This is a genomic window from Kitasatospora sp. NPDC089509 (assembly GCF_044749365.1).
Lineage (GTDB): Bacteria > Actinomycetota > Actinomycetes > Streptomycetales > Streptomycetaceae > Kitasatospora.
In genome coordinates this window covers 113,711-200,919 of sequence record NZ_JBIVHS010000004.1, presented here as the reverse complement: position 1 = coordinate 200,919, position 87,209 = coordinate 113,711, and the positions used below count along the sequence as shown (strand labels likewise).

The 87,209-nt window shown below is 72.9% G+C and carries 83 protein-coding genes and 1 tRNA gene (1 of these 84 cut by a window edge); 31 read left to right on the top strand and 53 right to left on the bottom strand.

Translation table 11 applies throughout. From position 1 onward, the window contains the following. Positions 1–121: 121 nt before the first annotated feature. The 6 genes from kdpC to ACIP4P_RS10550 form a co-directional block, all read right to left on the bottom strand. Positions 122–751 (bottom strand): K(+)-transporting ATPase subunit C, encoded by a 630-nt coding sequence (gene kdpC / locus ACIP4P_RS10575; protein WP_350511368.1) that lies wholly within the window; start codon positions 749–751, stop codon positions 122–124. A 21-nt stretch (positions 752–772) separates the two neighbouring features. Next, a complete protein-coding gene (gene kdpB, locus ACIP4P_RS10570; protein WP_400916773.1) occupies positions 773–2,890 on the bottom strand; it encodes a potassium-transporting ATPase subunit KdpB in 2,118 nt (705 codons plus the stop codon). After that, entirely contained in the window at positions 2,890–4,551 is a 1,662-nt protein-coding gene (gene kdpA / locus ACIP4P_RS10565; RefSeq protein WP_400916771.1) for a potassium-transporting ATPase subunit KdpA, read from the bottom strand. The genes kdpB and kdpA overlap by 1 nt, the downstream gene beginning before the upstream one ends. Position 4,552: 1 nt before the next feature. Next, positions 4,553–4,642, bottom strand: coding sequence for a K(+)-transporting ATPase subunit F (kdpF, locus tag ACIP4P_RS10560; RefSeq protein ID WP_045693083.1), 90 nt, complete (start codon positions 4,640–4,642; stop codon positions 4,553–4,555). 502 nt (positions 4,643–5,144) lie between these two features. Continuing rightward, entirely contained in the window at positions 5,145–6,974 is a 1,830-nt protein-coding gene (locus ACIP4P_RS10555) for an APC family permease (protein WP_400916768.1), read from the bottom strand. A 415-nt stretch (positions 6,975–7,389) separates the two neighbouring features. Continuing rightward, a tRNA-Tyr gene (locus ACIP4P_RS10550) sits at positions 7,390–7,470 on the bottom strand. 218 nt (positions 7,471–7,688) lie between these two features. Between ACIP4P_RS10550 and ACIP4P_RS10545 the strand changes: the two genes are divergently transcribed. Beyond that, the gene (locus tag ACIP4P_RS10545) at positions 7,689–8,177 is read left to right on the top strand and encodes a YajQ family cyclic di-GMP-binding protein (protein ID WP_350511390.1); all 489 of its coding nucleotides are present in this window, start codon (positions 7,689–7,691) and stop codon (positions 8,175–8,177) included. Positions 8,178–8,275: 98 nt separating this feature from the next. Here the strand turns inward: ACIP4P_RS10545 and ACIP4P_RS10540 are convergent, their stop codons facing one another. From ACIP4P_RS10540 to ACIP4P_RS10530, 3 genes are all read right to left on the bottom strand, one after another. Beyond that, entirely contained in the window at positions 8,276–8,884 is a 609-nt protein-coding gene (locus tag ACIP4P_RS10540; protein WP_400916765.1) for a hypothetical protein, read from the bottom strand. A gap of 181 nt (positions 8,885–9,065) precedes the next feature. Next, entirely contained in the window at positions 9,066–9,554 is a 489-nt protein-coding gene (locus ACIP4P_RS10535; RefSeq protein ID WP_400916763.1) for a hypothetical protein, read from the bottom strand. 42 nt (positions 9,555–9,596) lie between these two features. Beyond that, complete coding sequence (locus tag ACIP4P_RS10530; RefSeq protein WP_400916761.1) at positions 9,597–10,262, bottom strand: ArsR/SmtB family transcription factor; 666 nt, start codon at positions 10,260–10,262, stop codon at positions 9,597–9,599. A 176-nt stretch (positions 10,263–10,438) separates the two neighbouring features. On the opposite strand from ACIP4P_RS10530, the gene ACIP4P_RS10525 reads away from it, so the two are divergent. The 7 genes from ACIP4P_RS10525 (at position 10,439) to mug (ending at position 18,226) form a co-directional block, all read left to right on the top strand. Then, entirely contained in the window at positions 10,439–11,758 is a 1,320-nt protein-coding gene (locus ACIP4P_RS10525; protein ID WP_400916759.1) for an MFS transporter, read from the top strand. A 361-nt stretch (positions 11,759–12,119) separates the two neighbouring features. Beyond that, positions 12,120–13,535, top strand: a complete 1,416-nt coding sequence (locus ACIP4P_RS10520) for an APC family permease (protein ID WP_400917145.1) — start codon at positions 12,120–12,122, stop codon at positions 13,533–13,535. Then, on the top strand, positions 13,532–13,969 hold the full coding sequence (locus ACIP4P_RS10515) for a hypothetical protein (RefSeq protein WP_400916757.1): 438 nt from the start codon (positions 13,532–13,534) through the stop codon (positions 13,967–13,969). The genes ACIP4P_RS10520 and ACIP4P_RS10515 overlap by 4 nt, the downstream gene beginning before the upstream one ends. Positions 13,970–13,992: 23 nt before the next feature. Then, entirely contained in the window at positions 13,993–15,339 is a 1,347-nt protein-coding gene (locus ACIP4P_RS10510) for a dipeptidase (protein ID WP_400916754.1), read from the top strand. A 91-nt stretch (positions 15,340–15,430) separates the two neighbouring features. Then, positions 15,431–16,510: an aminopeptidase P family protein gene (locus ACIP4P_RS10505; protein ID WP_400917143.1), complete on the top strand. Its 1,080-nt coding sequence runs from the start codon at positions 15,431–15,433 to the stop codon at positions 16,508–16,510. 130 nt (positions 16,511–16,640) lie between these two features. Continuing rightward, positions 16,641–17,654 carry a phosphatase PAP2 family protein gene (locus tag ACIP4P_RS10500; RefSeq protein WP_400916752.1) on the top strand — a complete coding sequence of 338 codons (1,014 nt, stop codon included), beginning with the start codon at positions 16,641–16,643 and terminating at the stop codon, positions 17,652–17,654. After that, positions 17,651–18,226: a G/U mismatch-specific DNA glycosylase gene (mug, locus tag ACIP4P_RS10495; protein WP_400916750.1), complete on the top strand. Its 576-nt coding sequence runs from the start codon at positions 17,651–17,653 to the stop codon at positions 18,224–18,226. Before ACIP4P_RS10500 ends, mug begins: the two co-directional genes overlap by 4 nt. Here mug and ACIP4P_RS10490 read toward each other — a convergent pair. Next, entirely contained in the window at positions 18,220–19,125 is a 906-nt protein-coding gene (locus ACIP4P_RS10490) for a LysR family transcriptional regulator (protein WP_400916746.1), read from the bottom strand. The two genes, mug and ACIP4P_RS10490, sit on opposite strands and share 7 nt — an antisense overlap. Positions 19,126–19,263: 138 nt before the next feature. Here ACIP4P_RS10490 and ACIP4P_RS10485 point away from each other — a divergent pair, with 138 nt between their 5' ends. After that, positions 19,264–20,262, top strand: a complete 999-nt coding sequence (locus tag ACIP4P_RS10485) for an NADP-dependent oxidoreductase (RefSeq protein WP_400916743.1) — start codon at positions 19,264–19,266, stop codon at positions 20,260–20,262. A gap of 5 nt (positions 20,263–20,267) precedes the next feature. Here ACIP4P_RS10485 and ACIP4P_RS10480 read toward each other — a convergent pair whose 3' ends face one another. From ACIP4P_RS10480 to ACIP4P_RS10470, 3 genes are all read right to left on the bottom strand, one after another. Beyond that, complete coding sequence (locus tag ACIP4P_RS10480) at positions 20,268–21,227, bottom strand: M56 family metallopeptidase (RefSeq protein WP_350511401.1); 960 nt, start codon at positions 21,225–21,227, stop codon at positions 20,268–20,270. A gap of 3 nt (positions 21,228–21,230) precedes the next feature. Then, positions 21,231–21,656 carry a BlaI/MecI/CopY family transcriptional regulator gene (locus ACIP4P_RS10475; RefSeq protein WP_350511402.1) on the bottom strand — a complete coding sequence of 142 codons (426 nt, stop codon included), beginning with the start codon at positions 21,654–21,656 and terminating at the stop codon, positions 21,231–21,233. A 163-nt stretch (positions 21,657–21,819) separates the two neighbouring features. Next, the gene (locus ACIP4P_RS10470) at positions 21,820–22,731 is read right to left on the bottom strand and encodes a DMT family transporter (RefSeq protein ID WP_400916739.1); all 912 of its coding nucleotides are present in this window, start codon (positions 22,729–22,731) and stop codon (positions 21,820–21,822) included. On the opposite strand from ACIP4P_RS10470, the gene ACIP4P_RS10465 reads away from it, so the two are divergent. After that, the gene (locus tag ACIP4P_RS10465; protein ID WP_400916737.1) at positions 22,730–24,184 is read left to right on the top strand and encodes a PLP-dependent aminotransferase family protein; all 1,455 of its coding nucleotides are present in this window, start codon (positions 22,730–22,732) and stop codon (positions 24,182–24,184) included. The genes ACIP4P_RS10470 and ACIP4P_RS10465 overlap by 2 nt on opposite strands. 58 nt (positions 24,185–24,242) lie before the next feature. Here the strand turns inward: ACIP4P_RS10465 and htpX are convergent, their stop codons facing one another. The 11 genes from htpX to ACIP4P_RS10410 form a co-directional block, all read right to left on the bottom strand. Beyond that, entirely contained in the window at positions 24,243–25,106 is an 864-nt protein-coding gene (gene htpX / locus ACIP4P_RS10460; RefSeq protein WP_350511405.1) for a zinc metalloprotease HtpX, read from the bottom strand. A gap of 141 nt (positions 25,107–25,247) precedes the next feature. After that, positions 25,248–26,804 (bottom strand): NADH-quinone oxidoreductase subunit N, encoded by a 1,557-nt coding sequence (locus tag ACIP4P_RS10455; protein ID WP_400916734.1) that lies wholly within the window; start codon positions 26,802–26,804, stop codon positions 25,248–25,250. A 56-nt stretch (positions 26,805–26,860) separates the two neighbouring features. Next, positions 26,861–28,417 carry a NuoM family protein gene (locus tag ACIP4P_RS10450; RefSeq protein WP_400916732.1) on the bottom strand — a complete coding sequence of 519 codons (1,557 nt, stop codon included), beginning with the start codon at positions 28,415–28,417 and terminating at the stop codon, positions 26,861–26,863. Positions 28,418–28,473: 56 nt separating this feature from the next. Next, on the bottom strand, positions 28,474–30,540 hold the full coding sequence (locus tag ACIP4P_RS10445; protein ID WP_400916729.1) for an NADH-quinone oxidoreductase subunit L: 2,067 nt from the start codon (positions 30,538–30,540) through the stop codon (positions 28,474–28,476). Beyond that, a complete protein-coding gene (nuoK, locus tag ACIP4P_RS10440; protein ID WP_350511409.1) occupies positions 30,537–30,914 on the bottom strand; it encodes an NADH-quinone oxidoreductase subunit NuoK in 378 nt (125 codons plus the stop codon). The genes ACIP4P_RS10445 and nuoK overlap by 4 nt, the downstream gene beginning before the upstream one ends. After that, entirely contained in the window at positions 30,914–31,618 is a 705-nt protein-coding gene (locus ACIP4P_RS10435) for an NADH-quinone oxidoreductase subunit J (RefSeq protein WP_400916726.1), read from the bottom strand. Before ACIP4P_RS10435 ends, nuoK begins: the two co-directional genes overlap by 1 nt. Next, a complete protein-coding gene (locus ACIP4P_RS10430) occupies positions 31,615–32,172 on the bottom strand; it encodes a NuoI/complex I 23 kDa subunit family protein (RefSeq protein ID WP_400916723.1) in 558 nt (185 codons plus the stop codon). Before ACIP4P_RS10430 ends, ACIP4P_RS10435 begins: the two co-directional genes overlap by 4 nt. Next, positions 32,169–33,128 (bottom strand): NADH-quinone oxidoreductase subunit NuoH, encoded by a 960-nt coding sequence (nuoH, locus tag ACIP4P_RS10425; protein WP_400916720.1) that lies wholly within the window; start codon positions 33,126–33,128, stop codon positions 32,169–32,171. Before nuoH ends, ACIP4P_RS10430 begins: the two co-directional genes overlap by 4 nt. Beyond that, entirely contained in the window at positions 33,125–34,204 is a 1,080-nt protein-coding gene (locus ACIP4P_RS10420) for an NADH-quinone oxidoreductase subunit C (protein WP_400916717.1), read from the bottom strand. The genes nuoH and ACIP4P_RS10420 overlap by 4 nt, the downstream gene beginning before the upstream one ends. Beyond that, entirely contained in the window at positions 34,201–34,836 is a 636-nt protein-coding gene (locus tag ACIP4P_RS10415; protein WP_350511413.1) for an NADH-quinone oxidoreductase subunit B family protein, read from the bottom strand. The genes ACIP4P_RS10420 and ACIP4P_RS10415 overlap by 4 nt, the downstream gene beginning before the upstream one ends. After that, a complete protein-coding gene (locus ACIP4P_RS10410; RefSeq protein ID WP_350511414.1) occupies positions 34,827–35,243 on the bottom strand; it encodes an NADH-quinone oxidoreductase subunit A in 417 nt (138 codons plus the stop codon). Before ACIP4P_RS10410 ends, ACIP4P_RS10415 begins: the two co-directional genes overlap by 10 nt. A gap of 296 nt (positions 35,244–35,539) precedes the next feature. Here ACIP4P_RS10410 and ACIP4P_RS10405 point away from each other — a divergent pair, with 296 nt between their 5' ends. After that, the gene (locus tag ACIP4P_RS10405) at positions 35,540–36,763 is read left to right on the top strand and encodes a sensor histidine kinase (RefSeq protein ID WP_400916712.1); all 1,224 of its coding nucleotides are present in this window, start codon (positions 35,540–35,542) and stop codon (positions 36,761–36,763) included. A 188-nt stretch (positions 36,764–36,951) separates the two neighbouring features. Here ACIP4P_RS10405 and ACIP4P_RS10400 read toward each other — a convergent pair whose 3' ends face one another. Continuing rightward, positions 36,952–38,082, bottom strand: a complete 1,131-nt coding sequence (locus ACIP4P_RS10400) for a S1C family serine protease (RefSeq protein WP_400917141.1) — start codon at positions 38,080–38,082, stop codon at positions 36,952–36,954. A gap of 173 nt (positions 38,083–38,255) precedes the next feature. On the opposite strand from ACIP4P_RS10400, the gene galE reads away from it, so the two are divergent. After that, positions 38,256–39,242: a UDP-glucose 4-epimerase GalE gene (gene galE, locus ACIP4P_RS10395; protein ID WP_350511415.1), complete on the top strand. Its 987-nt coding sequence runs from the start codon at positions 38,256–38,258 to the stop codon at positions 39,240–39,242. Positions 39,243–39,276: 34 nt separating this feature from the next. Here the strand turns inward: galE and ACIP4P_RS10390 are convergent, their stop codons facing one another. Further along, entirely contained in the window at positions 39,277–41,670 is a 2,394-nt protein-coding gene (locus ACIP4P_RS10390) for a PQQ-binding-like beta-propeller repeat protein (protein ID WP_400916709.1), read from the bottom strand. 425 nt (positions 41,671–42,095) lie between these two features. On the opposite strand from ACIP4P_RS10390, the gene ACIP4P_RS10385 reads away from it, so the two are divergent. Further along, on the top strand, positions 42,096–42,743 hold the full coding sequence (locus tag ACIP4P_RS10385; RefSeq protein WP_188307623.1) for a TetR family transcriptional regulator: 648 nt from the start codon (positions 42,096–42,098) through the stop codon (positions 42,741–42,743). Between the two features lie 373 nt (positions 42,744–43,116). On the opposite strand, the gene ACIP4P_RS10380 is transcribed toward ACIP4P_RS10385, so the two are convergent. The 6 genes from ACIP4P_RS10380 to ACIP4P_RS10355 all read right to left on the bottom strand — a co-directional run bounded on the left by ACIP4P_RS10380 (position 43,117) and on the right by ACIP4P_RS10355 (position 48,999). Further along, the gene (locus tag ACIP4P_RS10380; protein WP_400916706.1) at positions 43,117–44,061 is read right to left on the bottom strand and encodes a beta-ketoacyl-ACP synthase III; all 945 of its coding nucleotides are present in this window, start codon (positions 44,059–44,061) and stop codon (positions 43,117–43,119) included. Between the two features lie 123 nt (positions 44,062–44,184). Continuing rightward, the gene (locus ACIP4P_RS10375; protein WP_400916705.1) at positions 44,185–45,435 is read right to left on the bottom strand and encodes a L,D-transpeptidase family protein; all 1,251 of its coding nucleotides are present in this window, start codon (positions 45,433–45,435) and stop codon (positions 44,185–44,187) included. Positions 45,436–45,562: 127 nt separating this feature from the next. Continuing rightward, positions 45,563–46,726, bottom strand: coding sequence for an aminofutalosine synthase MqnE (mqnE, locus tag ACIP4P_RS10370; RefSeq protein WP_350511419.1), 1,164 nt, complete (start codon positions 46,724–46,726; stop codon positions 45,563–45,565). Positions 46,727–46,779: 53 nt separating this feature from the next. Beyond that, entirely contained in the window at positions 46,780–47,742 is a 963-nt protein-coding gene (locus ACIP4P_RS10365) for a threonine/serine dehydratase (protein WP_400916703.1), read from the bottom strand. A gap of 4 nt (positions 47,743–47,746) precedes the next feature. Next, on the bottom strand, positions 47,747–48,205 hold the full coding sequence (locus ACIP4P_RS10360; RefSeq protein WP_030055719.1) for an Lrp/AsnC family transcriptional regulator: 459 nt from the start codon (positions 48,203–48,205) through the stop codon (positions 47,747–47,749). 119 nt (positions 48,206–48,324) lie between these two features. Continuing rightward, the gene (locus ACIP4P_RS10355; RefSeq protein WP_400916700.1) at positions 48,325–48,999 is read right to left on the bottom strand and encodes a UbiX family flavin prenyltransferase; all 675 of its coding nucleotides are present in this window, start codon (positions 48,997–48,999) and stop codon (positions 48,325–48,327) included. A 130-nt stretch (positions 49,000–49,129) separates the two neighbouring features. Between ACIP4P_RS10355 and ACIP4P_RS10350 the strand changes: the two genes are divergently transcribed. The 3 genes from ACIP4P_RS10350 to ACIP4P_RS10340 all read left to right on the top strand — a co-directional run bounded on the left by ACIP4P_RS10350 (position 49,130) and on the right by ACIP4P_RS10340 (position 52,967). Next, positions 49,130–49,876: a cyclase family protein gene (locus ACIP4P_RS10350; protein ID WP_400916698.1), complete on the top strand. Its 747-nt coding sequence runs from the start codon at positions 49,130–49,132 to the stop codon at positions 49,874–49,876. Between the two features lie 77 nt (positions 49,877–49,953). Beyond that, positions 49,954–50,670: an MOSC domain-containing protein gene (locus tag ACIP4P_RS10345; RefSeq protein WP_400916695.1), complete on the top strand. Its 717-nt coding sequence runs from the start codon at positions 49,954–49,956 to the stop codon at positions 50,668–50,670. 254 nt (positions 50,671–50,924) lie between these two features. Further along, the gene (locus ACIP4P_RS10340) at positions 50,925–52,967 is read left to right on the top strand and encodes an LPXTG cell wall anchor domain-containing protein (protein ID WP_400916693.1); all 2,043 of its coding nucleotides are present in this window, start codon (positions 50,925–50,927) and stop codon (positions 52,965–52,967) included. 68 nt (positions 52,968–53,035) lie between these two features. On the opposite strand, the gene ACIP4P_RS10335 is transcribed toward ACIP4P_RS10340, so the two are convergent. After that, entirely contained in the window at positions 53,036–53,404 is a 369-nt protein-coding gene (locus ACIP4P_RS10335; RefSeq protein ID WP_400916690.1) for a VOC family protein, read from the bottom strand. An 8-nt stretch (positions 53,405–53,412) separates the two neighbouring features. Further along, complete coding sequence (locus tag ACIP4P_RS10330; protein WP_400916687.1) at positions 53,413–54,216, bottom strand: TetR/AcrR family transcriptional regulator; 804 nt, start codon at positions 54,214–54,216, stop codon at positions 53,413–53,415. A 97-nt stretch (positions 54,217–54,313) separates the two neighbouring features. Here ACIP4P_RS10330 and ACIP4P_RS10325 point away from each other — a divergent pair, with 97 nt between their 5' ends. The 3 genes from ACIP4P_RS10325 (at position 54,314) to ACIP4P_RS10315 (ending at position 57,357) form a co-directional block, all read left to right on the top strand. Beyond that, on the top strand, positions 54,314–55,540 hold the full coding sequence (locus ACIP4P_RS10325) for an FAD-dependent oxidoreductase (protein WP_400916684.1): 1,227 nt from the start codon (positions 54,314–54,316) through the stop codon (positions 55,538–55,540). A 79-nt stretch (positions 55,541–55,619) separates the two neighbouring features. After that, entirely contained in the window at positions 55,620–56,375 is a 756-nt protein-coding gene (locus ACIP4P_RS10320) for an alpha/beta fold hydrolase (RefSeq protein ID WP_400916682.1), read from the top strand. A 145-nt stretch (positions 56,376–56,520) separates the two neighbouring features. Further along, a complete protein-coding gene (locus ACIP4P_RS10315; protein ID WP_400916681.1) occupies positions 56,521–57,357 on the top strand; it encodes an NAD(P)H-binding protein in 837 nt (278 codons plus the stop codon). A gap of 65 nt (positions 57,358–57,422) precedes the next feature. Here ACIP4P_RS10315 and mqnP read toward each other — a convergent pair whose 3' ends face one another. Beyond that, entirely contained in the window at positions 57,423–58,328 is a 906-nt protein-coding gene (gene mqnP, locus ACIP4P_RS10310) for a menaquinone biosynthesis prenyltransferase MqnP (RefSeq protein WP_400917139.1), read from the bottom strand. Then, complete coding sequence (locus ACIP4P_RS10305; RefSeq protein ID WP_350511430.1) at positions 58,316–59,773, bottom strand: menaquinone biosynthesis decarboxylase; 1,458 nt, start codon at positions 59,771–59,773, stop codon at positions 58,316–58,318. Before ACIP4P_RS10305 ends, mqnP begins: the two co-directional genes overlap by 13 nt. 94 nt (positions 59,774–59,867) lie before the next feature. Between ACIP4P_RS10305 and ACIP4P_RS10300 the strand changes: the two genes are divergently transcribed. The 4 genes from ACIP4P_RS10300 to ACIP4P_RS10285 all read left to right on the top strand — a co-directional run bounded on the left by ACIP4P_RS10300 (position 59,868) and on the right by ACIP4P_RS10285 (position 63,587). Beyond that, a complete protein-coding gene (locus ACIP4P_RS10300) occupies positions 59,868–60,341 on the top strand; it encodes a PLD nuclease N-terminal domain-containing protein (protein WP_400916678.1) in 474 nt (157 codons plus the stop codon). Positions 60,342–60,792: 451 nt separating this feature from the next. Further along, a complete protein-coding gene (locus tag ACIP4P_RS10295; RefSeq protein WP_400916676.1) occupies positions 60,793–62,394 on the top strand; it encodes an acyl-CoA carboxylase subunit beta in 1,602 nt (533 codons plus the stop codon). A 73-nt stretch (positions 62,395–62,467) separates the two neighbouring features. After that, a complete protein-coding gene (locus ACIP4P_RS10290; RefSeq protein WP_350511433.1) occupies positions 62,468–62,677 on the top strand; it encodes an acyl-CoA carboxylase epsilon subunit in 210 nt (69 codons plus the stop codon). 298 nt (positions 62,678–62,975) lie between these two features. Next, a complete protein-coding gene (locus ACIP4P_RS10285) occupies positions 62,976–63,587 on the top strand; it encodes a ScbR family autoregulator-binding transcription factor (protein ID WP_400916675.1) in 612 nt (203 codons plus the stop codon). Positions 63,588–63,632: 45 nt separating this feature from the next. Here ACIP4P_RS10285 and ACIP4P_RS10280 read toward each other — a convergent pair whose 3' ends face one another. Beyond that, positions 63,633–64,259, bottom strand: coding sequence for a ScbR family autoregulator-binding transcription factor (locus ACIP4P_RS10280; protein WP_400916673.1), 627 nt, complete (start codon positions 64,257–64,259; stop codon positions 63,633–63,635). Between the two features lie 350 nt (positions 64,260–64,609). Here ACIP4P_RS10280 and ACIP4P_RS10275 point away from each other — a divergent pair, with 350 nt between their 5' ends. Next, the gene (locus tag ACIP4P_RS10275; protein ID WP_400916672.1) at positions 64,610–65,674 is read left to right on the top strand and encodes a ScbA/BarX family gamma-butyrolactone biosynthesis protein; all 1,065 of its coding nucleotides are present in this window, start codon (positions 64,610–64,612) and stop codon (positions 65,672–65,674) included. A gap of 9 nt (positions 65,675–65,683) precedes the next feature. Here ACIP4P_RS10275 and ACIP4P_RS10270 read toward each other — a convergent pair whose 3' ends face one another. From ACIP4P_RS10270 to hemL, 7 genes are all read right to left on the bottom strand, one after another. Then, a complete protein-coding gene (locus ACIP4P_RS10270) occupies positions 65,684–66,073 on the bottom strand; it encodes a hypothetical protein (RefSeq protein WP_400916670.1) in 390 nt (129 codons plus the stop codon). 139 nt (positions 66,074–66,212) lie between these two features. Further along, positions 66,213–67,343, bottom strand: a complete 1,131-nt coding sequence (ccsB, locus tag ACIP4P_RS10265) for a c-type cytochrome biogenesis protein CcsB (protein ID WP_350511438.1) — start codon at positions 67,341–67,343, stop codon at positions 66,213–66,215. A gap of 3 nt (positions 67,344–67,346) precedes the next feature. Continuing rightward, positions 67,347–69,134, bottom strand: a complete 1,788-nt coding sequence (locus tag ACIP4P_RS10260; protein ID WP_400916669.1) for a cytochrome c biogenesis protein ResB — start codon at positions 69,132–69,134, stop codon at positions 67,347–67,349. Positions 69,135–69,136: 2 nt separating this feature from the next. Then, positions 69,137–69,892, bottom strand: a complete 756-nt coding sequence (locus tag ACIP4P_RS10255) for a cytochrome c biogenesis CcdA family protein (RefSeq protein ID WP_400917137.1) — start codon at positions 69,890–69,892, stop codon at positions 69,137–69,139. Positions 69,893–69,936: 44 nt separating this feature from the next. Then, positions 69,937–70,551, bottom strand: a complete 615-nt coding sequence (locus tag ACIP4P_RS10250) for a TlpA family protein disulfide reductase (protein ID WP_400916666.1) — start codon at positions 70,549–70,551, stop codon at positions 69,937–69,939. 141 nt (positions 70,552–70,692) lie between these two features. Continuing rightward, on the bottom strand, positions 70,693–71,343 hold the full coding sequence (locus ACIP4P_RS10245; protein WP_350511521.1) for a histidine phosphatase family protein: 651 nt from the start codon (positions 71,341–71,343) through the stop codon (positions 70,693–70,695). Between the two features lie 60 nt (positions 71,344–71,403). After that, positions 71,404–72,732 (bottom strand): glutamate-1-semialdehyde 2,1-aminomutase, encoded by a 1,329-nt coding sequence (gene hemL, locus ACIP4P_RS10240; protein ID WP_400916663.1) that lies wholly within the window; start codon positions 72,730–72,732, stop codon positions 71,404–71,406. A 316-nt stretch (positions 72,733–73,048) separates the two neighbouring features. On the opposite strand from hemL, the gene ACIP4P_RS10235 reads away from it, so the two are divergent. Then, entirely contained in the window at positions 73,049–73,678 is a 630-nt protein-coding gene (locus ACIP4P_RS10235; RefSeq protein WP_350511442.1) for a hypothetical protein, read from the top strand. Positions 73,679–73,735: 57 nt separating this feature from the next. Here the strand turns inward: ACIP4P_RS10235 and ACIP4P_RS10230 are convergent, their stop codons facing one another. From ACIP4P_RS10230 to ACIP4P_RS10210, 5 genes are all read right to left on the bottom strand, one after another. After that, positions 73,736–75,181 carry a DHA2 family efflux MFS transporter permease subunit gene (locus ACIP4P_RS10230; protein ID WP_400916661.1) on the bottom strand — a complete coding sequence of 482 codons (1,446 nt, stop codon included), beginning with the start codon at positions 75,179–75,181 and terminating at the stop codon, positions 73,736–73,738. 82 nt (positions 75,182–75,263) lie between these two features. Further along, complete coding sequence (locus tag ACIP4P_RS10225) at positions 75,264–75,758, bottom strand: MarR family winged helix-turn-helix transcriptional regulator (protein ID WP_400916658.1); 495 nt, start codon at positions 75,756–75,758, stop codon at positions 75,264–75,266. Between the two features lie 63 nt (positions 75,759–75,821). Next, the gene (locus ACIP4P_RS10220; RefSeq protein WP_400916656.1) at positions 75,822–77,165 is read right to left on the bottom strand and encodes a glycosyltransferase family 39 protein; all 1,344 of its coding nucleotides are present in this window, start codon (positions 77,163–77,165) and stop codon (positions 75,822–75,824) included. Positions 77,166–77,338: 173 nt separating this feature from the next. Beyond that, the gene (locus ACIP4P_RS10215; RefSeq protein ID WP_400916654.1) at positions 77,339–79,021 is read right to left on the bottom strand and encodes an RICIN domain-containing protein; all 1,683 of its coding nucleotides are present in this window, start codon (positions 79,019–79,021) and stop codon (positions 77,339–77,341) included. 248 nt (positions 79,022–79,269) lie between these two features. Beyond that, positions 79,270–79,509 (bottom strand): chaplin, encoded by a 240-nt coding sequence (locus tag ACIP4P_RS10210; RefSeq protein ID WP_380522885.1) that lies wholly within the window; start codon positions 79,507–79,509, stop codon positions 79,270–79,272. 580 nt (positions 79,510–80,089) lie between these two features. On the opposite strand from ACIP4P_RS10210, the gene ACIP4P_RS10205 reads away from it, so the two are divergent. The 3 genes from ACIP4P_RS10205 to ACIP4P_RS10195 all read left to right on the top strand — a co-directional run bounded on the left by ACIP4P_RS10205 (position 80,090) and on the right by ACIP4P_RS10195 (position 81,200). Then, a complete protein-coding gene (locus ACIP4P_RS10205; protein WP_400916652.1) occupies positions 80,090–80,332 on the top strand; it encodes a chaplin in 243 nt (80 codons plus the stop codon). A gap of 110 nt (positions 80,333–80,442) precedes the next feature. After that, on the top strand, positions 80,443–80,712 hold the full coding sequence (locus ACIP4P_RS10200; RefSeq protein WP_400916649.1) for a chaplin: 270 nt from the start codon (positions 80,443–80,445) through the stop codon (positions 80,710–80,712). Positions 80,713–80,804: 92 nt separating this feature from the next. Beyond that, a complete protein-coding gene (locus ACIP4P_RS10195; protein ID WP_350511450.1) occupies positions 80,805–81,200 on the top strand; it encodes a hypothetical protein in 396 nt (131 codons plus the stop codon). Between the two features lie 107 nt (positions 81,201–81,307). On the opposite strand, the gene ACIP4P_RS10190 is transcribed toward ACIP4P_RS10195, so the two are convergent. Continuing rightward, entirely contained in the window at positions 81,308–82,015 is a 708-nt protein-coding gene (locus tag ACIP4P_RS10190; protein WP_400916646.1) for a hypothetical protein, read from the bottom strand. A gap of 326 nt (positions 82,016–82,341) precedes the next feature. On the opposite strand from ACIP4P_RS10190, the gene ACIP4P_RS10185 reads away from it, so the two are divergent. From ACIP4P_RS10185 to ACIP4P_RS10175, 3 genes are all read left to right on the top strand, one after another. Then, positions 82,342–82,686 (top strand): rodlet layer protein, encoded by a 345-nt coding sequence (locus tag ACIP4P_RS10185; protein WP_350507669.1) that lies wholly within the window; start codon positions 82,342–82,344, stop codon positions 82,684–82,686. Positions 82,687–82,767: 81 nt separating this feature from the next. Next, positions 82,768–83,112 (top strand): rodlet layer protein, encoded by a 345-nt coding sequence (locus ACIP4P_RS10180; RefSeq protein ID WP_188309838.1) that lies wholly within the window; start codon positions 82,768–82,770, stop codon positions 83,110–83,112. Positions 83,113–83,331: 219 nt separating this feature from the next. Then, a complete protein-coding gene (locus tag ACIP4P_RS10175) occupies positions 83,332–83,598 on the top strand; it encodes a hypothetical protein (protein ID WP_400916643.1) in 267 nt (88 codons plus the stop codon). A 59-nt stretch (positions 83,599–83,657) separates the two neighbouring features. Here the strand turns inward: ACIP4P_RS10175 and hemB are convergent, their stop codons facing one another. From hemB to hemC, 3 genes are all read right to left on the bottom strand, one after another. Further along, on the bottom strand, positions 83,658–84,644 hold the full coding sequence (gene hemB, locus ACIP4P_RS10170) for a porphobilinogen synthase (protein ID WP_400916641.1): 987 nt from the start codon (positions 84,642–84,644) through the stop codon (positions 83,658–83,660). Between the two features lie 92 nt (positions 84,645–84,736). Further along, entirely contained in the window at positions 84,737–86,383 is a 1,647-nt protein-coding gene (locus tag ACIP4P_RS10165) for a bifunctional uroporphyrinogen-III C-methyltransferase/uroporphyrinogen-III synthase (protein ID WP_350511454.1), read from the bottom strand. Further along, positions 86,380–87,209 carry the 3' portion of a hydroxymethylbilane synthase gene (gene hemC, locus ACIP4P_RS10160; protein WP_400916639.1) on the bottom strand. 175 nt of this gene lie beyond the right edge of the window, so only the last 830 of its 1,005 coding nucleotides appear in the window; its start codon lies off the right edge, out of view; the stop codon is at positions 86,380–86,382. The genes ACIP4P_RS10165 and hemC overlap by 4 nt, the downstream gene beginning before the upstream one ends.

Here is an 87,209-nt window from a genome sequence, read left to right as displayed (position 1 = left end):
AAAGAAACCTCGAACACCCACAACAACACACCAACACACACACAAACCCACCACCACCCCCCCCCCCCCGCCCCCGGGCCGGCCCGGTCACCCTGGTATCGGGTGTGGTGTCACTGGTGCGTCACTTCGCTTCGCTGACGGCCTTGTTGAGCAGCACGACGTTGACGCCCTCGTTGCCGAGGAAGCCGAGCGAGCGGCTCTCGGTGTACTTGTCGACCAGCTTGGCGACGACGTCCGTCGACAGGTTGCGCTCCTTGGCGACCCGGTTGACCTGCTCCTTGGCGTAGGCCACCGAGATGTGCGGGTCGAGGCCGGAGCCGGAGGCCTCCAGCGCGTCGGCCGGGACGCTCGCCGGGTCGACGCCGTCGAAGGCGGAGACGGCGGCACGGCGGTCGTTGACGGCCTTCAGCAGGTCGTCGCTGTTCGGGCCGAGGTTGCTGGCACCGGAGTTGTCGCCGGCGTAGTTGTTGGCGGAGGGCCGCGGCTGGAAGAACTTCGGGTCCGGGACCGGGTCCTCCTTCGGGTCGTCCGGGTTCTTCTTGGGCAGGTTGTAGTTCTGGCCGAGGAGGCTGGAACCGATCTGCTTGCCGTCCGCGGACACGAACGAACCGTTGGCCTTGTCGCTGAACGCGACCTGGCTGATGCCGGTGATCAGCAGGGGGTAGGCGATCCCCAGGATCACCGTGAGCACCAGCAGTGCGCGCAGCGCGGTGAAGTGGGTGCGGATGGTCGTCGGCAGGGGCTTGGACATGGTGTTTTCTCCTTCCCTGCGTCAGCTGAGGCCGGGGATGAACTGGATGATCAGGTCGATCAGCTTGATGCCGACGAACGGCACCACGAGGCCGCCGAACCCGTAGATCCCGATGTTGCGGCGCAGCAGCGAACTGGCGTCGGACGGGCGGTACTTCACGCCGCGCAGGGCGAGCGGGATCAGGCCGATGATGACCAGGGCGTTGAAGATGATCGCCGAGGTGATCGCGGACTGCGGGCTGTGCAGGCCCATGATGTTGAGGTGGTGCAGCCCCGGGTAGACCCCGGCGAACATCGCGGGGATGATCGCGAAGTACTTGGCCACGTCGTTGGCGATCGAGAAGGTGGTCAGCGCACCGCGGGTGATCAGCAGCTGCTTGCCGATCTCCACGATCTCGATCAGCTTGGTCGGGTTGGAGTCCAGGTCGACCATGTTGCCGGCCTCCTTGGCCGCCATGGTCCCGGTGTTCATCGCGACGCCGACGTCGGCCTGGGCGAGCGCGGGGGCGTCGTTGGTGCCGTCGCCGGTCATCGCGACCAGCTTGCCGCCCTCCTGCTCCTTCTTGATCAGGGCCATCTTGTCCTCGGGCGTGGCCTCGGCGAGGAAGTCGTCGACGCCGGCCTCCTCCGCGATCGCCTTGGCGGTCAGCGGGTTGTCGCCCGTGATCATGATGGTCTTGATGCCCATCCGGCGCAGCTCGTCGAAGCGCTCCCGCATGCCCTCCTTGACCACGTCCTTGAGGTGGATCACCCCGAGGACACGGGCGGGCTTGCTGCCGACCTTGGTGGCCACCACCAGCGGGGTGCCACCGGCGGCGGAGATGCCGTCGACCAGGGTCGCGACCTCGTCCCCGACCGAACCGCCGTTCTCCGTGACCCAGTTGGAGACGGAGCCGGCGGCGCCCTTGCGGACCTGGTGGACGCCCTCGGCCTCGTCCAGGTCCACACCCGACATCCGGGTCTGGGCGGTGAACGGCACCCAGGTGGCGTGCGTCAGCTCGCCCTGGACACGGGCCCGCAGGCCGTACTCGGTCTTGGCCAGGACCACGATCGAGCGGCCCTCGGGGGTCTCGTCCGCGAGGGAGGAGAGCTGGGCGGCGCTGGCCAGTTCGTCGGTCCCGACGCCCGGGGCGGGCAGGAACTCGGCGGCCTGGCGGTTGCCCAGGGTGATGGTGCCGGTCTTGTCGAGCAGCAGGGTGTTGACGTCACCGGCGGCCTCGACGGCGCGGCCGGACATCGCCAGCACGTTGCGCTGGACCAGGCGGTCCATGCCCGCGATGCCGATCGCGGAGAGCAGCGCGCCGATGGTGGTCGGGATGAGCGCCACGATCAGGGCGACCAGGACGATCATCGACTGCGGGGCGCCCGCGAAGGTGGCCATCGGCTGGAGCGTGACGACCGCGACCAGGAAGACGATGGTCAGCGAGGCCAGCAGGATGTTGAGCGCGATCTCGTTCGGCGTCTTCTGCCGGGCGGCGCCCTCCACCAGGGCGATCATCCGGTCGATGAAGGACTTGCCGGGCTCCGAGGCGATCTTCACCACGATCCGGTCGGACAGCACCTTGGTGCCACCGGTCACCGCGGAGCGGTCACCGCCGGACTCGCGGATGACCGGCGCGGACTCACCGGTGATCGCCGACTCGTCGACGCTCGCGACACCCTCGACGACGTCACCGTCGCCGGGGATGACCTGCCCGGCCTCGACCACCACGTGGTCGCCGAGCTGGAGCGCGGTGCCGGGCACCTCCTCCTCGACCTGGGTGGCCGGCCAGTTGGTGAGCCGACGGGCGACGCTCTCGGTCTTGGTCTTGCGCAGGGTGTCGGCCTGGGCCTTGCCGCGGCCCTCGGCGACGGCCTCGGCCAGGTTGGCGAAGACGGTGGTGAGCCAGAGCCAGACGGTGATCGACCAGGCGAACACCGACGGGTTGGCGATCGCGGAGACGGTGGTGACCACCGAGCCCACCTCGACCACGAACATCACCGGGTTCTTGATCATCACCCGGGGGTCGAGCTTCTTCACCGCGTCCGGCAGGGACGAGAGGATCAGCTTCGGGTCGAGCAGGCCGCTCTGGACTCTGTGCGGCGCGGCGGCCTCGGCCTTGTCGTCGGCCGGTGCGGGGTTGAGCGTAGGGGTGGACATCAGGAGAGACCTTCCGCAAGCGGCCCGAGGGCCAGGGCCGGGAAGTAGGTGAGGCCGACGACGATCAGGATCACGCCCGACAGCAGGCCCACGAACAGCGGCTTGTGGGTGGGCAGGGTGCCCGGAGTGGCCGGAACCGGCTGCTGCTGGGCGAGCGAGCCCGCCAGCGCCATGACGAAGACGATCGGCAGCAGTCGCCCGAAGATCATCGCCAGGCCGAGCGCGGTGTCGTACCAGTCGGTGTTGACGGTCAGACCGCCGAAGGCCGATCCGTTGTTGTTGGCGGCCGAGGTGAAGGCGTACAGCACCTCGGAGAAGCCGTGGGCACCCGAGTTGAGCATCCCGGCCCGCTCACCCGGCAGGGCCATCGCCACACCGGTGCCGACCAGCACGATGGTCGGGGTGGTGAGGATGTACAGCGAGGCGAACTTCATCTCGCGGCCGCCGAGCTTCTTGCCCAGGTACTCGGGGGTGCGGCCGACCATCAGGCCCGCCACGAACACCGCGACGATGGCCAGCACCAGCATGCCGTAGAGGCCGGAACCGGTACCACCGGGCGCGATCTCACCGAGCATCATGTTGAAGACCGTCAGCCCGCCGCCGAACGGCGTGAACGAGTCGTGGAAGGAGTTCACCGCGCCGGTCGAGGTCAGTGTGGTCGAGGCGGCGAACAGGGTCGATCCGGCGATGCCGAAGCGCTGTTCCTTGCCCTCCATCGCGGCGCCCGCGGCCTGCAGGGCGGTGCCGTGGTGAGCGGCCTCGGACCAGGTCAGCAGGGCGGTCGAGGCGATCCAGAACAGACCCATCACGGCGACGATCGCGTAGCCCTGGCGGTTGTCGCCGACCATCTTGCCGAAGGTCCGGGGCAGGGCGAACGGGATCACCAGCAGCAGGAAGATCTCGATCAGGTTGGAGAAGCCGGTCGGGTTCTCGAACGGGTGCGCCGAGTTGGCGTTGTAGAAGCCGCCGCCGTTGGTGCCGAGCAGCTTGATGACCTCCTGGGAGGCCACCGGGCCGCCGGGGATCTTCTGCACCTCGCCGCTGAGGGTGGTCACGTCGGTGAAGCCGTGGAAGTTCTGGACCACACCGCTGGCGGCCAGGATCAGGGCGAACACGATCGAGATCGGCAGCAGCAGGCGCAGGTTGATCCGGGTGAGGTCCACCCAGAAGTTGCCGACGCGGTCCGTCCGGTTCCGGGTGAAGCCCCGGATCAGCGCGGCGACGACGGCGATGCCGACGGCCGCGGAGACGAAGTTCTGCACCGCCAGGCCGGCCATCTGCGCCACGTGGCCCATCGCGGACTCGCCGCTGTAGGACTGCCAGTTGGTGTTGGCGACGAAGGAGATCGCGGTGTTCCAGGCCTGGTGGCCCTCCATCTGCGGAACCCCGAGGCTCAGCATCAGGTAGCCCTGGAGGCGGATCAGGCCGTAGAGGAAGAGCACCGAGACGGCCGAGAAGGCCAGCACCGAGCGCAGGTACACCGGCCACCGCTGGTCGGCGTCACCGTCGACGCCGATCAGCTTGTAGATGCCGCGTTCGACTCTGAGGTGCTTGGAGGTGGTGAGGAGCTTGGCGATGTAGTCGCCGAGGGGGCGGTAGCACAGGGCCAGCGCGCCGACGAGGGCGAGGGCCTGCATCCAGCCCGCGAGAGTGGATCCCATGTCAGAACTTCTCCGGGAAGATCAGCGCCACGACGAGGTAGCCGACGAGAGCGACGGCCACGACCAGACCAGCGATGTTCTCGGCACTCACAGCTTCTCCACCCCCCGCGCGATCAGGGCGATGACGGCGAACACGGCGACCGTGACACCGACGTAGATGAGATCGGACATGGGCTCCACCAGCGTGGTTCGGGAGATGCCGCGTACGGCCCGGGGGCTTCCAGCGGCACCGGCGGACAACCGGCAGATGCAGCAAACCAGCCGTCTAAGGGGCGTTAGGGCTCCCTGACGCCCTCCATACGGGTGAATGCGGTGCGTTGACGCGACCTTGACGCCCGCTTCACCGGGCCGAGACCGCCGTGACCTGGCCGAGACCGGGGGTGCACCGGAGCGAGACCGGGCTGCGTTGGGCCGCGTTGGGCTGCGTCGGGCCGCACCGGGCCTCAGCGGGCTGCACCGGGCTCGGGTGCGGACGTGAACGGGCCCCGGCGCGGCCGAGGCCGCACCGGGGCCCGTGGGTTCACCCGTCAGTGTCCTGGGGCCGCTCCGGCCCCTCCGTTCACATCCGTCCGTTCATCCGTTCGTCCGCCCGGTCACATCCGCATCCGCAGCCGGCAGACCACCGCGTCGGTGTGCCGGCGCAGGGCGCGGTCGATCACGGCGCCGCGGCGGTTCTGCAGCGCGCGCTGGTACCAGTGGGCGGGCTCGACCTCGGGGATCAGCACGGTGAGCCGGTCGTAGGCGTGCTCCTCGCCGAGCCGGTTGACGAAATCGGCGATCGGTAGGCCGAGCCGCCGGCGGTCCTCCGGGACCTCCAGCAGGGGCACCCCGGGCTGCCACAGCTCCCAGTCCCGGCGCAGCGCCTCGGCGTCGGCCGGATCGTGCACCACGGTCACCGCGAACACCTCGTCGCCGAGCGACAGGGCCGCCGACAGGCCGTCCCGGGTGAGCCTGGTGATCGCCGTCACCGGGACGATCACCAGGCTGCGCTGGCGGGTCACCGCGCCCGGCACCCGGCCGAGCTCCAGCCGCTCGCCGATCCGCCCGTAGCTGCGGTGGATCGCCTCGAACAGCAGCACCAGCAGCGGCAGGGCCACCACGATGCCCCAGGCGCCCTCGGTGAACTTGGTCCCGGTCACCACCACGGTCGCGACGCCGGTCAGCACCGCGCCGAAGCCGTTCAGCGCGGCCTTGCGCCCCCAGCCGGCCGGGCGGTGCAGGTACCAGTGCCGGACCATGCCGACCTGGCAGATCGTGAAGCCGACGAACACGCCGATCGAGAACAGCGGCACCAGGCTGTTGACGTCACCGCCGGAGCCGACCAGCAGCGCGGCCGACACCGCGGCCAGGAACAGCACGCCGTAGCGGTACACCTGGCGGTCGGCGCGCAGCGCGAAGACGTGCGGGAGGTGGTTGTCCCGGGCCAGCAGGTCCATCAGCACCGGCAGGCCGCCGAAGGAGGTGTTGGCGGCGAGGCCGAGCAGCACCACGGTGGCGAACTGGACGACGAAGAAGCCGACACCGTGGCCGAGGGAGGCGTCGGCGAGCTGGGCGAGCACGGTGACGCCGTCGACCGGCTGGAGGTGGAAGCGGCCGATCAGCACGGCCAGGCCGATCAGCATCACGCCGAGCAGGACGCCGAGCATCACCTCGGTGTGCTGGGCCCGCTTCACCCGCGGGGCACGGTAGGAGGGGACGGCGTTGGCCACCGCCTCGACGCCGGTCAGCGCCGAACAGCCGGCCGCGAAGGCCTTGAGCAGCAGCAGCGCGCCGACCGCGGTGGCGTTCTCGGCGAGCACCGAGGCGTGCCCGGCGGCGGCCTCGGTGCTGGCCGGGGCGTCCCGGAACAGGCCGACCACGATGATCGCCAGGATGGAGAGGACGAAGACGGCCGTCGGCGCCATGAACCAGCGCGCCGACTCGGCGATGCCGCGCAGGTTGACGGCCGTCACCAGGGCGAGCACGCCCAGGCAGAGCCAGACCCGGTCGTCGTACAGGCTCGGGATGGCGGAGGTGAGCGCGGCCACGCCGGCGGTCACCGAGACCGCGACGTTCAGGATGTAGTCGATCACCAGCGAGGCGGCCGCGGTCAGCGCCGTCCGGCGGCCCAGGTGGGCCTTGGCCACCGCGTAGGAGCCGCCGCCGTCCGGGAACGCCGCGATCACCTGCCGGTAGGAGGCCACCAGCACCGCGAGCAGGACGGCGATCGCCACCGTGACCGGCAGGGTGAAGCCCAGCCCGTACGAGCCGGCCGCGGCCAGCACCAGCACGATCGACTCCGGGCCGTACGCCACCGAGGCCATCGCGTCCAGCGACAGCGCCGCCAGCCCGCCGAGCGCGCTGAGCCGGTGCCGGTCGTCGGCCGCCCCGGTATCCGGCGGTTCGTCGGCCGTCACGGCCGGGGTGGAGATGGCGCTGGACATCGGACGGGACCTCCGCAGTCGGTAGTTGCTCCGATCCTGCGGTCCGCGCCCCCGAGCGGCTCCTGCCCCCTACGCGTTCCTGACGCCGCCACCGGCGCCCTTGACGGGGCCTTGACGCGGCCGTCGGCCGGCGCGGGAGGGAAGGTGGCGGGGGTGGGGTGAGCCGTGGTCCCGGCGGGCGCCGGTTGGGAAGACGATCAGCTCGGTCGAAGGACTCCCACCCCCGGCCACCACTCTGCTGCTTGGGGGAGGTAATTGCAAGCAATGCGCAATAAGTGCCACCCCTTCGAACAGCCCCACCACCCCGGCCACCCGGCCCGTCCGGCCCCGCCCCAGCCCCATCCGCACGCGTCCGGGCACACGAAACAGCCCCCGATCCGCGTTTCCGCAGATCGGGGGCTGAATCTCTATCCTGTGGCTGGTGCAGGGTTCGAACCTGCGTAGCTTGCGCGACAGATTTACAGTCTGCTCCCTTTGGCCGCTCGGGCAACCAGCCAGGATTCGTGTTTCCCGAGGCTCGCGCCCCGTTCGACTTGGTAAACCATACCCGATCCCACGGGGTGCTCCGCCACTCGATAGATCACGTGACGACGGGGAAGCGCCGCGCGGCGGTCACGGGCGGGGCCGGGGTGACGCTGGATAGGCTTGGGCCGCGGGCGCTCCGGTGGGGCGGGCCGTGTCAGTGAAGCCAGAGCATCAAGGAGACCAACACCCATGGCCGACTCCAGTTTCGACATCGTCTCGAAGGTCGAGTGGCAGGAGGTCGACAACGCGATCAACCAGACCTCCCGCGAGATCGCCACCCGCTTCGACTTCAAGGGCGTGGGCGGCGAGATCAGCCGCTCCGGCGAGAAGATCGAGATGAAGGCCAACGGCGAAGAGCGCGTGCGGGCGATCCTGGACGTGCTGCAGACGAAGTTCGTCAAGCGCGGCCTCTCGCTGAAGGCGCTGACCCCCGGCGAGCCGCAGCTGTCCGGCAAGGAGTACAAGATCTTCGCGGACATCAAGGAGGGCATCACCACGGAGGATGCCAAGAAGGTCGCGAAGATCATCCGGGACGAGGGCCCGAAGGGCGTCAAGGCCCAGGTCCAGGGTGACGAGCTGCGGGTCAGCTCCAAGAGCCGCGACGACCTCCAGACCGTCCAGGCGCTGCTCAAGGGCAAGGACCTGGACTTCGCGATCCAGTACGTGAACTACCGCTAGTCGACCGCCGCCCCCGTTCCGCGGGGACAGGACGGCACGGCCCCGCTCCCGGGTTCGGGGGCGGGGCCGTTCGCGTCGGTGCGACCGGTGGGATCCGGTCAGTCGACGGCGGGGTGGGAGTGGGGGGCGGAGGTGAGGGCCTGCGCCTGGGCGCGCAGGGTGTCGAGCTGCTCCTGGAGGTCCGCGGGCGCGGAGCCGGGGAGCTCGGGCGAGGCCGGGACGGCAGCCGCGCCCGGGACGGCGGGCAGCGGCGGCACGGTGGGCAGCGGCGGCACGGTCGTCGGGAGCTGGCCGAGCAGGTTCTGCACGATGCCCTGCAGGGAGGAGACCAGCTGCTGGACGGCGCCGAGGTCGGGGACGGCGGAGGTCACCGACGAGACCAGGCCGGTGATCAGCTTGACGACGTCGCCGAGCGCCCCGAGGGCCGCGCTCGGGTCCGGCGTGGCCGGGACGGTGGGCAGGGTCGGCAGGGTGGGGAGCGTCGGGGCGCCGGGGACCGTGGGCAGCGCGGGCACGGCGGGGGCGCCGGGGACCGTGGGCAGCGCCGGGTCGTCGGCCGGGAGGACCGGGACGGCGGCGGCGACTGAGGCCGGGGCGGTGGTACGGGGGGCCGCGGTTCCGTTGCCGGCGGCGGTGGCGGACGCCGTGGCGACCATGGTCAGCGCGAGGGCTGCGGTCAGCGCGGCGGCCATCCGGGTGGCACGCATGGGTACTGCTTCCTCTCGGTACGAGTCAGGCGAGATCGCCTGACTCACACCGTGCGGTCGCCACCCGGAGGCAGCCACCGCAGGTACGCCGAACGGCGGCGCGTCGTCACGCGGTGCTTCGTGGCACGGGAGTTCGTCACGCTGTGCACGGCCGGGCCGTACGCCGGCCTGCGGCAGCGGTTCAGCCGGCCGCCCAGTCGGCGGTGCTGCGGTGCGCGCCCAGCCCGACCGAGGCGAACTCGTCCGTCCGCCCCGGCTCGACCTGCCCGCCGAGCCACCGCAGGGCCCGGGAGATCGGGGTGCCCTCGGCCGGTACCGGCTCGGACTCCGCGCTGCTGAGCGGGCCCAGGACGACCCGGCCGTCCGACCAGACGGCGGCGCGCTGGGTGCCGGTGCCGCCGAAGTACTCGGCCTCGACGCAGGCGATCGGACCGGCCTTGGACCAGGCGGCGAGCCGGAGTTCGAAGCCGTCCGGGTGCCAGCCGAATCCCGCCCCGCCGCCGGGCTTGGGCACGGCGGCGTCGCCCTGGAGCGCGGACAGCACGGCGGAGGTGACCGGGATCAGTGCCAGCCCCTGCGTCAGCGGCACCACCCGGGCCGCCGGCACTTCCGCCGCCGCCACCGTCAGCAGCTCCACCATGCCTATCAGCGCTCGGAGTTCATACGACATGCCCGACATGCTGTCCCACCGCACCGACAGTCGGCCCGGAATTTATCGTTCCGTGCCCGGTTCCGTGCCCGCGCGGAGACCGTAGAGCAGGGTGAAGAGGGTCACGTCCACGGCGTCGTCGGCCGTGCTCGGACCTTCCGCGGTCAACTCGTCCAGCAGTTCCTTCAGTTGGGACTGCAGTCGGGCCAGTCGCGCCGGGGCGAGCCGCAGCGCGAAGTCCGCGAACAGACCCGACGGGGCACCCTCGCCCTCCGGGGAGCGGCCGAAGTCCAGCCGCCCGCCGACCGCGTGGCCGCGGAAGTCGCCGCGGACCCGGTCCATCGCGGCCAGCATGGCGCCGTACGCCTCGGAGCGGACCGGGGAGTCGGCGGTGAACATCTCCGGGGCGAGCCGGATCGAGTCCTGGGCGACCTGGTAGCGGCTCTCCACGATGCCGGAGACCAGCCGGGTGCCGGCGACCAGGATCAGCCCGGCCTTCTCCAGTTGCTTGATGTGCCGGTAGAGCTTGGTCTGCGGTTCGCCGAGCTCGACGGCGAGCTCCTTGGCGGTCCGCGGGCGGTCCTCGGAGGTCTTCAGGGCGCCGAGGATGGCGAGGCGCAGCGGGTCGGCCAGCGCCTTGAGCACCGCGACATCGCCCACCTGGCGTTCCTTCACCCAGGTGGTGGGCTGCTCGTCCCCGTCGGCGGGTTCCCGTTCGTGCTCGGCCACGGGCCCACCCTGGCAGATCGGTCGCCGCGGACGCAATCATGCCCGGGTGAGCGCTCACCCTTGCGCCACCACTCACCCTTGCGGCACCACTCACTCTTGCGCAAGCACTCACTTGTACGCCACCATTCACGACAGCGTGAACGATGACGGAGAGCGCGAACGATGGGGGCGGGATCATGACGGAGCACACCAGCACGACGGTCGAGCAGGTACGGCCGACCCCTGGGCCGGCCCCCGAGCCGGCCCCCGAGCCGACCGACACCCCGCCACCGCCCGTACCGCTGCGGCGCAACCTGCGGTTCCAGGCCCTGTGGATCGGCCAGTCCTGCGCGACCCTCGGCATGCGGATCGGTGACACCGCCTTCCCGCTGCTGGTCCTCGCCCTCACCGGCTCCGCCACCGCCGCCGGCGCCTTCGGCGCGGTGGAGATGGCCACCACCCTGCTGCTCGGCGTCCACGGCGGCTCGCTCGCCGACCGGCGGGACCGCCGCCGGGTGCTGCTCGTCGCCGACACGGCCAGGCTGCTGGCCCTCGTCAGCGTCCCGGCCGCCCTCGCCTTCGGCCGGCCGTCGCTGGTCCACCTGCTACTGGTCGCCGCCGTGATCGGCGCGACCGCCGCCTACACCGGCCCGATCCGGCTGCTGGCGCTGCGTTCGGTGGTCACGCCGGAGCAGCTGCCGCAGGCACTCGCCCAGGACGAGGCCCGGATGAGCGGCGCCTCGCTGGCCGGTCCGCCGCTGGCCGGGTTCCTGTTCGGGCTCGGCCGCTCGGTGCCCTTCCTCGGCGCCGCGGTCGCCTCGCTGGTCTCGCTGGTGTCCGCCCTGGTGGTGCGCTTCCCCAGCCCGGCCGCGCCGCAGCGGGGCGAGCGGGGCGGCGCGCTGGCCGGCTTCCGCGTCCTCGCCGCCTCCCCGCTGCTGCGCCCCGCGCTGGCCGTGCTGCTGGTGATCAACCTGACCGGGGCGGCCCTGCTGCTGCCCGTGATGGTGCTGCTGCGCGAACACGGCACCGGCAGCGGCGGGATCGGTCTGGCGCTGACCGGCGAGGCGGTCGGGGCGCTGGCCGGGGCGGCCCTGGTCTCCCGGCTGCACCGGCTGGCCGGCCCCGGCGTGCTGCTGCTGGTCGTCGCCTGGACCGCCGTGCCGGTGCCGCTGGCGCCGCTGCTGCCCGGTGGGGCGGTCACCGTCTTCGTCGCCCTGTTCGTGGTCGGCGCGGGCATCCCGGCCCTGCGGGTGATGCTCGACCTGCTGGTCTTCCGTCAGGTGCCGGACGAGCTGCGCGGCCGGGTGATCGCGGCGACCGTCACGCTGCTGACCGCCGGGATGCCGGCCGGGACCTTCGCCGCCGGTCTGCTGCTGGACCACCTCTCCCCCGCCGCCGCCCTGGCCTCGATCGCCGGTGTGCTCGCCGCCGCCCTGCTGCCCGCCACCGCGAGCCGCACCCTGCGCCGCGCGGTCTGGCCCGCCGCCACGCCGACCTCCGCCTCCGCCCGGGGCTGAGCACTCCTCACCCGCCCGGCCCGCCGCCACGCCGACGTCCGCCCAGGGCTGAGCACCGCTCACCCGCACGGCCGCACGCCGCATGCGGCCGACGCGGCAACCGGGTGAACTGGCCGGGTACGGCCCGCCCCGGGGCCCTCCCGGCGACCCCGCGCAGCCGACCGAGGCCGCACCGGGGTCGCACCGGAGCCGTACCGGAGGAGGACCGATGAGTTCCACCGACGCGCCCCCACCCGGCCCCGGCGGCGAGGCCGCCCCCACCGCCGCCCCCACCGCCCCTGGCGCCCCGACCACCCCCGCCGCCCCCGCCACCCGGGAGCGCACCGGCTCGGTCGCCAGCCGGCTGGCCGCCGCCCCGCGGATGTCCTGGATCACGCTCGCCCTGATGACCACCAGCTCGGTGGCCAGCCTGCGCTCCGCCCCGACCATGGCGGTCTACGGCCTGGCCTGCGTCTTCCTCTACCTCGTCCCGGCGCTGGTGTTCCTGCTGCCGACCGCGCTGGTCTCCGCCGAGCTGGCCTCCGGCTGGGACGGCGGCGTCTACCGCTGGGTCTCGGAGGGCCTGTCGAAGCCGCTCGGCTTCCTGGCCGTCTGGTGCCAGTTCGCGATGACGATCTTCTACTACCCGTCGCTGCTGGCGTACGTGGCCTCGACCATCGCGTACGTGGTGAACCCCCGGCTGGCCAGCAACGGCCCGTACACCGCGGTCGTGATCATGGTGCTGTACTGGACCGGCGTCTGGGTCTCCTCGCGCGGGACGAAGGCGGTGGCCGGGCTGTCCTCGATGGGCCTGGTGATCGGCACCCTCGTCCCCGGCACCCTGCTGGTGGTGCTCGGCTTCGTCTTCCTCGGCGAGGGCAACGCCTCCGCCGCCCCGATGGACGCCGGCCACCTCTTCCCGCAGTGGACCGGCCTGGCCAGCTTGGTGCTGATCGTCAACAACTTCCTGGCGTACTCCGGGATGGAGATGAACGCGGTGCACGTCTCCTCGCTGCGCGACCCGGCCCGGGAGTTCCCGCGCTCGATGTTCACCGCGGCCGGCCTGGTGCTGGCGATCTTCATCCTGCCCGCACTGGCGATCAGCTGGGTGGTGCCCTCCGCCGAACTGAGCCTGACCGCCGGGGTGATGCAGGCCTTCGACGCCTTCTTCCAGTACTTCGACATCGGCTGGCTCACCCCGGTCATCGCGGTGGCGCTGATCGCCGCCTCGCTCGGCGGCATGCTGACCTGGCTGGCCGGGCCGTCCAAGGGCCTGCTGATGATCTCCCGCCAGGAGGGCTACCTGCCGCCGTTCCTGCAGCGGCTCAACCGGGAGGGCGTCCAGCAGAACCTGCTGGTCTCCCAGGGCGTGGTGACCACCGCGATCGCCCTGCTGTACGCGCTGATCCCGAACGTCTCCAGTGCCTACTGGATCTTCTCGGTGATCACCACCCAGGTGTACCTGATCGTCTACCTGCTGATGTTCACCGCCGCGATCCGGCTGCGCCGCACCCAGCCGGACCACCCGCGTGGCTACCGGGCCCCGGCCCTGGTGCCGATCTGCGTGATCGGCCTGCTCGCCTCGGCCGCCGCGATGGGGATCGGCTTCGTGCCGTCCTCGCAGTTCGGCAGCGGCAGCGTCTGGTCGTACATCGGGATCGTCGGCGGCGGCCTGCTGGTCCTCGGACTGCTCGTCCCGTTCCTCTTCCTGCGGCTGCGCAAGCCGAGTTGGCGCTCCCCCGACGCGGCCGCCGAAGTGGCCGCCCAGGAGGCGGCCGAGCTGGGCGGTGCGGCATGAGCAGGAGCCTGATGGCCTCCCGGCACCGCTGGATCTACCTCGGCTCGATCGCCCTGCTGGTCGCGATGCTGATCACCGGCCTGCTGTCGTTCTCCCAGCTGCACGCCACCGACCTGGCCGCGCAGAAGGCCCGGCAGCTCTCCGACCGGCTGAGCGCGGCCGGCTACCCGGTACCCGCCCAGGACCAGATCACCCACACCCTCGGCGAGGACGGCGGCGCGGTCTGCGCCGACCCGACGGGCGCGCTCAACCAGGCGCAGTGGAAGGAGGCGATGTCCAACGGCGCCGGCGGGCCCGGCCAGCGCCCGGTGCTGTCCGACCGCGAGGCGGTGCAGGCCGAGGCGATCGTGCTCTCGGTGTACTGCCCGGACCGGCTCGCCGCGATCCAGGACCGGATCGACGACCTCGACCTGCGCGACACCGTCCGCAAGTAGGACGCCGGAACCAGGAGTTGCAGATGACCGACGAACTCGCCCGCCGGATCGACGAGTTGATGCCCCGCGCGCAGGCCGACCTGGCCGAGCTGGTGGCCATCCCGTCCGTCGCCGACCCCCGCCAGTACCCGCCGGAGAAGTGCCGGGAGGCCGCCGAGTGGGTCGCCGCCGCCTTCGCCGAGGTCGGCCTGCGCGACGTCCACCTGGAGGAGACCCCGGACGGCAGCCACGCCGTGGTCGGCCACCGCCCGCCGCCGCCCGGCGCCCCGACCGTGCTGCTCTACAGCCACTACGACGTCCAACCCCCGCTCGACGAAGCGGCCTGGACCACCCCGCCGTTCGAACTCACCGAGCGGGACGGCCGCTGGTACGGGCGCGGCGCCGCCGACTGCAAGGGCAACATCGTCATGCACCTCACCGCGCTGCGGGCGCTCGGCGAGTCCGTCCCGGTCGGCCTCAAGCTGGTGGTCGAGGGTTCCGAGGAACAGGGCACCGGCGGCCTGGAGCAGTACGTGCCGCAGCACGCCGGGGAGTTGCACGCCGACGCCCTGCTGATCTGCGACACCGGCAACGCCGCCGTCGGCGTCCCCACCGCCACCACCTCGCTGCGCGGGGTGGTCTACCTGGTGGTCGGGGTCGAGACGCTCAAGGGCGAGGTGCACTCCGGCATGTTCGGCGGCCCCGCCCCGGACGCCCTCGCCGCGCTGATCCGGATGCTGGACTCGCTGCGCGACGCCGACGGCGGCACCCGGATCGACGGACTGGACTGCGACGGGACGTGGAGCGGGGTCGGGTACGACGAGACGCGGTTCCGGGCCGACGCCGGGGTGCTGGACGGCGTCCGGCTGACCGGCTCCGGCACCGTCGCCGACCGGCTCTGGGCCCGCCCGGCGGTCACCGTCCTCGGCATCGACTGCCCGCCCGTGGTCGGCTCCGCCGCGGCCGTCCCGGCCACCGCCCGCGCCCGGGTCAGCCTGCGGGTGCCGCCCGGCACCGACGCCCGGACCGCCCAGGACGCGCTGGTCGCCCACCTGGAGGCCGCCGCGCCGTGGGGCGTCCGGGTCGAGGTGGAGCGGGAGAGCGCCGGCGCGCCGTTCCGGGCCGACACCGGCGGGCCCGCCTACGCCGCGCTCGACAAGGCCGCGCAGGAGGTCTACGGCAAGCCGCTCTCCTTCCTCGGCCAGGGCGGCTCGATCCCGCTGTGCAACGTGCTGGCGACCACCTTCCCGGAGTCGGAGCTCGTGCTGATGGGCGTCGAGGAGCCGCGCTGCCTGATCCACGCGCCGAACGAGAGCGTGGACCCCGAGGAGATCCGGCGGATGGCGCACGTCGAGGCGCTGTTCCTCCAGAACTTCGCCAACCGGCCCTGAACGTGCTGGAGTTGGAGCACGCCATGCCGACGGACCCCGAGGAGGAAGAACCGTGCCCCGTCCGTTCACCACCGAGGACCACACCGCCCGGATGATCCGGGCCACCGCCGAGGCGACCGCCGCCGGACTGGCCGGCCTGGTGATCGCCCCCGGCCCCGACCTGACCTACCTGTGTGGCTACCAGCCCACCGCCGTCACCGAGCGGCTCACCGCCCTCGTCCTGACCGCCGGGCGCCGGCCCGCGCTGGTCGTCCCCAAGCTGGAGCGCCCGGACGCCGAGAAGGCGGTCGGCGCCCCCGCCGTCGACCTGCTCGACTGGACGGACGGCGAGGACCCGTACGCCACCGCCGGTCCGCTGTTCGAGCCGGCCGGCCGGTACGGCATCTCCGACAACGCCTGGGCGATGCACCTGCTCGGCCTCCAGTCCGCACTGCCCGGCACCGCCTTCACCTCGCTCACCGAGACCCTGCCGATGCTGCGCGCGGTCAAGGACGCCGAGGAGCTGGAGCGCCTGGCCGCGGCCGGCGGCGCCGCGGACGCCGCCTACCGGGGCATCCTGGAGGTCGACTTCGCCGGCCGCCGGGAGACCGACGTGGCCGCCGACCTCGGCGCGCTGCTCATCCAGTACGGGCACAGCCAGGTCGACTTCACGGTGGTCGGCTCCGGCCCCAACGGCGCCAACCCGCACCACGAGGCCGGGGACCGGGTGATCCGCACCGGCGACACCGTGGTGCTGGACTTCGGCGGCCTCAAGGACGGCTACGGCTCCGACACCACCCGCACCGTGCACGTCGGCCCGGACGTCCCGGCCGAGGTGCGGACGGTGCACGACCTGGTCCGGCTCGCCCAGCAGACCGCCTTCGAGGCGGTCCGCCCCGGGGTGAGCTGCCAGGAGATCGACCGGATCGCCCGCCGGGTGATCACCGAGGGCGGCTACGGCGAGTACTTCATCCACCGCACCGGCCACGGCATCGGCATCACCACCCACGAGCCGCCGTACCTGGTCGAGGGCGAGGAGCGGCCGCTGGTGCCGGGCATGTGCTTCTCGATCGAGCCCGGGGTCTACCTGCCCGGCCGGTTCGGGGTGCGGATCGAGGACATCGTCACGGTCACCCCGAACGGCGGGCGGCGTTTCAACAACACCCCGCACGAGCTCGGTACGGTGGCCTGACCGATCGTCCCCTGAAGTCGCATTCGGGACCTTCGTCCCAACAAGATTTGACCCAACCGTGTGATTTTCTTACGAGCCGGTCATAGTTCACCCAGCGTCCTTCAAGCTTGCGTTGCTAGTTTCGGTGAGCATGACGAAGCTGCTGAGCCCGGCCCCACCGTCCGCGGTGCGGGCCGGACGACTGCGTCCCGTGACCGACCGCGGCCGCCGAACCGGCCTGTCGAGACTGCGCCTGCTGGCCTGGCCGGCCTACCTGACCGCCTTCGTCTGGTTCCTGGCCACCCAGGGCATGGCCTTCGCCAACGACGTGGTGTTCCTCTGGCTGATCGGCGCCCTGCTCACCGCCGCGATCCACAGCGGCCACGGCCGACGCGGTTTCCTGCTGGTGCTGCGCGACTGGATCCCGGTGATGGCCGTGGTCTGGGCCTACTCGCTGCTGCGCGGCTACGGCGCCCACACCCCCTGGGCCCCGCACTGGCTGCCCCAGCTGCGCGCCGACGAGGTGCTCGGCTTCGGCGAGACCTGGACGGTCCGGCTCCAGCACGCGCTCTACACCCCCGGCTCCCCGCACTGGTACGACTACCTCGCGACGACCGTCTACCTCTCGCACTTCCTCGTGGTCTTCGTGCTGCTCGCCGTGCTCTGGCGACGCGCCCACGACCGCTTCCGACAACTGCTCGCCTGCTACTTCACGCTGACCTTCGCCGGCTTCGCCACCTACCTGCTCTACCCGGCCGACCCGCCGTGGCTGGTCGGCCAGGAGGGCAACATGCCGGGGCTGCACCGGGTGGTCTGGGAGACCATCTCCGCCGTCGGCCTGCCGCAGGCCGACTCGCTGCTGGAGAACGGCAGCCAGTTCGCCAACGACGTCGCCGCGATGCCCTCGCTGCACTCCGCCTACCCCGCGATGCTGCTGTTCTTCTTCTGGCCCACCGCCAAGCCCTGGCTGCGCGCCGTGCTGGTCGCCTATCCGCTCGCGATGGCGTTCACCCTGGTCTACGGCGCCGAGCACTTCATCGTGGACATCCTGGCCGGCTGGACGTACGCGGCCGTGGTGGTCTTCGGCCTGCGGTGGCTGCGCAACCGCCGTACCGACCGGGTGGCGCTCGCGGCAGACTTGGCCCGGTGCGATCCCACTCCATGAGCGCGACCCCCGCGCCGAAGCCGACGCCCGAACAGCTCCGCGCCGCCCAGGACACCACCATCCCCGACATCACGGGGCCCGGGCTGCGGGTGCTGTTCTGCGGCATCAACCCCGGCCTGTGGTCCGGGGCCACCGGGCACCACTTCGCCCGCCCGGGCAACCGCTTCTGGCCCGCCCTGCACCGCTCCGGCTTCACCGACCGCCAGTACCGCCCGGACGAGCAGGGCGAACTGCCCGCCCTCGGCCTCGGCATCACCAACGTCGCCCCGCGCACCACCGCCAAGGCGGACGAACTCACCGCCGAGGAACTGCGCGCGGGCGGCGCGGCGCTGCGCGAACGGGTGCTGCGACTGCGGCCGCGGGTCCTCGCGGTGCTCGGCATCGGCGCCTACCGGACGGCCTTCGGGCAGCGGCGGGCCGCCATCGGCCGCCAGCCGGAGGGCATCGGCGACACCGAGGTGTGGGTCCTGCCCAACCCGAGCGGCCTCAACGCCCACTACACCCTGGACGCGCTGGCCGCCGAGTTCCGCACCCTCCGGGAGAGCCTCGACGAGAGCGCCCGGGACTACTGAGCCGCCGCCAGACCGGCCGGCAGCGGCAGCGCGCGCAGCCCGCGGATCAGCGCCCGGACGGCGGGCGTCCCGGCCAGCTCGGGCGTGGTGACGTACCCGACGAAGCGGCTGGGCGGGCGCGGGCCCAGGTCGGTCACGGCCAGCCCGGGCGGGGCTCCGAGCAGTGCCGTCCGGGGCATCACCGCCATCCCGAGGCCCTGGGCGACCAGCGACAGCGCCACCGTGTCGTCCTCCACGTCGACGGTCGCGGGCGGCAGCCAGTCCTGCCGCCGCCACCAGTCCCGGGTGTAGGAGTCGCAGTTCTCCGCCCAGTCCACCAGCGGCAGCCGACGGGGATCCGGGTGGTTCCGGGGGTGCGCCAGCGCGTACGACTCCCGGTACAGCCGGACCGCGACCAGGCCCGGGACGGGTGGCGGACCCCCCGCGTCCAGGGTGGCCAGCCCGAGGTCGGCCCGGCCGTCGGCGACCTCCCCGGCGGTACCCCGGCCGAGCTCCCGGACGATCCGCACGTGCGGGGCGAGCCCGGGGTGGTCGACGGCGAGCCCGGCCAGTACCGGCGGCAGCAGGTGGGCGGCGGCGCTGCGGAAGGCGGCGATCCGCAGCGTGCCGGTCACCGGGCCCGCCACGGCGGCCCCCGCGCCCCGCACCTCGGGGCCCATCACGGCCAGCAGCCGCAGGATCCGCCGGGCGTACCCGACCGCCCGCGCGCCGGCCTCGGTGGGGCGCGCGCCATGGCGCCCGCGTTCGAAGAGCACCACGCCGAGCTTCCGTTCGCAGGCACGCACGGCGTGCGAGACGGCGGACTGGGTGGTGTCCAGGCGCACGGCGGCCGCCGTGAAGCTCCGCTCCTCGTCCACGGCGACCAGGACGCGCAGCTCGTGCGGGGCGAGATCGGTCATGCCGGCGAACCTACCGGCATCCATCGACCCCGCTCATGGAAGCCCCCGTTCCATCGCCGCCGGCCCCTGCCCGGCCGCTGCCCCGCTTCCTACGGTGGGCACGTCCCCGACCGCACCCGCCCGTACGGAGCACCGCCGATGTCCCGCCCCACCGCCCGCGCCGTCCACCTGGTCTCCCGCCCCACCGGCGCACCGAGCGCCGAGAACTTCGCCTTCGTCGACGTGTCCCTCCCGGTGCTCGCCGCCGGCCAGGCACTGGTCGAGAACCTCTACCAGTCCGTCGACCCGTACATGCGCGAGGAGATGGACGAGGGCGGCTGGGCGCTGCACGCCCCGCTGGAGGGCCGCACCCTGGGCCGGGTGGTGGAGTCCCGGGCCGACGCCCTGCCGGTCGGCACCCTGGTCTTCCACCGGCAGGCCTGGCGCACCCACTCGGTGGTCACCGCCGAGCTCGCCCAGCCACTGCCCGACTTCGCCGGCGTCCCGCTCAGCGCCCACCTGTCGGTGCTCGGCGGCACCGGGCTGTCCGCCTGGGTCGCACTGACCAGGATCGCCCGGCTCCAGCCCGGTGAGACCCTGTTCGTCTCGGCCGCGGCCGGCGGCGTCGGCACCGCGGCCGGCCGGATCGCCCGACTGCTCGGCGCCGGACGGATCATCGGCAGCACCGGCTCCGCCGCCAAGGCCGCCCACCTCACCGGGCGGCTCGGCTTCGACGCCGCCTTCGACTACCACGACGGCCCGATCGCCGACCGGCTGCGCGAGGCCGCGCCGGACGGGCTGCACGTCTACCTCGACAACGTCGGCGGCGACCACCTGGAGGGCGCGATCAGCGCGCTGCGCGACCACGGCCGGATCGCCTGGTGCGGCGCCGTCGCCCAGTACGACCGCCCCCAGGACCCGCCGGCCGCACCGCGCAACCTCTACGAGGTGGTCGGCAGGAGCCTGCGGCTGGAGGGCTTCCTGGTCCGCGACCACTTGGACGCCCGCCCCGAGCTCTACGACTTCCTGGTCCCGCACCTGCGCTCCGGCGCGCTCGTCCCGGACGAGACCGTGGTGGACGGCTTCGACCACGTGGTGGACGCCTTCCTGGGCATGCTGCGCGGCGCCAACACCGGCAAGATGATCGTCCGGTGCTGAGCCCGCTACCAGGGCGTGACGGCCTTCAGCACCACCAGCAGGGCCACCGCCGCGTTCAGCGCGCACAGCGCCGAGGCCGCCGTGCCGACCGCCGCGACCATCGCCGCCAGACCCGCCGGGGTCTTGGCCGGCGGCCAGTTGCGGGCCGTCGGCACCGGGCCGAGCAGCGCGGCCACCCGGCGCGGCACCGGGCCGGGCTGGGCCGCGGCCGGGGCGGCGAAGGCCGCGAAGCCGGGCGCCGGGGCGGCGTGCGAGACCAGCGCGGCCCGGGCCACCGCCCGGGCGGTGATCCGCCGGTCGCCCACCGCCTGGGCCGACTCCTCGTCCGCCCAGCGCTCCGCGCTGAACGCCACCGCGTCCTGCAGCGGCCGCAGGAAGGGGTTGACGCAGGCGGCGAGCTGGGTGGTCAGCAGGTAGCGGTGGTGCCGGTACCGCAGGTGCGCCCGCTCGTGTGCCAGCAGCGCCTCGCGCTCGTCCTCGGCCAGCCCGGCCAGCATCCCGGTGGAGACCACCACCCGACCGGGCGAGCCGGGCAGCGCGTAGGCGTACGGGCTGGCGTCCGGCAGCACCGCGAGGTCGCCGGCCTCGGCCGGCCCCGCCGGCAGCCCGGCCAGCGCCCGCCGGGCCCGGGCGCGGATCCGCAGGTGCCGCACGACCGTCCGGCAGCAGGCGAAGCCGACCAGCACCAGCAGCCACATCGCGGCCGTGCCGACCGTCTCGTGGTACGGCAGCGCGTGCCGCACCACCGGGTCGGACCAGCTGTCCGGCAGCGGGTTGCCGGGGATCTGCGCGGTGCCCACCACGCCGATCAGCCCGAGGCAGAGCACGCTGCACACCGCCATCACGGCGCTGATCACGGTCATCAGCCGGGCCGCGCCGCGCGGATGGAGGTGCTGCTCGGTCAGCCGGGCGATCGGCACCGCGGTCAGCGGCAGGATGAGCGGGAGGAAGACGAAGAAGCCCACGGGTCAGCTCTCACGGTCGGCCGCTGCCGGATCCGCGGACGCGGCGTCCAGCAGCGCCCGCAGCAGTTCCTCGTCGTGCGGCAGCAGCGCACTGACGAAGCTGGCGAGCACGGCGTCCCGGTCCGCCTCGCCGTCGAGCATCCGGCGCATCCGCAGCGCGGCCAGCCCGGCGGCGTCGGCGGAGGCCAGCCACAGGTACGAGCGGCCGGAGCGGCTCCGGGAGACGGCGTTCTTGGCGTGCAGCCGGGACAGGATGGTCATCACCGTGGTGTACGCCAGATCGCCCTCCAGGCGTTCCTGGACCCACCCCGCACTGGCCGGGCCGGGCGCCCGCTGGAGCACCTCCAGCACCTGCGCCTCCAGCTCGCCCTGACCGCGCCGTCGGGCCGGCGCGTCCTCGGACGCCGGGGCGTGCCTCTCGTCTGCCATGACGGCCCACTCCCTCCGGGTGCCGCGCCCAGGACCGACGCGGGGCGCGGGGTCATCCTAACGAGCGGGCACCGCCCCGGACGGCCCAACCCGAGGGTTCGGGGACGCACGACGTGGCCCGTGGGGCCGCCGGGAGCCCGGCGGAACCACCGGACACCGGGCCCTAGCCGCGGCTGCGCTGGGTGACGGCGATGCAGACCAGCACCACCCCCGCCGTCACCGGCGCGGCCACCGGCAGGTCCTCCCCCAGCAGCAGAACCGACCAGACCAGCGTCAGCAGCGGCTGGGCCAGCTGCAGCTGACTGGCCCTCGGTACGCCGATCGCCGCCATCCCCCGGTACCAGGGCACGAACCCGCCGAGCTGGGAGACCACCGCGATGTACGCCAGCCCGGCCAGCGCCTTCGGGCCGGGGTGGACCGGCTCGACGGCCAGCCCGTACCCGGCGGTCAGCGCCATCACGGGCAGCGCGGCCACCACCCCCCAGGCGATCACCCGGGCGCCCGGGATCTCCCGGGACAACCGCCCGCCCTCCGCGTACCCGAACGCGCAGACCAGCAGGCCGACGAAGAGGAAGAGGTCCGCGAGGGTCGGCCGACCGTGGCTCTGCAGCAGGGTGAAGACCAGCACCGCCGACGCCCCGGCCACTGCCGCCGCCCAGAACGCCCGGGACGGCCGACGGCCGGTGCGCAGCGCCGAGACCACCGCCGTGGCCAGCGGCAGGAGACCGATCACCACCGCCGAGTGGGCGGTCGAGGAGGTCCGCAGGGCGAGCGTGGTGAGCAGCGGGAAGCCCACCACGCAGCCGGCCGAGACCACCAGCAGGCCGGGCCAGTCCCGGCGCTTCGGCAGCGGGGCGGCGGAGGCCATCAGGTAGAGCCCGGCCAGCACCCCGGCCAGGACGCCGCGCAGCCCGGCCGAGCTCCACGGGCCGAAGCCGGTCAGCGACCACGCGGTGGCCGGGAAGCTGAGCGAGAAGGAGGCCACCCCGAGGGCGGCGAGGGCGGTACCGGTGGCGGGGCCGTCGTGCTGCGGTGCTATCGCCACCGGACGGATAGCGCTATCTTGTGCCTTCATGAACGAGCGTAGCAGTGTGGCCGAACTCGCCGACAGCCTGCGACGCGAGGTCGAGCGCTACCCGGAGGGACGGAAGCTCCCCTCCAGCCGGGCGCTGATGGAACGCCACCAGGTCAGCCCGGTGACGGTCTCCCGCGCCATCGCCGTCCTGGTCGCCGAGGGGCTGGTGGTCTCCCGGCCCGGCGCCGGGGTGTTCCGGGCGGCCTCCTTCGCCGCGGCCCCGGACCGCCCCGCCGCACCGGCCGCCCGCCCCGGCGACCTCTCCTGGCAGGAGGTCGCGCTCAGCGCCGACTCCGGCCCGCGCGACCTGCTGGCCGCCCCGGTGTTCGCCACCCTCCGGGTGCCCCCGCCGGACGTCATCGACCTCAACAGCGGCTACCCGCACGCCTCCCTGCTGCCCGAACGGCTGCTCGCCGCCGCCCTCGCCCGGGCCGGCCGCCGCCCCGGCGCCTGGGACCGCCCGCCCACCGACGGCCTCACCGAACTGCGCGGCTGGTTCGCCCGCGACATCGGCGGCCACGCCGGGCCGATCAGCGCCGGGGACGTCCTGATCACCTCCGGCGGGCAGGGCGGGCTCACCGTCGCCATGCGCTCGCTGGCCGCGCCCGGCTCACCGGTGCTGGTCGAGTCGCCGACGTACTCCGGCATCCTCGCGGTCGTCCGGGCGGCCGGACTGCGGCCGGTGCCCGTCCCGATCGACGCCGACGGCGTCCGCACCGACCTGCTGGCCGACGCCTTCGCGGCCACCCGGGCCCGGGTGTTCGTCTGCCAGCCGCTGTTCCAGAACCCCACCGGTGCGGTGCTCTCGCCCGCCCGGCGGGAGGAGGTGCTGCGGATCGTCCGGGCGGCCGGCGCCTTCGTGGTCGAGGACGACTTCGCCCGGCTGCTGGTCCACGCGGACGCCCCGGCGCTGCCGCGCCCGCTCGCCGCCGACGACCGGGACGGGGTGGTGGTGCACCTGCGCTCGCTCACCAAGGCCGCCTCCCCCAACCTGCGGGTCGGCGCCCTCACCGCCCGCGGCCCGGCGCTCGCCCGGCTGCGGGCCACCCAGGTGGTGGACAGCTTCTTCGTGCCCCGGCCGCTCCAGGAGGCCACCCTGGAGCTGGTCTCCGACCCCGGCTGGGCCCGCCACCTGCGCACCCTCGGCGCCGAACTGCGCGACCGCCGCACCGCCGCGGTGGCCGCCCTGCACCGCGAACTGCCCGGCGTGCTCGACACCCACCGGCCGGGCGGCTACCACCTGTGGCTGCGCTTCCCGGACGGCACCGACGACACCGCCCTCGCCGCCGCCGCCCTGCGGGCCGGCGTTCAGGTCACCCCCGGCCGCCCGTACCACGCCGCCGAACCCCCGGCCGCGCACCTCCGGCTCAGCTACGCCGCCGCCGACAGCCCCGCCGCCGTCGTCGAGGGCATCCACCGGCTGAGGACGGCCCACGACCGGACCACGGCCTGACCGCGCCCCGACCCGGCCGGCGGACGACACCGCCGGTGGCCGCCACCACCGACGGGCGCTACCGCCGGTGGCCGGCCATCCGCTCCAGGCGGGCGATCCGCTCCGCCATCGGCGGGTGGGTGGAGAACAGCCGGGCGCCCGTCTCGCCCGGGCGGAAGGGGCTGGCGATCATCATGTGGCTCGCCGTCTGCAGCTGGGGCTCCGGCGGGAGCGGCAGCTGGCGGGTGCCGGCGTCGAGCTTGCGCAGGGCGCTGGCGAGGGCGAGCGGGTCGCCGGTGATCCGGGCGCCGTCGGCGTCGGCCTGGTACTCGCGGGAACGGCTGACCGCCATCTGGATCAGCCCGGCCGCGATCGGCCCGAGGATCATGATGGCGAGCATCCCGAACAGCCCGGGGCCGTCGTCGTCCTCGTCCCGGCCGAACGGGACCAGCCAGGCGAAGTTCACCAGGAACATCACCACCGAGGCCAGCGCCCCGGCGACCGAGGAGATCAGGATGTCCCGGTTGTAGACGTGGCTCAGCTCGTGCCCGAGCACGCCCCGCAGCTCGCGTTCGTCCAGGATCTGCAGGATCCCCTCGGTGCAGCAGACCGCCGCGTTGCGCGGGTTGCGGCCGGTGGCGAAGGCGTTCGGGGCCGGGGTCGGGGAGATGTAGAGGCGGGGCATCGGCTGCCGGGCCGAGGTGGAGAGCTCGCGCACGATCCGGTACAGCCCGGGCGCCTCGAACTCGCTGACCGGCCGGGCCCGCATGGCCCGCAGCGCGATCCGGTCGCTGTTCCAGTAGGCGTACGCGTTGGTCCCGAGGGCCACCAGCAGGGCGATCACGAAGCCGGTCCGGCCGAAGAAACTGCCGATCACCAGGATCAGCGCCGAGAGGCCACCGAGCAGGACGGCGGTCCTCAGTCCGTTGTGCCGGCTGTGCACGTCAGGCCCTCCAGTGGTGCGGTGGGGAAGCCCTTTCTGCCTCGTCCCTCTTGCCCGCTCAACGGGCGGGGCCCGGGACCTTGTTCCCTTGTGACCGACGCGACACCCGGTCGGCGGCCCGGCCCGCGCCCCGGGCGCCGCTCAGAACAGCGAGCCGCCGGCCACCTGGAGGACCAGCTGCGGGGCGACCGAGAGCACCACGGCCACCGAGGCGGTGAGCCCCAGCGTGGCGGTCAGGCCGAGCGGCAGCCGTCGCCCGTCCGGCTCCACGGCACCCTCCGCGACGCCCTCCGCCGGGGCGAACAGCCGGGTCGTCCACAGCAGGTAGTAGTACAGGGCGACGACCACGTTGACGGCCATCACCACGGCCAGCCACCCCAGCCCGGCGTCCACGGCCGCGCGGAACACCACGACCTTGCCGAACAGGCCGATCACGCCCGGCGGCAGCCCGGCCAGGCAGAGCAGGAAGAAGGCCAGCGCGAGCGCCGTCCAGCGGTTGCGGGCGAACAGGCCGCGGAAGTCGTCCACCCTGGTCCCGGCCCGGCGCCCGACCGCGGCGACCACCCCGAAGGCGCCGAGGTTCACCACGCCGTAGATCAGCGCGTAGGCGGCGGTCGCGCCGAGCGGGTCGGCGCCGGTGGGCGCGTAACCGGCCGCGGCGAGCGGCACCAGCAGGTACCCGGCCTGGCCGACCGAGGACCAGGCCAGCAGCCGCACCGCGCTGTACCGGGTGTCGAAGCGCTGCCGCAGCGCGCCGACGTTGCCGACCGTCATGGTGACGGCGGCCAGCACCGCGAGCACCAGGCCCCAGGTGTGGGCGTACGGGCGGAACGCGATGGTGGTGGCCAGCGCGAGACCGGACAGGCCGGCCGCCTTGCCGACCACGGAGAGGTAACCGGCCACCGGCAGCGGGGCACCGGTGTAGGTGTCGGGCACCCAGAAGTGGAACGGGACGGCGGCGACCTTGAAGGCGAAGCCGACCAGGGTCAGCACCGCGCCCGCCTCGGCCAGCGGCTTGAGCTGTCCGGGCGCGTGCTCCAGGCCCTCGGCGACGGCGCCGAGGTGCAGGCTGCCGCTGGCCGCGTAGACGAAGCCGACGCCGAGCAGCATCACGGCGGTCGCGGTGACCGAGGAGACGAAGAACTTGAGCGCGGCCTCCGCGCCCCGCCCGTCCCGGCGCAGCGCGACCAGGGCGAAGGCGGGCAGCGAGGCGACCTCCAAGGCGATCACCATGGTGGCGAGGTCGCGGGAGGCCGGCAGCAGGGCGGCGCCGGTGGCGCTGGAGAGCAGCAGGAACCAGTACTCGCCGCGCGGGAGCTTCTCGTCCTCGACCGTGTGCATCGACAGCAGGGCCGCGATCAGCGCACCGCCGAGCGCGAGCAGCTGGAACACCAGGGCGAAGTGGTCGGCGACGTACGAGCAGCCGCCGGCCGCCGGATTGTCGGTGCCCCCTGTTACATTCCGGAGGCAGAAGGTCGCTCGGGGTGAGCCGCCGGTGAGGGGAAGGAGCGCGATGAGGGCGAGGGCGAGTCCGGCCGCGGTGAGGCGGCCGAGCCACTTCTTGTGCCGCTCGGGCAGGAACAGGTCGGTGACCAGCACGGCGAGGGCGGCCACGGCGGCGATCAGCGGGGGCGCGATCGCCACCCAGTCCACGGACTGGATCAGGCTGCCCGGGTTGGCTACGGCGAGGGAGGTCACAGTGTGCTGCCCCGTGGAGTGAGGTCCGAGTGCGGCGGTGTGGGCTGCGAGCACGGTCAGCCACCCCCGAGGAGGTGCTTGACGGCGGGGTCGGAGAGCCCGAGCAGGAGGGCGGGCCAGAGCCCGGCCAGCAGCGTGAGCGCCGCCAGCGGCGTCCAGCTGACGGCCTCGTACGGGCGCAGGTCGGCCACCTCGGCCACCGGTGCGGGCTGCTCGGGATCGCCCATGCAGACGCGCTTGACCACGATCAGCAGGTAGCCGGCGGTGAGGAGGGTGCCGAGGCCGGCCAGGACCATGTAGGTGACGAAGGCGGGGCGGGAGAGCCCGGCGGCCGGGTCGAAGGCGCCGAACATGGCGAGCAGCTCGCCCCAGAAGCCGGCCAGCCCGGGCAGGCCGAGGCTGGCCACGGCGGCGAAGGCGAGCAGCGCGCCGATCCGGGGTGCCCGGCCGTACAGCGCGGCGCCGGTCGCTCCGGCGAGGGTGTCGAGGTCCGCCGTGCCGTAGCGGTCCTTGACGGCTCCGACCAGGAAGAACAGCAGACCGGTGATCAGACCGTGGGCGATGTTGGCGAACAGCGCCCCGTTCACGCCCACCGGGGTGAGGGAGGCGATGCCGAGCAGCACGAAGCCCATGTGGCCGACGGAGGAGTACGCGATCAGGCGCTTGAGGTCGCCCTTGGCCCCGGGGCGGGCCAGCGCCAGACAGGCCAGCGAGCCGTAGACGATGCCGACGGCGGCGAAGGCGCCCAGGTAGGGGGCGAGCGTCGCGGTGCCGTCCGGCACGATCGGGAGGAGGACCCGGACCAGTCCGTAGGTGCCCATCTTCAGCAGCACGCCGGCCAACAGCACCGAGCCCACCGTCGGGGCGGCGGTGTGGGCGTCGGGGAGCCAGCTGTGCAGCGGCCAGGCGGGGGCCTTGACCGCGAGCCCGACCATGATCGCCAGCGCGGCGGTCACCTGGGTGGTGTGGCTCAGGCCGTGGCCGTGCCCGGCGGCCAGCGCCTGCATGTCGAAGGTGCCGGCCTTGCTGCCGATCAGCAGGAAGCCGAGCAGCATCACGGCCGAGCCGAGCAGCGTGTAGAGGATGAACCGGTTGGCGGCCGGGGTCTTCGCCCCGCTCCCCCAGCGGGCGATCAGGAAGTACATCGGGATCAGCACGATCTCGAAGGCCAGGAAGAAGAGCAGCAGGTCCAGCACCGCGAAGGTGGCCAGCATGCCGACTTCGAGCAGCAGGAACAGCCCGACGAAGGCCTGCGCCGAGGGGGCGTTCTCCCCGTCCGGCAGCCGCTTCTCCGAGTACAGCGCGCAGAGGAAGGTGAGCAGTGCGGTCAGCACGACCAGCGGCAGCGAGACGCCGTCCACGCCGAGGTGGAAGCGCACGTGCAGGGCCGGGATCCACTCGACGTCGGTGGTGGCCTGCATCCGGGCCGGCGCGTCGTGGTCGAAGCCGACCGCGAGGGCGACCGCGAGCAGCAGCACCGCACCGGTGACCACGGAGTTCAGCCGCAGCGCCCGCCGGTCGGCGACGGCCCGGTCCGGCCCGAACACCGGCGCCAGGGTGAGCGCGGCGCCGAGCAGTGGCAGCACCAGGAGGGCGATGAGGACCGCGTTCATCGGAGGCTCCCAGCGACAGCGGCGGACGGGACGGGGATGGGGGACGACAGCACCGGCTACACCGCCACCAGGACGGCCAGCAGGACGACCCCGGCGAGCAGCGCGCTGAGGTAGGTCTGCGCGTTGCCGGTCTGGGCGAGCCGGACGGCCCGGCCCAACAGGTTGGCGCCGATCCCGCTGCCCTGCACGTAGCCCTCGACGACCTCGCGGTCGAGGAAGCGGACCAGCCGGGCCGCGGCGCCCACCGGGCGGACGAACAGCGCGTGGTACAGCCGGTCGACACCGAAGCCGTGCCGGGCCGGGCCGAACAGCGGGCCGAGCAGGGTGCGCCCGGGGTCGGCCACGACCACCTCGGCGGCCGGGGCTCCGGCCTGCTCGGGCACCCTCCCCCAGCCGTCGGCCGGGGGGACCCCCATGGCGGCGGCCGGGGCGGGGCGGCCGGTGGTCAGCCGCGCGGTGGCCGAGCGCCAGGCGCCGTACGCCGCGAGCACACCGACCACGGCGAGCCCGGTACCGGTCACGGCGGTGACGCCGGAGGGGCGCAGCGAGCCGCCGTCCAGCAGGGCGGGCAGCCAGTCCGAGCGGAGCCCGGCGACGCCGAAGCCCATGGTCGGGACGGCCAGCACCCAGAGCGGCCAGCGCATCGCCGGCGGCTCGGCGGTGGCCGGGTCGGCCTCGTCCGGCTCGGGCGAGTACGGCGCGTCGGCCTCGTGGTCGGCCGGGCCGGCCACCGGGGCGAGCGGAGCGGCCGCCCCCGCCGGGCTGTGGAAGGCGACCAGGAACAGCCGGGCCGCGTAGGCGCCGGTGAGCAGCGCGGTGAGCGCGGCCGAGATCAGCACGATCCACCCGGCCGCCTGGGGCACCCCCGAGGCCGGGCCGAGCCCGTTGGTCAGCGCGTCGCCGTTGGCGGCGTGCTCGGCGGCGGTCAGCACCGCCTCCTTGCTGAAGAAGCCGGAGAACGGCGGCAGCCCGGCCAGCGCGACCAGGGCGATGCCCATCGTCCAGTAGGCGTCCGGCACCCGCTTGCGCAGCCCGGGGATCCGGGACATCGCGGAGATCGAGTTGGTGTGCGCGGCGTGGATCACCACGCCGGCGGCCAGGAACAGCAGCGCCTTGAACGCGCCGTGGCTGACCAGGTGGAACACCGAGGCCTCCCGGTCGCCGCTGGCCAGCGCGCCGGCCATGTAGCCGAGCTGGCCGACGGTGGAGTAGGCCAGCACCCGTTTGAGGTCGTCCTGGGCCAGCGCGCAGAGCGCCGAGCCGATCATCGTCACGGCGGCCATCACCGCGAGCACGACCAGCGCCGCGCCCGACAGCAGGAACACCGGCATCAGCCGGGCCACCAGGTAGATGCCGGCCGCCACCATGGTGGCGGCGTGGATCAGCGCGGACACCGGCGTCGGACCGGCCATCGCGTCCGGGAGCCAGGTGTGCAGCGGGAACTGGGCGCTCTTGCCGGCCACACCGGCCAGCAGCAGCAGCGCGATCAGCGTGGGGTGGCCGAGCCTGCCGTCCCCGGCGGCGGCCAGCACGTCCGGGATCCGGAAGCTGCCGGCGTCCGCGCCGAGCAGGAAGATCCCGAACAGGAACGGCACGTCGCCGAGCTTGGTGACCAGGAAGGCCTTGAGCGAGGCGGAACGCGCGTCGGCGGTCTCCCAGTGGTGGCCGATCAGGAAGTACGAGCAGACGCCCATGACCTCCCAGCCGACCAGCAGCACGACGAGGTCGCCCGAGTAGACCACCAGGAACATCGCCGCGGTGAACAGCGAGACCAGCGCCGCGTAGGAGGGGTAGCGCCGGTCCTCCTTCAAGTACGCGGTCGAGTAGACCTGGACGCAGGTCGCGACCAGGCCGACCAGCACGGAGATCAGCGAGCTGAAGCCGTCCAGGTGGACGGCCAGCGCGATGTCCGGACCACCGGTCGGGGTGAGTCGGGTGGCCGCGTCCAGGCTCTGGCCGGTGCCGAGCTGGAGGGCGACCACCAGGGCGAGCACGGCCGAGACGGCGACCGGGACGATCGCCAGCGGACGGGCCAGCCCGGGCGCCTTCCGGCCGGTGGCCAGGGTCGCGGCGGCACCGAGCGCGGGCAGCGCGGGGACGAGGGCGGGCAGGGCGAGGTTCATGCGGTGGCCCGGCCCTTCAGTGCCTCGGCTGCGGCCGGCTCCTCCTCGGCGGGGGTGTGCGGCTCGGCCGGGTCGCCGAGCGCGGTGGCCCGGTCGATGTCCGCGGTGCCCCGGGCCCGGAACAGCAGCAGGACGATGGCGAGCCCCAGCCCGACCTCGGCGGCGGCGACGGTGATGGTGAACAGGGTGAGCGCCTGCCCGGCGTGCAGCGCGTCGCGCAGCCAGGCGTCGAAGGCGACCAGGTTGAGGTTGACGGCGTTGAGCATCAGCTCGACGGACATCAGCACCAGGACGGCGTTTCGCCGGGCGAGCACGCCGTACACGCCGACGCTGAACAGCAGCGCGGAGAGCACGACGGGGTAGGCGAGGTGCATCAGCTCTCCTCCGTCACGGGCGGGGCGGCGGCCTCCGGCGCGGTCACGGAGGGCTTGGGCGCCGTCGCGGCCACGGTCCCGTTCGACCCGACCGGCCGACCGGCCCGCAGCCGGCCCGCCCGCGGCGCCGGTACCCGGCGCCCGGAGCCGCGCGACAGCACGATCGCGCCGACCAGCGCCGCCAGCAGCAGCACGGACAGCGCCTCGAAGGGCAGCACCCAGTGCCGGAACAGGCTGGCCCCGGTGACGGAGGCCGAGCCGCCGCCCGCCCCGAGGTCGATCCAGGAGGTCCGGAAGGCGTCGACCACCAGGGTCACCAGCGTCCCGGCCGAGGCCAGCGCCACCACCAGGGCGACCCAGCGGTTCTTGGAGTCGGCGTCCGGTGAACGCCCGATCGGCGCCTTGGTGAGCATCAGCCCGAACAGCACCAGGACGACCACCGAGCCCAGGTAGATCAGCACCTGCACCCAGGCGATGAACTCCGCCGTGAGCAGCAGGAACTCCACCGCCAGCCCGCCGAGCGCGACCACCAGCCAGAGCGCGGCGTGCACCAGCTGCTTGGTGGTCACCGAGACGACCGCCGAGCCGAGCACCGCGATGCCGACCAGCAGGAAGACGATCTCCTGGCCGGTCGGGGACAGGAACGAACGGGCGGCCGGCTCCAACGAGCCGGTCGCCGCGAGGAGCACGGCGCCACCGATCACGCGTCGTCACCCTTCTCCTCGGCGGCGGCCGCAGCGGCGGCCGCCAGCTTGTCCGCCGCCTTCCGCGCGGTGGCGATCTCCTTGGGCTCCTCGGCGGCCGGGTCCAGGGCCGGCGGCGCCGGAACCGTCCACATCCACTCGCGGAGCTTCTCCCGCTCGTGGGTCAGCTCGTGGATGTCGGTCTCCGCGTACTCGAACTCCGGCGACCAGAACAGCGCGTCGAAGGGGCACACCTCGATGCAGATCCCGCAGTACATGCAGAGCGAGAAGTCGATGGCGAACCGGTCCAGCACGTTGCGGGTGCGGGCCCGGGCGTTCGGCTCGGCGGCCGGCAGCGTCTCCTTGTGGGAGTCGATGTAGATGCACCAGTCCGGGCACTCGCGCGCGCAGAGCATGCACACCGTGCAGTTCTCCTCCAGCAGCGCGATGACGCCGCGCGAACGCGGCGGCAGCACCGGCTGCACGTCGGGGTACTGCGCGGTGACGCTCTTCCTGGTCATCGTCCGCAGCGTCACGGCCAGCCCCTTGGCCAGGCCGACACCGGGAAAACTCATGCGATCGCCACCTTGAGGATGCCGGTGAGGGCCAGCTGGACGAGGGCGAGCGGGATCAGCACGATCCACGCGAAGCGCATCAGCTGGTCCTCGCGCAGACGCGGGTAGGTGACCCGCAGCCAGATGACCACGAAGGCCAGCGCGAAGGTCTTGAGGAGCATCCAGAGCCAGCCGAGCTGGTCGGACATCGGCCCGTGCCAGCCGCCGAGGAACAGCACCGCCGTCAGCGCCGACACCACCAGGATGCCCACGTACTCGGACAGCAGGAACAGCGCGAAGCGCAGCCCGGTGTACTCGGTGTACGCGCCGAAGATGATCTCCGAGTCGGCGACCGGCATGTCGAACGGCGGCCGCTGGAGCTCGGCCAGACCGGCCGTGAAGAAGACGAAGGCGCCGATGATCTGCCAGGGCAGCCAGTACCACTGCCAGGCGTCCAGGATCCCGGGCAGCGACAGGGTGCCGGCGGCCATCGCCACCGAGGCCGCCGCGAGCACCATCGGCAGCTCGTACGACATCAGCTGCGCGGCCGTGCGCAGGCCGCCGAGCAGCGAGAACTTGTTCGCCGAGGCCCAACCGGCCATCAGCTTGCCGATCACCCCGACGCCCATCACGGCCAGCACGAAGAACAGCCCGGCGTCGATCGCCTGGCCGACGAAGCCGTCCGGGCCGATCGGGATCGCCAGCAGCACGAACAGGTACGGCAGCAGCGAGACGGCGGGGGCCAGCTGGAAGATCCGGCGGTCCGCCCCGGCCGGGACGATGTCCTCCTTCTGCGCGAACTTCACACCGTCCGCGACGAGCTGCGCCCAGCCGTGGAAGCCGCCCGCGTACATCGGGCCGAGCCGGCCCTGCATGTGCGCCATGACCTTGTGCTCGGTCTGGCCGATGACCAGCGGGAAGACCAGGAAGACGACGAGGGTGGCGACGCAGCGGAGCACCGTGTCGAGCAGGTTCACGCGCCGTCTCCGTCCTGGTCGGCCGTCCCGGCCGACGTCTCGTCCTTCTTCTCGCCCGGCTCGGCCGACCCGCCCGAGGGCTTCTCCTCGTGGGCCGGCACCGGGTTGTGCCAGGGCGCGTCGGAGGACCGGGGCCGGGCCGGAGCCGCGGGCTCGACCGGAGCCTGGGCAGCCGGCTCGGCAGCGGCCTCGGCCGTGGGCTCGGCCGTCTGGCTGGCCGACCCGTCGGAGACCGACCGGGTCCGCCGCGGCCGGTCCGCCCGCACCGCCGGAGCACCCTCCACCGGAGCAGCGGGAGCAGCGGGAGCAGCAGCGGAAGCCTCCGGCTCAGCCGCCTGGCTCGCCGACCCGTCGGAGACCGACCGGGTCCGCCGCGGCCGGTCCGCCCGCACCGCCGGAGCACCCTCCACCGGAGCAGCGGCAGCAGCAGCGCCGGCGCCCGCCCGGGGCGTGCGCGCCGCCGCACCCGCCGCCCGCGCACCGCGCGCGGGCCGCTCGGCGACCGGCGGCAGGGTGCCCTTGAGCGGCCCCCACTCGTTCGGGTCCGGCACGCCGGCCGGCTGCATCTTGCGCCGGGCCGGCCCGTCGCCGTGGTCGGACTCGCCCGGCTCCTTGGCGCCCGGCCAGGCCTTGGCGACCCGCGCGGCGAGCACGAACTCCTTGCGCAGCGGGTGCCCCTCGAAGCCGTCCGGCAGCAGCAGGGTGGCCAGGTACGGGTGCCCGGGGAAGTCGATGCCGAACATCTCGTGGGTCTCGCGCTCGTGCCAGGCGGCCCCGGCGTACACCGCGACGGCGCTGGGCAGCGCGGCCTTCTCCCGCGGCACCCGGGTGCGCAGCGCGAGGTGCCGCACGCCCGGCGCCTCGACGGCGGCCAGGTGGGCGACCACGGAGAAGCCCTCGGCGAGCTCGTCGACGGCGCTCAGCCAGTCGAAGTAGCCCAGTCCCAGCACGTCCCGGGCGGCGGTGAGCGCCTCGGTCCAGTGCTCGGCGGGCACGTCGACGGTGATCAGCCCGTACGCCTCGGCGCCGGTCGCCCACTCCCCGACCGACGCCGCGTACTGCTCGGCCGTGATCACGACTCTCCTCCATCGCCGGACGGTCCCGCCACCAGCGGGCGGCGCAGCGCCGCGGCGGGTGTGGTGTAGCGGCCGGGCAGGGACTCGGCGGCGATCTTCTCCTGCAGCTTGAGGATGCCCTGGAGCAGCGCCTCCGGACGGGGCGGGCAGCCGGGCACGTAGACGTCGACCGGGATGATCTGGTCCACGCCCTTGGTGACGGAGTACGAGTCCCAGTACGGGCCGCCGGAGTTGGAGCAGGCGCCGAAGGAGATGACGTACTTCGGCTCGGGCATCTGCTCGTAGAGGCGCTTGACGGCGGGCGCCATCTTGTCGGTGACCGTCCCGGAGACGATCATCAGGTCCGCCTGACGGGGTCCGGGCGCGAACGGGATGACGCCCATCCGGATGAAGTCGTGTTTGGCCATGGACGCGGCGATGAACTCGATCGCGCAGCAGGCCAGGCCGAAGTTGAAGCACCAGAGGCTGTAGCGCCGGCCCCAGTTGAGGACGACCTTGACCGGGTCGGGCGCGAGCCGGGCCAGCGGGCCGATGCTCCGGCGCTCGACCGCGCCGGGGCGGGCCGGGTCGGGCAGGCCCAGCGGGACGGGACCGCCCTGGGCGCCGTGCGGGTGGGTGTGGGTCACGTCCATTCCAGAACGCCCTTCCTCCAGGCGTAGAGCAGTCCGACCGCGAGGAAGCCGATGAAGAGGAACATCTCCACCAGCGTTCCGGCGCCGTACCCGGCGGCCGCGAAGACGGTCGCCCACGGGAACAGGTAGATCGCGTCGACCGCGAAGATCACGTACAGGAAGGCGTACACGTAGTAGCGGATCTGGGTGTGCGCCCAGTCCTCGCCCACCGGGTCCACCCCGCACTCGTAGGCGAGGAGCTTCTCGGGCGAGTGCACCACCGGCCGCAGCAGGCGGTTGGCGGTGAACGCCACGGTCACGAAGAGCACCCCGACGACGGCCAGCAGGCCCATCGCGGCGTACGCGTCGAAGTAGCCGCTGCCGACCGCGGGGTCGGCCGCGACGGCAGCCGCCTGCTGCCCCTCCATGCCCTTCGCCTCCACCTCGGCCGCGAACCCGCCCTCAAGACAGTTCTACGACTTTTCTCCGCACCATCTGCACCATCGGCACCACGGTCCCAACCGTGGCCAATGCGTGAGTCTAAGGGGAGGCCTCGGCTCCTCCCGAAACCTGCCCGCTCAGCAAGACGTCCGGTGGACACCTGGATGAACGTCCGGGGGTGGGGATAACCCCCGTACGGGAAGATGTATCACCCCCATGGCACATCCCCGGCCCGGTTCGGGAAGCTGGGACCCGCTGGCTCGAACGAGGGGACGATGATCCGATGAAGCGAGCGCACCGCCGCGCCGTGGACGCCATCAAGGAGCAGGACGCCCGGATGGAGCGTCCGCCGCTGTACGGCGCGCGGATGTGGCGCCAGGTCGGGCAGCTGATGCTCAACTTCCCGCTGGGCGTCGCCGGCTTCGTGCTGTCGATCGCCGCGCTCTCGGCCGGCCTGGGCCTGGCGGTCACGGTGATCGGTCTGCCGGTGCTGGCCCTCGGGCTGGCCGGCTGCCGCGCCCTGGGCGCCCTGGGCCGCAGCCGGGCCCGCTCGGCGTACGGCTCCGCGATCGACGAGCCGGAGCCGGTGCGCCCGCGCCGTCCCGGCCTGGTCGGCTACACCATCGCCCACCTCACCGACCTGCTGAACTGGCGCTCGGCGCTCTACAACGTGCTGTTGCTGCCCTGGGGCATCCTGAGCTTCACCCTGGCCCTGGTCTCGGTGGTCACGCTGTGGCCGGTGCTGCCCTTCATGGTGCGCGGGATGGCCGCGGTCGACCGGATCCTGATCGAGTCGCTGCTCTTCCCCGGCGCCCTGGCCGAACGGGTGCGCGAGCTGGAGGACGACCGCGGCACCGTGGTCGACACCGCCGCCGCCGACCTGCGCCGGATCGAGCGGGACCTGCACGACGGCGCCCAGGCCCGGCTGGTCGCGCTGGCGATGGACCTCGGGATGGCCAAGGAGCGGCTGCGCGAGGTGGAGAGCCAGGAGGACATGGCGGCCGCCGCCAGGATGGTCGACAGCGCGCACGGCGAGGTGAAGCTCGCCCTCCAGGAGCTGCGCGACCTGGCCCGCGGCATCCACCCGGCGGTGCTCACCGACCGCGGTCTGGACGCGGCGCTGTCCGCGGTCGCGGCCCGCTGCACCGTCCCGGGCGGGGTGAAGGTGAACGTCGACCTGGCCGGGCCGGGCGGCGAGCCCGAGCGCCCGGACTCGGCGGTCGAGGGCATCGCCTACTTCACCGTCAGCGAGTTGCTGACCAACGTCTCCAAGCACGCCGGGGCCCGCAGCGCCTCGGTCGACGTCTGGCGCTCGGACAGCCAGCTGATGGTGCTGGTCCAGGACGACGGCCGGGGCGGGGCCGCGCCCTACCCGGGCAGCGGGCTGGCGGGGCTGGCCGAGCGGATCCGGGCGGTGGACGGGGTGTTCCTGGTGGAGAGCCCGGAGGGCGGCCCGACCACCGTCACCGTCGAGCTGCCCTGGCGCACCCGCACCGCCCGGCGCTGAACCGCCGCGGGACGTGAAAGGGCGCCGGGCTCCCGTCGAGGCAGTGGACGGGGGCCCGGCGCCGGTCCGGTGCGTCGGCCGGCCCGCGGAACCCTTGCACGGTGGGCGGGCCGGCCGGCGCACCGGGGCTGAGCGGATCTAGGGCGTGTCTGACAATTCCCGCCGGGCGCGCGACGTCGGGGCACGCCCTAGGAGCTGCTCTCCAGGGTGCCGAGGGTGACGTCCGCCGTCCTGCTGTTGCCGTCCCTGGTGTAGGTGACGGTCACCTTGCTGCCCGGGGTGAGCGAGGCGAGCGCGGTGGTGAGCGCGTTCAGCGAGTCGACCTGGGTGTCACCGATCTTGGTGATCACGTCGCCGGGCTGGAGCCCCGCCGCGGCGGCCGCACCGCCCTGGCTGACCGCCACGATGACCGCGCCGGCCGGCTGGAACTGCTGGTTGAAGCTGGTCCGGGCGGTGATGCCGAGCGCGGCCCGACCGGAGTTGGTGACCTTGCCCTGCTTGATCAGCTGGTCGGTGATGTTGGTGATGGTCGCCGCCGGGATGGCGAAGCCGATGCCGGGGGCGGCCGCGCCGTTGGTCTGCGGCTCGGTGGCGGCCAGGGTGTTGATGCCGATCACCTGGCTGTCCAGGTTGACCAGCGCGCCGCCGCTGTTGCCCGGGTTGATCGCCGCCGAGGTCTGCACCATGTTGCCGATGGTGGCGCCCGGCGAGCCGCCGCCGCGGGGCTCCGAGACGGTCCGCCCGGTGGCCGAGACGATGCCCTGGGTGACGCTGCTGGAGAGGCCGAGCGGGCTGCCCATGGCGAGGGTGATCTGGCCGAGCTGGACCTTGCCGGAGTCGCCGAAGACGGCCGGCTTGAGGCCGCCGGGCGGGCTGCTGAGCTTGATCACCGCCAGGTCGGAGTCGGGGTAGCTGGCGACCAGCGTGGCGTCCAGCGACTTGCTGGAGTTGGCCAGCGTGACGGTGAAGGTGCTCGCGGTGCCGACCACGTGGGCGTTGGTGACGATGTCGCCCTTGTCGTCGTAGACGATCCCGGAGCCGAGGCTGTCGCCGGTGGTGATCTGGACCACCGAGGGCAGCACGTCGGCGATCACCTTCTGGTAGGCGTCCTGCAGCTGGTTGGCGCCGCCCGGCTGGCCGGTGGGGGCGGAGGAGGCCTGCTTGGCGCCGGAGGCCGAGGGCGAGGAGGCCGCGGAGGAAGAGGAGGAGGACGAGCTGCTGCAGCCGGCCAGCGCCAGCGCGGTCACGACCGCGACCGCGACCGGGGCGAGCAGCCGTCCGTGCGCCTTGGGGCCGGTCGGCCGGGGGCCGGCCGGCAGCGGGCGGTTGTGTTCCTTCGTTCGGCTCACCTGGCTGCCTCCGATTCGTCACCACGCCGGGGGCGCGGGCATGAGAGCACGGAAATCTTTGTCAGCATTTCACCGATTTGTCCGTTTTGCCGACTCGACTCGCCCGGGGCCGTCGGCCGAAACCGAACGCCTAGGATTGCCGCATGACTTGGTTGATCACCGGCGGTGCCGGATACATCGGTGGGCACGTCGTCCGCCAGCTGCTCGACGCCGGCGAGCGCGTCGCCGTCCTGGACGACCTGAGCACCGGCGACGCCTCCCGGGTTCCGGCCGGTGTGCCGCTGATCGAGGGCTCCACCCTGGACCGGGCCGTCCTGGACGCCGCGATCCGCGAGCACGGGATCGAGGGCATCCTGCACTTCGCCGCCAAGAAGCAGGTCGGCGAGTCGGTCGAGCAGCCGTTCCTGTACTACCGCGAGAACATGATCGGCCTGCAGACGGTGCTGGAGGCCGCGGCCGAGGGCGGCGTCAAGCGCTTCCTGTTCTCCTCCTCCGCCGCCGTCTACGGCATGCCGGACGTCGACCTGGTCACCGAGTCCACCCCGTGCGCCCCGATGAGCCCGTACGGCGAGACCAAGCTGGCCGGCGAGTGGCTGGTCGCCGCGGCCGGCCAGGCCCACGGGATCTCCACCGTCGCCCTGCGCTACTTCAACGTGGCCGGCGCCGCCTCCCCCGAGCTCTCCGACGCCGGGGTCTTCAACCTGATCCCGATGGTCTTCGAGCGGCTGACCGCCGGCGACGCCCCGCGGGTCTTCGGCGACGACTACGCGACCCCGGACGGCAGCTGCGTCCGCGACTTCATCCACGTCTCCGACATCGCCTCGGCCCACGTGGCGGCCGCCAAGCGGCTGGCCGCCGACCCGGCCGGCGAGACCGCGCTGGTGCTCAACATCGGCCGCGGCGAGGGCGTCAGCGTCAAGGAGATGATCGAGGTCATCGGCAAGGTCACCGGCTACGACACCACCGCCGACGTGACCCCGCGCCGCCCGGGCGACCCGGCCCGGGTGGTGGCCGCCGCCGACCTGATCCACCGCGAGCTGGGCTGGACCGCGCGCCACGACGTGACCGACATGGTCTCCTCCGCGTGGGAGGGCTGGTGCAGCCGCCACCCCGAGGCCCGCAAGGCCTGACCCGGCACGGCCCGACGGCGGTGTCCGCCCGCACTCAGCGGGCGGGCACCGCCGTGCCGTAGTAGGCGTCCAGCGCGTAGACGCAGCGGTCCTTGGAACCGACGAAGACCCGCCCGCCGACCGCCACCGGGGAGCCGGTGAGCTCGCCCTTGGTGCCGAGCTCCCAGCGCAGCTGACCGGTCGCCAGGTCCAGGGTGTGCAGCGAGTGGTCCCGGCTGCCCAGGTGCACCAGGCCGTCGGCCAGCGCCGGGGAGCCGACGATCTCGCCGCGCGCGGTGTAGCGCCAGCGCTCCCGGCCGGTCGCCGCCTCGAAGGCGTACAGCACCTCGCCGCTGCCGACCAGCACCATGCCCTCGCCGACCACCACCGGCTCGGCGCCCTGACGGCTGCCGGTGACCCCGCGCCAGCGGTCCAGGCCGGTGGCCGCGTCCAGCGCGTAGACGGTGCCCAGGTAGTCCGCCACGTAGACGGCGTCGCCGTCCAGCGCCGGCGGGGTGAACAGCACCACCGGGGCCTCGAAGCGCCAGCGCTCGGCCCCGCTGGCCGCGTCCAGCGCGTACACCCGGGTACCGGCCGTCACGTACAGCACGCCGCCGCGCTCCACCGGGTGCGAGGGGACGTCGTCGCCGACCGGGACGGACCAGCGCAGGCCGGCCCCGCGCCCGTCCACGCAGCGCAGCCGGCCGGCGCCGTAGTAGTAGAGCGCGCCGGCCAGCAGCACCGGGCCGGACTGCGGGTTCTCGTAGTCCTGCTGGGCGTCGTCGGCCCGCCACAGCTCGGCGCCGGTGGCGGCCGCGCGGAGCTGGACGCCGCCGCCCCGCACGCCGCAGCAGAGCACGCCGTCGGCGGCGGACAGCGAGTAGACCCAGCCGTCCAGAGAGGTGCGCCAGCGCTCGGTGCCGTCCGCGACGTCCACGGTGTACAGGTGCGGGCCGTCCGCGGCGTGCACCCGGCCGGCGTCCACCGCGAGCGCCCAGGCGACGTCGCGGGTCTTGTAGCGGCGCTCGCCGGAGGCGATGTCCAGCGCGTGCACCTCGAAGCTGGAGACGAAGAGCGTCCCGTCGGCGACCACCGGGGTGCCCCAGACGTCGTTGGACATCCGGAACCGCCAGGGGCGCCAGCGCGCCGCCGGGGAGGGCGGCGGGGTCGGGATCGGCGGCGGGGTCGGCTGCACCCGGCGGACCCAGTCGGTCGTGGCCGGGGCGGTGCTCGGACCGGGCTGCTCGTGCTCGGCCCGCGGCCCCGGGCCTATCCGCACCGAGGCGCCGGACAGCTGTACCTCGACGGCCATCCCGCCGGTGGGCGCGCGGTGCTTGTTCTTGGACGGGATCTTCGCGGTCGGGATCTCCCCGTCCGTGGCACCGGGACGCGACCCGGCGTGCACCGGGCCGGTGGGCGGCGCGTGCCCGGCGCCCGGGTAGGTGCGCGGGTCGTCCGGGCCCGGGTGCTGCGGCGGCACCGGCGGCGGGCCCTGGGGGTGCGGCGGCCGGTGCGGCTCGACCGGCCCGGAGTGCGGCGGGCGGGGCGGCACGACGGGACGGCGGCCGCGCTTGCTCTCGATCAGCGCCAGCGCGTGGGCGGGCAGCCAGTCCCCGGCCTCGCCGGAGGCGTCGTCCCGGGAGAACAGGTGCGGGGCCAGTTCGGCCTGGATCTGGGCCGGGGTGGGCCGGCGCTCAGGCGCCTGCTGCATGCAGGCCCGGACCAGGTCCATCAGCTCGGGCGCCATGCCGGTCAGGTCCGGCTCCTCGCGCAGCAGCTGGAACACCGTCTCGACCGGGTTGGTGCCCCGGAACGGCGGGTGCCCGGTGGCGCAGAAGACCATCAGCGAGCCGAGCGAGAAGACATCGCTGGCGCCGCGGACGGTACGGCTGTCCCGGGCCTGCTCCGGGGACATGTAGGCGGGGGTGCCGACCGCGACGTTGGTCATGGTCAGCCGGGTGTTGGAGACACCGGCCGCGATGCCGAAGTCGATCACCTTGGGGCCGTCCTCGACCACCAGGACGTTGGAGGGCTTGAGGTCGCGGTGGACCAGCCCGGCCGCGTGGATGGACTGCAGCGCCTCGGCGATGCCGGCGACCAGCCAGCGGGTGGCGTCCACCGGCAGCGGGCCGCACTCCTCGACCAGGTCCTCCAGCGAGGGCGCCGGGATGTACGCGGTGGCCAGCCAGGGCACCCGGGCGTCCGCGTCGGCGTCCACCACGGCCGCGGTGTAGAAGCCGCCGACGGTCTTGGCCGCCGCGATCTCACGGGCGAAGCGGACCCGGAACAGCTCGTCCTCGGCCAGCTCCCCCCGGACGGTCTTGATGGCCACCCTGCGCCCGGAGGAGGAGCGCGCCAGGTAGACCAGCCCCATCCCGCCCGCGCCGAGCCGCCCCAGCACCTCGAAGGGCCCGATCCGCCTCGGATCGTGCGCCGTCAGCTGGTCCACTCCGCAGCCACCTCCCCGTTGTCCGCACCCGCCGCGTGGTGTCGGACCCGATTCTCCAATGCCGCCCGGCGCAACTCCAACCTCCCCCACCGGGAGACGGCCGCCGCCCCGGGCCGACAGTCCGCTGGTCAGCGATGACACAACGGCCGGATTCTGACGACCGCTCCGGCCGCGGCTTGCGCCCCGGTGCCCGGACCGTCGGGGTGTCACCCCGCACAGTCGATCACTCTCCGTCACTCGACCACCCCTCAGCGGACTCGCCGTCACGCTATGGGGTCAAAAGCACACGGGGGGGCTTCAAGAGCGCCTTCGGAGCCCGGTGAATATCCGTCCGAACTGGTTCGGGCCGCTATAGCAACCCCCCGTGCGGAGTAATAGTCGCATCACCGAATCGCGCCAAGATCGTGCCACGGTAAGCTGACGGCATGACAGGACAAGTTCGCACCGTCGACGGTCGCGTCGCCGGGCGACGCGGACAGGAGACGCGGCAGAAGCTGCTCGACTGCCTCCGCGAGATGCTCAGCACGTCGCCCTATCGGGACGTCAAGGTCATCGACGTCGCCCGTATGGCGGGTACCTCCCCCGCGACCTTCTACCAGTACTTCCCGGATGTCGAGGGCGCAGTCCTCGAAATCGCCGAGGAAATGGCCAAGGACTCCGACACCCTCAAAGAGCTGGTGGCCGGAAAGTCCTGGGCAGGGAAGTCCGGACCGACCACTTCGGAAGAACTGGTCGACGGATTCCTCGCCTTCTGGCGCAAGAACGACGCCATTCTCCGAGTGGTCACGCTGGGTGCCGCAGAAGGGGACAAGCGGTTCTTCAAGATCCGCATGACCGTCCTCAACTCGGTGGCCAAGCCGCTCGCGGAGGCCGTCAAGGAACTCCAGGCGAAGGGTCAGGCCGACAAGTCGCTCGACCCGAATGCCGTGGCCGGGGCCCTGGTCTCGCTGCTCGCCTCCGCAGCCGAGCACCAGAAGGCCTTCACCTCCTGGGGCGTCAAGGTCAAGGACCTCAAGCCCAACCTCGCTCCCCTGGTGTACCTGGGCGTCACCGGCAAGAAGGCGCCCAAGTAGCACCGTCCGTTCGATCCACCATCCGCTCCGCGCGCAGCCCCGGCCTCCTGTCCGGGGAACGACGGACGGCGGCCGTGTCCTCGGGGGAGGTCCGCCGACGTACCGCACGCGCGCCAGACATGCCGGTGGGCGGGCACCCCTCACACAGGGTGCCCGCCCACCGGCATGTTCTGCTCCAGGGGCCGGACGCCCCCGCCCCGAGCCGAAGGGGCGCGCCGGTGCCGAAAGGGAGAAGCGAGGGAGCGACGAAGGAGCGAGGGAGCGCCGACCGTCGGGACCGGGTCAGAGCGCCCCGGAGACGAGCGGGCGAGTGGCAGCAGCGCCGACCGTCGGCACCGGATCAGAGCGCCCCGGAGGCGAGCGGGCGACTTACTTAGGGACAGCGCACGACCTGGCCGGCGTAGGCCAGGCCGCCGCCGAAGCCGAAGAGCAGGACCGGGTCGCCCGGGGAGAGGGCGCCGCGCTCGACCAGCTTGGAGAAGGCGAGCGGGATCGAGGCGGCCGAGGTGTTGCCCGAGTCGACCACGTCCCGGGCCACCACCGCGTCGGCGAGGCCGAGCTTGGCGGCGATCGCGTCGATGATCCGCAGGTTGGCCTGGTGCGGCACGAAGCCCTTCAGCTCGGCCGGGTCGATCCCGGCGCGCTCGCAGGCCTGCCGGGCCAGCGGGGCGAGCTGGGTGGTGGCCCAGCGGAACACCGACTGGCCCTGCTGGCTGATCACCGGGTCCCAGCCGGTGATCACCACGGCGTCGCCCCGTTCCGGCTCGGAGCCCCAGACCACCGGCCCGATGCCCGGTTCGGCGCCCTCGGGCTGGGCCTCGACCACCGCGGCGCCCGCGCCGTCGCCGAAGATCACACAGGTGGAGCGGTCGGTCCAGTCGAGCGTGTCGGACATCCGCTCGGCGCCGATCACCAGGGCACGGCTCGCCGCCCCGGCCCGGATCGCGTGGTCGGCGGTGGCCAGCGCGTACGAGAAGCCGGAGCAGACCGTGTTGATGTCGTACGCGGCGGGCGCCCGGATGCCCAGCCGGGCCGCGACCGCGGCGGCGGTGTTGGGGCTGCGTTCGATCGCGGTGCAGGTGGCGACCACCACCAGGTCGATCTCCGCCGCCGTCCGGCCGCTGTTGGCCAGCGCCTTCTGCGCGGCCTCGGCAGCGAGGTCGACCAGGGACTCACCCTCGGCGATGTGCCGGGTGCGGATGCCCACCCGGGTACGGATCCACTCGTCATCGGTGTCGACGAGTGCCGCCAGATCGTCGTTGCCGAGGATCTTGGGGGGCTGGTAATGACCGAGTGCCACAATGCGCGAACCGCTCATGGTGCCATGGAACCGGGTTACCCGCTGGTCAGCAGGGCACGACCGGCTACAGGATCCGCGCCGACGATCTGTAGGGGCTCCACAAGCCCCTTGGGGCGCCTGGGTTCCGGCGGTCCGTCGAGGTCACGCGGCCAGCGAGGCGGCGTCGCCCATCGCGATCACCGGGTGGGCCGCCGGGTCCAGGGTGCGGATCAGCTGGGCCATCTTGTCCTCGGGTATCGACACGCAGCCGTGGGTCGGGCCGTCGTGGTCGACGTGCAGCCAGATGCCGCCGCCCTTCTTGCCGCCCATCGGGCGGCGCGGGTCGAGCGGGGAGCTGCCGGCCACCCGGTTGTAGTTGATCGCGACGACGTAGTCGAAGGAGCCGGCCAGCTGGTCGCCGAAGAAGCCCGTCCCGGAGACCACGAAGCTCGGGTCCTTGTCGTACGGGAGCTTGCTGCCGGGGTCGGCGTTGCGGCCACCGGCGTCGGTGAGGTCGAAGACGCCGATCGGGCTGCGCAGGTCGCCCTCGTTGTGGTCGGTGGTCCAGCCGTTCTTGCCGTTGTGGCCCTGCCAGGTCTCGCCGGCCAGCCAGCGGCCCTCGGGGGTGCGGGTCCACAGGGTGACGCTGTTCTTGTCGGTGTCCTTGCCCTGACCGGTGGCGACCACCACCTGGGTGGTCGCGGCCGGGATCTTCGCGGTGAAGGCGGCACCGAGGCCGGGTATCGCGGCCAGCGAACCGTCCGGACGGGCCTCGCCGCGGCCTGCGGCCGCGGGCGCGGACTGCCGGTCGGTGGCGGCCTGGACGGCGGCGGGGGCGGGGGCGGGTGACGCGGGGTGGTCAGGCTTGCTGACGCCCTCCGGCGCGGGGCCGTCGGCGGCGGTGGCGACGGCCTTGGCGCCGTCCTGGCCGACGGTGTACCAGCCGGCGGCGGCCGCGACCAGCAGGGCGGTGCCGGCCATCACGGCCTTGCCGTGGCGCTTCTGCTTCGCCTTGCGCCGGCGGCCGCGGGCGGCGGCCCGGCCGCCCGGCCCGGGGGCCGCCGGGGTCACGGAGGCGAGGGGCACGACCGGGGCGAGCTGCTCGTGGGCGGGCTCGGCGTCCACCTGGTCCGGGTACACCGGCTCCGGGTGGACCGCGTCCGTGTACAGCGGCTCGGCGTACTCCGGCTCTGCGTACTCCGGCTGGACGGCGTACGGCTGGAACGGCTGGTCGTACGCCTCGAAGTACCCGTCGACCGGCCGCGGGTACTCGCCGTAGCCGTCCTGCGGAGCCTGCGGGTACTGCTGGTACGCGCTGTACGGCGCCTCGTGCGACTGCTGCGGCACCCCGTACACCGGCTCCTGCATCGGCTCGTACGGCGGGTACTCGGTGGCGCGATGAGAACCGGACATGCCGTCGATCCTGCCAAACGCGCTACCCGTTGGTAAACCCGGGGCACGTGCGGGAGCCGTGAAGACGCCGCCGCCCGGGCCGCGGGTGCGGTCCGGGCGGCGGCGGGCACACCGGGGTGTGCGCAGGTCAGAGGCGCATCGCCTGCGGGGTCTCGCGGCGGTTCAGGTCCGGGCCGTCGTACTCGCGGATGATCTCGTAGCGGGTGTTGCGCTCCACCGGGCGGAAGCCGGCGTCCCGGATCAGGCCGAGCAGGTCGTCACGGCCGAGCTTGTTCGGGGTGCCGAAGTTGTCCGCGTCGTGGGTGATCTTGTACTCGACCACCGAGCCGTCCATGTCGTCCGCGCCGTGGCTGAGCGCCAGCTGGGCGGTGGTCACGCCGTGCATCACCCAGAAGACCTTGACGTGCGGGACGTTGTCGAAGAGCAGCCGGGAGACCGCGAAGGTCTTCAGCGCCTCGGCGCCGGTGGCCATCTCGGTGCGGGCCATCAGCTTGTTGCGCACGACGCCGTCCTTGGAATCGTGGAAGTCGTGCTGGTAGCGCAGCGGGATGAAGACCTGGAAGCCGCCGGTCTCGTCCTGCAGCTCACGCAGCCGCAGCACGTGGTCGACCCGGTGGCGGGGCTCCTCGATGTGGCCGTACAGCATGGTGGCCGGCGTCTTGAGGCCCTTGCCGTGCGCCAGGCGGTGGATCCGCGACCAGTCCTCCCAGTGGGTGTCGTGGTCGACGATGTGCTGGCGGACCTCCCAGTCGAAGATCTCCGCGCCGCCGCCGGTCAGCGACTCCAGACCGGCGTCGATCAGCTCGTCCAGGATCTCGTCGGCGGGCAGGCCGCTGATCTTCTCGAACCAGTGGATCTCGGTGGCGGTGAAGGCCTTCAGCGAGACGTTCGGCAGCGCCGCCTTGAGCTCCCGCAGCGAGCGCGGGTAGTAGCGCCAGGGCAGGGTCGGGTGCAGGCCGTTGACGATGTGCAGCTCGGTGAGGGAGTCGCTCTCCATCGCCTTGGCGAGGCGGACGGCCTCCTCGATGCGCATCGTGTAGGCGTCCTTCTCGCCCGGCTTGCGCTGGAACGAGCAGTACGCGCAGGACGCGCTGCACACGTTCGTCATGTTGAGGTGGCGGTTGACGTTGAAGTGGACGACGTCGCCGTTCTTCCGCGTCCGCACGTGGTGCGCCAGCCCGCCCAGCCAGGCCAGGTCGTCGCTCTCGTAGAGCGCGATCCCGTCCTCGCGGGTCAGCCGCTCACCCGCGTAGACCTTCGCCTCCAGCTCGCGCTTGAGCCCTGCGTCCATGCGGTGGCCCGCCTCCTCCGACATTCGATTCCTTGCCGGAGACGAGGTTACGCCTATGCCGTCAAGAGCTCGGCGAGCAGACCCGGGTCGATGTTGCCGCCGCTGACCACGGCCGCCACCTGGCGGCCCCCGGTCTCGGCGGCCCGGTGGAAGTACGCGGCCGGGGCGACCGCGCCGGAGGGCTCGGCGACCAGTCGGCCGCGGCGGGCCAGCAGGGCGACGGTGGCGCGGATCTCGTCCTCGGTGACGGTGACGATGTCGTCCACGTAGGCGGTGATGTGCTCGTACGGCAGCACGCCGACCGAGGGGGTGCGCAGCCCGTCCGCGACGGTCCGGTAGGTGTCCGCGACCGGCCACTCCACCCGGCGCCCGGAACGCAGGCTCTCCTGGGCGTCGGCGGCCAGCTCCGGCTCCACCCCGATCACCCGGATCTCCGGGCGGCTGAGCTTGAGCGCGGCCGCCGTCCCGCCGATCAGGCCGCCGCCGCTGACCGGCACCAGCACGGTGTCCAGCCCGGCGGGGGCGTCCTCGGCGATCTCCAGGCCGACCGTGCCCTGGCCCGCGAGGATGAACGGGTCGTCGTACGGCGGCACCCAGACGAAGCCGAACCGCTCGGCCAGGTCGCCGGGCAGGGTGTCCCGCTCCGCCGGCGGGACGAGGATCACCTCGGCGCCGAACGAGCGGGTGGCCGCCACCTTCACCTCGGGCGAGGTGTCCGGCATCACGATCACGGCCTTGATGTCGAGCAGCTGCGCCGCGTAGGCGACGGCCTGGGCGTGGTTGCCGCTGGACTGGGCGACCACGCCGCGGGCCCGCTCGTCCGCGTCGAGCGCGGCCAGCCGGTTGTAGGCGCCGCGGGTCTTGAAGGCCCCGGTCGGCTGGAGGTTCTCGGGCTTCAGCCAGAGCCGGCGCTCGCCCTCGGCCGCCCAGGGGGCGGGGACCAGCGGGGTGCGTACGGCCACCCCCGCGATCCGCTCCCGGGCCGCGTGCAGCTCCTCCAGACCGACCAGTGCCATCTCGTCACTCTCCTACGGGGGGTAGCTCGCTCACCCGGTTCTCCCACTTCGTGGAGAGTACGACGGTGGTGCGGGTGCGGGCCACGCCTTTCGTGCCCGAGATCCGCTTCACCACCGACTCCAGGCCGGCCACGTCGGCCACCCGGACCTTGAGCATGTAGGAGTCGTCACCCGCGATGAACCAGCAGTCCTCGACCTCGTTGAGGTCCTTCAGCCGGAATGCGACGTCCTCGTGGTCGGCGGCGTCGGTGAGTTGAAGGCCGATCAGGGCCGTGACGCCGAAGCCGAGCGAGGCCGGGTTGACCGTCGCGCGGTAGCCGGTGATCACACCGGCCTGCTCCAGGCGGTTGATGCGGTCCGTGACGCTCGGGCCGGAGAGTCCGACCAACCGGCCCAGCTCTGCGTAGGACGCGCGGCCGTTCTCCCGGAGCGCCTGGATGAGCTGTCTGTCCACCGTGTCCATATACCGTCCGCGTCCTTCCGAACCTCACCAGACCCACAGATCATTATCCGGATTCCAAGGCGCCGTGCGCTGAACGACCCGGATATCGCAGAGAAGATACTCTCCCGCCTTCGGTCTCCTTACTCCCCCTCGGCCGGAGCGGCCTCGCCGTCACCGGGTTTGCGGGCCGCCGCTCCCAACTCGCCCTCCCAGCGCAGGTACAGGGAATGCGGCACGTCGACGGCGTCCAGCACCCGGCCGGCCACGAAATCGACGAGTTCGCGCACGGTGGAACCGCCGGCGTAGAAACCGGGTGCGGCGGGCAGGACGACCGCGCCCTGTGCGTCGAGCTCCACCAAGTGCTTCAACGTCACCCCGTTGAGTGGTGTCTCGCGCACGCAGACGACGAGCGGACGGCGCTCCTTGAGGGTGACGCTGGCCACCCGCTGCAGCAGGTCCTTGCTCAGGCCGAGCGCGATCCCGGCCACCGCGCCGGTGGTCGCCGGGACCACCAGCATGCCCTTGGCGGGGTACGAGCCGCTGGACGGGCCGGCCGCGAAGTCCCCGGCGGACCAGTAGCGGACGTCGTCCAGCCCCTCCTCGGTGCCCAGCCAGCGCGCCAGGTCGGTGCGCCAGTGGGCGTCCCGGAAGGAGATGCCGGTCTCGTCCAGGATGGTGAGCCGGGCGGCCCGGCTGACGATCAGGTCCACCGCCTCACCGGCGGTGAGCAGCGCCCGGATCACCGAGGCCGCGTACGGCGTCCCCGACGCTCCCGAGACCCCGACCACCCACGGCTGACGCTTCGCAGTTCCCATGGGGCAATTCTGTCGGGCTTCACGGCCGGGCGTCCGCCCGCACCCGGCGACCGGGCCCCGTCACCTGCGGTTCCGTCCCGGGTCGCGCCGACCGGGTCCGCTCGGGCCCGCCCCCTGGGAGGATGGGCGCATGGCAGCGACCCTCGTCGACCTCACCCATCAGGTGACCACCGCGATGCCGGTCTACCCCGGCGATCCGGCCGTCCTGCTGGCGCCCGCCCTCACCACCGCCACCGCCGGGGTGAACGTGCTGGCCCTGCACCTCGGCTCGCAGTCCGGGACGCACGTGGACGCGCCGTACCACGTGGACGTCACCTGGCCGACCCTGGACGGGCTGCCGCTGGAGCGGTTCACCGGCCCGGCCGTGGTCGCCGACGTGCGCGGGCTGGAGCCCCGGGCGGCCGTCACCCCCGAGCTGCTGGCGCCCGCGCTGGAGCGCTGCGGGGAGGGCTCCGTCCTGCTGCTGGCCACCGGCTGGGCCCGGCACTGGGGCACCGACGCCTACCTCGCCCACCCCAGCCTGACGCCGGCCGCCGCCGAGGCGATCGTGGCCGCCGGGGTGCGGACGGTCGGCGTGGACGCGCTGAGCGTGGACCCCACCCCCGACCCGGGGCCGGAGGACCCGGCGGTGGCCGCCCTGCTCGCCGACCTCACCGACGAGCACGACGGGCCCGACCCGGTGGACGAGCCGACGCTGGCCGCCCACCGGGTGCTGCTGGGGGCGAGCGGCGGCGGGGTGATCGCCGAGAACCTGACCGACCTGCGGGCGCTGCTGGAGGCACAGGAGGCCGGTCGGCCGGTGGAGGTCTCGCTGTTCCCGCTGCGACTGGTGGCGGCGGACGGGGCCCCGGTCCGGGCGGTGGCCCGGCTGGGCTGACCGACGCGCGACGAACCGTTCCTGCCACGGCACTTGGTCTAGACCATCCCCCGGTGGCGCCACTAGGCTGTCCGGCCATGGCTGAGATCATCGGAGTGGTCGAGCGACTCTGGCGCTACCCCGTGAAGTCCACCGGCGGTGAACGACTCGACGCCGTCGACGTGGACGTCCGCGGCCTGGCCGGTGACCGGCTCTACGCCGTCCGCGACGCCTCCGGCAAGCTCGGCTCCGGCAAGAGCACCCGGCGCTTGCGCCGGATGGACGGCCTGCTCCGGCTCTCCGCCCGCCTCGGCCGCCGGATCGACGGACCCGAGCTGTTCGACCCGCTCGGCCGCCCCGTCGACCACCCGACCGCCTTCCTGCGCGCCTACCTCCAGCGCGCGGACGTCGAACTCGCCCGCGAGGACGCCGTCCCGCACTTCGACCGGCTGCCGGTCAGCGTGCTCACCACCGCCACCCTGGACTGGGTCCGCGAGGCCGTCCCGTTCGCCGTGGTGGACGAACGCCGCTTCCGCCCCAACATCGTGCTGCGCACCCCGCCGGGCACCCCGCCGTTCGTCGAGGACGACTGGTTCGGCCGGCAGGCCCACGGCGAGGCCCCGGACAGCGCCCGGTTCGCCTTCGTCACCTCCAGCGAGCGCTGTGCGATGAGCGGCGCCCCCCAGCCCGGGCTGCCGCACGCGCCCGAGATCCTCAAGGCGATCGTGCACGCCCACGACGGCCGGCTGGACGCGCTCGCCGAGGTGGCCGCGCCGGGGCGGCTGCGGCTGGGCGACCGGCTGGTGCTGGACTGAGTCGCCGGACCTCCGGCTGAATCCGCAGGTCAGAGCCGTTTCCAAGATTCTCCGAAAAAACTTCGAAACCACCTGCAACCCCCGTGACCCTTGGACGTCTATGGGAGTGAGCGGCGGGGAGACCCGCCGGGACGGACCGCAGGCGACACCGGGGCACCACCTCGGACCTCGGGTCCGGATCACAGACCACACCTGATCGACCGGCTTCAGACGATCGCCGGTGAACACCCTGGGGGGTATGCACTATGTCCGTCGTGCGCGCACGTCGTTCCCGTTCCACCGTTCTGACCGCCGCCACCCTGGGCGCCCTGCTGGCCACCGGCGCCGTGCTGGCCTCCCCGGCCGCCTACGCCGCCGAGGCCCCGGCCGCCGCCACCGCCCCCGCCGCGCCGACCGCCAAGGCCACCTCCGACCTGTCGCTGCAGGTCAACGCGCCCAAGACGGTCGGCCGCGGCGGAGAGCCGGTCGAGTTCACCGAGACCGTCACCAACTCCGGCGCCACCGACGCCTCGTTCAACCTGCGGGTCAAGGCCACCACCGACGCCAGCCCGCTCGCGTACCAGGCCATCAAGGTCGAGTACCGCGACGCGGACGGCACCTGGAAGGCCGTCACCGACACGGTGCCCGGCCTGACCGTCGCCGCCGGCGCCAGCAAGGCCGTCCAGCTGCGCCTCACCACCGGGCTCCACGCCTACTGGACCGACCAGGTGTCCACCGTCAAGCTCGGCTCCGCCGTCCTCGACGCGACCAGTGGCACCGTCCTCGCCGAGAGCACCAAGGACGTCTCGGCCGACTACCTGACCATGGAGGTCGGGAACGCACCGACCACCGCGGTCATCGGCGGCGCGCCGGTCGAGTTCGACTACACCGTCAAGAACCCCACCGAGTCCCGCTTCACCAACGTCGCCAAGGTCGTGACGGCCAACAAGTACAGCACGCTCCAGATGCAGAAGGCGGACGGCAGCTGGGAGACCCTCACCGGGACCTCCATGCCCCACGCCGACGACGACCTCCGCTACCTGCTCGCGGCCGACCAGAACCTGGCGCCCGGCGAGACCTTCACCCGGCACCTCCGCCTCGCCTTCAACGGCGACGCCAAGATCGGCACCACCTACGCCCACGCGTACGCGGAGCTCACCAACGGCGGGAACTCGTCCACCTACGTCGGCCCCCAGTTCATCCAGATCAACCTCACCGGCTCCCCGCTGGGCCTGTCGGTGCAGGAGCCGTCGTCGATCGGCAACGGCGGCAAGCCGGTCGAGTTCACCGAGACCGTCACCAACGCGAGCGGCTCCGAGGCGCCGTTCAACCTCAAGCTCGACGCGAGCAACCCGGTCGCCCGCAGCGCCGACCGCATCACCCTGGAGTCCCGTGCCACCGACGGCACCTGGAAGCCGGTCGGGCTCACCTTCACCCAGCAGCCCGACGGGTTCCACTTCGTCGGCTCGCTCGCCGGCGTGACCGTCCCGGCCAACAGCACCAAGACCGTCCAGCTGCGCCTCGCCGCGCCGCTGAACAACGACTGGGCCGGCCAGAGCGGCACCGTCAAGCTCTCCTCGACCGTCCTCGACCAGACCGGTCAGTTCGTCCTCGCCAACAGCACCAAGGACGTCGCGCTCAAGGCCCTCGACGTGCAGACCAAGGGCGCGCCCACCACCGCCGTCCTCGGCGGCGCCCCGGGCGAGTTCGACGTCACCTTCGCCAACCCCAGCGCCTCGGACTACGACAACGTCTCCGAGGTCGTCCAGACCGACCGGCGCAGCACCCTCCAGGTGCAGAAGGCCGACGGCAGCTGGGAGGACATCACCGGTCTCCCGACCGGCCAGCCGGGCGGCGACCAGGCCGTCTACCACCTCAGCGGGGACAAGAACCTGGCCGCCGGCGCCTCCGTCACCCGGCACGTCCGCCTCGCCTTCACCGCCGACGCCCCGATCGGCCGGACCTACGTGAACACCTGGGCCGTCCTCGGCGAGGGCACCGACTTCCCCGCCTCCGTCGGCCCCCAGGGCTTCCCGGTCGACGTCACCGCCACCGCGGTCGCCGGCACCGGCGCCGTCGACAAGGCCACCACCAACGGCGGCACCACCGTCGTCAAGGCCGGCCTCACCACCACCGACGGCACCGCCGCCTCCGGCAGCACCGGCACCTCCACCGACATCGCCGACGTCCAGTCGGCGGGCGGCGTGCTCGCCCACACCGGCTCGGACGGCATGCTGGCCTCCGCCGCGGCCGCCGCGAGCCTGCTCGCCGGCGGCATCGGCGCGCTCTTCTTCGCGCGTCGCCGTCGCAGCGCCTGATCACCGCTCCGCGCAGTACCCGAGCCCCGGCTCCCCGGCACCGTCCGGGGGCCGGGGCTCCGCGTTTCTCAGCCCCTGACGAGGCAGAAGGGGTGTCCGGCCGGGTCGGCGTAGACCCGCCAGCCGCCGGCGTCGTGCAGCCGTACGGCGCCGAGGGCGAGGACCTCGGGCTCGGCGGCGTCGAGGTCCGGCACGTCGACGTCCAGGTGCGCCTGCTGGGGGTGGTCCGGGTCAGCCCAGCGGGGCGGGCGGTGGTCGGCGACGCCCTGGAAGCAGAGCACCGTGCCGTCGTCGAGGTGCAGGGTGGACCAGTCCGCGCCGAGCGACCAGCGGCGGTCCGGGCGGTCGACCTCGCCGCCGAGCACCGCGGCGTAGAACCGGGCGAGCGCCGCCGGCTCCGGGCAGTCGAGCACCAGGCACTGCAGTCTGCCGATCACGGGTCTCCTCAGGGGGTGTCGTCCTCCCCGGATTCTGCCTCCGGCAGCGCGACGGCCCGCAGGTAGGCCTCGGTGAAGAGTTCGAGGGTCTCCTCCACCGAGGGCAGCTCGGACCCGAGGACGGGTTCCAGGGACGGCCGGAGCAGCATGTGGTTGAGCAGCGGGCCGAACATCAGCTGGGACAGCACCGGGAGCGGCAGCGGGCGCAGCCGGCCCGCCTCGATGTGCGGCTGCAGCAGGCGGGTGAGGCCGTCGAACATCCGCGGCAGGTAGAAGGCCATCATCCGGGCGGCGGGGCCGTCGGATCTGCCGAACAGGTCGGCGAACATCGCCGGGACGACCTTCGGGTCGCTCTGGAGGGCCGCGGCGAAGGCGCGGTACAGCGCCCGGACGGTGTCCTCCAGCCGCTCCGGCGGGTCGGCGGCCAGCGCCTCCAGGTCCGGCAGCGGGCCGTACTGGACGAAGACGGCGGAGAGCAGGCCGTCCCGCCCCTCGAAGACGGTGTGCAGGCTGGGCAGCGAGCACTCGGCCAGATCGGCCACGGCGTCCAGGGTCACCCCGGACAGGCCGCGTTCGGCCACCAGCCGGCCCGCCGCCTCGATCGCCCGCTCCCGCACCGGCGGCCGTCCGCCCGGGTCGACGCCGGTCCGCCGGACGGCCTCGTCCAGCGGGGCCCGGGAGCCGCCGAGCCGGCGCAGCAGGGTGCTGCGCGAGATGCCGGCCGCCGACGCGATCGCCGTCAGCGGGACGTCCGCGACGTCCCGTCCCCGTTCCTTCGCCGCGGTGAGCGCGGCCGTCACCAGATCGTCCATGTGACACAGAGTACTACTTGACACCTGAGACGGTCCCAGAGATGCTCTATAGGCGAGTTTCACACAGGAGCGGCAAGGGATCGAAGGGGAGAGAGCCATGAGCGTCGTCATCTCCGGGGGCGGACCGGCCGGAATGATGCTGGGCCTGATGCTGGCCCGCGCGGGTGTCGAGGTGACCGTGCTGGAGAAGCACGGCGACTTCCTGCGCGACTTCCGCGGGGACACCGTCCACGCGTCCACCGTGCGCCTGATGGACGAACTCGGCCTCGGCCGGAAGTTCGCCCGGCTGCCGCAGAGCCGGCTCGGCAACCTGATGATCCCGCTGCCCGGGGGCGGCGAGTTCGCGCTGAGCGCCTACGACCGGCTGCCCGCGCCGTACAACTACATCGCGATGATGCCCCAGTGGGACCTGCTGGACTTCCTGGTCCAGGAGGCGCAGCAGGAGCCCACCTTCACCGTGCGGATGAACACCGAGGCGACCGGGCTGCTCCGCGAGGGCGGTCGGGTGGTCGGCGTCCGCTACCGGACCCGGGACGGCGAGGAGGGCGAGATCCGCGCCGAGCTCACCGTCGCCGCCGACGGCCGGCACTCCACCCTGCGCCGGGAGGCCGGTCTGGTGCCCCGGGAGCACCCGGTGCCCTTCGACGTCTGGTGGTTCCGGCTCCCCCGGCACCCCCACGAGCAGGCGGGGCAGCCCAGCATCGTCCCCGGCTTCGGCACCGGTGAGATGGCGCTCAGCATCGCCCGCGACGAGTACTTCCAGATCGGCTACTTCAAGCCCAAGGGCTCCGACGCCCGGCTGCGCGCCGAGGGCGTCGAGCGGTTCCGCGCCCGGATCGCCTCGATCCTGCCGCAGTACGCGGACCGGGTCGACCAACTGGCCGCCATGGACGACGTCCACATGCTCGACGTCAAGCTCAACCGGCTCGACCGCTGGTACGTCGACGGCCTGCTGCTGATCGGCGACGCCGCCCACGCGATGTCCCCGGCCGGCGGGGTCGGGATCAACCTCGCCATCCAGGACGCGGTCGCCGCCGCCACCCTGCTCGCCGAGCCGCTGCGCCGCGGCCGCCCGACCGTCGCGGCCCTGGCCCGGGTCCAGCGCCGCCGCGAGTGGCCGACCGTGGTCATGCAGCGCCTCCAGCGGGTCCTGCACCACGTCATGTTCATCCCGACGCTCACCGGCCGCCGTTCGGGCCCGCCGACGGCCTTCGCCACGCTCTCCCGCCGGGTGCCCGCGGTCCAGGTGGGCCTCACCCGACTGCTCGCCCTCGGCCCCCGCTCCGAGCACGCCCCGGACTTCGCCCGCCGCCCCGCCGCCTGACCGGCCGCCTCCCGAACGGCCGGTCCGCCACCGCTGACCGGCCGTTCGGGCGGGCCGATTCCGGGGAACGACCAACGGCATGACGATCCCTCACCGCCGCACCGGCACCGGCGACCACCCCGTCCTCGTCCTGCACGACTGGTTCGGCACCAGCGCGGGCTGGAGCCCCTTCCTCGACTACCTCGACGGCAGGACCTTCAGCTACGCCTTCCTCGACTACCGCGGCTACGGCGACCGCAAGGACGTGACCGGCGCCTACACGCTGGCCGAGATAGCCGCCGACGCCCTCGCCCTCGCCGACCAGCTCGGCTGGGACCGCTTCTCCGTGGTCGGCCACTCGATGGGCGCCAAGGCGGCCCAGCAGCTGCTGGCCGAGGCGCCGTCGCGGGTGCGCAAGCTGGTCGGCCTGGCGCCGGTGCCGGCCGGGTCGTACCCGCTGGACGAGGCCGGCGAGCAGCTGTTCTACGGCGCCGCCGAGGACCGGGAGAAGCGGTTCGCGATCCTCGACCTGGTCACCGGGCAGCGGGCCGGCCGGGTCTGGCTGGACCGGATGGTCGACCAGTCGCTGCGGCTGTCGACCCCCGAGGCCGTCGACGGGTACGTCCGGGACTGGACGACGGCCGACCTGGAGCGGCGGATCAGCGGGAACCCCGTACCGGTCAAGGTGATCGTGGGCGAGTACGACCTCGCGCTGACCACCGATCTCATGCGGGGCACCTGGCTGGAGCACTACCCCAACGCCGAGTTGGAGGAGCTCAGCGGCAGCGGGCACTACCCGATGTACGAGGCGCCGGTCGCACTGGCCTCCTCGCTGGAGTCCTTCCTGCACGACTGACCGGCGCCCCACGCCCGTTCACCGGGTCCACGGCCGTGGGCCGGGTGGCCGGGCGCCCGTCGCGGTAGACGGCGGTAGACGATGGCGCATGGACCGGAGACCCGTGCGCATGGGGCGTCGAGGGCTCCGCGCCTACCGTCGAGGTATGACGGAGAACACGACTGACGAGGCGTCGACGGTGCTGCTGGTCGGCGCCTCCGGGGCGGTGGGGCGGCACCTGGGACTGCAGCTCGCCGCCGCCGGAGTGCGGGTGCGGACGCTGACCCGGCGCGCGGACCGGGCCCGGCAGCAGGGGTACGTGCACGGCGACCTGCGCGACCCGCGCTCGCTGCGCGCGGCCGCGCACGGCGTCGACGCGGTGTTCCTGCGCTGGCCGTCCACGACCGCCGAGGGCGCCGCGGCGGCGGTGGCGGCGCTGGCCGGGGAGGTCCGGCGGGTGGTGCTGCTCTCCCCGGCGGGCGGGCCCGCGGCGCCGACCGGGGAGGTCGAGGCGCTCCTCGGTCGCAGCGGGCTGCCGCACACCGTGCTGCGGCCGCACGGCCTCGCGGGCGACGCGCTGCGCTGGGCGGAGGAGATCCGGGCCGGGGACGCCGTGCGCGGCTACGGCGGCACGGCCGGGCTGAACCTGGTGGACGAGCGGGACATCGCCGCGGTGGCCGTCCGGGCGCTGACCGAGGACGGGCACGACGGCGCCCGCTACGTCCTCACCGGCCCGGAGTCCCCGACCCAGGCCGAACAGGTGCGGATCATCGGCGAGGCGGCCGGGCGGGAGGTCCGCTGGGAGGAGGTCCCCCGGGAGGCCGCCCGCCACCGGATGCTCAGCACCGGCTGGCCCCCGGCCCTGGCGGACGGCGCCCTGGACTTCATCCACGCCCGGATCGCCGCCCCGGAACCGGTCACCACGACGGTCCAGGACGTCACCGGCCGGCCCGCCCGCCCCTTCCGCGCCTGGGCCGCGGACCACGCCGCGCTGTTCCGGTGAGCCGCCGGACGGTCAGGCGCGGCCGGCTCCCCGGCCGGTCGGGCGCGGGCGGTCGGGAGGGGCGGTCAGATCCCGAGGCCGCGGACGACCAGGTCGACCAGGGCGAAGAAGAACAGCGAGATGCCGACGAAGCTGTTGGTCTGGAAGAACGCCCGGTTGAGCCGTGAGAGGTCGTTCGGCTTGACGATGGTGTGCTCGTAGCCGAAGGCACCCGCGACGACCGCCAGGCCGATCCAGAAGGCCGGGCCGGCGTCGGTGAGCACCGCGAACCAGCCCAGCAGCAGGGTGGTCAGGACGTGGCAGACCCGGGCGCCCCAGATCGCGGCGGGGACACCGAACCGGGCCGGCGGGGAGCCGACCCCGTTCTCCCGGTCGGACTCGACGTCCTGGCAGGCGTAGATCAGGTCGAAGCCGCCGATCCAGATGCCGACCGCGAGGCCGAGCACCACGGCCTCCCAGGACCAACTGCCGGTCACCGCGAGCCAGGCGCCGACCGGTCCCATCGCCTGGGCCAGGCCCAGGATCGCCTGCGGGAAGTTGGTGAACCGCTTGCCGTACGGGTAGACCACCATCGGCACCACGGCCACCGGGGCGAGCGCCAGGCACAGCGGGTTGAGCAGCGCCGCCGCGCCGAGGAAGACCACCAGCGCGACCGCCGAGCCGATGTACGCGGTCCTCAACGAGACGGCGCCGGTGACGAGTTCGCGACCGGCCGTGCGCGGGTTCCGGGCGTCGAGCTCACGGTCGATGATCCGGTTGGCGGCCATCGCGAAGGTGCGCAGGCCGACCATGCAGACGGTGACGACGAACAACTGGCCCCAGTGCACCCGCCGGTCGGCCAGGAACATCGCGGTGAGCGCGGCGATGTAGGCGAAGGGCAGGGCGAAGACCGAGTGCTCGATCATCACCAGCCGCAGGAACGCCTTGGTGCGGCCCGGGGTCTCGACGGCAGCCGTGCTCACAGTCCGTATTCCTTCCAACGACGGGTCACCAGCGCGGCGGTGGCCGGGTCCGAGGAGACCATCTCGGGCCAGCCGCCGTCCCGGGTGTAGCCCTCCTCGGGGAGCTTGCGGGTCGCGTCGATGCCCGCCTTGCCGCCCCAGAACTGCTGGTAGGAGGCGTGGTCGAGGTGGTCGACCGGACCCTCGACCACGGTGAGGTCGCGGCTGTAGTCGACGTTCCCGAAGGCCCGCCAGGCGACTTCCTGGTAGTCGTGCACGTCGCAGTCGGAGTCCACCACGATGATCAGCTTGGTGAGCGACATCATGTGGGCGCCCCAGATCGCGTGCATCGTCTTCTGGGCGTGCTTGGGGTACTTCTTGTCGATCGAGACGATCACGCAGTTGTGGAAGCCCCCGGCCTCGGGCAGGTCGTAGTCGACGATGTCCGGGATGATGATCTTCAGCAGCGGCAGGAAGAAGCGCTCGGTGAACTTGCCCAGCGGGCCGTCCTCGGTCGGCGGCCGGCCGACCACGATGGACTGCAGGATCGGCCGGCGGCGCATCGTCACGCAGTCGATCTTCAGCGCCGGAAACGGCTCCTGCGGGGTGTAGAAGCCGGTGTGGTCGCCGAACGGGCCCTCGGGGAGCATCTCACCGGGCTCCAGCCAGCCCTCCAGGACCACCTCGGCGTCGGCCGGGACCTGCAGTGGGACGGTCTTGCAGTCGACCATCCGGACCCGCTCGCCCGCGACGAAGCCGGCGAACAGGTACTCGTCGATGTCGCCGGGCAGCGGCGCGGTGGCCGCGTAGGTGACGGCGGGCGGGCAGCCGAAGGCGATCGCGACCGGGAGGCGCTCGCCGCGCTTGGCGGCGACGGCGTAGTGGTTGCGGCTGTCCTTGTGGATCTGCCAGTGCATCCCGATGGTGCGGCGGTCGTGCCGCTGGAGCCGGTAGAGGCCCAGGTTGCGGACGCCGGTGTCCGGGTCCTTGGTGTGGGTCAGGCCCAGGTTGAAGAAGGAGCCGCCGTCCAGCGGCCAGGTGAACAGCGCGGGCAGCTCGTCCAGGTTGACGTCGTCACCGGTGAGCACGACCTCCTGCACCGGGGCGTCGCCGGGCTTCACGTGCCGGGGCGGGACGTGCGCCATCGAGGCGAGCTTGCCGAAGGCGTCCCGGAATCCGGTGAAGCCCTGCGGCAGTTCGGGCTTGAGCAGGCCGGCGATCTTCTCCGCGATGTCCTCCGGGCCCTTGAGGCCGAGGGACTTGGCGAGCCGCCGCTCGGTGCCGAAGACGTTCATCGCGAGCGGCATCGACGAACCCTTGACGTTCTCGAACAGCAGCGCCGGGCCCTTGGCCTTCTGCACGCGATCGACGATCTCGCCGATCTCCAGGTGCGGGTCCACCTCCGCCTTGATGCGCTTGAGGTCGCCTTCGCGGTCGAGGGCCCGGAGAAACGAGCGGAGATCGTCGTATGCCATGTCTGTCAGTATCCGCCACCGGATAGCCTGGCTTGCGTCAAGGGCCCCGGAAGGCGCCCGCCGCTACCGCCGTCGCCGGGGGGAGATCACAGCCGTGCTGAGGATTCTTCTGACCATCGTCCTTCCGCTCGCGCTGTGGGTGTGGGCGTTCATCGACTGCCTGGTCACGCCCGAGGAGGAGGTGCGGTACCTGCCGAAGGTGATCTGGCTGATCATCGTGCTGCTCTTCCCGCCGCTCGGTCCGATCGCCTGGCTGGTGGCCGGCCGGCGGCGCGGCTTCCTGCGGGCCGCGGCACCGGGCGGGCCCGGACAGTCGGCCGCCGACGGCCGGCCGGGGCCGGGCGGGCCACGCGGCGGGCGCCAGGTGGCACCGGACGACGATCCGGAGTTCCTCGCCTCGCTCGGGAAGGCGGCGCCGTCGGGTGACGGGTCGCGCCCCGGGGGCGGGTCGTTGCAGGAGGACGACAAGGACCACGAGGCGATGCTCCGGCAGTGGGAGGCCGATCTGCGCCGGCGCGAGCAGGAGCTGCGCGGCGGCGACGAGCCCGAGGACGGGCGAAAGAGCTGATCGGAGCGGTTCGGCCGCTCCCCCGGACAGCCCACCCGGACGCTCACGGGTGGGCTGTGGCGTTTTTGGCGCTTCCCTACGACTGCGGACCCTCTAGCACGAATCGGCTCCTTCCCGGCGTCGGGATTGAGCGGAGCTTGAGCCGTACCCCAGACGGGCGCCCTACAGTGCTGTGAGACGTCCCTGACCTGCGCTTTCCTTCATGCTCAGATCATCGGATCATCATCTGCCCGACAACCCCCAGTATTCGAACGGACACCGAGCGCACAGCCTTCGCACCGACCGCTTCTGTACAGGCCTGACAGCTAAACGAACTGGACCTTGTACGGAATCGACGCCGAAACCAGCGCACGGCCCCTCGTACAGTCATAAGTGAAGAAGTTGTTTCGCAGCTGGGGGCACAGCAGACGTTGGCTGTCGGACAGTTCCCTCACCCTTGGAGTGGTTCGAGATGACGGTTGTGCATGAGGTGCCGGTCGGCGGCGAGGTCCCCGAGGTCCCGGCTGACGCCAAGGGGCGGGTCGCCGAGCTCCACGAGCTCCGCGAGAAGGTGCTCCGCGGCCCGAGCGACAAGGCCACGGAGGCCCAGCACGCGAAGGGCAAGCTGACCGCCCGCGAGCGCATCGACCTGCTGCTGGACGAGGGCTCCTTCCGCGAGGTCGAGCCGCTGCGCCGGCACCGCGCCCAGGGCTTCGGCCTGGAGGCCAAGAAGCCGCACACCGACGGCGTGATCGTCGGCTGGGGCACCGTGCACGGGCGCACCGTGTTCACCTACGCGCACGACTTCCGGATCTTCGGCGGCGCCCTGGGCGAGGCCCACGCGCAGAAGATCCACAAGATCATGGACATGGCCATCGCGGCCGGTGCCCCGCTGGTCTCGCTGAACGACGGCGCCGGCGCCCGCATCCAGGAGGGCGTCACCGCCCTGGCCGGTTACGGTGGCATCTTCCAGCGCAACACCAAGGCCTCCGGCGTCATCCCGCAGATCTCGGTGATGCTCGGCCCGTGCGCCGGCGGCGCCGCGTACTCCCCCGCGCTGACCGACTTCGTCTTCATGGTCCGCGAGACCTCGCAGATGTTCATCACCGGCCCGGACGTGGTCCAGGCGGTGACCGGCGAGAAGATCAGCCAGAACGGGCTGGGCGGCGCCGACGTGCACGCCGGCGTCTCGGGCGTCTCGCACTTCGTCTACGACGACGAGCAGTCCTGCATCGAGGAGGTCCGCTACCTCCTCTCGCTGCTGCCGCAGAACAACCGCGAGATGCCGCCGTCCGTGGTCAGCGAGGACCCGGTCGAGCGCCGCAACGACAGCCTGCTGGACCTGGTGCCCGCCGACGGCAACCGCCCGTACGACATGCGCAAGGTGATCGAGGAGATCGTCGACCACGGCGAGTACCTGGAGGTCCACGAGCGCTGGGCGACCAACGTGCTGTGCGTGCTGGCCCGGGTCGACGGCCACGTCACCGGCATCATCGCCAACCAGCCGCAGTCGCTGGCCGGCGTGCTGGACATCAACGCCAGCGAGAAGGCCGCGCGCTTCGTCCAGATGTGCGACGCCTTCAACATCCCGCTGCTCACCCTGCTGGACGTCCCCGGCTTCCTGCCCGGCGTCGACCAGGAGCACGGCGGCATCATCCGGCACGGCGCCAAGCTGCTGTACGCGTACTGCAACGCCACCGTGCCCCGGATCTCGCTGATCCTGCGCAAGGCCTACGGCGGCGCGTACATCGTGATGGACTCCCGCTCCATCGGCGCGGACCTGTCCTACGCCTGGCCGACCAACGAGATCGCCGTGATGGGCGCCGAGGGCGCCGCCAACGTCATCTTCCGCCGCGAGATCAACGGCGCCGAGGACCCGGACGCCATGCGCGCCCAGAAGATCAAGGAATACAAGAACGAACTGATGCACCCGTACTACGCGGCCGAGCGCGGCCTCGTGGACGACGTCATCGACCCGGCCGAAACCCGCCAGGTGATCGCCGCAGCACTGGCCATGCTCCGCACCAAGCACGCCGACCTGCCCAGCCGCAAGCACGGCAACCCGCCGATGTAGCACGGCGGTTCGCCACGGCAGGCCGCACCGAGCACCACCTCACACCACACGCAACCGGGGGAGAAACGAAGACATGACCGCTTCCGCCGAACCTCTCGTCCGCATCGTCCGCGGCACCCTCTCCGACGAGGAACTCGCCGCCCTCACCGCCGTGCTGGCGGCGCGTGCCGCCGTCGCGCAGCAGGCCACCGCCACCGCGCAGGTCGAGCCGATCGCCAGCTGGCAGCGCCTGGAGCGCCGCCCGGCGTACTACTCGCCGGTCAGCTGGCAGCAGGCCGCCTGACGCTTCCGGGCTCCGGCCGTCGCAGGACAGGCCCCGACGGCCGGTCACCCGCTCCGGGTGGCCGGCCGTCGGGCCGTCCACCGGCTCCCGACCGGACGTTCCGTCGGCACACCGGGGGGCCGGCCCGGGTGCGGGCGCCGTTCGCACCCGCCCTCACCCGTTCGCACCCGTTCGCACCCGTCCGGCCCGGCGCGGAGCGGCTCGGTAGGATACCTACCGGACGGTTCGCGCCCGTCGCCCCGTCGGCCCCCATAGGATCGGCCGCTGCCGAGGTACAGAACTTTCCAGGGAGGCTGCGATGGCCAGGCAGGCCCGCGCGCTGGCGACCCGCCAGGCGGTACTCCTCGCGGCGGCCGAGGTGTTCGACGAGCGGGGCTACGCCGCCGCCACGATGTCCGAGATCCTGGACCGGGCGGGTGTCACCAAGGGCGCGCTGTACTTCCACTTCCGCTCCAAGGAGGAGCTGGCGCTCGCCGTGATCGAGGGTCAGGGCGCCTGGATCGCCTCCTGGGAGCCCTCCTCGGACAGCCCGGTGCAGACCCTGATCGACCTCGGGTACGCCTTCGCCCGGGCGCTCCAGGAGGACCCGCTGGTGCGCGGCAGCATCCGGCTGACGATCGAGCACGGCAGCTTCACCCAGCCCCAGATCGCCGCCTACCAGGGCTGGATGGACCTGGTCCGGGCGCTGCTGGAGCGCGCCCGGGAGGCCGGGGACCTCCACCCCGGGGTCGACCTGGTCGCGGCCTCCGGGGTGATCACCGGCGCGGTCACCGGGATCCAGCTGAGCTCCCAGGTGCTGGCCGACCGGCAGGACCTGATCCAGCGGATGGCCGACCTGTGGACGCTGATCCTGCCGGGGCTGGTCCAGCCGCACGCACTGGCCCGGTTGAGCGTCGCCGAGCGCGGCTGAGCGTCGCGGAGCCCGGCTGAGCCCCGGCGGACCCGGCGGACCCGGCTACACCCGGTATCCGGCCCGGTCGTCCGGGCCCACCAGGGCCGGCAGCACGGCCGTCCAGAGCCGCCGGACCGTCTCCGGTGCCGGCCGGCCGGGCTCCTCCGCCGCCAGCAGCACCTGACCGGCCACCACCGTGGTGATCAGCTCGGCGCAGGCCCGCCGGTCCGCCCCCGGGCACAGTTCGCCGGCCCGTTCGGCGCGGTCCAGCAGTCGGTGGACCACGGTGTCGAGGCTGCGCCAGGCGGTGTCCGGGCCGGCCTCATCGGTGCGACCGGCGTCCGGCCGCGGGCCCTGCCGGCCGAGCCGGACCCCGGCCCGCACCACCACGTCCTCGCGCAGCAGCCGGGCCAGCTCGTACGAGAAGTCGATCAGCCCCTGGACGGCCGGGCCCTCGGCGCGCAGGGCGCGCAGCGCGGCCGAGCCGATCTCCCGTCCGGCGGCGGCCCGCACACCGTCGGCGAGGGCCTGCTTGGAGACGAAGTGGAAGTAGAGGGCGCCCTTGCTCACCCCGGCCCGGCGACTGATGTCGACCAGGCTGGCGGCCTCGAACCCGACCCCCGCGAAGGTGTCCGCGGCGGCGAGCAGCACGGCCTGCCTGGTCCGCCCCGCGCGTTCCTGCTTGACCACTGATCCCCCCGGACTCCGCCGGACGCGCTTCCCCGCCTCACCCGGCCGCTGTCGGCGCGCCCTCGGTCGGAGGCGGCACCTCGCACGCGGACGACGCTGGCCGAAACCGCATGGTTGGTATCTAATCTAGCGCCTGTGTCGACCCCGCCGTCCAGCGGGGACCGCCCCCCGCCCAAGGTCTGCCTCCCCCGTTCCAGGCATTCCCGCAGCCCAGAGGCCGGGTAGCGTGGTCGGTCCGGGTCCTGCGACGGGGCCACCCCGGCCGCAGAAGACAAACCGGGTGGTATGTATGTTTTGCTGTGGGCGACCGTAGCGGCCGCCGGACCGACACCCTGGAGCTGGGGCCAGTCATGCCAATGATCGTAGAGCCGGACGCCTTCGGCCCGTACGCCCACCCCGGCTCCGACCCGTCCCCCGGCAGCCGCCCCGGCTCCGGCTCCGGCTACGACTTCCACGACCGGACCGTCTCCCGGCACCTGGTGCACCGCGCCTCGGTCTCCGAGGTCTTCCTCACCGGCTGGCAGGCCACCGGCCCGTACGACTTCCTGCTCGGCGCCCAGTGGCCCCGGCTGCACGGCTTCTACCGGCTGCCCGGGGACCGCTACCACGACCCGGTGCTGATGGCCGAGACCGTCCGGCAGGCCGGACTGCTGATCGGCCACGCCGGCTTCGGGGTGCCGCGCGACCACCACTTCGTCATGGAGGACCTCGGCTACGCGCTCGGCGAGTCGGGCCTGCCCGGCCTGGCCGTGACCGCCGGCCCGGCCTCGCTGATGCTGACGGTCGGCTGCCAGGACGTCCGGATGCGGCACGGCCGGCTGGCCTCCCTGCGGGTGCAGGCCGAGATCACCCGGGACGGCCTGCGGATCGGCCACGGTTCCGGCCAGCTGCGGGTGATCACCCCTGCCTCGTACGAGCGGCTGCGCGGCCACCGCACCGTCGCCCCGGCGCGGCCGCCGGAGCCCGCCGCGCCCGAGCTGGTCGGCCGGGCGGAACCCGCGGACGTGGTGCTCAGCCCGACCCTGCGGCCGGACACCTGGCTGCTGCGCGCCGACGCCGACCACCCGGTGCTGTTCGACCACGAGCTGGACCACGTGCCCGGGATGCTGGTCCTGGAGGCCGCCCGGCAGGCCGCCCAGCGGCTGCACCACCCCGAGCCGGTGGTGCCGGTCGAGCTGGTGACCTCCTTCGACCGCTACATCGAGCTGGACCGGCCCTGCTACGTGCGGGCCGTCCGCGAGCGGACACCGGACGGCCGCCGCACCCCCGTCCTGGTCAGGCTGCTCCAGGACGGGCGGACGGCGGCCGAGTGCCGGCTGCTCACCGCGCCGGTGGACGGTCCGCGGGTGCCGGTCCGGCGGGACGCCTTCGAGGGCCGCCCCACCGCGCCCGGCCTGCTGCCGCTGGCGAGCTGAGGGCCGCCCTCAGGCGGCCACCAGGGCGGCCGGCCGCCGCCCGGCGTGCATCACGCTGAGGTTGGCCGCCAGCCGGACCGGGTCCTGGGCCAGCCAGAGCCGCAGCGCCGCGCCCAGCGCCGCGCTGGCCGACTCGATCCGGACGTCGGTGATCTGGGCGATCCGGGCCGCGCCGGGCACCAGCAGGTCGGCCAGCGCGGTCGGCAGCCAGACCGTCAGCGCGCACGGCGCCGGCGTGGCGATGGCGCTCAGCAGCCGGTAGGCGTCCCCCGGCGCGCTGAGCGTGGGGATGATGTCCAGCAGAGCGTCGGCCACCACTTCGGACACGTCGCTCCGGTGTCCCTGGGCGAGCCGACGGAGCAGCAGCTGCTCGGCGGCGGTGATTCGGACGGTCAGCATGACCTCGTCGCACTCCATTGCGCGATTTCCTCCTCGTTCCTCCCCGTACCGGCACGGGACGGCCGGCACGAACTACCCCCGTTGCACCTCGGCCCGGCCACCTCCGTGGACAGCCGGGCCGACGGGTGGGTGCCCCCGGTCAGATCCCCGCGTACGAGTGCTTGCCGGTGACGAAGATGTTCACGCCGTAGTAGTTGAAGCACCAGCAGGCGAAGGCAGCCAGCGCCAGGTAGGCGGCCTTGCGGCCCTTCCAACCGGCCGTGGCCCGGGCGTGCAGGTAGCAGGCGTAGGCGACCCAGGTGATGAACGACCAGGTCTCCTTCGGGTCCCACTCCCAGTACTTGCCCCAGGCGGCCTCGGCCCAGATCGCGCCCGCGATGATGGTGAACGTCCACAGCGGGAAGACCAGGGCGTTGATCCGGTACGACAGCTTGTCGAAGGTGGAGGCGGCGGGCAGCCGGCGCCAGATCGACGCCGAGGTGCCCAGCGGGCCGGTGGTCAGGCCGGCCGCCATCCGCTTGTCGAAGGAGTCCTTGGCCAGGTACAGCAGGGTGGAGATGAACGCCGCGTAGAAGGCGCCGCCGCAGAAGATCGCGGTGGAGACGTGGATCGCCAGCCAGTACGAGTGGAGCGCCGGGACGAGCTGCTCGGAGTCGGTGTAGAGCACCTGGGTCGCGATGCCGAGCGTCAGCAGCACGGCGACGGCGACCGGCAGGCCGAGCCAGCGCACGTTCTTCCGCGAGGCCAGCAGCACCAGGTAGGTGGCCGTCATCGCGAAGGCGAAGGCGCAGGAGAACTCGTACATGTTGCCCCACGGCCAGCGGGACACCGAGAGGCCGCGGGCGACGATGCCGCCGCCGTGCAGCAGCACCGCGAGGACGGTCAGCGAGACCGCGATGCGGCCGGCCAGGTCGGCCTTCTCGTTGGTGCCGGCCGCGCCCGGGCCGTCCACGTCCTCGTCGCCGCGACCGCCGGTGACCACCGTCGCGCCCGCGTCCGCCAGGACGGTGCGGGTGAGCGTGGTGGTGCCGCCCTTCGCCCCGGCGACGGTGACGGTGACCTTCTTGGCGGCCTTGGGCTCGGCGGCGGCGACGGTCTCGGCGAGGTTGCCCGCCTGCTCCGTGGACCGGACGGCGACCGCGCCCTTGCTGCCGAACGTCCACTCGAACATGTGGGCGAACATGGCGATCGTGTAGACCGCCATCGCCGAATAGATCAGCTTGTTGGAGAGGTCGGCCAGCTGTGGGTCGACCCCCGAGGCGAGGTGCACCGTCTACTCCTTGGCGTTCTGGTCAGCAGGGGCTGTGGGGTCTTCTGCTGCGGGGTCTTCCGCTCCCGGGGCGTCCGGTGCGGAGGCTTCCGGTGCGGGGTCTTCCGGTGCCGCCGGGTCCTCGGGTGCCTCGTCGGCCCCCTGGTCCTCCGACGCCGGGGCGTCGTCCTGGAGGTCCACCGCGAGTTCGGCCAGCTCCTCGGCGATCTTCGCCGACTCGCTGCGGGCCAGGCCGGCCAGCTCCACCTGGGTGCCGCCGCCCGGCAGGGCCACCGCCCGCACCCAGATCCGGCGGCGCTGGATGAACAGCGAACCGATCAGACCGAGGATCGCCAGCACCGCGCCGGTCAGCGCGATCTCGTTGCCGGGGCGGTGCGAGACGTTGAAGCTCGCCCACTGCTTGTAGCCCTCGAAGGTGACGCTGCCGTAGCCGTCCGGCAGGTTCCAGGCCTGGCCCGGCTTGAGCAGGGCCTTGGCCGGCTGGCCGTCCTGCTGCATCTGGGTGAGCTTGGCGGTGTTCAGCTGGTAGATGTTCTGCGGCAGGCCGGAGTCGGTGCCGAGGTCGCCGGAGAAGGCGTTCAGCACCAGTTCGGGGGCGGCGTCGCCGGGGAACAGTGAGATCGGGCCGGTGCCGGCGAAGCTCAGCGGGGCGGTCGGCAGGAAGAAGCCGGAGAAGCCCAGCTGGGTCCGGTTGCCGTCCGGGCCGGCGCCGTAGTCGGAGACCTTCACCACGCCGGTCGAGGTCAGGTTGGCGTCCTGCGGCAGGAACGGCACGACGTCGTGGTAGACCACGTCGCCCTTGCCGTTCTTCACGGTGATCACCGGGGCGTAGCCGTGGCCGATCAGGAAGACCTTGCTGCCGCCGATCTCCAGCGGGTGGTTGACCTCGATCGTGCCCTTCTTCAGCTTCGACTCGTCGCTGCCCTCGTAGTACTGCACGTTCGCGGTGAACTGCCGGGCGGCGCCCATCTGGTCACCGGTGTTCTGGAACTTCGAGGTGAAGTCGTTGAGCTTCAGGTAGAACGGGTCGAGGTCCTGGCTGCCGTAGAACCGGGTGCCGGTGAAGTCGTCGAGCTGGGTGATGGTGTTGGAGTAGCCCTGGCCCTCGACCATCAGCTTGCCGCCGGTGCCGGAGGCCAGGCTGGCCCAGGCGAAGCCGCCGAGCAGCGCGAACAGCGACAGGTGGAACAGCAGGTTGCCGACCTCGCGCAGGTACCCCTTCTCGGCGGCCACCGCGCCGCCGGCCAGGTTGGCCCGGAAGCCGCGCTTGCGCAGCAGCCGGTGGGCGGCCGCGTTCACCTGCTCCGCGTCCGCGTCGGTGCGCCAGGCCGCGTACACCGGCATCCGGGTCAGGTTGCGCGGGGCGGCCGGCGGCTGGGAGCGCAGCACGCCGACGAACTGCCAGGTCCGCGGGATGATGCAGCCGGCCAGCGAGACGAACAGCAGGATGTAGATCGCCGAGAACCAGACCGAGCTGTAGACGTCGAACAGCTGGAGCTTCTCGTAGATCGGCGCGACCGTGGTGTGCTGCGCCTTCCAGGTCTGCACCTTGAACTGGTTCTGGCCGTTCTGCGGGATCAGCGACCCCGGGATGGCGGCCAGCGAGAGCAGGAACAGCAGGATCAGGGCGACCCGCATCGAGGTCAGCTGGCGCCACATCCAGCGCGCCCAGCCGAGCACCCCTATGCCGGTCGGTCCCTCGGACTCGACCGGCGCGGTGCTGAGCCGCTCGGCGGCGGCGTCCTCGTCCGGCGCCGGGGGCAGCTCGGTATCGGTCGTGGTCTTGCTCACGGTCAGATTCCGATCTGGGAGTCGGCGGTCCAGGACTGCAGTTCGCTCATCCAGGAATCCCAGATCCCGGTGACGAGCAGCAGACCGACCGCGACGAGCATGCCGCCACCGATCCGCATGACGAGCGGGTAGTGCCGCTTGACCCACCCGAAGGCACCCAGCGCGCGGCGGAAGGCCAGCGCGGCCACGATGAACGGTACGCCGAGGCCCAGGCAGTAGAAGGTCATCAGCAGGGCCCCGCGCGCCGCGTCGGCCTGGTTCAGCGACAGGCTCTGGACGGCGGCCAGGGTCGGGCCGATGCAGGGCGTCCAGCCGACGCCGAACACCACGCCGAGCAGCGGCGCGCCGAGCAGGCCGACGGCCGGGCGGCGGTGCGAACGCACCTCACGCATGCTCAGCCCGGGGACGAGGCCCATGAAGGCCAGCCCCATCACCACGGTGAGCGCGCCGAGCACGATCGAGATGGCCCGCTTGTGCTGCAGCAGGGTGGTGCCGAACTGGCCGAACAGCGCCCCGCCGGAGACGAAGACCGCGGTGAAGCCGAGGATGAACAGCGTCGCCCCGAGCAGCATCCGGCCACGCCGGGCGCCGCGGGCGTCCGCGAGGTCGGCGGCGGAGAAGCCGGTCACGTACGAGAGGTAGCCGGGCACCAGCGGCAGCACGCAGGGCGAGAAGAACGACACCAGGCCGGCCACCAGCGCGATCGGCGCCGCGGCGAGCAGCGCCCCGCTCTGCACGGTGCTGAAGTTGTCCGCCAGCGGGAGTCCGGCCTGCGCGAGTTCGGCGAGTCGTGGCGCCCCGCTCACTGGTGCTGCTCCGCGACCACCGGCTGGACGATCGACTCCAGCGCCTCCTGGGTCGTCCCGCCGACGGCGCGGGCGGCCAGCTTGCCGTCCCGGTCGACGATCAGGGTGGTCGGGATGGACTGCGGGTTGAGGCTGCCCTTGGGGAACTTGAGCAGCTGGGTGCCGGCCGGGTCGAAGATGCTCGGGAAGGAGACGCCCTGCTCCTGCTCGAAGCGGACGGCGTTGGTCTTGTCGGTGTCCCGGGTGTTGATGCCGAGGAACTGGACGCCCTTGTCCTTGTACTCGTCCGCGACGGCCTGGAGGTTCTTCGCCTCGGCCCGGCACGGCCCGCACCAGGAGCCCCACACGTTCAGCACCACGACCTTGCCGCGGTAGTCGGAGAGCTTGACCTGGTTGCCCTCCAGGGTCTCCCCGGAGATGTCCGGCGCGTCCCCGCGCTTGCCCGTGTCCGCCTTCGACAGGTTGGTCCCCTTGACGGTGACGAACCCGACCTGGCCCTCGCCGCTGCCCGACGAGCCCGAGGAGGAACAGCCGGTGAGGACGAGCGCAGCGGCGGCGACTGTGGCGGCGGCTGCGGCGACACGGGGACGGGGGCGCGTCATGGCAGACATGTGAAAAGTTTCGCATGGAGTTCCGGCCCGGTTCGCCGGGGTCCTACCTTGCGCGTCGCACCCCGTCTGACCTGCGACGACTTCGGGTCACCCGGCATTTGCCAGGTGACCCGAAGTCATACTTACGCACCGCTTACGGGGTCAGGCGCCGAAGCTCTTGCCCACCGGCTTGTCGCCCTTGCGGCCCTTGCCGACCAGGTGCGCGGGCAGCAGGTCGCGGGCCGGCTCGCGGTAGCCGACCGAGACGATCCGGTCGCCCTCGAAGGTGAAGCTGGTCAGCGAGGCCAGCGAGCACTGCCGCTTGCGCGGGTCGTGCCAGAGCCGACGGCGCTCGACGAAGGAGCGGAGGATCCAGATCGGCAGCTGGTGGCTGACGCAGACCGCCTCGTGCCCGCGGGCGGCGTCCCGGGCCGCGCCGAGCGCGCCCATCATCCGCACCACCTGGTCGAGGTACGGCTCGCCCCAGGACGGCTTGAACGGGTTGGTGAGGTACTTCCAGTAGCCCGGGTTGCGCAGCGAACCGTCGCCGACCCCGAAGGTCTTGCCCTCGAAGATGTTCTCCGCCTCGATCAGCCGCGCGTCCTCCGCGACGTCCAGGCCGTGCGCCTTGCCGATCGGCGCGGCGGTCTCCTGGGCCCGCTCCAGCGGGGAGGCGACCACGTGGGTGATGTCCCGTCCGGCCAGGTCCTCGGCGACCCGGTCGGCCATCTGCCGGCCCAGCTCGGACAGGTGGTAGCCCGGCAGGCGCCCGTACAGGATGCCCTCCGGGTTGTGCACCTCGCCGTGCCGCATCACGTGGACGACGGTGATCTCTTTGGCGCTCACTTCTCAACTACTCCTGGGACTCGGGGCTCAGGCCGTGGCGGCGGCAGCGGCGCGCGCGGCGGCCGGCAGGGCGGCGGCGATCCGCTCGATCGCCCGGGCGTCGTGGGTCGCCGAGACGAACCAGGACTCGAAGGCGGACGGCGGCAGGTAGACGCCCTCGGCGAGCATCGCGTGGAAGAAGGCGGTGAAACGGTACGCCTCCTGGGTCCGGGCCTCGTCGTAGTTGGTGACGGGGGCCTCGGTGAAGAACACCGAGAACATGTTCCCGGCGGTCTGCAGCCGGTGCGCCACGCCCTCCTTGGCGAGCGCCTCGGAGACCAGGCCGGAGACCTCGGCGGCCACCTCGTCCACCGTCGCGTACACCTCGTCGGTGCAGCCGCGCAGCTGGGCCAGGCCCGCCGCGGTGGCGACCGGGTTCCCGGACAGGGTGCCCGCCTGGTAGACCGGTCCGGCCGGGGCCAGGTGGGCCATCACGTCGGCGCGGCCGCCGAAGGCCGCGGCCGGGAAGCCGCCGCCCATGACCTTGCCGAAGGTCAGCAGGTCGGGCGCCCAGCCCTCGTGCGCCGCCTCCAGGCCGTACCAGCCGGCCTTGGAGACGCGGAAGCCGGTCATCACCTCGTCGGAGACGAACAGCGCGCCGTTGTCCCGGCAGAGCCGGGCCAGGCCCGCGTTGAAACCGGGCAGCGGCGGGACGACGCCCATGTTGCCGGGCGAGGCCTCGGTGATCACACAGGCGATCTCGCCCGGGTGGGCGGCGAAGGCCTGCTCGACGGCGGCGAGGTCGTTGTACGGCAGCACGATGGTGTCGCCGGCCTGGGCGCCGGTGACGCCCGGGGTGTCCGGCAGGCCGAAGGTGGCCACGCCGGAACCGGCGGCGGCCAGCAGGGCGTCCACGTGACCGTGGTAGCAACCGGCGAACTTGACCACCTTCGCCCGGCCGGTGAAGCCGCGGGCGAGCCGGATCGCGGACATGGTGGCCTCGGTGCCGGAGGAGACCAGGCGGACCTGCTCGACCGGGGCGACCCGGGCGACGATCTCCTCGGCCAGCTCGACCTCGCCCTGGCCGGGGGTGCCGAAGGAGGTGCCGCGGGCGACCGCCTGCTGGACGGCCTCGATCACGGCCGGGTTCGCGTGGCCGAGGATCATCGGACCCCACGAGCACACCAGGTCGACGTACTCACGGCCGTCGGCGTCGGTGAGGTAGGGGCCGTTGCCGGACACCATGAAGCGCGGCGTTCCGCCGACCGCGCGGAAGGCGCGCACCGGGGAGTTGACGCCGCCGGGCGTGACCACGGAGGCGCGATCGAAGAGCGACTGGGACTGGGGGGCTTCGTAGGGGTAGCTCACAGGAGACATGGTCTCAAATCGTGTCCTTGAGCTCTGCATGTCCGGCCCGATCATCTGGAACGATGATCCGGGCACCGTTGTCTGTACGGTTGTCCGTGACGGTTGTCCGTGGCGGTCGTGTACGGGCGGGGCCGCTGGCTGTTCCGGAGCACGGACCAGTCAGACTGTGGGCACGGGGTGCGCGAGCGCCCGGGGTGTGTGCAGGGGTGTGGAGAGGACTGCCGCGTACCGCGGATGGGTACGGCGGCGCATGACGGGTAAGGAGCACGTCCGGCGGGACGCCGGGCGTGCGGGGGTCTGTCGATTCCGGCGAATTCCGGTGAGGATGGTCCGAGTGTCCGAGGCGCAGGACGGCTTCGACGAGGCGGCGGGTGGCTCCCGCAGGCCCGCCGAAACCGCACGCGGGGGTACGGGAGCGGGTACGGGGCGTGGTCGCCGCGGCGGCGAGAGGCGGGGTGAGGGACGCGTGGGGGTGACGTACAAGTACTTCGGCGCACCGGACCGCGCGACCGCCGCCAGAGTCCCCACCGCCCTCGGCCCGGGCGGTCTCGGTCTGGACGCCGGTGAACTCGGCGCGCTGGGGCGGCTCGGCGACCTGATGGAGACCAGCGGCTCCCCCACCGGCCACCTCTCCACCAAGATCAAACCGGAGACCATGAGCGCCATGGTCCTCACCGGCATCCAGGGCGTGCCGCTGCACCAGGTGCCGCCGCTGGAGCTGGTGGTGCTGCACCCCGACTACGCCGTCGTCCAACTCCCGCACAACGTGGTCGAACCGCTCCGCAAGGCCGACGAGACCGAGCTCGGCGCGGCGGCCTTCATCTGGTCCACCGTGCCGGACCGGCGCGGGCCGCGGGACGCCTTCGTGATCTACAGCATGCTGCACGAGTGGCAGGACTTCGCCAACCGGCTGCACGACGCCGGGCACCAGCTGTACTGCCTGGTCTGGCCGTAGCGACCGCGCACCCCTGGGCGGTGAACCTGCCCAGGGGTGCGCCGAGTTGACGGCTCGTCAAGCTTTGCTGACGGGTCGGACCAGAATCGCGGCGAGCAGCAGGGCCAGTGCGAGCAGCCCGGTGGCCACCGCGAAGGCGAGTCGGAAGCCGGCCGTGAGCGACTCGGCCGCGGGGTGCCCGGCGGCGGCCAGGGTGTGGGCGCGGCCGGTGGCGAGGGTGCTGAGCACGGCGACCCCGAGCGCGCCGCCGACCTGCTGGGAGGTGCCGAACAGGCCGGAGGCGGTGCCCGCGTCGCGCGGGTCGACCCCGGCCATGGCGAGGGCGGTGAGCGCCGAAATCGCCAGGCCGAAGCCGCTGATCAGCAGCATGGTGGGCAGCACGTCGAGGGCGTAGTCGGCCTCGACGGGGAGCCTGGTCAGCAGGGCCAGCCCGGAGAGCAGCAGGACCAGACCGGTGAGCAGCATCCGGCGCTCGCCGAAGCGGGCGATCAGCCGGGCGGAGAGCAGCAGCGAGACGGCGCCGACGGTGGTGGCGGCCGGGAGCAGTGCGAGGCCGGTGGCGGCGGCGCCGTAGCCGCGGACGTCCTGCAGGTAGAGCGCGATCATGACCTGGAAGCCGAACATCCCGCCGACCATCAGGGTCTGCACCGCCGCGGCGGCGGAGAGGCCGCGGGAGCGGAAGACCCGCAGCGGGAGCAGCGGTCGGGCGGCCCGGGCCTGACGCAGCGTGAAGGCAGCCAGCAGGGCGAACGCGAGCGCGCCGAGGAGGAGGGTCCGGGGCGAGGTCCAGCCGTGCCCGCCGGTGCCGACGATGGCGTAGATGCCGAGCATCAGGGCGGCGGTGATCAGCGCGGCGCCCGGGGCGTCGACGCCGGCCCGCAGGCCCGGGCCCCGGTCGGGCGCCAGCACCCGGAGGGCCAGCAGGCCGGCGGCGAGGCCGATCGGCAGGTTGATCAGGAAGATCCAGTGCCAGTCGAGGGCCTGGGTGAGCGCCCCGCCGAGGACCTGGCCGATCGAGGCGCCGGCCGCCCCGACGAAGCTGAACGCGCCGATCGCGCGGCCGCGTTCGGCGGGCTCGGGGAACAGCGTGACGATCATGCCGAGGCTGACGGCCGAGGCCATCGCGCCGCCGACGCCCTGGAGGAAGCGGGCGGCGATCAGCATCCCCTGCGACGTGGCGAGGGCGCAGAGCAGCGAGGCGGCGGTGAAGACGGCGAGGCCGGCGATGAAGACCCGCTTGCGGCCGATCAGGTCGCCGAGCCGGCCGGCCAGCAGGAGCAGGCCGCCGAAGGCGATCAGGTAGGCGTTGACCGTCCAGGTCAGGTCGGCGGGCGAGAAGTGCAGGTCGTCCTGGATGGCGGGCAGCGCCACGGTGACGATCGAGCCGTCCAGGATGATCATCAGCATCCCCGCGCAGAGCACCGTGAGGGCGAGCGCGCGGGAGCGGGTGGGGCCGGGGGCCGGGGGCGCCGTGTCGGGCGCGGCCGGGGCGTGCGTGGTCATGGCGGTTCTCCCGGTTCGTCAAGTACCGGGAAGGACGCTATCAGATTGTTTTCTTCGGGACTATCTATCTCGGGATGGAAACTCAGCCCCGGGAGCGCCGGGCCCGGCGGACGGTCCGTTCGCTCTCCACCGGCTCCGCCAGGTGCCCGTCCACCAGGCGGGTCAGGGCCGCGACGAAGGCGTCCTGCTCGGGCTGCGGCAGCGCGTCCAGCAGCTCCCGGTGGACCCGGTCGGCGATCCGGGTGCCCTGCTCCACGGCGCGGGTGCCCTGCTCGGTGACCGAGATGATCCGGGCCCGGCGGTCGGTGGCGGACGGGCGGCGCTCGGCCAGGCCCGCCTTCTCCAGCTCGTCGACGGTGACCACCATGGTGGTCTTGTCCAGGTCCGCCAGCTCGGCCAGCTGGATCTGGGTGCGTTCCGCCTCCTGGGCGTGGAACAGCACGCAGTACGCACGGGGGGTGATCCCGAGCTCGGTGAAGGCGGCCGCCATCCGGGTCGCCAGCACGTGGCTCGCGTGGTCCAGCAGGCCGGAGATGTCGCGGATCTGGCGCACGGGCACGGGCGGGGTCGTCGTCATGCGTCCGAGGTTAGCAACGGCCCGTCTGCTGCCGGATGATCCCGTTGCTGACCAACACCGGGGTTACGGGATTCCCAACTCGAACAGCGCATAGCCGGCGTACCAGCCGGCCGCGATCACCGGCATCGCGAACAGCCCGACCAGCGTCGAGGTCCGCACCCGGCGCAGCGCCACCGCCAGACCGATGAACAGCGGGAAGGCCGGCAGCAGGTAGCGCGAGATGTTGCCGAAGATCTGGTTGCTGCTCAGCGCGGTGAAGACGGTCAGCCCGGTGAAGATCCACAGCACCAGCGGCGGACGGGCCTTCCCCAGCAGCACCAGCAGGCCGGGCAGGGCGATCAGCAGGGCGATGGCGATCAGGTCCGGGACGGGGTTGGACTGCCAGAAGTCCCAGTGGCCGGTGATCACGTCCATGAACGTCCGCGCGGTGGAGGCGCCGAAGTCGAAGTAGCGGTTCCAGGCGCCGCGCTGCAGCTTGAAGTAGCCGCCCCAGTCGCCCATCCGCCAGCCCACCCAGGCCACGTAGCCGAACAGGCCCCACGGGGTGATCAGCATCGCGGTCAGCGGGCGGGCCACCCCGTCCCTGCGGCGGACCAGCGCGACCAGCGCGGCGATCGAGACCGCGGCGATCAGCGCGGCCGCGGTCGGCCGGTTCAGGCCCGCGACCAGGGCCAGCAGGCCGGCCGCGAGCCAGCGGCGGGTCATCACGCAGTAGCAGGCCCAGGCGGACAGCGCGACGAACAGCGAGTCCGAGTAGACCGCCCACTCCACCCCCGAGCCCGGGAACAGGCCCCAGATCACCGCGGCGATCACCCCGGCCCGGAAGCCGCCCAGCCGCTCCGCGATCGCGAAGATCCCGGCCGCGGCGACCAGCGAGGCGATCACCGAGACCGCGATCCCGGAGCCGTACGGGCCGAGCCCGGTGACCGCGCCGACCAGCCGCATCAGCCAGGGGTAGAGCGGGAAGAAGGCGGCGGAGTTCTCGTAGTAGGTGGCCAGCGGGAAGCCGTGCAGCGGGATCAGCTGCGGGTCGTAGCCGTTCTCGGCGATCCGCTGGTACCAGACGCCGTCCCAGGTGCCCAGCACGTCCCAGGCGTGGGCGCCGCCGCCGCGGCCGACCTGCTTCTTCAGGTAGTCGCCGGTGTGGTCCAGCAGCAGCAGGAAGACGGCCAGGCCGGTCGCCTTGACCACGGCGTAGGCGCCGAGCGCGGGCGCGAAGCGGTCCACCAGCGCCATGAAGCGGCCGGGCGCCGGGCCCGTCCGCTGCTCGGAACGCCCCTCCGACTCCGACTCCGGGGCCGTCACCGGCCCGGTGCTCGACGACCCTCCGGCGGCCGGTTCGGTGCTCGACGACTCTCTGGCGGCCGGTTCGGTGCTCGACGACTCGGTGCTCGATGCCGTGCTCATCTGGTCTGGGTACTCCCCGCCCCGCTCCTGGTGCGCGCGGCTCCGGCGCGACGATGTTCCCGTGAGCCTACGGCACGCCCCCGAGCCCGGGCCCTCCCCCGGCCGCCCGGGAATCCCGTGGCGCCGGGGGTGCGGCCGTCGCCGCCCGGGCCGGGCGGCGACGGCCGGCGGGCTCAGCCGTGGAGGTACACGATGCCGAGCTTGGTGAGCTGCCAGAGCTGGGCAGGGGCGCCGGTGTCGGTGGCGAGTTCGACGTAGGGGTTGCCCTTGGCGTCGAGGGCGGTGGCGGCCGCCAGCACCTTGGTGGGATCGGCCGAGTCGGCGATCTTGTAGTTGCCGTTGCCGGCCGGGACGAACACCCAGTGCTGGTTGGCGCCGCCGTTGCAGCCCCACTGCTGGATCCGGGTGCCGGCGGCGGTGGCGGCCGCGTTGGCGTCCAGGCACATGTTGCGGTTGCCGCTGAAGTCCAGCTCGTAGCTGCCGCCGGCCTTGGCCTCCAGGACGAAGGACTGGTTCAGCCCGCCGGTCGCCGGGTAGCTGATCGCGGCCCGGCCGTTGGTGGAGTCGTCGTAGGTGCCGCCGCCGGAGAGGTCGAGGGCGTTGCCGGTGGCCGCGTTGGTGAGCTGGTACCAGGAGCCGTCCTCGGGGCCGTCACCGAAGGGCTGTCCGGGGGTGAGCGGCTGGATCGAGGTGGTGTTCTGCTGGTTGAGCGTGCAGTAGGCCTCCGCCTGGTCGGGCTTGGCGAAGAACTGGCCGAGGCAGACGCCCTCACCGCGGTAGCCGGCCACCCGCAGGTGGTACGACTGGCGGACCATGTTCATGCACAGCCCGGGGATCCCGATCTGCGAGTCGCAGCCGTTGCGGGCCCACTCGGAGAGGTTGATGACGTCGCCGTTGCTGTACTCGTACGGCGAACTCGTCCACTCCGCGCACACCTCGTGCCCGAAGGCGACCCGCCGCTGGTCCAAGTACCGTACGCCGGGCACCTGTTCGGCCGCGCCGCGGAGCGCGTCGCTGAACGTGGGCACCACCCAGTCGTGGCCCCAGGCGAGGTCCTCGGGGAAGGCCGGGCAGCCGTCGGTGATCTTGCCGAGGTAGTCGTTGCGCCGGATGTCCGGGGTGATCGGGTTGAAGTACGACTGGTAGACGAGCTGGTACGCGGAGTCGGCGTAGCCGGCCTTGCGCATGGTCTGCCGGACGTCCTGGAGCGCGGCGACGACCTTGGGCTGGACCGCCTTGGCCCGGCGGCGGATCTCGTCGCTGCCGATGGTGTCCCGGCAGCCCTGGTCCTTGGGGATCGGGAAGTACTGGGCGAGGCAGTGCATCATGATGCCGCTGAAGTCGAAGTCGTCGTTGGCGCCGATCGTGACCACGACCATCTTGACGTCGTACTTGCCCGCCGCGTCGGCGAGTTTGACGTCCTGTTTGGGCTCGCCGAAGTCGCCGAAGCCCGGGCCGGTGATCTTGGCCAGCTCGGGGTCGCTGACCAGGTCGCCGGTCTGGGCGCCGGAGCAGGCGAGGTCGATCGGGGTGACCCCGGGGATGTCGGTGGCGAAGATCTCCGACTTGGGGTGGCGGTGGCAGTAGTTGGTGGGGGTGTCGGTCCCCGGGAAGTAGCCGTCGTTGGTGTCGGTGCCGGCACCCTCCCCGGAGATGGCGCTGTCGCCGAGGGCGACGATCGCGGCCGGGCGGGTCGGCGCCGGGGCCGGGGCCGGGGCCGGCGAGGTGTCGGCGAACGCGGCGGGGGCGCCGGCCAGGCCGAGGGTGGCGACGAGGACGCCGGTGGCGAGCAGCGCGGCGGACCGGGACGAGCCCGTTCGCCCTCGCCGCGCCGCGGACGTGCGGAACCTGATCACACGCGACTCCTTGCGGGGGTGGGGGAACCGCCCGACTGGGGGTGCCGGACGGCGCGGAGCAAGAGAGGTGGTGCCGAAAAGGTGAGCAGGTCTCATATTCTAAGTACTGACAAGTAGTACAACAAGGCTTATGACCGCTCCGGGAACTGACCCGGAGTCGGCTGCCGGGCACGGAAAAGAGCCGCCGTTCCGCGCCCCAGGAGGGAAGCGCGGAACGGCGGCTCTCACCGGCCGAACCGGGGGTGGATTCAGCCCACGTTGGCGCAGTGGTTGCCGAACGCCGGGTTCAGCAGACCCACGATGTCGACGCTGTTGCCGCAGAGGTTGACCGGAACGTGCACCGGGATCTGGATCTGGTTGCCCGAGATGACACCGGGGGAACCGGCGGCGACACCCTCGGCGCCGGAGCTGGCCATCGCGGTGCCGGCGCCGGCGGCCACGATGCCCACCACGGCCGCGCCGACGGCGGCGGTCTTCTTGATGCTCATGTGAGCCTCCTGACTGTTCATACAGAGATGCACGGGGAGTGCGACATCTAGAACGAGACCCGTCCGGCCCGGTTGCGACGGTGGACGCACTGTCACCCGTCTGGCGCAATGCGACCGTCCACCGGGCATTCGGGTGATCTTCGGCGGGAGGAGGGCCGGACCGTTTCCCCCCGCGCGCTGCCTCGTTCTCCCTCACGAAGACGATCCAACCCGGCCCTGCTCCTGAAACGAGTACCGCCCATGCGCAACTCGCCCACGGCCTCGACGGCACCGAGGCCACCGGCAAGTCGGTCGACGTGGCGGGCCCCCCAGAACCCGGCGTTCGGCGACACCGCCTGAACGCCTGACCGGGAATTCCTGGTCGCACCTCCGTCCGAATCGTTCCCGGCCGTGCGGGAAATGTTCGCGGGGTGCTGGAAGAAACGCGGCGGCTGCGTCGACGCCCGAGCCATGGGCGGAACACGCCGGTGTGCGCCGCCGGAGTGACAATCACGGCGATCCCTGAAGCCTTCGGGTGAGTATTCGTGCTCGCCCGTTTCCCGACATTTCCCTTCCGTCGGGCAGAAATCGGAGGAACAACATGCGCAACCTCAAGAAGGCCGCCGCCCTGTCGCTGGCCGCCACCGGCCTGGTGCTCGGTGCCGCCGGCGGCGCGTTCGCCAGCTCGGGCGCCCAGGGCGTGGCCGCCGGCTCCCCCGGCGTGCTCTCCGGCAACCAGCTCCAGGTGCCGATCCACATCCCGGTCAACGTCTGCGGCAACAGCATCGGCGTCATCAGCATCCTGAACCCGGCGTTCGGCAACTCCTGCGCCAACATCGGCTGATTCGGCTCCCGCCGCACCGTCGGCAGCTGATTCACCCGAGCCCGTGCCGCGCCCCGCAGCGCCGGGGCGCGGCACGCTCCACCCGTGTGTGATCGAGGAGATCAACCCCCATGCAGAACGTGAAGAAGGTCGCCGTCCTCTCCGCCGCCGCTGCCGGCCTGGTGCTGGGCGCGGCGGGCTCCGCCGCCGCCAGCTCCGGCGCCGAAGGCGTGGCCGCCGGTTCCCCCGGCGTCGTCTCCGGCAACCAGCTCCAGGTGCCGGTCCACATCCCGCTCAACGTGTGCGGCAACACGATCAACGTGATCGGCCTGCTGAACCCGGCCTTCGGCAACACCTGCGTCAACGCCGAGGCGCACCCGATGCCCGCGGACGACTGCTGATCCCCGATCGGCACGCGTTTCGGCCGTACTGCCCCCCGACCAGCCGGCCGGGGGGCAGTTCGGTTTCCCCGATCCCTCGAAGGGTGATCCGCATGGTTTCGACGGTTTCGATGAAGGGCGGGGCCGGACTGGCCGCCGCCGTGGGCGCCGCGCTGCTGCTGGGCGCCGGTGCCGGTACCGCACAGGCCGCCGCCCCCGCGGGGCAGCAGCCCGCGGCGGGCCCGGCCACGCTGGCCAAGACCGACGTCGGGCAGGCGCTGGGCGGGACGACGGCGGGCCTCGGCTACGGCGTCGCGCCGATCAAGAGCCTGCGCCTGGACCCGTGGGCCAACTCCTCGGCCGACGTGCTGAACAACGGCGCCACCGTCCAGCCGGACCAGGGCCTGGCCCCGCTGGGCACCGGCACGCTGACCGGTCCGCTGAGCTCTGGCGGCGGGGTCAAGGACCTCCCGCTGGTCGGCGGGCTGTCCGGCGTCCTGCCGGGCTGAGCACCGGGCGTACGGACGCGGGGGGGGCCCCCCCCCCCCCCGCCCCCCCCCGGGGGGCCCGCGGGGGGGCGGGGCCCCGCCGCGTCCGGTCGGGTTGCGGAACCGGCTCAGAGCTGGGTCAGGTCGGCCAGGCCGCTCTGCTGCACCAGGCCGGTGACGGTCGAGGTGGCCATGGTGGGGGCGTCGGTCTGCTGCAGCACCCCGGTGGCGGTCGCGGTGGTGGTGTTCGCCAGGTCGTTCGCCTCGTCGGTGACGGAGAGCCGGCTCTCGTCGGTGCCGAGGCTCGCGGTGGCCCCGGGGACGGTCTGCACGGCACCGGGCACCAGGTGCGGGTCCACCTCGTCCACCCGGATCCGGCCGTCGGCGAGCTGACCGGTGCCGTCGTGCACCAGCGACAGCGGCTTGCCCACGTCCAGGCCGGGGGTCTTGGCCTGGAGCGGCGCGGCCGGGGCCTCCAGCAGCACCTCGCCGAGGTCGGCGCCCTGGTCGACCAGCGGGAGCGGCAGCTGGGCCTTGGCGCTCGGGCCGACCTTGCCGGTGGCCAGCTGGGGCAGCACGTGGTCCGGGAGCAGCCCGTTGTCGGTGGTCCGGCCGGCGACCGGCGGCATCACCAGCGAGGTCGGGATGCCGGCCGTGACGTGGCTGCCCAGCGGGGTGAGCGGCACGTCCGCCGGCACCTGCTGGGTGGACAGCTTGTCCTCCAGGGCTCCGACCTGGTCGGGGCTTACCGGGGCGGCGGAGGCCGCTCCCTGGGAGGCGAGCACGCCCGCACCGACCGCCAGCAGCATCGCGCCGGCCCGCTTGGAGAACTTCATGCTTTTCACCGTTCTGCCTGTCCGTACCGGGGACGCCTGGAGACCCGGTACCGGAGTTCCTTCGGGGAGGGCTGCGGGGCCCGCAGCCGGAAAGCAATCTGCGCAACGAGTGACCGTGAGTTCGGATTGCGGGCGTTAACCGATTCGGCCTAATAATCCGACCGCAAACCACCCTTGGACGCGCCTCCCGGACTCTTTTCAAAAATCCCCGTAACCTTCCGTGCCGTCATTCTTTGATCTGGACGTCAGTGACTGCAGACCGGGTCTGAGCGTTCGACGCGTTGCTACGCACGGAAACCGAAAGCATTTCAGAGAGGGATCTCCCCATGATCCAGAAGTCCTTCGCCGCCGCCGGCCTGGCCGTCGCCGCGCTGGCCGGCGCCGCCGCACCCGCTTCCGCCATCGGTGACGCGGACGGCGCGGCCGCCTCCATCGAGGGCAACGGCGGCACCAACTTCACCGGGACGGTCGGGAACAACAGCCCGAACTTCCACTTCCTGGACAACGCGAACGTCTGCCTCCCCGAGATCCACAACATCGCCGTCGGCGTTCTCGGTGTGGCCGTCCCGGTCGAGGTCCCGATCGCCAACAGCGGTGGCAAGCAGTACTGCACCCAGGGCCAGGGCACCCAGAGCCACGGCGACGCGGGCGTGTCCCACCTGGTCGGCTGACGCTCCCCCAGCCCACCTCGCACCACCTCCTGAACCACCCTCGAATCGCTCCCCGATTCACCCTTGAGAGGAAAACCGGAAATGATCAAGAAGTCCCTCGCCGCCGCCGGTCTGGCCGCCGCCGCCATCGCGATGTCCGCCGGCTCGGCTTCCGCCATCGTCGACTCGGACGGCGCCGCCACCTCCGTCCAGGGCAACGGCGGTACCAACCAGACCGGCACCCACGGCAACGGCAGCCCGAACTTCCACACCCTGGACAACGCGAACATCTGCCTGCCGGAGGTCCACAACATCGCCGTCGCCGTCGTCGGCGTCGCGGTTCCGGTCGAGGTGCCCGTCCTGAACAGCACCCCGAAGCAGATCTGCAACGTCGGCCAGAACACCCAGTCCTCGGGCGACGCGGGTGTCTCGCACCTGATCGGCTGATCAAGGGGCATGGCACGGACGGAGGGCCCGGGGAGGAAAGTTCCTCCCCGGGCCCTCCGGGCTTGACCGAGGTGTCCGGCCGGACCGCCGAACGGGTGCGGGCCGTCCGGTCGACCGTCCGTCCGGCCCGGCGCGTGGGGCGTCGGACCGGACGGGCCGAGTGATCACCAGTCAGAGGCAGAGCGCCCGTGGGGGCGCTCCCACAGAGAGGGCAGATCCATGAAGAGCAAGCTGGCCAAGGCCGCCCTGACCGCCGCCGCCGCGCTCGCGCTCGCGGGTGCCGCCACCCCGGCGTTCGCGCACGTCGGCCTGGAGGGCGGCGGCGGCCTGGTCGCCACCGGCGACCAGCCGTTCGTGGCCGGGGGCGGGTTCGGCGTCGGCCACACCTCCAACGTCATCGCCGGCGGCTTCGCGGGCGGCGGCGCCACCGCGACCGACCTGGCCGGCGGCGGCGAGGGCTTCGCGCACGTCAACGGCTGGCACTAGGACGCCGGAAGGCCGGGTCGCCCCGCGGGGGACGGCCCGGCCTTCCGTCTGTCCGACGCCTACTGCTGCTTGAGCATCGCGGCGGCCTCGACCGCCCAGTAGGTGAGGATCTGCTCGGCGCCGGCCCGGCGGAGCGAGGTGAGCGTCTCCATGATCATCCGCTCCCGGTCGATCCAGCCGTTCGCGGCGGCCGCCTCGACCATCGCGTACTCGCCGGACACCTGGTACGCGGAGACCGGCACCGGGGAGGCGTCGGCGACCTGGCGGAGGATGTCCAGGTAGGCCATGGCCGGCTTGACCATCACCATGTCGGCGCCCTCGGCGAGGTCCAGCTCCAGCTCGCGCAGCGCCTCGCGGGCGTTGGCCGGGTCCTGCTGGTAGGCCTTGCGGTCGCCCTTGAGCGAGGAGCCGACCGCCTCGCGGAACGGGCCGAAGAACGCCGAGGCGTACTTGGCGGTGTAGGCGAGGATGCCGGTGTCCTGGTGCCCGGCCTCGTCCAGGGCCCGGCGGATGACGGCGATCTGGCCGTCCATCATGCCGGACGGACCGACCAGGTGGACGCCCGCGTCGGCCTGGACCCGGGCCATCTCGGCGTAGCGCTCCAGGGTGGCGTCGTTGTCCACGCTGCCGTCGGCGGCCAGCACGCCGCAGTGGCCGTGGTCGGTGTACTCGTCCAGGCAGAGGTCGGACATCACCACCAGGGAGTCGCCGACCTCGGCGACCACGTCCCGGATCGCCTGCTGGAGGATGCCGTCCGGGTTGGTGCCCTCACTGCCGATCGCGTCCTGCACGAGCGGGACGCCGAACAGCATCACACCGCCCAGGCCCGCCTCGGCCGCCTCGACGACGGCCTTGCGCAGGGTGTCCCGGGAGTGCTGGACCACGCCCGGCATCGAGCTGACCGGGACGGGCTCGCTGACGCCCTCGCGGACGAACATCGGCAGGATCAGCTCGGCCGGGTGCAGCCGGGTCTCGGCCACCAGACGGCGCATCGCCGGGCTCTGCCGCAGCCGGCGCGGGCGGACGTACGGGAATTCAGCGGACACGGCTTCTCTCTCCGAACGGTTGTGCAGCACTGGGGACGGCGAACCGCCGCCCCCAGCACCATAGTTGGCCTTACACCCGGGGGCGGGGACCCTCAACGGGCCTTGCGGCGGGAGCCCGGACGACGCTCGCTGGGCCGGTAGACCGGCTCGCCCGCGGCCGTCGCGGTGTCCCGGCGCCTGGCCCCGAAGTCCGCCAGCGCCTGGGCCAGCGCGGCCGCCGACGGCGCCGGGGCCATCACGTCGACCCGCAGGCCGTGCTCCTCGGCGGTCTTGGCGGTGGCCGGGCCGATGCAGGCGATGACCGTGACGTTGTGCGGCTTGCCGGCGATGCCGACCAGGTTCCGGACGGTCGAGGACGAGGTGAACAGCACCGCGTCGAAACCGCCGCCCTTGATCGCCTCACGGGTCTCGGCCGGCGGCGGCGAGGCGCGCACCGTCCGGTACGCCGTCACGTCGTCGACCTCCCAGCCGAGCTCGACCAGGCCGGCCACCAGGGTCTCGGTGGCGATGTCGGCGCGCGGCAGCAGCACCCGGTCGATCGGGTCGAAGACCGGGTCGTACGGCGGCCAGTCCTCCAGCAGCCCGGCCGCGGACTGCTCGCCGGAGGGCACCAGGTCCGGCTTCACGCCGAAGTCCACCAGGGCCTGGGCGGTGGTCTCGCCGACCGCCGCGACCTTGATCCCGGCGAACGCCCGGGCGTCCAGGCCGTACTCCTCGAACTTCTCCCGGACGGCGCGGACGGCGTTCACCGAGGTGAAGGCGATCCACTCGTAACGGCCGGTGACCAGGCCCTTGATGGCCCGCTCCATCTGCTGCGGGGTGCGCGGCGGCTCGACCGCGATGGTCGGCACCTCCTGCGGCACCGCGCCGTACGAGCGCAGCTGCTCGGACAGGCCGTGGGCCTGCTCCTTGGTGCGCGGCACGAGGACGTTCCAGCCGAACAGCGGCTTGGTCTCGAACCACGAGTGGGAGGCGCGGTGGGCGACCTGCTCGCCCACCACGGCTATCACCGAGGTCGCCGGGTCCACCGGGGCGGAGACCGGCGAGGGCAGCACCCGGGCGGCCTTCAGGTCGGCCGCGATGGTGGCCAGCGTGGAGGTGAAGGTGCGCTGCCGGGTGGTGGTGCCGGACAGGGTGGCGCTGAGCGCCGAGTCCGGCTTGCGGCCGTTGGAGACCAGCGCGCTCGCGGTGGCCGGCAGCTGGCCCAGGGTGGTGCGGACCACCAGGGTGGTCTCCGGCGCGCCCAGGTCCACCGGGACGCCGGACAGCAGCTGGGCGCCGTCCACGAAGCGGACGTCGGCACCGGCCGCGCCGCGCAGCGGGACGCCCGCGTACGCCGGGACGCCGACCGACTGGGCGACGCCCGGGATCACCTCGAAGGGGATCCCGTCGCCCGCGCAGCTGAGCATCTCCTCGGCCGCGCAGCCGTCCAGACCCGGGTCGCCGTCGACGGTGCGGACCACGTGCTTGCCGGCCCGGACGGCCTCGGCGACCAGCTTGGCCAGGTCGAAGCCGGCGCCCTCGGCGGCCGGGGCGTGCACCTGCACGCCGGCCGGACAGTGGGTGCGCACGGCGGCCGCGGTCAGCGGGTCCGCGACCAGGACGTCGGCCGAGGACAGCACCTCGACCGCGCGCAGGGTCAGCAGGCCCGGGTCCCCGGGACCGGCTCCCAGGAAGGTGCACCGTCCGGTGGGCTGACCGGCCGGGAACAGGGCGTCAGTGGCGGCGGTGGGGCTCATCGGGCTCGCTCCCCCATCAGGGTGGCCGCGCCCGCGTCGAGCAGCCGGGCGGCCAGGTCGTGGCCGAGGGCCCGCGCCTGCCGCTCGGCGGTCTCGTCGAGGACGATCGGACCGTTGGCGGACATCTTCAGCAGGGCGGCACCGTCGGGGTCGCCGACCACTCCGTCCAGCTGCAGTTCGTTCTCCCGGCTCCAGGTGGCCAGTGCGGCCACCGGGGCCGAGCAGCCGGCCTCCAGGGCGGCCAGCAGGGCGCGCTCGGCGGCCACGGCGACCCGGGTGGGGGCGTGGTCCAGCAGCGCGAGCGCGGCGGTCAGCCCGGTGTTCCCGGTGGTGCACTCGATGGCGAGCGCGCCCTGGCCGGGGGCCGGGATCATCAGCTCGGGGTCGAGGTGCTGGGAGATCTCGGCGCTGCGGCCGAGCCGGTTGAGGCCGGCCGTGGCCAGCACCACGGCGTCCAGCTCACCGGCGGTCACGAAGCCGATCCGGGTGTCCACGTTGCCGCGGATCGCCACCGTCTCCAGCCGGGCCCCGTGGGCCCGGGCCCAGGCGTTCAGCTGCGCCATCCGGCGCGGCGAGCCGGTGCCGATCCGGGCCGGGCGGCCGGCTCCGGCCAGCTTCTCCACCAGCTCGTCCAGGGTCAGGCCCTCGGCCGCGACTAGGGCGTCCCGGACGTCCTCGCGGACCGGGACGGCGGCCAGCGCCAGGCCCTCGGGGGCGGCGGTGGGCAGGTCCTTGAGCGAGTGCACGGCGAAGTCGATCCGGCCCTCCAGCAGGGCGTCCCGCAGCGCGGAGACGAACACGCCGGTGCCGCCGATCTGGGCGAGCG

Excerpts from the sequence above, each read along its gene's own strand:
- kdpC (WP_350511368.1), bottom strand. The coding sequence starts at position 751 with ATGTCCAAGCCCCTGCCGACGACCATCCGCACCCACTTCACCGCGCTG.
- ACIP4P_RS10465 (WP_400916737.1), top strand. The coding sequence starts at position 22,730 with ATGAACGAGCGTAGCAGTGTGGCCGAACTCGCCGACAGCCTGCGACGC.
- mqnE (WP_350511419.1), bottom strand. The coding sequence starts at position 46,726 with ATGGACGCAGGGCTCAAGCGCGAGCTGGAGGCGAAGGTCTACGCGGGT.
- ACIP4P_RS10500 (WP_400916752.1), top strand. The coding sequence starts at position 16,641 with ATGACGAAGCTGCTGAGCCCGGCCCCACCGTCCGCGGTGCGGGCCGGA.
- mug (WP_400916750.1), top strand. The coding sequence starts at position 17,651 with ATGAGCGCGACCCCCGCGCCGAAGCCGACGCCCGAACAGCTCCGCGCC.
- ACIP4P_RS10290 (WP_350511433.1), top strand. The coding sequence starts at position 62,468 with ATGACCGCTTCCGCCGAACCTCTCGTCCGCATCGTCCGCGGCACCCTC.
- ACIP4P_RS10485 (WP_400916743.1), top strand. The coding sequence starts at position 19,264 with ATGTCCCGCCCCACCGCCCGCGCCGTCCACCTGGTCTCCCGCCCCACC.
- ACIP4P_RS10355 (WP_400916700.1), bottom strand. The coding sequence starts at position 48,999 with ATGGGAACTGCGAAGCGTCAGCCGTGGGTGGTCGGGGTCTCGGGAGCG.
- ACIP4P_RS10380 (WP_400916706.1), bottom strand. The coding sequence starts at position 44,061 with ATGAGCGGTTCGCGCATTGTGGCACTCGGTCATTACCAGCCCCCCAAG.
- kdpA (WP_400916771.1), bottom strand. The coding sequence starts at position 4,551 with ATGGGATCCACTCTCGCGGGCTGGATGCAGGCCCTCGCCCTCGTCGGC.
- ACIP4P_RS10545 (WP_350511390.1), top strand. The coding sequence starts at position 7,689 with ATGGCCGACTCCAGTTTCGACATCGTCTCGAAGGTCGAGTGGCAGGAG.
- ACIP4P_RS10415 (WP_350511413.1), bottom strand. The coding sequence starts at position 34,836 with ATGGACGTGACCCACACCCACCCGCACGGCGCCCAGGGCGGTCCCGTC.
- ACIP4P_RS10470 (WP_400916739.1), bottom strand. The coding sequence starts at position 22,731 with ATGAAGGCACAAGATAGCGCTATCCGTCCGGTGGCGATAGCACCGCAG.
- ACIP4P_RS10330 (WP_400916687.1), bottom strand. The coding sequence starts at position 54,216 with ATGGACGATCTGGTGACGGCCGCGCTCACCGCGGCGAAGGAACGGGGA.
- ACIP4P_RS10515 (WP_400916757.1), top strand. The coding sequence starts at position 13,532 with ATGAGCAGGAGCCTGATGGCCTCCCGGCACCGCTGGATCTACCTCGGC.
- ACIP4P_RS10540 (WP_400916765.1), bottom strand. The coding sequence starts at position 8,884 with ATGCGTGCCACCCGGATGGCCGCCGCGCTGACCGCAGCCCTCGCGCTG.
- ACIP4P_RS10250 (WP_400916666.1), bottom strand. The coding sequence starts at position 70,551 with ATGTCTGCCATGACGCGCCCCCGTCCCCGTGTCGCCGCAGCCGCCGCC.
- ACIP4P_RS10275 (WP_400916672.1), top strand. The coding sequence starts at position 64,610 with ATGCCAATGATCGTAGAGCCGGACGCCTTCGGCCCGTACGCCCACCCC.
- ACIP4P_RS10375 (WP_400916705.1), bottom strand. The coding sequence starts at position 45,435 with ATGTCCGGTTCTCATCGCGCCACCGAGTACCCGCCGTACGAGCCGATG.
- ACIP4P_RS10405 (WP_400916712.1), top strand. The coding sequence starts at position 35,540 with ATGAAGCGAGCGCACCGCCGCGCCGTGGACGCCATCAAGGAGCAGGAC.
- ACIP4P_RS10365 (WP_400916703.1), bottom strand. The coding sequence starts at position 47,742 with ATGGCACTGGTCGGTCTGGAGGAGCTGCACGCGGCCCGGGAGCGGATC.
- ACIP4P_RS10535 (WP_400916763.1), bottom strand. The coding sequence starts at position 9,554 with ATGTCGTATGAACTCCGAGCGCTGATAGGCATGGTGGAGCTGCTGACG.
- ACIP4P_RS10195 (WP_350511450.1), top strand. The coding sequence starts at position 80,805 with ATGGTTTCGACGGTTTCGATGAAGGGCGGGGCCGGACTGGCCGCCGCC.
- ACIP4P_RS10165 (WP_350511454.1), bottom strand. The coding sequence starts at position 86,383 with ATGAGCCCCACCGCCGCCACTGACGCCCTGTTCCCGGCCGGTCAGCCC.
- ACIP4P_RS10525 (WP_400916759.1), top strand. The coding sequence starts at position 10,439 with ATGACGGAGCACACCAGCACGACGGTCGAGCAGGTACGGCCGACCCCT.
- ACIP4P_RS10190 (WP_400916646.1), bottom strand. The coding sequence starts at position 82,015 with ATGAAGTTCTCCAAGCGGGCCGGCGCGATGCTGCTGGCGGTCGGTGCG.
- ACIP4P_RS10235 (WP_350511442.1), top strand. The coding sequence starts at position 73,049 with ATGGTCCGAGTGTCCGAGGCGCAGGACGGCTTCGACGAGGCGGCGGGT.
- ACIP4P_RS10175 (WP_400916643.1), top strand. The coding sequence starts at position 83,332 with ATGAAGAGCAAGCTGGCCAAGGCCGCCCTGACCGCCGCCGCCGCGCTC.
- ACIP4P_RS10180 (WP_188309838.1), top strand. The coding sequence starts at position 82,768 with ATGATCAAGAAGTCCCTCGCCGCCGCCGGTCTGGCCGCCGCCGCCATC.
- ACIP4P_RS10360 (WP_030055719.1), bottom strand. The coding sequence starts at position 48,205 with ATGGACACGGTGGACAGACAGCTCATCCAGGCGCTCCGGGAGAACGGC.
- ACIP4P_RS10350 (WP_400916698.1), top strand. The coding sequence starts at position 49,130 with ATGGCAGCGACCCTCGTCGACCTCACCCATCAGGTGACCACCGCGATG.
- ACIP4P_RS10205 (WP_400916652.1), top strand. The coding sequence starts at position 80,090 with ATGCGCAACCTCAAGAAGGCCGCCGCCCTGTCGCTGGCCGCCACCGGC.
- ACIP4P_RS10230 (WP_400916661.1), bottom strand. The coding sequence starts at position 75,181 with ATGACCACGCACGCCCCGGCCGCGCCCGACACGGCGCCCCCGGCCCCC.
- ACIP4P_RS10410 (WP_350511414.1), bottom strand. The coding sequence starts at position 35,243 with ATGGAGGGGCAGCAGGCGGCTGCCGTCGCGGCCGACCCCGCGGTCGGC.
- ACIP4P_RS10305 (WP_350511430.1), bottom strand. The coding sequence starts at position 59,773 with ATGGCATACGACGATCTCCGCTCGTTTCTCCGGGCCCTCGACCGCGAA.
- galE (WP_350511415.1), top strand. The coding sequence starts at position 38,256 with ATGACTTGGTTGATCACCGGCGGTGCCGGATACATCGGTGGGCACGTC.
- ACIP4P_RS10445 (WP_400916729.1), bottom strand. The coding sequence starts at position 30,540 with ATGAACCTCGCCCTGCCCGCCCTCGTCCCCGCGCTGCCCGCGCTCGGT.
- ACIP4P_RS10490 (WP_400916746.1), bottom strand. The coding sequence starts at position 19,125 with ATGACCGATCTCGCCCCGCACGAGCTGCGCGTCCTGGTCGCCGTGGAC.
- ACIP4P_RS10185 (WP_350507669.1), top strand. The coding sequence starts at position 82,342 with ATGATCCAGAAGTCCTTCGCCGCCGCCGGCCTGGCCGTCGCCGCGCTG.
- ACIP4P_RS10285 (WP_400916675.1), top strand. The coding sequence starts at position 62,976 with ATGGCCAGGCAGGCCCGCGCGCTGGCGACCCGCCAGGCGGTACTCCTC.
- ACIP4P_RS10345 (WP_400916695.1), top strand. The coding sequence starts at position 49,954 with ATGGCTGAGATCATCGGAGTGGTCGAGCGACTCTGGCGCTACCCCGTG.
- ACIP4P_RS10200 (WP_400916649.1), top strand. The coding sequence starts at position 80,443 with ATGCAGAACGTGAAGAAGGTCGCCGTCCTCTCCGCCGCCGCTGCCGGC.
- ACIP4P_RS10510 (WP_400916754.1), top strand. The coding sequence starts at position 13,993 with ATGACCGACGAACTCGCCCGCCGGATCGACGAGTTGATGCCCCGCGCG.
- ACIP4P_RS10475 (WP_350511402.1), bottom strand. The coding sequence starts at position 21,656 with ATGGCAGACGAGAGGCACGCCCCGGCGTCCGAGGACGCGCCGGCCCGA.
- ACIP4P_RS10430 (WP_400916723.1), bottom strand. The coding sequence starts at position 32,172 with ATGAGTTTTCCCGGTGTCGGCCTGGCCAAGGGGCTGGCCGTGACGCTG.
- ACIP4P_RS10505 (WP_400917143.1), top strand. The coding sequence starts at position 15,431 with ATGATCCGGGCCACCGCCGAGGCGACCGCCGCCGGACTGGCCGGCCTG.
- ACIP4P_RS10325 (WP_400916684.1), top strand. The coding sequence starts at position 54,314 with ATGAGCGTCGTCATCTCCGGGGGCGGACCGGCCGGAATGATGCTGGGC.
- ACIP4P_RS10220 (WP_400916656.1), bottom strand. The coding sequence starts at position 77,165 with ATGAGCACGGCATCGAGCACCGAGTCGTCGAGCACCGAACCGGCCGCC.
- ACIP4P_RS10245 (WP_350511521.1), bottom strand. The coding sequence starts at position 71,343 with ATGCGGCACGGCGAGGTGCACAACCCGGAGGGCATCCTGTACGGGCGC.
- hemL (WP_400916663.1), bottom strand. The coding sequence starts at position 72,732 with ATGTCTCCTGTGAGCTACCCCTACGAAGCCCCCCAGTCCCAGTCGCTC.
- ACIP4P_RS10450 (WP_400916732.1), bottom strand. The coding sequence starts at position 28,417 with ATGAACGCGGTCCTCATCGCCCTCCTGGTGCTGCCACTGCTCGGCGCC.
- ACIP4P_RS10270 (WP_400916670.1), bottom strand. The coding sequence starts at position 66,073 with ATGCTGACCGTCCGAATCACCGCCGCCGAGCAGCTGCTGCTCCGTCGG.
- kdpB (WP_400916773.1), bottom strand. The coding sequence starts at position 2,890 with ATGTCCACCCCTACGCTCAACCCCGCACCGGCCGACGACAAGGCCGAG.
- ACIP4P_RS10320 (WP_400916682.1), top strand. The coding sequence starts at position 55,620 with ATGACGATCCCTCACCGCCGCACCGGCACCGGCGACCACCCCGTCCTC.
- nuoK (WP_350511409.1), bottom strand. The coding sequence starts at position 30,914 with ATGCACCTCGCCTACCCCGTCGTGCTCTCCGCGCTGCTGTTCAGCGTC.
- ACIP4P_RS10555 (WP_400916768.1), bottom strand. The coding sequence starts at position 6,974 with ATGTCCAGCGCCATCTCCACCCCGGCCGTGACGGCCGACGAACCGCCG.
- ACIP4P_RS10315 (WP_400916681.1), top strand. The coding sequence starts at position 56,521 with ATGACGGAGAACACGACTGACGAGGCGTCGACGGTGCTGCTGGTCGGC.
- ACIP4P_RS10385 (WP_188307623.1), top strand. The coding sequence starts at position 42,096 with ATGACAGGACAAGTTCGCACCGTCGACGGTCGCGTCGCCGGGCGACGC.
- ACIP4P_RS10520 (WP_400917145.1), top strand. The coding sequence starts at position 12,120 with ATGTCCTGGATCACGCTCGCCCTGATGACCACCAGCTCGGTGGCCAGC.
- ACIP4P_RS10225 (WP_400916658.1), bottom strand. The coding sequence starts at position 75,758 with ATGACGACGACCCCGCCCGTGCCCGTGCGCCAGATCCGCGACATCTCC.
- ACIP4P_RS10210 (WP_380522885.1), bottom strand. The coding sequence starts at position 79,509 with ATGAGCATCAAGAAGACCGCCGCCGTCGGCGCGGCCGTGGTGGGCATC.
- ACIP4P_RS10295 (WP_400916676.1), top strand. The coding sequence starts at position 60,793 with ATGACGGTTGTGCATGAGGTGCCGGTCGGCGGCGAGGTCCCCGAGGTC.